The organism is Chryseobacterium sp. SIMBA_038 (assembly GCF_046535115.1).
Classification (GTDB): domain Bacteria; phylum Bacteroidota; class Bacteroidia; order Flavobacteriales; family Weeksellaceae; genus Chryseobacterium.
On record NZ_JAWRXH010000009.1, the window covers coordinates 57,672 to 173,014 of the forward strand.

At 34.0% G+C, this 115,343-nt stretch carries 111 protein-coding genes and 1 tRNA gene (2 of these 112 cut by a window edge); 47 read left to right on the forward strand and 65 right to left on the reverse strand.

Features of this window, described 5'->3' with window-relative positions:
- The 4 genes from msrB to SB689_RS19785 all read right to left on the reverse strand — a co-directional run.
- On the reverse strand, positions 1–993 hold the 5' portion of the coding sequence (gene msrB, locus SB689_RS19770) for a peptide-methionine (R)-S-oxide reductase MsrB (RefSeq protein ID WP_410693801.1). The gene continues 111 nt to the left of window position 1, outside the view; only the first 993 of its 1,104 coding nucleotides appear in the window; its start codon is at positions 991–993; its stop codon lies off the left edge, out of view.
- 20 nt (positions 994–1,013) lie between these two features.
- The gene (locus tag SB689_RS19775) at positions 1,014–1,463 is read right to left on the reverse strand and encodes a DUF417 family protein (protein WP_410693802.1); all 450 of its coding nucleotides are present in this window, start codon (positions 1,461–1,463) and stop codon (positions 1,014–1,016) included.
- A 79-nt stretch (positions 1,464–1,542) separates the two neighbouring features.
- A complete protein-coding gene (locus SB689_RS19780; protein ID WP_410693803.1) occupies positions 1,543–1,815 on the reverse strand; it encodes a hypothetical protein in 273 nt (90 codons plus the stop codon).
- A gap of 11 nt (positions 1,816–1,826) precedes the next feature.
- Positions 1,827–2,381 carry a sigma-70 family RNA polymerase sigma factor gene (locus SB689_RS19785; RefSeq protein ID WP_410693804.1) on the reverse strand — a complete coding sequence of 185 codons (555 nt, stop codon included), beginning with the start codon at positions 2,379–2,381 and terminating at the stop codon, positions 1,827–1,829.
- A gap of 604 nt (positions 2,382–2,985) precedes the next feature.
- On the opposite strand from SB689_RS19785, the gene alaS reads away from it, so the two are divergent.
- The 6 genes from alaS (at position 2,986) to SB689_RS19815 (ending at position 11,419) form a co-directional block, all read left to right on the forward strand.
- Positions 2,986–5,589 (forward strand): alanine--tRNA ligase, encoded by a 2,604-nt coding sequence (alaS, locus tag SB689_RS19790; RefSeq protein ID WP_410693805.1) that lies wholly within the window; start codon positions 2,986–2,988, stop codon positions 5,587–5,589.
- Between the two features lie 75 nt (positions 5,590–5,664).
- Positions 5,665–6,417, forward strand: coding sequence for a hypothetical protein (locus SB689_RS19795; protein ID WP_410693806.1), 753 nt, complete (start codon positions 5,665–5,667; stop codon positions 6,415–6,417).
- Positions 6,417–7,103: a hypothetical protein gene (locus SB689_RS19800; protein WP_410693807.1), complete on the forward strand. Its 687-nt coding sequence runs from the start codon at positions 6,417–6,419 to the stop codon at positions 7,101–7,103. Before SB689_RS19795 ends, SB689_RS19800 begins: the two co-directional genes overlap by 1 nt.
- A gap of 134 nt (positions 7,104–7,237) precedes the next feature.
- Entirely contained in the window at positions 7,238–9,652 is a 2,415-nt protein-coding gene (locus SB689_RS19805) for a DUF5686 family protein (protein ID WP_410693808.1), read from the forward strand.
- Positions 9,653–9,697: 45 nt separating this feature from the next.
- Positions 9,698–9,934 carry a hypothetical protein gene (locus SB689_RS19810; RefSeq protein WP_410693809.1) on the forward strand — a complete coding sequence of 79 codons (237 nt, stop codon included), beginning with the start codon at positions 9,698–9,700 and terminating at the stop codon, positions 9,932–9,934.
- A gap of 15 nt (positions 9,935–9,949) precedes the next feature.
- Positions 9,950–11,419, forward strand: a complete 1,470-nt coding sequence (locus SB689_RS19815; protein WP_410693810.1) for a M20/M25/M40 family metallo-hydrolase — start codon at positions 9,950–9,952, stop codon at positions 11,417–11,419.
- Positions 11,420–11,808: 389 nt separating this feature from the next.
- Here the strand turns inward: SB689_RS19815 and ilvA are convergent, their stop codons facing one another.
- From ilvA to folP, 8 genes are all read right to left on the reverse strand, one after another.
- Positions 11,809–13,074, reverse strand: a complete 1,266-nt coding sequence (ilvA, locus tag SB689_RS19820) for a threonine ammonia-lyase IlvA (protein ID WP_410693811.1) — start codon at positions 13,072–13,074, stop codon at positions 11,809–11,811.
- Positions 13,075–13,080: 6 nt separating this feature from the next.
- Positions 13,081–14,127 carry a ketol-acid reductoisomerase gene (gene ilvC / locus SB689_RS19825; protein ID WP_410693812.1) on the reverse strand — a complete coding sequence of 349 codons (1,047 nt, stop codon included), beginning with the start codon at positions 14,125–14,127 and terminating at the stop codon, positions 13,081–13,083.
- A gap of 35 nt (positions 14,128–14,162) precedes the next feature.
- The gene (locus tag SB689_RS19830) at positions 14,163–14,450 is read right to left on the reverse strand and encodes an ACT domain-containing protein (protein ID WP_410693813.1); all 288 of its coding nucleotides are present in this window, start codon (positions 14,448–14,450) and stop codon (positions 14,163–14,165) included.
- Positions 14,451–14,459: 9 nt separating this feature from the next.
- On the reverse strand, positions 14,460–16,208 hold the full coding sequence (gene ilvB, locus SB689_RS19835; RefSeq protein WP_410693814.1) for a biosynthetic-type acetolactate synthase large subunit: 1,749 nt from the start codon (positions 16,206–16,208) through the stop codon (positions 14,460–14,462).
- Positions 16,209–16,220: 12 nt separating this feature from the next.
- The gene (ilvD, locus tag SB689_RS19840; RefSeq protein ID WP_410693815.1) at positions 16,221–17,897 is read right to left on the reverse strand and encodes a dihydroxy-acid dehydratase; all 1,677 of its coding nucleotides are present in this window, start codon (positions 17,895–17,897) and stop codon (positions 16,221–16,223) included.
- 220 nt (positions 17,898–18,117) lie between these two features.
- On the reverse strand, positions 18,118–18,981 hold the full coding sequence (locus SB689_RS19845; protein ID WP_410693816.1) for a branched-chain amino acid transaminase: 864 nt from the start codon (positions 18,979–18,981) through the stop codon (positions 18,118–18,120).
- Between the two features lie 444 nt (positions 18,982–19,425).
- The gene (locus SB689_RS19850; RefSeq protein ID WP_410693817.1) at positions 19,426–19,827 is read right to left on the reverse strand and encodes an ACT domain-containing protein; all 402 of its coding nucleotides are present in this window, start codon (positions 19,825–19,827) and stop codon (positions 19,426–19,428) included.
- Between the two features lie 13 nt (positions 19,828–19,840).
- Positions 19,841–20,611 (reverse strand): dihydropteroate synthase, encoded by a 771-nt coding sequence (folP, locus tag SB689_RS19855; RefSeq protein ID WP_410693818.1) that lies wholly within the window; start codon positions 20,609–20,611, stop codon positions 19,841–19,843.
- 321 nt (positions 20,612–20,932) lie between these two features.
- On the opposite strand from folP, the gene SB689_RS19860 reads away from it, so the two are divergent.
- From SB689_RS19860 to tpiA, 4 genes are all read left to right on the forward strand, one after another.
- Positions 20,933–21,499, forward strand: a complete 567-nt coding sequence (locus tag SB689_RS19860) for a DUF1599 domain-containing protein (protein WP_410693819.1) — start codon at positions 20,933–20,935, stop codon at positions 21,497–21,499.
- 2 nt (positions 21,500–21,501) lie between these two features.
- Entirely contained in the window at positions 21,502–22,614 is a 1,113-nt protein-coding gene (locus tag SB689_RS19865) for a BT_3928 family protein (RefSeq protein WP_410693820.1), read from the forward strand.
- A gap of 84 nt (positions 22,615–22,698) precedes the next feature.
- Positions 22,699–23,046 carry a TerB family tellurite resistance protein gene (locus SB689_RS19870; protein ID WP_410693821.1) on the forward strand — a complete coding sequence of 116 codons (348 nt, stop codon included), beginning with the start codon at positions 22,699–22,701 and terminating at the stop codon, positions 23,044–23,046.
- Positions 23,047–23,159: 113 nt separating this feature from the next.
- On the forward strand, positions 23,160–23,921 hold the full coding sequence (gene tpiA, locus SB689_RS19875) for a triose-phosphate isomerase (protein WP_410693822.1): 762 nt from the start codon (positions 23,160–23,162) through the stop codon (positions 23,919–23,921).
- Between the two features lie 52 nt (positions 23,922–23,973).
- Here tpiA and SB689_RS19880 read toward each other — a convergent pair whose 3' ends face one another.
- The 4 genes from SB689_RS19880 to dnaG all read right to left on the reverse strand — a co-directional run bounded on the left by SB689_RS19880 (position 23,974) and on the right by dnaG (position 28,824).
- Complete coding sequence (locus SB689_RS19880; RefSeq protein WP_066750892.1) at positions 23,974–24,195, reverse strand: hypothetical protein; 222 nt, start codon at positions 24,193–24,195, stop codon at positions 23,974–23,976.
- Positions 24,196–24,374: 179 nt separating this feature from the next.
- Positions 24,375–25,637 (reverse strand): esterase-like activity of phytase family protein, encoded by a 1,263-nt coding sequence (locus SB689_RS19885; protein ID WP_410693823.1) that lies wholly within the window; start codon positions 25,635–25,637, stop codon positions 24,375–24,377.
- A 465-nt stretch (positions 25,638–26,102) separates the two neighbouring features.
- Positions 26,103–26,792 (reverse strand): ATP-dependent Clp endopeptidase proteolytic subunit ClpP, encoded by a 690-nt coding sequence (clpP, locus tag SB689_RS19890; RefSeq protein ID WP_066750894.1) that lies wholly within the window; start codon positions 26,790–26,792, stop codon positions 26,103–26,105.
- A 55-nt stretch (positions 26,793–26,847) separates the two neighbouring features.
- The gene (dnaG, locus tag SB689_RS19895; protein ID WP_410693824.1) at positions 26,848–28,824 is read right to left on the reverse strand and encodes a DNA primase; all 1,977 of its coding nucleotides are present in this window, start codon (positions 28,822–28,824) and stop codon (positions 26,848–26,850) included.
- A 335-nt stretch (positions 28,825–29,159) separates the two neighbouring features.
- Here dnaG and SB689_RS19900 point away from each other — a divergent pair, with 335 nt between their 5' ends.
- From SB689_RS19900 to SB689_RS19940, 9 genes are all read left to right on the forward strand, one after another.
- Positions 29,160–30,938, forward strand: a complete 1,779-nt coding sequence (locus SB689_RS19900) for a T9SS type A sorting domain-containing protein (protein ID WP_410693825.1) — start codon at positions 29,160–29,162, stop codon at positions 30,936–30,938.
- Between the two features lie 159 nt (positions 30,939–31,097).
- On the forward strand, positions 31,098–31,505 hold the full coding sequence (gene tsaE, locus SB689_RS19905) for a tRNA (adenosine(37)-N6)-threonylcarbamoyltransferase complex ATPase subunit type 1 TsaE (RefSeq protein ID WP_410693826.1): 408 nt from the start codon (positions 31,098–31,100) through the stop codon (positions 31,503–31,505).
- A gap of 70 nt (positions 31,506–31,575) precedes the next feature.
- The gene (locus SB689_RS19910; protein ID WP_410693827.1) at positions 31,576–32,769 is read left to right on the forward strand and encodes an alanine dehydrogenase; all 1,194 of its coding nucleotides are present in this window, start codon (positions 31,576–31,578) and stop codon (positions 32,767–32,769) included.
- The gene (locus SB689_RS19915; RefSeq protein WP_410693828.1) at positions 32,769–33,140 is read left to right on the forward strand and encodes a hypothetical protein; all 372 of its coding nucleotides are present in this window, start codon (positions 32,769–32,771) and stop codon (positions 33,138–33,140) included. Before SB689_RS19910 ends, SB689_RS19915 begins: the two co-directional genes overlap by 1 nt.
- Before the next feature lie 8 nt (positions 33,141–33,148).
- A complete protein-coding gene (locus tag SB689_RS19920; protein ID WP_410693829.1) occupies positions 33,149–33,919 on the forward strand; it encodes a histidine kinase in 771 nt (256 codons plus the stop codon).
- Entirely contained in the window at positions 33,897–34,607 is a 711-nt protein-coding gene (locus tag SB689_RS19925; protein ID WP_410693830.1) for a LytR/AlgR family response regulator transcription factor, read from the forward strand. Before SB689_RS19920 ends, SB689_RS19925 begins: the two co-directional genes overlap by 23 nt.
- A 110-nt stretch (positions 34,608–34,717) precedes the next feature.
- Positions 34,718–35,107 (forward strand): hypothetical protein, encoded by a 390-nt coding sequence (locus SB689_RS19930; protein ID WP_410693831.1) that lies wholly within the window; start codon positions 34,718–34,720, stop codon positions 35,105–35,107.
- Positions 35,108–35,207: 100 nt separating this feature from the next.
- Positions 35,208–37,493, forward strand: coding sequence for a cation:proton antiporter (locus SB689_RS19935; protein WP_410693832.1), 2,286 nt, complete (start codon positions 35,208–35,210; stop codon positions 37,491–37,493).
- A 410-nt stretch (positions 37,494–37,903) separates the two neighbouring features.
- The gene (locus tag SB689_RS19940; RefSeq protein WP_410693833.1) at positions 37,904–38,749 is read left to right on the forward strand and encodes a prephenate dehydrogenase; all 846 of its coding nucleotides are present in this window, start codon (positions 37,904–37,906) and stop codon (positions 38,747–38,749) included.
- A gap of 185 nt (positions 38,750–38,934) precedes the next feature.
- Here SB689_RS19940 and SB689_RS19945 read toward each other — a convergent pair whose 3' ends face one another.
- The 8 genes from SB689_RS19945 to SB689_RS19980 form a co-directional block, all read right to left on the reverse strand.
- Positions 38,935–40,356 carry an L-serine ammonia-lyase gene (locus tag SB689_RS19945; RefSeq protein WP_410693834.1) on the reverse strand — a complete coding sequence of 474 codons (1,422 nt, stop codon included), beginning with the start codon at positions 40,354–40,356 and terminating at the stop codon, positions 38,935–38,937.
- 229 nt (positions 40,357–40,585) lie between these two features.
- Positions 40,586–41,929 carry an ammonium transporter gene (locus SB689_RS19950; protein ID WP_410693835.1) on the reverse strand — a complete coding sequence of 448 codons (1,344 nt, stop codon included), beginning with the start codon at positions 41,927–41,929 and terminating at the stop codon, positions 40,586–40,588.
- Between the two features lie 107 nt (positions 41,930–42,036).
- Positions 42,037–42,681, reverse strand: a complete 645-nt coding sequence (locus SB689_RS19955) for an alpha/beta hydrolase (RefSeq protein WP_410693836.1) — start codon at positions 42,679–42,681, stop codon at positions 42,037–42,039.
- A 64-nt stretch (positions 42,682–42,745) separates the two neighbouring features.
- Entirely contained in the window at positions 42,746–43,519 is a 774-nt protein-coding gene (locus tag SB689_RS19960) for a hypothetical protein (RefSeq protein WP_410693837.1), read from the reverse strand.
- Between the two features lie 302 nt (positions 43,520–43,821).
- Complete coding sequence (locus tag SB689_RS19965) at positions 43,822–44,448, reverse strand: YceI family protein (RefSeq protein ID WP_410693838.1); 627 nt, start codon at positions 44,446–44,448, stop codon at positions 43,822–43,824.
- A gap of 78 nt (positions 44,449–44,526) precedes the next feature.
- Complete coding sequence (locus tag SB689_RS19970) at positions 44,527–45,093, reverse strand: YceI family protein (protein WP_410693839.1); 567 nt, start codon at positions 45,091–45,093, stop codon at positions 44,527–44,529.
- 147 nt (positions 45,094–45,240) lie between these two features.
- Positions 45,241–46,290 carry a glucokinase gene (locus tag SB689_RS19975; RefSeq protein WP_066750912.1) on the reverse strand — a complete coding sequence of 350 codons (1,050 nt, stop codon included), beginning with the start codon at positions 46,288–46,290 and terminating at the stop codon, positions 45,241–45,243.
- A gap of 116 nt (positions 46,291–46,406) precedes the next feature.
- Positions 46,407–46,970, reverse strand: coding sequence for a hypothetical protein (locus SB689_RS19980; protein WP_123983680.1), 564 nt, complete (start codon positions 46,968–46,970; stop codon positions 46,407–46,409).
- A gap of 234 nt (positions 46,971–47,204) precedes the next feature.
- Here SB689_RS19980 and SB689_RS19985 point away from each other — a divergent pair, with 234 nt between their 5' ends.
- Positions 47,205–48,584, forward strand: coding sequence for a DUF1800 family protein (locus SB689_RS19985; RefSeq protein WP_410693840.1), 1,380 nt, complete (start codon positions 47,205–47,207; stop codon positions 48,582–48,584).
- A 96-nt stretch (positions 48,585–48,680) separates the two neighbouring features.
- A complete protein-coding gene (locus tag SB689_RS19990) occupies positions 48,681–49,865 on the forward strand; it encodes a DUF1501 domain-containing protein (protein WP_410693841.1) in 1,185 nt (394 codons plus the stop codon).
- 50 nt (positions 49,866–49,915) lie between these two features.
- Here the strand turns inward: SB689_RS19990 and SB689_RS19995 are convergent, their stop codons facing one another.
- The 3 genes from SB689_RS19995 to SB689_RS20005 all read right to left on the reverse strand — a co-directional run bounded on the left by SB689_RS19995 (position 49,916) and on the right by SB689_RS20005 (position 51,664).
- Entirely contained in the window at positions 49,916–50,053 is a 138-nt protein-coding gene (locus tag SB689_RS19995) for a hypothetical protein (protein ID WP_169816835.1), read from the reverse strand.
- 67 nt (positions 50,054–50,120) lie between these two features.
- Complete coding sequence (locus tag SB689_RS20000; RefSeq protein WP_410693842.1) at positions 50,121–51,134, reverse strand: helix-turn-helix transcriptional regulator; 1,014 nt, start codon at positions 51,132–51,134, stop codon at positions 50,121–50,123.
- 197 nt (positions 51,135–51,331) lie between these two features.
- Positions 51,332–51,664: a HopJ type III effector protein gene (locus SB689_RS20005; protein ID WP_410693843.1), complete on the reverse strand. Its 333-nt coding sequence runs from the start codon at positions 51,662–51,664 to the stop codon at positions 51,332–51,334.
- Between the two features lie 99 nt (positions 51,665–51,763).
- Here SB689_RS20005 and SB689_RS20010 point away from each other — a divergent pair, with 99 nt between their 5' ends.
- Positions 51,764–53,143, forward strand: coding sequence for an RtcB family protein (locus SB689_RS20010; RefSeq protein WP_410693844.1), 1,380 nt, complete (start codon positions 51,764–51,766; stop codon positions 53,141–53,143).
- A gap of 53 nt (positions 53,144–53,196) precedes the next feature.
- On the opposite strand, the gene SB689_RS20015 is transcribed toward SB689_RS20010, so the two are convergent.
- The 4 genes from SB689_RS20015 to SB689_RS20030 form a co-directional block, all read right to left on the reverse strand.
- The gene (locus SB689_RS20015) at positions 53,197–53,814 is read right to left on the reverse strand and encodes a hypothetical protein (RefSeq protein WP_410693845.1); all 618 of its coding nucleotides are present in this window, start codon (positions 53,812–53,814) and stop codon (positions 53,197–53,199) included.
- Positions 53,815–54,252: 438 nt separating this feature from the next.
- Positions 54,253–54,498, reverse strand: coding sequence for a hypothetical protein (locus SB689_RS20020; protein ID WP_410693846.1), 246 nt, complete (start codon positions 54,496–54,498; stop codon positions 54,253–54,255).
- A 92-nt stretch (positions 54,499–54,590) separates the two neighbouring features.
- On the reverse strand, positions 54,591–54,761 hold the full coding sequence (locus SB689_RS20025; protein WP_332595943.1) for a hypothetical protein: 171 nt from the start codon (positions 54,759–54,761) through the stop codon (positions 54,591–54,593).
- Positions 54,762–54,822: 61 nt separating this feature from the next.
- Positions 54,823–55,116, reverse strand: a complete 294-nt coding sequence (locus SB689_RS20030; protein WP_410693847.1) for a DUF3892 domain-containing protein — start codon at positions 55,114–55,116, stop codon at positions 54,823–54,825.
- Between the two features lie 114 nt (positions 55,117–55,230).
- Between SB689_RS20030 and SB689_RS20035 the strand changes: the two genes are divergently transcribed.
- Genes SB689_RS20035 through SB689_RS20045 form a run of 3 tightly spaced genes read left to right on the forward strand, consistent with a single transcriptional unit; the run spans position 55,231 to position 57,020 of the window.
- Complete coding sequence (locus tag SB689_RS20035; protein WP_410693848.1) at positions 55,231–55,830, forward strand: hypothetical protein; 600 nt, start codon at positions 55,231–55,233, stop codon at positions 55,828–55,830.
- Entirely contained in the window at positions 55,820–56,224 is a 405-nt protein-coding gene (locus tag SB689_RS20040; protein WP_410693849.1) for a hypothetical protein, read from the forward strand. Before SB689_RS20035 ends, SB689_RS20040 begins: the two co-directional genes overlap by 11 nt.
- Positions 56,211–57,020: an ImmA/IrrE family metallo-endopeptidase gene (locus tag SB689_RS20045; RefSeq protein ID WP_410693850.1), complete on the forward strand. Its 810-nt coding sequence runs from the start codon at positions 56,211–56,213 to the stop codon at positions 57,018–57,020. Before SB689_RS20040 ends, SB689_RS20045 begins: the two co-directional genes overlap by 14 nt.
- Positions 57,021–57,234: 214 nt before the next feature.
- Here the strand turns inward: SB689_RS20045 and cobC are convergent, their stop codons facing one another.
- Genes cobC through cobT form a run of 3 tightly spaced genes read right to left on the reverse strand, consistent with a single transcriptional unit; the run spans position 57,235 to position 59,561 of the window.
- A complete protein-coding gene (cobC, locus tag SB689_RS20050; RefSeq protein WP_410693851.1) occupies positions 57,235–57,789 on the reverse strand; it encodes an alpha-ribazole phosphatase family protein in 555 nt (184 codons plus the stop codon).
- Complete coding sequence (locus SB689_RS20055; RefSeq protein WP_410693852.1) at positions 57,774–58,556, reverse strand: adenosylcobinamide-GDP ribazoletransferase; 783 nt, start codon at positions 58,554–58,556, stop codon at positions 57,774–57,776. Before SB689_RS20055 ends, cobC begins: the two co-directional genes overlap by 16 nt.
- Positions 58,557–59,561 carry a nicotinate-nucleotide--dimethylbenzimidazole phosphoribosyltransferase gene (gene cobT / locus SB689_RS20060; protein WP_410693853.1) on the reverse strand — a complete coding sequence of 335 codons (1,005 nt, stop codon included), beginning with the start codon at positions 59,559–59,561 and terminating at the stop codon, positions 58,557–58,559.
- A 734-nt stretch (positions 59,562–60,295) separates the two neighbouring features.
- Here cobT and SB689_RS20065 point away from each other — a divergent pair.
- The 4 genes from SB689_RS20065 to SB689_RS20080 are packed head-to-tail and all read left to right on the forward strand — an operon-like array spanning position 60,296 to position 63,792.
- The gene (locus SB689_RS20065; RefSeq protein ID WP_410693854.1) at positions 60,296–61,045 is read left to right on the forward strand and encodes a DNA polymerase beta superfamily protein; all 750 of its coding nucleotides are present in this window, start codon (positions 60,296–60,298) and stop codon (positions 61,043–61,045) included.
- Between the two features lie 19 nt (positions 61,046–61,064).
- The gene (locus SB689_RS20070) at positions 61,065–61,796 is read left to right on the forward strand and encodes an ATP-grasp domain-containing protein (protein WP_410693855.1); all 732 of its coding nucleotides are present in this window, start codon (positions 61,065–61,067) and stop codon (positions 61,794–61,796) included.
- 5 nt (positions 61,797–61,801) lie between these two features.
- A complete protein-coding gene (locus SB689_RS20075) occupies positions 61,802–62,740 on the forward strand; it encodes a WG repeat-containing protein (protein ID WP_410693856.1) in 939 nt (312 codons plus the stop codon).
- The gene (locus SB689_RS20080) at positions 62,734–63,792 is read left to right on the forward strand and encodes a DNA polymerase beta superfamily protein (protein ID WP_410693857.1); all 1,059 of its coding nucleotides are present in this window, start codon (positions 62,734–62,736) and stop codon (positions 63,790–63,792) included. The genes SB689_RS20075 and SB689_RS20080 overlap by 7 nt, the downstream gene beginning before the upstream one ends.
- A 93-nt stretch (positions 63,793–63,885) precedes the next feature.
- Here the strand turns inward: SB689_RS20080 and SB689_RS20085 are convergent, their stop codons facing one another.
- Together SB689_RS20085 and SB689_RS20090 are read right to left on the reverse strand one after the other, a co-directional pair.
- Positions 63,886–64,239 carry a hypothetical protein gene (locus SB689_RS20085; RefSeq protein WP_410693858.1) on the reverse strand — a complete coding sequence of 118 codons (354 nt, stop codon included), beginning with the start codon at positions 64,237–64,239 and terminating at the stop codon, positions 63,886–63,888.
- A gap of 105 nt (positions 64,240–64,344) precedes the next feature.
- Complete coding sequence (locus SB689_RS20090; RefSeq protein WP_410693859.1) at positions 64,345–66,621, reverse strand: polyribonucleotide nucleotidyltransferase; 2,277 nt, start codon at positions 66,619–66,621, stop codon at positions 64,345–64,347.
- Between the two features lie 449 nt (positions 66,622–67,070).
- Between SB689_RS20090 and SB689_RS20095 the strand changes: the two genes are divergently transcribed.
- A complete protein-coding gene (locus SB689_RS20095) occupies positions 67,071–68,495 on the forward strand; it encodes a sugar MFS transporter (RefSeq protein WP_410693860.1) in 1,425 nt (474 codons plus the stop codon).
- 131 nt (positions 68,496–68,626) lie between these two features.
- Positions 68,627–68,986, forward strand: coding sequence for a DUF4260 domain-containing protein (locus SB689_RS20100; RefSeq protein WP_410693862.1), 360 nt, complete (start codon positions 68,627–68,629; stop codon positions 68,984–68,986).
- A gap of 28 nt (positions 68,987–69,014) precedes the next feature.
- Here the strand turns inward: SB689_RS20100 and SB689_RS20105 are convergent, their stop codons facing one another.
- Entirely contained in the window at positions 69,015–69,785 is a 771-nt protein-coding gene (locus SB689_RS20105; RefSeq protein WP_410693863.1) for a hypothetical protein, read from the reverse strand.
- 164 nt (positions 69,786–69,949) lie between these two features.
- Entirely contained in the window at positions 69,950–70,219 is a 270-nt protein-coding gene (gene rpsO / locus SB689_RS20110; RefSeq protein WP_054510192.1) for a 30S ribosomal protein S15, read from the reverse strand.
- Between the two features lie 173 nt (positions 70,220–70,392).
- On the opposite strand from rpsO, the gene SB689_RS20115 reads away from it, so the two are divergent.
- From SB689_RS20115 to SB689_RS20125, 3 genes are all read left to right on the forward strand, one after another.
- Positions 70,393–70,950: a pyruvate decarboxylase gene (locus SB689_RS20115; RefSeq protein WP_410693864.1), complete on the forward strand. Its 558-nt coding sequence runs from the start codon at positions 70,393–70,395 to the stop codon at positions 70,948–70,950.
- A 391-nt stretch (positions 70,951–71,341) separates the two neighbouring features.
- Complete coding sequence (gene mgtE / locus SB689_RS20120) at positions 71,342–72,664, forward strand: magnesium transporter (RefSeq protein WP_410693866.1); 1,323 nt, start codon at positions 71,342–71,344, stop codon at positions 72,662–72,664.
- Between the two features lie 26 nt (positions 72,665–72,690).
- Positions 72,691–73,422, forward strand: a complete 732-nt coding sequence (locus SB689_RS20125; RefSeq protein ID WP_410693867.1) for an ABC transporter substrate-binding protein — start codon at positions 72,691–72,693, stop codon at positions 73,420–73,422.
- A 109-nt stretch (positions 73,423–73,531) separates the two neighbouring features.
- Here the strand turns inward: SB689_RS20125 and SB689_RS20130 are convergent, their stop codons facing one another.
- Positions 73,532–73,981 (reverse strand): GAF domain-containing protein, encoded by a 450-nt coding sequence (locus SB689_RS20130; RefSeq protein ID WP_066750933.1) that lies wholly within the window; start codon positions 73,979–73,981, stop codon positions 73,532–73,534.
- A gap of 12 nt (positions 73,982–73,993) precedes the next feature.
- Complete coding sequence (locus tag SB689_RS20135) at positions 73,994–75,421, reverse strand: TonB-dependent receptor (RefSeq protein ID WP_410693868.1); 1,428 nt, start codon at positions 75,419–75,421, stop codon at positions 73,994–73,996.
- 54 nt (positions 75,422–75,475) lie between these two features.
- Here SB689_RS20135 and SB689_RS20140 point away from each other — a divergent pair, with 54 nt between their 5' ends.
- The gene (locus SB689_RS20140) at positions 75,476–76,243 is read left to right on the forward strand and encodes an MBL fold metallo-hydrolase (RefSeq protein ID WP_410693870.1); all 768 of its coding nucleotides are present in this window, start codon (positions 75,476–75,478) and stop codon (positions 76,241–76,243) included.
- A gap of 74 nt (positions 76,244–76,317) precedes the next feature.
- A tRNA-Leu gene (locus SB689_RS20145) sits at positions 76,318–76,399 on the forward strand.
- 126 nt (positions 76,400–76,525) lie between these two features.
- Here the strand turns inward: SB689_RS20145 and SB689_RS20150 are convergent.
- From SB689_RS20150 to SB689_RS20175, 6 genes are all read right to left on the reverse strand, one after another.
- Positions 76,526–77,194, reverse strand: a complete 669-nt coding sequence (locus tag SB689_RS20150) for a hypothetical protein (RefSeq protein ID WP_410693871.1) — start codon at positions 77,192–77,194, stop codon at positions 76,526–76,528.
- A gap of 7 nt (positions 77,195–77,201) precedes the next feature.
- The gene (locus tag SB689_RS20155; protein ID WP_410693872.1) at positions 77,202–77,837 is read right to left on the reverse strand and encodes a hypothetical protein; all 636 of its coding nucleotides are present in this window, start codon (positions 77,835–77,837) and stop codon (positions 77,202–77,204) included.
- 15 nt (positions 77,838–77,852) lie between these two features.
- Entirely contained in the window at positions 77,853–78,485 is a 633-nt protein-coding gene (locus SB689_RS20160) for a hypothetical protein (protein ID WP_410693873.1), read from the reverse strand.
- 37 nt (positions 78,486–78,522) lie between these two features.
- The gene (locus SB689_RS20165) at positions 78,523–78,858 is read right to left on the reverse strand and encodes a helix-turn-helix domain-containing protein (protein ID WP_410693874.1); all 336 of its coding nucleotides are present in this window, start codon (positions 78,856–78,858) and stop codon (positions 78,523–78,525) included.
- Positions 78,834–79,259: a helix-turn-helix domain-containing protein gene (locus SB689_RS20170; protein ID WP_410693875.1), complete on the reverse strand. Its 426-nt coding sequence runs from the start codon at positions 79,257–79,259 to the stop codon at positions 78,834–78,836. The genes SB689_RS20165 and SB689_RS20170 overlap by 25 nt, the downstream gene beginning before the upstream one ends.
- A 363-nt stretch (positions 79,260–79,622) precedes the next feature.
- Positions 79,623–80,786, reverse strand: a complete 1,164-nt coding sequence (locus SB689_RS20175) for a hypothetical protein (RefSeq protein WP_410693876.1) — start codon at positions 80,784–80,786, stop codon at positions 79,623–79,625.
- Positions 80,787–81,064: 278 nt separating this feature from the next.
- On the opposite strand from SB689_RS20175, the gene SB689_RS20180 reads away from it, so the two are divergent.
- Positions 81,065–82,117, forward strand: a complete 1,053-nt coding sequence (locus tag SB689_RS20180) for a helix-turn-helix domain-containing protein (protein ID WP_410693877.1) — start codon at positions 81,065–81,067, stop codon at positions 82,115–82,117.
- A gap of 32 nt (positions 82,118–82,149) precedes the next feature.
- On the opposite strand, the gene SB689_RS20185 is transcribed toward SB689_RS20180, so the two are convergent.
- Entirely contained in the window at positions 82,150–83,568 is a 1,419-nt protein-coding gene (locus tag SB689_RS20185; RefSeq protein ID WP_410693878.1) for a PLP-dependent aminotransferase family protein, read from the reverse strand.
- A gap of 123 nt (positions 83,569–83,691) precedes the next feature.
- On the opposite strand from SB689_RS20185, the gene SB689_RS20190 reads away from it, so the two are divergent.
- The 6 genes from SB689_RS20190 (at position 83,692) to SB689_RS20215 (ending at position 89,022) form a co-directional block, all read left to right on the forward strand.
- Positions 83,692–84,207 (forward strand): hypothetical protein, encoded by a 516-nt coding sequence (locus SB689_RS20190; protein WP_410693879.1) that lies wholly within the window; start codon positions 83,692–83,694, stop codon positions 84,205–84,207.
- 193 nt (positions 84,208–84,400) lie between these two features.
- The gene (locus tag SB689_RS20195) at positions 84,401–84,766 is read left to right on the forward strand and encodes a hypothetical protein (protein ID WP_410693880.1); all 366 of its coding nucleotides are present in this window, start codon (positions 84,401–84,403) and stop codon (positions 84,764–84,766) included.
- Between the two features lie 49 nt (positions 84,767–84,815).
- Positions 84,816–86,231 (forward strand): PLP-dependent aminotransferase family protein, encoded by a 1,416-nt coding sequence (locus tag SB689_RS20200; RefSeq protein ID WP_410693881.1) that lies wholly within the window; start codon positions 84,816–84,818, stop codon positions 86,229–86,231.
- Between the two features lie 407 nt (positions 86,232–86,638).
- Positions 86,639–87,415 (forward strand): hypothetical protein, encoded by a 777-nt coding sequence (locus SB689_RS20205; protein WP_410693883.1) that lies wholly within the window; start codon positions 86,639–86,641, stop codon positions 87,413–87,415.
- Positions 87,416–87,430: 15 nt separating this feature from the next.
- Positions 87,431–88,222: a hypothetical protein gene (locus SB689_RS20210; protein ID WP_410693884.1), complete on the forward strand. Its 792-nt coding sequence runs from the start codon at positions 87,431–87,433 to the stop codon at positions 88,220–88,222.
- A gap of 2 nt (positions 88,223–88,224) precedes the next feature.
- Positions 88,225–89,022 (forward strand): hypothetical protein, encoded by a 798-nt coding sequence (locus SB689_RS20215; protein WP_410693885.1) that lies wholly within the window; start codon positions 88,225–88,227, stop codon positions 89,020–89,022.
- 142 nt (positions 89,023–89,164) lie between these two features.
- On the opposite strand, the gene SB689_RS20220 is transcribed toward SB689_RS20215, so the two are convergent.
- Both SB689_RS20220 and queG read right to left on the reverse strand, forming a co-directional pair.
- Positions 89,165–89,842, reverse strand: a complete 678-nt coding sequence (locus SB689_RS20220; RefSeq protein WP_410693886.1) for a TIGR02117 family protein — start codon at positions 89,840–89,842, stop codon at positions 89,165–89,167.
- A gap of 361 nt (positions 89,843–90,203) precedes the next feature.
- Entirely contained in the window at positions 90,204–91,148 is a 945-nt protein-coding gene (queG, locus tag SB689_RS20225; protein WP_410693887.1) for a tRNA epoxyqueuosine(34) reductase QueG, read from the reverse strand.
- A gap of 68 nt (positions 91,149–91,216) precedes the next feature.
- On the opposite strand from queG, the gene SB689_RS20230 reads away from it, so the two are divergent.
- The 3 genes from SB689_RS20230 to SB689_RS20240 all read left to right on the forward strand — a co-directional run bounded on the left by SB689_RS20230 (position 91,217) and on the right by SB689_RS20240 (position 93,453).
- A complete protein-coding gene (locus SB689_RS20230; protein WP_410693888.1) occupies positions 91,217–92,428 on the forward strand; it encodes an outer membrane beta-barrel protein in 1,212 nt (403 codons plus the stop codon).
- A 78-nt stretch (positions 92,429–92,506) separates the two neighbouring features.
- On the forward strand, positions 92,507–92,806 hold the full coding sequence (locus SB689_RS20235; RefSeq protein WP_066750942.1) for a rhodanese-like domain-containing protein: 300 nt from the start codon (positions 92,507–92,509) through the stop codon (positions 92,804–92,806).
- A gap of 29 nt (positions 92,807–92,835) precedes the next feature.
- Positions 92,836–93,453, forward strand: a complete 618-nt coding sequence (locus tag SB689_RS20240; RefSeq protein WP_410693889.1) for a hypothetical protein — start codon at positions 92,836–92,838, stop codon at positions 93,451–93,453.
- Positions 93,454–93,538: 85 nt separating this feature from the next.
- Here the strand turns inward: SB689_RS20240 and SB689_RS20245 are convergent, their stop codons facing one another.
- The 13 genes from SB689_RS20245 to SB689_RS20305 all read right to left on the reverse strand — a co-directional run bounded on the left by SB689_RS20245 (position 93,539) and on the right by SB689_RS20305 (position 111,897).
- A complete protein-coding gene (locus SB689_RS20245; RefSeq protein WP_410693890.1) occupies positions 93,539–94,315 on the reverse strand; it encodes an alpha/beta fold hydrolase in 777 nt (258 codons plus the stop codon).
- A gap of 15 nt (positions 94,316–94,330) precedes the next feature.
- Complete coding sequence (locus SB689_RS20250; RefSeq protein ID WP_410693892.1) at positions 94,331–95,320, reverse strand: NAD(P)H-dependent flavin oxidoreductase; 990 nt, start codon at positions 95,318–95,320, stop codon at positions 94,331–94,333.
- 81 nt (positions 95,321–95,401) lie between these two features.
- Complete coding sequence (locus tag SB689_RS20255) at positions 95,402–96,772, reverse strand: peptidylprolyl isomerase (RefSeq protein ID WP_410693894.1); 1,371 nt, start codon at positions 96,770–96,772, stop codon at positions 95,402–95,404.
- Between the two features lie 87 nt (positions 96,773–96,859).
- Entirely contained in the window at positions 96,860–97,783 is a 924-nt protein-coding gene (locus SB689_RS20260; RefSeq protein WP_410693896.1) for a PfkB family carbohydrate kinase, read from the reverse strand.
- A gap of 28 nt (positions 97,784–97,811) precedes the next feature.
- On the reverse strand, positions 97,812–98,369 hold the full coding sequence (gene gldD, locus SB689_RS20265) for a gliding motility lipoprotein GldD (protein ID WP_410693897.1): 558 nt from the start codon (positions 98,367–98,369) through the stop codon (positions 97,812–97,814).
- Positions 98,370–98,709: 340 nt separating this feature from the next.
- Complete coding sequence (gene mutY, locus SB689_RS20270) at positions 98,710–99,753, reverse strand: A/G-specific adenine glycosylase (protein ID WP_410693898.1); 1,044 nt, start codon at positions 99,751–99,753, stop codon at positions 98,710–98,712.
- A gap of 170 nt (positions 99,754–99,923) precedes the next feature.
- On the reverse strand, positions 99,924–100,382 hold the full coding sequence (locus tag SB689_RS20275; RefSeq protein WP_410693899.1) for a hypothetical protein: 459 nt from the start codon (positions 100,380–100,382) through the stop codon (positions 99,924–99,926).
- An 80-nt stretch (positions 100,383–100,462) separates the two neighbouring features.
- On the reverse strand, positions 100,463–101,827 hold the full coding sequence (locus SB689_RS20280) for a DUF5458 family protein (RefSeq protein ID WP_410693900.1): 1,365 nt from the start codon (positions 101,825–101,827) through the stop codon (positions 100,463–100,465).
- A 21-nt stretch (positions 101,828–101,848) separates the two neighbouring features.
- Entirely contained in the window at positions 101,849–102,397 is a 549-nt protein-coding gene (locus tag SB689_RS20285; protein WP_082891087.1) for a type VI secretion system contractile sheath small subunit, read from the reverse strand.
- Between the two features lie 155 nt (positions 102,398–102,552).
- The gene (locus SB689_RS20290; RefSeq protein WP_410693901.1) at positions 102,553–104,649 is read right to left on the reverse strand and encodes a M13 family metallopeptidase; all 2,097 of its coding nucleotides are present in this window, start codon (positions 104,647–104,649) and stop codon (positions 102,553–102,555) included.
- 365 nt (positions 104,650–105,014) lie between these two features.
- Positions 105,015–107,087, reverse strand: coding sequence for a M13 family metallopeptidase (locus SB689_RS20295; RefSeq protein ID WP_410693902.1), 2,073 nt, complete (start codon positions 107,085–107,087; stop codon positions 105,015–105,017).
- 75 nt (positions 107,088–107,162) lie between these two features.
- Positions 107,163–110,561: a polysaccharide deacetylase family protein gene (locus SB689_RS20300; protein WP_410693903.1), complete on the reverse strand. Its 3,399-nt coding sequence runs from the start codon at positions 110,559–110,561 to the stop codon at positions 107,163–107,165.
- An 85-nt stretch (positions 110,562–110,646) separates the two neighbouring features.
- Positions 110,647–111,897, reverse strand: coding sequence for a CinA family nicotinamide mononucleotide deamidase-related protein (locus tag SB689_RS20305; protein WP_410693904.1), 1,251 nt, complete (start codon positions 111,895–111,897; stop codon positions 110,647–110,649).
- A gap of 116 nt (positions 111,898–112,013) precedes the next feature.
- On the opposite strand from SB689_RS20305, the gene SB689_RS20310 reads away from it, so the two are divergent.
- Positions 112,014–112,490, forward strand: coding sequence for a hypothetical protein (locus SB689_RS20310; RefSeq protein WP_410693906.1), 477 nt, complete (start codon positions 112,014–112,016; stop codon positions 112,488–112,490).
- Between the two features lie 178 nt (positions 112,491–112,668).
- On the opposite strand, the gene SB689_RS20315 is transcribed toward SB689_RS20310, so the two are convergent.
- The 3 genes from SB689_RS20315 to SB689_RS20325 all read right to left on the reverse strand — a co-directional run.
- Positions 112,669–113,208, reverse strand: coding sequence for a lipocalin family protein (locus SB689_RS20315; RefSeq protein WP_410693907.1), 540 nt, complete (start codon positions 113,206–113,208; stop codon positions 112,669–112,671).
- 84 nt (positions 113,209–113,292) lie between these two features.
- Positions 113,293–114,027 carry a LytR/AlgR family response regulator transcription factor gene (locus tag SB689_RS20320; RefSeq protein ID WP_410693908.1) on the reverse strand — a complete coding sequence of 245 codons (735 nt, stop codon included), beginning with the start codon at positions 114,025–114,027 and terminating at the stop codon, positions 113,293–113,295.
- A 90-nt stretch (positions 114,028–114,117) separates the two neighbouring features.
- A protein-coding gene (locus SB689_RS20325) for a histidine kinase (RefSeq protein ID WP_410693909.1) crosses the window boundary here: on the reverse strand, positions 114,118–115,343 show its 3' portion. Its footprint extends 499 nt past the window's final position; only the last 1,226 of its 1,725 coding nucleotides appear in the window; the start codon falls outside the window, past its right edge; its stop codon occupies positions 114,118–114,120.

The window sequence follows — 115,343 nt, forward strand, 5'->3', positions numbered from 1 at the left end:
GTCCGCTGGTCCGTCATTGAAAACGTGTCCCAAATGGGCATCCCCGGTTTTGCTTCTTACCTCTACTCTTGTCATTCCTGCAGATCTGTCTAATTTTTCGTCAACCAGTTTTTTAGTAATTGGTTTTGAAAAACTAGGCCATCCACAACCAGATTCAAACTTATCGGTTGAAATAAATAACGGTTCGCCAGTTGTGATATCTACATAAATACCTTCACGGGTTTCATCCCAATATTCATTTTTGAAAGGCATTTCAGTACCATTTTCCTGAGTCACTTTATATTGTTCAGCCGTTAATTTTTCTTTTAAAACCTTTTTATCCTCTTTTTGATATTTTGCTTTTGCATCTTTCTTTGGAAGAGGGTTTGCATTTTTTGCCATTTCGAAAAGTCCTGGTTCGATGTGGCAATAACCTCCCGGATTTTTATCCAAATAATCTTGGTGATAATCTTCTGCTTTATAGAAGTTTTTAAGAGCAATAGTTTCTACAACTAAGGGTTTGCTGTAATTTTTAGCTAATTTCTGAACCTCTTCTTTTACAATAGCTTCAGTTTCTTTATCAGTAGAATAAATCCCTGTTCTGTATTGATCTCCTCTGTCATTTCCTTGTTTGTTCAGACTTGTAGGGTCAATTGTTTTGAAATAAAGATCAATTAATAGTTTTAAATCAACTTGTTCAGGATCATATTTCACTTTTACAGTTTCAGCAAAACCTGTTGTATGACTTACCACTTCTTCATAAGTAGGATTCTGAGTTTTTCCGTTGGCATAACCAACTTCCGTTCCTACAACTCCGCGAACCTGTTGAAAAAAATGTTCTGTTCCCCAAAAACATCCGCCTGCAAAATAAACTTCTTTTAAATTTTTGTCGTTCATAACTGTCTCATTATCTTTTTTAGTTTCTATCGGTTTCTTTTTTAAAGAATCTCCGCAACTTGTAGCAAATACTGCTATGCCCAGTACCATTCCGAGCAATATTAATATGTTTTTCATTTTTATTTTTTTATTATTATTCATTTTTTATCATTTTGAAGTATCATTAATCCAAATCCTAAAAACAATAGATCTTTTAATATAAAAAAGTCTGTTACGGGTATTCCGTCCACTACTTTCCAAATTCCGGGAGTTGTAAATAAATAACTCAGCGTTGTAAGAAAAGTCACGATCATTCCTATCGCGGCATACCTTCGTAAGTATGCAAATTTCGCACTAAATATGAGTAGTAAGGCAATGATAATTTCTATCGCTCCGATAGCATTTGACACTGCCTGAACGCTCATGATATCATATACGTAAAAAGTAAGGAAGTGGTTTTCTACAAGGCTTTTTATTCCTGCAGCTTCGGTTGGTGTAAATTTGAAAATTCCGATCCAAAGCAAAATAAGAGCTGTTCCGAAAAGCGAAATATAATAACCCGTTTTGTACGTTGGTAGTTCTTTGTTGATTGATGTTGTTCCGTTCATTTTTTAAGATTTTGAATTAATACTTTGTTATTTTCAAAAGTATAGTCGGAACAATTTCAAAATCCTGACAAAATTTCTTTTAAATATCTAAATTTTTAGCAACCCTATCTTTAAAGGATTGAATTTCAGAATCATTAATTTCAATTTTTTCTTCCCGAGAAAGTTTTCTTTTTAAAATATCATCTAAAATTTCCAACTTTTCTTTATAAGCCCGGCACCATTTGCAGATCTTTAAGTGCATGGAAAGTTTCCAATCCTCTTTTGGAGAAATGGAATTGGCGTTTCTTTTTTCCATCAGCAAAGTCGCTTCACTGCATGGTAAAAATAAAATATGAATAAATTTTTTCAACATATTTTTACTCGTTACGATTTTGCAAACCAGTTAAAATCCAGACATTCTCTGAGCTGCATTCTACTCCTTTGCAAGATCTTCCAAAGATTAGTCGTAGAAATATTCAATTCCTGACTCACTTCGGGTGCTTTTTTTTCTTGAAGATAATACATTTTCATGGGAATTTTCCATCGAGATGGTAAATCTTCGAGACAATCTTCCAGTGTTTTATTAAAATCATCATTATCCAGAAGCTCTGTTTCTTTGTTGGAAGCGTCCCAATCATTCAGTACATCGTTATTTTTCCATGATCCTGTTTCATCAAAAAAATGATCAAGTCTTATTTCAGGTTCGGATTTATATTTTTTTCTATAAAAATCAGCAACCTTATTATTAAGGATGGTATTCAACCAGGTTAAAGGTTTACTTTTCCCTTCAAAAGAATCATACGACGAAAAAGCAGCAATAAAAACTTCCTGAACAATATCTTCCGCCTCTATCCTATCTGAAAGTACATAAACCGCTCTTTTCAGCAAAGGTTTGGAGTATTGTTCTATCCAGCTTTTCAGTGTTTCGTTTTTCGTCATTTCCTATTTAATATTAACCACAGATTACACAAATTTACACAGATGTTTGAGTGTAAAATCTGCAAGAGTTTTTATTTAATATTAAAACGAATATAGAAAGTTAAATTCTAAAGTGCAAAAATTTCATGATAATCATACTTTTATCCATCAAGTTTGTCATCCCGTAGGGATCTAGACATCATATTTGTTTTTTTATTCTCAACAATTGAGATTCCTTCGGGATGACAAACTTTTTGGTGATTGCAGCCGTTTGAAGTTTAAAATATTGAAAATAAGAAATTGCTCCCTCGTAATGACGACCTTTTCTATAACAAGAATTCCCTACCTCAGGAGAGTGGTGAAAATTCTTTGAAATTTTTGACGGGGGTGGTTTTCAACAATATCCTTCTATACCACTAACAGAAACAGTTACCCCACAGCAATTGAAGGGAAAACCGTTCGCGCGAGGAGTAAAGTGGATAACAGATAATGCTTCAAAAATATTATGTCACTTTTATGACGTTTATATCTCTAATTTGTCAAATATTTGACATTAAATCACCTAAAAATAGTAAATTTGCATTTATCAAAAATTTGTAAAAAGCAAAGCAATATATATATCATTATGACATCACAAGAGATACGTCAAAAATTTTTAGATTATTTTAAAAGTAAAGAACACCTTATCGTTCCTTCGGCTCCAATTGTGCTGAAAGACGACCCTACCCTAATGTTTTCCAACTCTGGAATGACGCAGTTCAAGGATTTTTTCTTAGGCTACAAAACGCCTACCGCCCCAAGAATTGCCGATACACAGAAGTGTTTGAGAGTTTCAGGGAAGCATAATGACTTGGATGATGTAGGTAGAGATACTTATCACCACACCATGTTTGAAATGTTAGGGAACTGGTCTTTTGGTGATTATTTCAAAAAAGATGCTATTGCTTTTGCCTGGGAATTGCTGACTGAAGTTTACGGAATTCCAAAAGAAAACTTATATGTAACCATTTTTGAAGGAGACGCTTCTGAAAATCTGGAAAGAGATCAGGCTGCTTATGATTACTGGAAAGCAGTAATTTCTGAAGACAGAATTATCAACGGAAACAAAAAAGATAACTTCTGGGAAATGGGAGCAAGTGGACCTTGTGGACCTTGTTCTGAAATCCATGTTGATTTGAGAACTCCTGAAGAAAAAGCTAAAGTTTCAGGACTTGAATTGGTGAACAACGATCATCCTCAAGTTGTAGAAGTTTGGAATCTTGTATTCATGGAATTCAACAGAAAAGCTGATGGTTCTCTGGAAAAACTGCCTGCTCAACACGTAGATACAGGAATGGGCTTCGAACGTCTTTGTATGGCGCTTCAAGGGAAATCTTCAAACTATGACACAGACGTTTTCACGCCGTTGATTACTAAAGTTGAAGAACTTTCAGGTAAAAAATACACAGGAATTTTAGAAGACGAAAAAGATATTGCGATCCGTGTTGTGGTAGATCACATCAGAGCGGTTTCTTTTGCGATTGCTGACGGACAATTGCCTTCAAATGGAGGTGCAGGTTACGTTATCAGAAGAATTTTAAGAAGAGGAATTTCCTATTCTTACAGATTTTTAGACATGAAAGAACCTTTCCTTTACAAATTGGTTGCTGTTCTTAAGGATCAGATGGGATCAGTTTTCCCTGAATTAGAAAAACAAGGGAAATTAGTTACTGATGTTATTAAAAGTGAAGAAGAATCTTTCTTAAAAACAATTGAAACAGGATTAATCAGAGTTGATAAATTAATTCAGCAAACGATTGCAAATAATTCTAAGGTTTTACCAACTCAGGAAGTTTTCGAATTATACGATACTTACGGTTTCCCTGATGATTTAACAAGAATTATCGCTGAAGAAAAAGGTTTAACGATCGATGAAAAAGGTTTTGAAGTTGCTTTAAATGAGCAAAAACTTCGTTCAAAAGCGGATTCTGCTCAAAAAGTATACGATTGGGTAACATTAGAAGAAGGAGAAGAAAACTTCGTTGGTTACGACCAAATTGAAGCTGAAACACATATTACAAGATACAGAAAAGTAGAAAATAAAGACGGCGAATTTTATCAGGTTGTGTTGAGCAACTCTCCTTTCTACCCCGAAGGTGGTGGACAGGTTGGTGATAAAGGCGTCCTTGAAAATGCAACTGAAAGTTTCGAAGTATTAGAAACTAAAAAGGAAAACGGGTTAATTATTTCATTAATTAATGGTCTTCCGAAAGATGCAAGTGCTATTTTCTATGCTAAAGCAGATGCGACAGACAGAAAAAACTCTCAGGCTAATCACTCGGTGACTCACCTTTTGCATGAGGCGTTGAGAGATGTTTTAGGAACTCACGTTGAGCAAAAAGGCTCTTACGTCGGTCCTGAATATCTTCGTTTCGACTTCTCTCATTTCAATAAAATGACGGAGGAAGAATTAGCTTTGGTTGAAGAAAAAGTGAATGCAAAAATCAAAGAAAGTATTGCTTTACAGGAATTCAGAAATATTCCGATCCAAGAAGCGATTGACAAAGGCGCAATGGCTTTGTTTGGTGAAAAATATGGTGACAGCGTAAGAATGATCCAGTTTGGAAGTTCAAAAGAACTTTGCGGTGGAACTCATGTTAAGAATACAAGCGAAATCGGTCATTTCAAATTGACTTCCGAAAGTTCTGCAGCAGCAGGAATCAGAAGAATTGAAGCAATCTCAGGAGATAAATCTGAGGAATATTTCAAAGGTTTAGAAAAACAGGTTCTTGAGCTTTCTCAATTGCTAAAATCTAAAGATGTTGTAAGATCTATCGAGAAATTAATCGAAGAAAATGCATCATTGAAAGCAGAAGTAGAAGCTTTCAAAAAAGAAAAAGCAAAAGGCGAAATAGGTGACTGGAAAGGTGCTTATGAGCAAAAAGGCGATAAATTACTTTTAGTGAAAAGAACTTCTTTAGATGCCGGTTCAGTGAAAGATATCGTCTTCCAGTTGAAGAAAGAAATCCCAACTTCTATAACGATTATCCTATCCGATGCAGACGGAAAACCAATGATTACCGTTGGCGTTTCTGATGATTTAGCAGGAATTTATCAGGCTGGAGCACTTATTAAAGAGTTAGCAAAAGAAATCCAAGGCGGCGGCGGTGGAAATCCAGGTTTCGCTACAGCCGGAGGTAAAAACCTTGATGGCTTGGAGAATGCTTATCAAAAGGCTTTGAATATTTAATACCACATAAATACACAAAACTAAAACAGAAACTTTCGAGTTTCTGTTTTTTTATTATCTTTCAAAAAAATTACCATGAAAAAACTCTTAATTATTGGTTTTACATCACTTTTATTATGGTCGTGTAAATCAAAGAACGACAAAATTCAGGATTTTGTTAAAGCATATAATGCATCCTCTTCTATGATTAGCAATTATATGATAAAATCCACGAAAGCCATTTCTTCAGGTCCAGACGAAATAACAATTGAGATCAATACCAACAATCAGGAATCTGACGAATTGGAATCCGGAATGATCAGTTCATCTCTTCCCGAACTTATTGGTCAAGGTATCAAAAGTGAACGTTCAGGAAATGAACTTCTTGAAAGCGGAGTAAAATTTAAATTAAAAATTATCAATACCGACGGGAAAGTTATTGCTAACCAGACAGTAGATAAAAACAGTCTTAAAGGAAATGCTTCGGACGGTTTCAAATCTGTAGTAGCCGGAAATCCTAATGCCTCACAACTGAATACCATCCTTGAAGTTTTCAATAAAAACCTTCCGATGGAAGATAAAGCTACAGGAACAAAGGTTATGAGCATTAAAGCCGATGAACAAAACAATATTGTATACACTACTGAAGTACCGGATAGTTATAAGGCTTTGTTAGAAGTGGAAGGTGCAGATCAGATTTTAAAAGATGAAATGCTGAGAATGCCTCAAGTAAGACAAGTACTGACTAAAACTGAAGCTCTTGGTGTAAAAAATCTGAAGTATAAGTATGTAGATGCAAAAGGTAAAACCGTTAAAGAAATTACAATTTCAAAAGAAGACTTGAAATAATGGATAATAAACCTGTTTGGCGAACGATTTTAAGTGTTGCTTTTGGTCTTTTTGCCCTTGTAAGGCTTGCAATGACCTGTAATAAAATGTCTAATAACTCCTCTTCTTCAAATATTTATCAGACGCAATCTTATCAAAATATGACCAGCGCACTTGAAGACAGTAAAAATAATTATCAAAACAATATTCAGGATTTATCGAATGATATTTTTTATGAAAGCTATGACAGCATCAGTAAGCTAGGTGATTCTGAAATGGCTATTTATCGTATAAAAAAGGTGAAAAAAGATACACTTTTGCCATTAGATCTTTCTGCAAAAATAAATATTGATGCTAATAGTTACATTCAAAAGAACTTTGATGATTCATTAAAGCTTGCTGTAAAATTACCTGATAACACTTCTATTTTTATGCACAGCTATGAAGCCAAAAATGGAGATGCACTAGAAAATCTGAAATCTTTGAAAAAGAAAAAAGATATCCAAAATATATCATTAAAATTGGACGAGCCTAATTCTAAGTTTGTAAGCTACAATTACAAACACAATGGGAAAAAATATAATGGTTACGCATTGATTTCTAAAGAGGATGGACAATACACATCCATAGAATTTGAAAATAATAAGCTCACGAAGGATGAACTTGAAATGAAAACATTTGTTTTTCTATCACAACTTACAAAATAATAAAAACGCTCGAAAATTTCGGGCGTTTTTTGTTTTACACTTAAGATATTTTCTATTAAAAATCATTTGAATATCAATGATTAAAACTTTTCCAAAACAATAAATATTATTACTTTTGACGTAGTATTTTTTACATGAAAAGGGTTTTACTGTTTATTTTTTTTTTGATCTCTATTTTTGGTTTTTCACAATCAAAAATTAAGGTAGTAGATGATGCTAGTAAAATTCCTGTTCCCAATGCCAAAGTCTTTTGCAATAACAAATTATTGGGTGAAACAGATACTCAGGGCATTTTAGAATTTAAATCAAAATGTAAAAGTATCACTGTTCAAGCCAATCAATATCAGAAAGAAACATCCGTTGTAGAAAGCGACATGACTATTTCTTTGATCAAAAAATCTTCCAAAACGACAGCTATTGAAGAAATCATTATTGAAGATAAAAGTGATCCGAGAGCGTTGGAAATACTTAAAAAAGTCAATCAGTTATTTACAAAAAATTCACCGAAAAGTTTAGAATCTTACACCTATAAATCCTACGAAAAAATTTCATTGGATATTGATGAAGACAGTATTTCTCAGTTCAATCAGTTCTTTGAAGAAAATAACTTATTCAAGAAAAAAAGAGAAAAAGATTCGCTAAATAATATTTCGGCAAGACAGATATTTTCAAAAAGTAAATTATTCCTTTGGGAAAGGGCTCAGGAGTTTTTATTCTCAAAAAAATATGGTGAAAAGATCAATATTCTGGACAACAGAATTTCGGGTCTTAAACAGCCTATTTACGAGATGATCGCCCTGCAGCAAAGCAACAGAGATAAAATTCCCAATCAGCTTAAACAGGAAAACAGAGGATTGTACAGATTCTTTTTAACTGATACTATTGTGATGGATGGCAGAAAAAATTTTGTCATCCGTTTTCGTGAAGTGAATTACAAGAAACCTGACAAAAAAAGGAAATACAACGGCGCAATTTACATTGACACTGAAACTTACGGCATCAAAAAAATAGAAAATTTCAGCAAAAATAAAAACGACGGAATCATTACCAGTACGTGGATTTTCTATAACAATAAATGGTTTTTGGCTCATGAAACCGTAAAACTCCGAATGAATAAAATGGCAATGCAGGAAGACAAAAAAAGTCATTCTGAAGACGAGCCAGAGAAAATTGATAAAAGAAGTTTCGGGACTTATGCGTTTCTGTCTTCAAAATATTTTGATTTCAGATCGCCTATTGAAGAGGATTCCAAAGATTTTAAAGGCTATACTTTTTCCGTGAAAAGTTCGGATGGAAAAGCACTCGATCAATACAGAACAGAACCTCTGACAGAAAGAGAAAAAAACACCTATACAACGATCGACAGTCTCGGAAAAAAATATAATATTGATAGTAAAGCAAGGGTATTAACAGGATTAATTAACGGGCAAATCAGATCCGGAGTTTTGGATTTCGCAGTTGATGAAATCGTGAACTTTAACTCCTATGAAGGTTTTAGATTAGGTTTAAAAGCTAAAGTGAATGAAAATTTCAATCCATACTTCTCTCCCGATTATTATTTTGCATATGGTCTGAAAGATGATAAACTAAAATACGGAATCGGTCTTGATATAAAGACCAATCTTGATAAAAATTCTTTTTTCAGGATCGATTATTACAATGATGTTACCGCTTCCGGAGAGTTTTACAGAAGACTCTGGAACTTCAAAATGAGGATGATGAACTATGGAAATAATATTAATAATGATAAATATTTCCATTACAGAGGCGCTTCCGTTTCTTATCTGAATGATGTTACCAACGGATTGACGCTGGTTTTCGCAGCAAAAAGAAATTATGAAGAAGCATTGTTTGATTATCAGTTCAGAAACAGCGGTCCTGCTTTTGAAAATTTCAACACGTTATTTACCTTAAAATATTCCCCGAATTCAACCAATATTATGACTCCGCAAGGAAAATCTATTGTTGATCAAAAATATCCTGAACTATATTTCAACTACGAACAAAGTTTTAAAATATTAGGCGGAGACTTTAATTATACCCGTTTTGATGCTCTTTTTGTTCATAATTTTAAGACAATGCTCGGAACTACCGGTGTAAGATTTTATGGCGGAATGGTTTTCGGTGAAGCTCCCATCTGGAAGAATTTCACGATGAACGGTCTGGCCTCGCCAAGAAGAGATTTTAATTTCAACTTAACATCTTTCTTAGGTTTTGCGACCTTGGAGGGTGGAAAATACTATAACGATAAATTCGTTGCCTATTATTTTACTCATAAAATCCCTTGGTATTTTAAAAGTTTTGGGCAAAATGTTTCAAGTTTTGACTTTGTGTTAAGAGGAACCATCGGAGATATGAAACACCCTGAATATCATCAGTTCAACTTCAGAAAGTTAGATCATTTGTATCAGGAAGTTGGCTTGGAGTGGACGAATTTTCTTTCCAGCTATTTCAATTTAGGAATATTTTACAGAGTCGGTTATTATACAACTCCGAATTTTAAGCAAAACTTTGCGATACAGTTTAAGCTTAAATTATTAGAGTTTTAAATAGGAGTAATCGGTAATTAGTAACGAACAATTAATAAAATTTAAATGAAAACAATACAAATAAAAGCAGAGCAGTTTTTTGAATTATTAAGATTAAAAGACACGCCAATGTGGGAGATTTTTGCCCAAATGATTGATGGAGAAGAAAAAGAAATCGTCTTTTTAGATAACGAAGACAAATTGCTTTTCAATTATGTTTTACCTTCAAATAAAGAAAAATTAGAAGAAGACAGAAAAGAATTCTCAAAGCAGTTTTCTGAAAAATTGGCTAACTTTAATTAAAATTAAAAAAGCACGATGAAAAAAAAGTATTTGTTATCCGTTTTCGCTCTATTTATTTTAGGTTTTGGAAATGCTCAAAACTATAAAAAACCTCTCGTTTCAGCTATCAAAGAAACAGATCTCAGAAAAGATATGTACGAATTGGCTGCAGACCAGTTTTGGGGACGTGAAGCCGGAACTTTAGATGAATTAAAAGTTTCCATGTGGCTGGCCGACAAAGCCAAAGAAGCAGGAATGAAACCCGCCGGAGACAACGGAACTTTCTTCCAGTTTTTTGATATGTACAGACATCAGGTTATCCCGCAAAGCAGCTTAAAAATTGGAGACAACTCTTTAAAATTATGGAAAGATTTCCTTGTAGCAGAACCCGTAAATGCCAACATCGATGCTGAAATTGTCTATGCTGGAACAACTGAGCCTGAAGATCTTTCAAAATTAAATATTAAAGGAAAAATTCTTGCGATCAACGCATCTGATAAAAACATCGACAAAGAAATGACGCTTTTCGTAAGAAGATATCCCGGATTTGTAAGAACGAAATACTACAACAAAGCATTTGAATTAGGTGCAAAAGCTATCATTTTCATTACAGATGATACTTCTGATAAAAGCTGGGTTGAAGTTCTTCCTCAAATGACAAGAGGTGCTTACGGAGTTGAAGGTTTAAGAGAAAAAGTAACGAATAATATTCCTGTTCTTTGGATTAAAAGAGAAAATGCAAATTGGGTAAAGAATAATCCTAAAATTTCTTTAGATCTAATCACAGAAACTTACAAATATCCGTCTGTAAATATCATCGGAAAAATCGACGGAACAGATCCGAAATTAAAAGATGAATTTGTTCTATTAAGCGGTCACCAAGATCATGATGGAATAAGACATCCCGTAAAAAACGACACGATCTACAACGGAGCCGATGACAATGCAAGTACTTGTGTCGCGATGTTGGCAATGGCAAGAGCTTATAAAAAACAGCCAGGGAAAAGAAGTATTTTATTCGTTTTTCACGGAGCTGAAGAAAGAGGATTGTTAGGTTCAAGATGGCATGCCGCTCACCCTGTTGTTCCGAAAGAAAAGATTGTTGCCGTTCTGAATGGCGATATGATTGGTAGAAATGATAACAATGAAGCCGCTTTATTAGGAGGAAATGCACCTCATAAAAACTCCGAAGAATTGGTGAAAATGGCCGAGGATGCCAATAATGAAAGTACGAAATTCAAATATCTGAAAGATTGGGATTCCCCAAGTCACGCGGAATATTTTTATTTCAGAAGCGATCATCTTCCGTATGCGAAAGTGGGAATTCCTGCGATATTTTTCACGAGCGTTTTGCACGATCAATATCATACGCCACAGGATGAATCTGAAAATATCAACTATAAAAAACTCTATAAAATGACAGAATGGATTTACAGAACTTCATGGAAAGCAGCCAATGAAACGGAACGTCCGAAAGTGATTTCTAATTTTACGTTGGAGAGATAATTTGAAATTAAAATAGATCAAGCTGAGTAAAAACTCAGCTTTTTTTATGCATTATAATGCCCTGATCTGAAAAATATTTAAATATCAGATTAAAAAATAAGTTCTCCTCATTTTTAGTTCAGACTTATTCAAACTGATATTGGTTGGGGTAGGTTGTGGTCCAGATTTTATAAAACCAATATAAGTTTGCTCCGTCCCAAGTCGGGAAAGCTTAAAACACTTTTGGTTTACACTGGAAACAATTAATATTTACTAAAACCAATATTTTAGATCAAATACAGCAGTTTTTAATGAAAAAACATTTTGATAACCCCTAAAAACAAAGCCTCACAAATTGTGAAGCTTTTTCATCATTGGTTTTTAGACTTTTAGCCTGATTTTAATCTTGTTTAAATTAATAAGTTCATCAGAGAAGGGTCATTGTTGAGATAGTTTACAAAGAAATCCAGTTTTTTCATTTTGTATAAGAGCGGATCAAAATCTTTTTTGTCCTTTAAAACAATTCCCACCACAGCAATCCCTTTCTCTTTTGAATTTTTCTTGGTATATTCAAAACTCGTGATGTCATCATCCGGTCCCAGAACATCCATCACAAAAGATTTCAAAGCACCGGGTCGTTGCGGAAATTTTACCAGAAAATAATGTTTCAAACCTGCATACAAAAGTGCTTTTTCTTTAATCTCCTCCATTCGCGTGATATCATTATTGCTTCCGCTGATAATGCAGACGACATTTTTTCCTTTAATTTCATCTGCATACTGCTCAAGCGAGGCCACTGATAAAGCACCTGCAGGCTCTACAACGACTGCATCTTTATTATATAATGAAAGAATGGTTTCACATATTTTTCCTTCATTCACCGTTGCGACATCGTATAATATGTTACGGCAAATTTCAAAAGTAAGATCCCCTACTTTATGAACTGCCGCTCCATCCACAAAGCGACTGATTTTATCTAAATGGAAAGGAGCTCCGTTTTCCAGTGCTTTTTTCATACTTGCCGCCGTGGAAGGTTCTGCCGCAATAATTTTGGTTTTGGGAGAAAGTTCTTTAAAAACTTTACAGACTCCCGCCGCCAAACCGCCACCGCCAAAAGGAACGAAAAGATAATCTATAGGTTCTTCAGCTTGCTCCAGAATTTCTAACGCCACAGTCGCCTGTCCATCAATAATTGCAGGATCGTCAAAAGGATGGATGAACACTCCATGATTTTCATCACAAAATTTTATTGCTGTATCCTTTGCTTCATCAAACGTATCTCCGAAAAGAATAACTTCCACATAGTTTCCGCCAAACATTTTAACCTGCTCAAGTTTCTGCCCAGGTGTTGTTAAGGGCATAAAGATCGTCCCCTTCACGTTCATCGCATTACATGCAAATGCGACTCCCTGTGCGTGATTTCCTGCACTTGCACAAACGACTCCTTTAGATAAATGTTCTTTACTTAAAGTTGCCATTTTATTATAAGCACCTCTGATCTTATATGATCTTACGCGTTGAAGATCTTCTCTTTTGAAGCTGATATTTGCATTAAAAATGTCAGACAAATGATTATTGGCAGACAATGACGTTTTGATGCTTATATTTTTCAATCTTTCTGCGGCCTTCTGTACATTTTCAAGAACCGAAACAAGTGTTTCCTCTTCGTATTTCATATGATTTTAATTATTTTCCGGTCTTAAACTTCGAACAGTTTTTCCGGCCTGCCACATTTCACTTTCTCTAAGTTCGGCCAATTCAGCATCCAGTTTTTCTCTGTAATCGGGCTTACTGTTGCTGTCGATGGACAATTGTGCTTCGTTTCCTGCGGCTACATTTTCATACAATTCCTGAAATAAAGGAGAAGTTGCATCCCGGAAACGTTTCCACCAATCCAGCGCACCTCTCTGAGCGGTTGTGCTGCAATTGGCATACATCCAGTCCATTCCGTTTTCTGCAACCAAAGGCATTAATGATTGGGTAAGTTCTTCCACCGTTTCGTTGAATGCTTCGGAAGGGCTGTGCCCATTATTTCTCAAAACTTCATATTGTGCGGCAAAAATTCCCTGTACAGCGCCCATCAAGGTCCCTCGTTCACCTGTAAGGTCACTGTAAACTTCTTTTTTGAAGTCGGTTTCAAATAAATAACCGCTACCTACCGCTATTCCCAAAGCGATTACTCGATCTCTGGCTTTCCCTGTAACATCCTGATAAACAGCAAAACTGCTATTCAGTCCCCTATTCTGTAAAAACATTCTTCTTAAAGATGTTCCGGAACCTTTTGGAGCTACCAAAAAAACATCAACATCGGCAGGCGGAACAATTCCCGTACGCTCATTAAATGTAATTCCGAAACCGTGTGAAAAATATAATGCTTTTCCTGGATTAAGATGCTGTTTTACTTTAGGCCAATATTCGATTTGAGCGGCATCACTTAGTAAATAACAGATGATTGTTCCTCTTTTTAAAGCTTCCTCAATCTCAAAAAGTGTTTCTCCGGGAACGAAACCGTCTGCAACAGCTTTATCCCAGGATTTTGAGTTTTTTCTTTGTCCGACAATTACATTCACTCCGTTATCTCTTTGATTAAGAGCCTGACCCGGCCCCTGAACACCATAACCGATTACTGCCACGACTTCATCTTTTAATACTTCCTGAGCTTTTTCTAATGGAAACTCCTGTCTTGTTACTACGTTTTCTTCTATTCCTCCGAAATTTAATTTTGCCATTTTATTTACTATTTTATTGCGTTACTACTTTGATTTTAATAATTCCCCGCATTTCTTAATACCGTCATACAAGGATTTCTGTGATAATGAACTTCAAGTACATCGACCTGTTTTTCGATCTGGTTCACCAGTTTTTTTATGGCTTCTTCATTTTCATTAATCACGATGATAAATTTTTTAATACCTTTTACTTCACAAGGACCTACATTGAGGTTTTCAACAACAATTCTCCTTCTGGAAAAAATATTATTGATCCGGCTTATTACTCCCAAATAATTCTCTGTATAAGTGGTTATGGTAAATTCTTTTTTATCTGTTTCCATATTTTTATTTTAAATTTCATTATTGTTTAAAACAACTTTAGACACACTTTTTCCTTGCGGAACCATCGGAAAAACATTGTATTTTTTATCAACCATTACTTCCAGCAGATAAGCTCCTTTATGATTAAGCATTTCTTCAACACTTATCTTTAAATCTTTTCTTTCTGTTACTTTTTTACCCTTAATTCCGTAACCTTTTGCAACCTGTACAAAATCAGGACTTTGAATATCTACAAAAGAATATCTTTCTTCATGAAATAATTCCTGCCACTGTCTTACCATTCCAAGAAAACAATTGTTGAGAATAATGATCTTTACATCAGGCTTATACTGCATGATGGTGCCCAACTCCTGAATATTCATCTGAGCTCCGCCATCTCCCATAATCGCAATAATCTGTCGATCGGGGTTTCCATAAGCAGCTCCAATCGCAGCAGGAAGGCAAAATCCCATTGTTCCCAACCCTCCGCTCGTAATATTACTTTTAGAATGATTGAATTTGGAATATCGGCAGGCAACCATCTGATGCTGACCGACATCTGTAACAATTACAGCTTCTCCTTTTGTTAATTCATTGATATTTCTGATAACTTCTCCCATCGTGATATCGCCTTCGGAAGGGTTTAATTCATTGCTAATCAAATTAATCTGCTCGATCTCATGACAGTTTCTGAATTTTGCATGCCATTCTGAATAATCTTTAGACATAATTAAATCCGTCACTAAGGGCAGTGTTTCCTTACAGTTTCCTAAAATGGGAACATCGGCTTTTACATTCTTATTAATTTCTGCTTTATCAATATCAAAGTGAATTATTTTCGCCTGTTTTGCGTATTCATCGAGTTTTCCTGTCACGCGGTCGTCAAAGCGCATTCCGACTGCAATTAGAACATCACATTCATTTGTCAGCAAATTAGGTCCGTAATTCCCATGCATTCCTACCATTCCGATAGCGAGATGATGATTTGTAGGAATTACTCCTATCCCCAGAAGCGTCCAAGCGACAGGAATCCCTGATTTTTCTGCAAACTTTAAAAATTCCTCTTCTGCTTTTCCTAAAATAACTCCCTGACCCACAATAATGAAAGGGCGATTTGAGTTGTTAATTAATTCAGCTGCTTTTTTAATATTTTCATCATTCGGTTCAGATTCAGGCTGATAACTTCTTACAGAATAACATGACGCATATCCTTTATATGCAACCTTCTGTAACTGAGCATTTTTAGTAATATCAATAACAACAGGTCCCGGTCTTCCGGATTTTGCAATGTAAAAAGCTTTTGCTAGAACTTCGGGAAGCTCTTCTGCATTGGTAACCTGATAATTCCATTTGGTAACCGGAGTTGTGATACTGATGACATCAATTTCCTGAAAAGCATCCGTGCCCAAAAGATGATCAAAAACCTGCCCCGTAATGCAAACAACAGGCGTACTGTCTAACAATGCATCTGCCAAACCTGTCACAAGATTGGTTGCACCGGGTCCACTTGTCGCCAAAGCAACTCCAACCTCACCTGAAACTCTTGCAAACCCCTGAGCAGCGTGAACTGCACCCTGCTCATGACGCACCAAAATATGTTCTAATTGTTCTTTATAATCAAACAAAGCATCATAAATAGGAATGATTGCTCCTCCGGGATAGCCAAAAATAGTTTTTACACCTTCCTTTAAAAAAGTTTCCAGCACGATGCGGCTTCCGCTAAGCTCTTTTTCTGTACGCGACTGATTTTTATCAATTATCAGATTTGGGTTTTTCATTTTGTGTATTTTTTAAAATTCATCTGTAACACAGCCTTCTGCTGCTGAAGAAACAGTCATCGCATATTTGTACAACAACCCTTTTTTTACTTTTAATTCAGGTTTTACCCAATCTTTTTTTCGTCTCTTAATTTCTTCTTCGGAAACTTTAAGCTCAATGGTATTGTTCACTGCATCGATTTCAATGATATCTTCATCATTTACAAATGCTATTAAACCTCCTTCATGTGCCTCCGGAGTAATGTGTCCTACCACAAAACCGTGAGTTCCGCCACTGAAGCGCCCATCTGTAATTAAAGCAACACTGTTTCCGAACCCTGCACCGATCAAAGCGCTTGTGGGTTTTAGCATTTCAGGCATTCCCGGTGCGCCTTTTGGACCTTCATTTCTAATAACAATGACATCACCATGTTTTACGTTTCCGTTTTGTATTCCTCTGACCAGATTTTTTTCTCCGTCAAAAACCCTCGCTTTACCCACAAATTTTTCACCTTCTTTTCCTGTGATTTTTGCAACACTTCCTTTTTCTGCGAGATTGCCGTAGAGAATTCTGATATGGCCTGTTGGTTTTACGGGTTCAGAAATGGGTTTAATAATTTTTTGCTTTGAAAAATCAAGAGAAGGGATTTGTGCTAAATTTTCTTCCAGTGTTTTTCCTGTAACGGTAAGACAGTCACCGTGTAGTAGACCTTCACTTAATAAATATTTCATAACTGCGGGCGTTCCTCCATGCTCATGAAGATCCTGCATTAAATATTTTCCGCTTGGTTTTAAATCTGCCAAAACAGGCGTTACATCGCTCATTTTCTGAAAATCATCTTGTGTAACGGAAACTACGATGCTTTTTGCCATTGCAATAAAATGTAATACTGCATTGGTGCTTCCACCCAGAACAATGATGAGACGAAGCGCATTTTCAAACGCTTTACGCGTCATGATATCTGAAGGTTTGATGTCTTTTTCTAATAAAATCCTGATAAATTTTCCTGCATCAAGACATTCATTTTTCTTTTCTATACTTAAAGCCGGGTTTGAAGACGAATACGGAAGACTCATTCCTAACGCTTCAATCGCTGAAGCCATTGTATTTGCAGTATACATCCCTCCACAAGCTCCTGCTCCAGGACAGGAATTTTTAATTACTCCATTAAAATCTTCTTCTGATATTTCACCTGCTATTTTTTGCCCCAGCGCTTCAAAAGCTGAAACGATATTTAACTGTTCACCTTTAAAACATCCCGGAGCAATTGTTCCACCATATACCATTATTGATGGTCTGTTTAATCTTCCCATTGCGATGATCGTTCCCGGCATATTTTTATCACAACCTGGCAACGCGATAAGCCCGTCATAATATTGTGCCCCACAAATTGCTTCAATACTGTCTGCAATAACGTCACGGCTTACTAGAGAATAGCGCATGCCGTCTGTTCCGTTGCTCATTCCATCGCTTACCCCTATTGTATTGAAAACCAAGCCAGCTAAGTCGTTTTTCCAAGTTCCTTTTTTAACGATCTGCGCCAGATCATTAAGGTGCATATTACAGGTGTTTCCGTCGTAGCCCATGCTTGCGATTCCGATCTGGGCTTTTTGCATGTCTTCATCGGTAAATCCTATTCCGTATAGCATTGCTTTTGCGGCTGGCTGCTCTTGGTTCTGTGTGAATGTTTTTGAATATTTATTTAACATATTATCCTTCGTTTGCTGTTCTTACCATCTCTTTTATAGTATCAGAAATTTCAATTTTTTCGAAATTCATCAATGAAGCTTTTACTTAATTTTGACCCAAAGCTACTGGTTGTAATATTTTTTTTATTTCCAATTTTATGAAAATTACAATATTCAATTGTTAGAAAATAGATGTATTTATTTGATATTTAATTATTTACACTCCAACAATTTACAATGATCAAACTCTTACCAGTTTCTGATAAGCCTGCTGTATCTTGTTACTTGCCGTATCTTTCCAGTCTTTTGTAAAAGGAACATCATCCAAAGAATCCAACGCTACAATTTCGGCGGCAGTACCACAAAAAAAGGCGGCATCGGCTCCTCTCATTTCTTCGGGTTTAAAGAAGCTTTCTTTAACAGGAATCTGCAATTCTTTACCTATTTCAAAAACCGTTTCGCGGGTGATTCCCGGTAATATATTTCCTTTTGAAGGAGTAAATAAAACGCCATCTTTTTCATAAAAAACATTGGCTCCTGAACTTTCGGCTACGTTTCCTTTTTCATCCAGTACCAAAGCTTCGTCATACCCTTTATCTTTGGCTTCCTGACAGGCTAAAATTGAGTTTACATAATGCCCTCCAACTTTAGCTTCTACCAAAAATGCCTTCGGATTGGGTCTTTGAAAACTTGAAGTCATAATGCGCATTTTATTGGCTAAATATCCATTACTCCACTCCCATGCTAAAAGGGTAAGCGAAGATTCTTTGCTTTTGGATAAAGACATATTGGGAGAGCAAAAAACCAACGGACGGATGTAAGCATCACTGAAATTATTTAGTTCTAAAAGTTCGTAAGTAAGATCTGTAAGTTTCTGAGTTGTATATTCAAACGGAATATGCATAAGTTCAGCGGAGCGTTTTAGTCGGTCGTAATGTTCTTTAGCTTTAAAAATTTTTGTTCCCTGCTCGGTTTTATAGGATTTGATTCCTTCAAAAACAGAATAACCATAATGAAGTGACTGCCCGTAAAGATCTGTACTTGCCTCTTTTGCTTTTACAAATTGTCCGTTAAAATAAATAAGGGTTTCGTTGTCGTAATACATTTTTTAATATTTAATTTCTTTGTTACAATAAAAAATGCCTTCTCAAAATGTGAGAAGGCATGAATATATAAATAGGGTATATCTTCCGTCTCACAGCCGTAAGCGAATAATAATGACGATGATAATAACTACTAAATGTTGCATAATCTATGAAATAAAAAAAGCCGTTTCAAAATGAAACGGCTTCTATAATTTAAAATAAATTTATTTTTATAATACCGCTTCCTGACTATTGCTGATCACAATAGCTCCAATAATAGAAACGATAATTATATTTTGTTGATTCTTAAAATTCATGAGACAAATGTACAAACTTCTCAATATTCCGCAAGAGTTTTTAACTTTTTTTATACTTTTTATTTTTAGATCAAAATTATGGTGTTGGCTTTTTAGCTCTGTAAACATCATGAATCCTCAAAATTTCAGCATCTTGTTTTAAAATTTTTAAATTTCAACTTCAGACAATCTTTTTAATTCTTCCATTGCATTATTTGCATCATCCACAGAAACAAAAATATGGTCATGGAAATATCCTGCAATTACATTACAGCTAATGTTTTTAGAAGTAAGCGCTTTGGAAAATGCAGCCGTTAAACCTACTGCTTCAAGTGAGGAATGAATTTCTAAAGTAATCCAAGAAGCTACAAATTCATATTTGAAATGTAACTGATCGGCCAGTTCTTTTTTAATAATCAAAGTAATGCCCTCTTGTTCTTTAAAAAAGCAAATGATCTCATTCAGATCAATATTGGGTAATTTTTCTACGGTACAGAAAACATATTCACCTTCATTTAAGTGAGGTTTCATGGATTGTAATAATGTTTTAAGGTCTTTTTCTCCTGTCATAATATGTTTTTTGTTAATTGTTTTTCAAAAAGTTACGAATTGTCTGTGAAGCTTCAGCAACATCATGTACTCTTAAAATTTTAGCACCTTGCTCTAAAACTTTTAGATGTAATTTTTGAGTTTCTTCATCAATATCCAAAGCAGATTTACCCAGAGGTTTGTAAATAAATGATTTTCTGGAAATCCCGATTAATAAAGGAAATTTTTCAAATCCGAAATACTTAACTTCATCAATCATTTTCATTTGATCTTCAACTGTTTTTCCAAAACCAAAACCCGGATCGAGAATAATATCATTGACTCCTTTTTGTAAAAGTTCATTTGTTTTTTCAGAAAAATAACGATTGATTTCTAGTGTAATATCTTCAAACTTAATTTTATCATGCATCTTTTCATAAGACGGATTGACGTGCATCAAAATGTATGGAAGCTTAGTTTCGGCCGCTGTATCAAACATTTTCTCATCATATTGTCCGCCCGAAATATCATTAATAATATCAATTCCTTCATTAAAACCAAATTTCACGGTTTCAGCATAAAAAGTGTCTAATGAAATTAGTGCTTCCGGAAATTCTTTTTTTATCTGAGAAATTAATGTTCCAATTCTCTTTACTTCTTCATCGCTACTCAAAAACTCAGCGTTTGGACGTGTAGATTGTGGCCCAATATCGATAATTTCAGCTCCGTCTTTCAATAATTTTTCTGCATGAAGTAGCGCTGATTTTTCATTATTAAATTTTCCTCCGTCTGAAAAAGAATCCGGAGTAAGATTTAAAATTCCCATGATTTTAGGAGTTGTTAAATCGACTAGTCTTCCGTTGCAGTTTATGGAGTGGGTGGGTTTGGGGGTCGGAGGGTTGGAGTGTGGGAGGGTTGGAGAGTTGGAGAGCATGAGAGTTTTAGGGTTGGAGAGTTTGAGTTGTAATTTTAAAATTATTTATTAAAAATAATAAAGCTTTAGATTGCAAAGATAAAACAAGTTCTTATTAAACTCCCAACTCTCAAACTCTCCTACACTCAAACTCTAAATACTGACTCAAAAAAACAATCCCCGATTCCTGCTACCTAAAACCTAATTCGTATATTTGGGCTATTAAGAGAATTTATGCTAAAAACTTCAATACAGTTCGAGAAAGTTATCAATGAATGCCGCGAATTATTCAGCAAAAAATTACAGGATTACGGTGCAGCTTGGAGGGTTTTAAGACCGAGCTCAATTACAGATCAAATCTATATTAAAGTCAACAGAATCCGTACGTTACAGATGACTGATATAAAAATGGTGGACGAAAGTGAAGAAAGCGAATTTATCGCGATCGTAAACTACTCTATCATCGGATTGATACAGCTTGAAAAAGGCCTTTCTAATGATTTTAACGAAAATAAAGAAGAGATTTTAAGTCTTTACGATAAATATTCCGCCGAAGCTAAAGCTTTAATGGAAAGAAAAAACCATGATTACGGTGAAGCCTGGAGAGATATGAGAATTTCTTCAATTACGGATCTTATTTATCAAAAAGTTTTAAGAACGAAGCAAATTGAAGATAATCAAGGTATTACCATCGTTTCTGAAGGTTTAGATGCTAATTATTTCGACATGCTGAATTATGCCGTTTTCTGTTTAATAAAATTCTCTGAAAAACAAGACAACTTCCAACCTAAAACAAGTTAATTATGATCAAAGGTTTATTACGTTTCGTTATTGCTGTTATTTTCATCCTTTCGGGGTTTGTAAAAGCGGTAGATTTGGTAGGTTTTTCCTTCAAAATGGAAGAATACTTCTCGCCTACTGTTTTCAACATGCCGTTTTTGGAAAAATTTGCTTTATTATTTTCGATCATTGTCGTTGTTTTAGAGCTTTTACTTGGATTTATGCTTTTATTAAAATTAAAACTTAAATTCACTCTTTCAGCATTGATCGCGCTTTGTATATTCTTTGGTTTCCTTACTTTTTATTCGGCCTATTTCAATGTAGTAACGGATTGTGGATGTTTTGGGGATGCCATAAAATTCACGCCTTGGCAGAGTTTCGTTAAAGATGTCGTGCTTTTGGTTGGGTTAATCATCGTATTCATCCTTTACAGAAAAGAATTTAAGAAAAAAGACAGCTATACTTTCAGTTCTAAAAAAGAACCTTCCAATACATTTAAATATATCCTTTTAGGAATATTTTCTTTGGGAATGATCTACATTATGGCTCAGGGAATTACGCATGAACCATTAATCGATTTCCGTGATTACAAAGTGGGAACTGATATTAAAAGTGAAAAAGAAAAAATTAATAAAAATCCGTCCGAATACAAAACTTTTTACTCTCTTAAAAATCAAAAAACAGGAGAAATTTTAAAGGTAAATCAGGACGATTATATTAAAGAAACAAAATATTGGGCAGAAGGTTCTCCGTGGAAAATCGAGGAAGGGAAAAACGAATCTGTTTTGATAAAAGAAGGTTACAAATCTGAGATCGTTAAATTTAAAATTGAAGATCCTACAGGCCTTGAAGTGACTGATGAAGTAATCAACGCACCGAAAGCTATTTTGGTTTTCTCTTATCATCCGAAAGAAGTTTCAGAAGATCTATTCAAACAAGTTGAAGCTAAAGTGAAGGCTCAAAAAGGAGCTGTTATTTACGGAGTTTCAACCGATCCGAACACTTTTAAAACTATTAAAAATGCAATGATGGACGGCACTGCCATTAAAACAATCGCAAGAAGCAATCCTTTTATATTGATCTTAGAAAAAGGTAAAATTGTAGATAAAATTCCTGCAAAAGACTACGTGAAATAACAAATTGTGAAAGGTCAATTGTCAATTTAACAATCAACCGTCAACCATAAACCATAAACTATCAACAAACTATACATTTATATAATGCAAAAATCAAATAAATCTATCGCCGGTTACCATTTGCTGATGATTCTTTCATCTGTAGACGGAGAATTTGCTCCTGAAGAAGGAATGCTTGTTCAACAATATTTAGCAGATGAATTTCCTTTTAAAATGGACTTGGATAATGAGTTGGAAGTAATCGCTTTACTACAACCAGAAGAATGGAAAAGTCACTTCGAATTTCACGCTCAATGTTTCTTAGATGATTCTACGGAAGAAGAGCGTTTAAGCTTTGTACAATTTGCTAAAACATTGATTAAGGCTGATAATATCGTTACTGATGAAGAGCATACTTTCTATATTCTTTTAAAAAATATCTGGAAAATTTAATTAATTGAGAAATTAGATGTTAGAAGCTAGAAATTAGTTTAAAATTATACGTTATTTTTGATTTCTAACTTCTAATATCTAATCTCTAACTTCTATATAAAAAATAAAAAACTATGAGAAGAAAAATAGTTGCAGGAAACTGGAAAATGAATAAAAATATAATTGACGCTCAGCAATTGATGGTTCAATTATTAAGTTATAAAAACAACAATACGACAAACTGCGAAGTTTGGATCGCACCTCCATCTTTATACTTAATGATGGCGAAAGATATTTTCGAAAAGGACGAAATCGGTGTATTTTCTCAGGACATGAGCGAGCATGAAAGTGGTGCTTACACAGGAGAAATTTCTGCTGAAATGTTGGAATCTATCGATGCAACAGGTTCTTTAATCGGACACTCTGAAAGAAGACAATATCACGGTGAAACAGATTCTCACTGTAACGTAAAAGTAAAATTAGCTTTAGATAAAGGTTTAATTCCTGTTTACTGTAACGGTGAAACTCTTGAACAGAGAAAAGCAGGTCAACATTTTGAAGTGGTAAAAAACCAGACTGAAGTTGCTCTTTTCACGCTTTCTGCGGAAGAAATTAAAAAAGTTGTGATCGCTTACGAACCCGTTTGGGCAATCGGAACCGGAGAAACTGCAAGTCCTGCACAAGCTCAGGAAATCCACGCACACATCAGAAGCATCATCGCTGCAAAATACGGACAGGAAGTTGCTGACGAAGTTTCTATCCTTTACGGAGGTTCTGTAAAGCCTGACAATGCTAAAGAGATTTTCTCTCAGCCTGACATTGACGGTGGTTTGATTGGTGGAGCTGCTTTGAAATTAGAAGATTTTTCTAAAATTATTGAAGGATTTAATTCATAATAATAGAAGTAAAAAATATCGAAAACCACCAAATTTGGTGGTTTTTTTATTGTCAGAATATTTTAAAGTTAAAAATAAAATAATGGACTTGGTAATTAAAAGCTTTTCCGGATAAAAAATAAACGTAAAGTTCTTTTTTGTAAATCCCTGAAAAAGACTTAGAAAGTGGATAAATAATCTTCTCTTCTTCAGTATAATCTGGAATTGTAATCCCGTGAAACCTTTCAATCTCAACCGCAATCAGATCTATTAAATTATTTTTGGATAATGACATAGTCAGCCTATTATTTTAGTATTAAAAAATTATATACGAAGAATTTTTATTTTCGGATTTGAAAACTTTAAATTTTTTATGAAATTTATCAAATAATTTTTTTATACTAACAAATAACGCCATTTAAAACAAAAAGTCTCCCAAAACTGAGAGACTTTTTCTTGTAAATAAATTAAAAATTATTGAATATCGACTACATACATTGTTCCTTTGTCTACTTTTCCTGTTTTAGGAAGAATTTTGGCTTTTGGAGTTCCGTTTCCGTTATCAACTACGCCAAAATCGTCGTCATTAAAAATGGCTAATTTATTTCCGCCTAAATAGACAATTCCTTCAAACTTATCATGTTCATAACCTATTTTTGAAACCAGATCAACGGCTAATGTTTTAGAAACAGGCTTTAATCCTGCGGTATTTATTTCATCCCAAGTAGATTGTTCAAGGGTTTTATTATTGATTTTTAAACCGTCAACGGCTGTAAGATCAGATCCTGTCACGTCAGAAGCGCCTGTTAAATTAATTCTGTAAACCTTTTTAGTTCCGCCCTGTGAACCGAAGTTTCCGTCTCTTTCGATTACCAGAAATTCAGAGTTGCTGATTGCTGTAATATCACAAACAGAATCAGAAGCGCCTCCATCTTGTTTGTATAAATATTGTTTTGTCTGTCCTGTGGCAAGATCAAAAGTCACAATTCTTGTCAATGTTGTATTGGTTGCCAACACTTTTGTCGGAACATACATTGTAGACTGCATTGTGCCTACCAACATTTTTCCGTCAGGCGTCATACACATTCCTTCCATTCCTCGGTTTGGTCTTCTTTTGGCTAAAACTGCCGGTAATTTTCTTGTTCCTGTATTTACTCCGATTGGGCTTATTCTTTCAATTTCAACTCCTTCTGCACTATAATGAACGATGTGAGGACCATATTCATCAGAAACCCAGAATGTACCATCTGCTGCTGCAACAATACTTTCACTGTCTAAACCGTAATTATCAGTTGGCAAAACACTTCCATCAATTCCGTAGGCAATTTCACCTGTACTTCCCATTCCGATAGGGTTTGGAAGCCCTGTGATGGGTTGTCCTGAAGGATTTTTAAGTTTAATATATTTTAGCACTTCAATATTTCCGTCTGCATTGATTTTAAAATGCATAATTGTAGGTGTAAAGTTTGGAATTAAAAATTTTATTCCGTTTGAATAAGCTATATTGGGACCACGATCTGTAATAACATAAAACTCTCCTTTCCTTGTTGGATGAGCCGTTGCTCCAGAACCGAAACCTCCGTTGATAACATCTACTCCATTTACCGTTGCCAAAGTTGCGAACGGAAATTCCTGTGGAAGTTTAGAATAATTGATATCCTGATTATTTACATTCTCATCATTGTTACAAGCCGTTAAAGCCATGAAGGCAAGAACAGGTAATAAGATTTTTTTCATATTTACTTTTATGGCTGCGAAAGTAAGTATTGAATATAAACTCATCTTGAATAGAATGATAAATCTGTTTTAAATTTTGTTTATTATTTTTTAGGAGCTATTTCCCGCTTTCCGCTACAATCTTTTTTTTCAAAAAAGGATTTTCACTCAATCGGGGCTAGGGTTTTAGGAATGGTGGCTTCGAGAACCTCAGCTACCAGGGAATTTTTGTCGTTCTTTCTGAGTATAGCTTCAAAATTCAGTTAACCACAAAGTTTGTCATTCCGGAGGAATCTAAGTAAGGATTTTACAATTTGATCTCTACAAAATGAGCCTAGATTCCTCCGGAATGACAAACTTTTTGGGTGATGAGAATGTACTATTAAAGGGGGTTTGAGATTGCTTCGTCGCTTCGCTCCTCGCAATGACCAAACAAAAAAACGCGCCAAAATTGACGCGTTTCTCTTAATTATCTTTTAAAGAAAATTATTTCTTTTCTTTAGTTGCTCTCTGTAAAACCTCATCTACCATTCCGAATTCTTTCGCTTCGGTAGAAGTCATCCAGTAATCTCTGTCTGACGCTTTTTCTACCCATTCGTAAGTTTGACCAGAATGTTCAGAAATAATGTCATATAATTCTTTTTTCAGCTTCAACATCTCTCTTAAGTTGATCTCCATATCAGAAGCAACACCTTGTGCACCTCCTGAAGGCTGGTGAATCATCACTCTTGAATGCTTCAACGCAGAACGCTTCCCTTTTTCACCTGCAACCAACAATACAGCTCCCATTGAAGCGGCAATACCTGTACAGATTGTTGCTACATCAGGCTTAATGATCTGCATTGTGTCATAAATTCCTAACCCAGCATATACACTTCCTCCGGGAGAGTTAATGTAAATCTGGATGTCTTTTGAAGGATCTGAACTCTCCAAGAACAAAAGCTGAGCAGTAACAATATTCGCCACCTGATCATCAATTCCTGTTCCCAGGAAAATGATTCTGTCCATCATCAAACGAGAGAAAACGTCCATTTGAGCTACGTTCATTCTTCTTTCTTCCATGATGTACGGCGTAAGATTGGTTGGCCCATACATTCCCATATACTGATCGGTAACAAGACCGCTGTTTCCTAAATGCTTTACAGAGAAATCTCTGAATTCTTTTTTAATGTCCATATTTCTATTGGTATTATTTTAAATTTATTTGAGATTTAAATTACAACTTTTGTTCCTAAAATTTTATAGGACTTTTTGTCACAGGCGACCAGCCTAATTTATCAATAATCTGCTTAGAAAAGTCATTAAGCATCATAATTTTCTTGATAGAATCGAAATATTTTTCCTGATCCGTGTCACGATAATCCTCAAGCTGTGCTGTTGTCTGCTTGATAATAACGTGAATGTAATAATATTTGTGAATTAAAATGTTATTTTCTACTTCTTCCGCAATGTGATCTCCCATATTTGGCGGGAAAATATTTCTGGTCGTCCAGTCGCTTAATTCATTTGGATTCATTAATGCATCTGCTACTTTTAAGGTAATATCAGCGTCCATTAAAGTGATGAAAAAACTTCCCGATCTTAATTCATCATGTTCAATTCCTTCTTTAATACTACTGATGATCTTTTGATTGGTTTCAATCTGAAATTCGTATTGCTCTTCCTCAAAATGATTAAGAATTTCCTCAATTACCGTTACTTCATATTCTTCATTCTTATCATTTTCTCTGTGAAGAACAACGTCCCCGAACATCAACATCGTGTCGATCAACTTATTTTCTTGGTGAAGAATATTGAACTGAACGGAATCTATTTCTTTTTCAGGTTTCGGTACAATTTCTAGCTTTGTTGGCTTCTGTTCTTTCTGTTGCTGAACATGTTGCGTCTGATTTTGCGTTACCTGTCTCTGAACATCCAGTTCATTAAACAAACTCTGCTCAGACAATCCGAATTTATTGGAAACTTCCTTAAGATAAACCTCCCTTTTAAGCGCATTCTGAACAAAAGAAACCGATTTTACGATATTTCTGATGGCATCCGCTTTCTTTATAGGATCGCTTCCGGCATCTTTTAAAAGGATTTCTGCTTTAAAATCAATAAAATCCATCGCTTCATTTTCGATGAATTTTTCAACATAATCCTGAGGATGTTTTCTGGCAAAAGAATCGGGATCATCGCCTTCCGGGAACAAAAGGACACGAATGTTCATTCCTTCTGTCAGCAACATATCGATGCTTCGGAAACTCGCTTTAATTCCGGCATTATCTCCGTCAAAAAGAATCGTTACATTTTCCGTTAGTCTTTTGATAAGCTTGATTTGTTCGGTCGTTAAAGATGTTCCGGAACTTGCTACTACATTTTCAATTCCGGACATATGAAGTGAAATCACATCCATATATCCTTCTACCAAAAGACAGATATTTTTTCTTGAAATCGCCTGTTTTCCTTGATTTAAACCATAAAGAACATTTGATTTATGATAAATTTCCGTTTCTGGCGAGTTGAGATATTTTGCTGTTTTGACATTATTTCTAAGGATTCTCGCTCCAAAACCAAGAACTCTGCCCGAAAAACTATGAATCGGGAAAATTACTCTTTCTCGGAAACGATCGATTCCTGCGGGAGAATTTTCAGGGAAAATGGAAAGTCCGGATTTCTCTAAAATTTCTTTTGAATATCCTTTGTCTAAAGCAAAAGCCGTGAAAGCATTTTTCTTTTCAGGAGAATATCCCAATTGGAATTTTTTGATGATATCATCCTTTAGCTCACGCTCTTTGAAATACGCTAAACCAATTGAGCGCCCTTCATCAACTTCCCAAAGGAAATTTTGGTAATATTCATTGGCAATTTCGTGGATTTTATAAAGTAAATCTCTTTCAGACTGGGCATTTTTTGCTTCTTCTGAATATTCACGCTGATCTTCTTCAATTTCAATTCCGTATTTTTTTGCCGCGTGGCGAAGTGCTTCCGGATAGGTGAAATTTTCGATTTCCATTAAAAAAGAGATCGCCGTCCCTCCCTGTCCGCTGGAAAAATCTTTCCAGATTTGTTTACTCGCCGAAACTACAAAACTGGGTGTTTTTTCTTCATGAAACGGGCTCAGCCCTTTATAATTAGACCCCGCCCTCTTCAACTGCACATATTCGCCCACAATCTCCTCTACTCTGATCGTGGAAAATATTTTATCAATGGTCTGTTTAGAAATCATGGTGTAAAAATAAGCAATAAGTTTTTTATTCTTAGTACAAAATCAACAGACAGTTTACTCGTAATTCTAAATTTCTATTATCAAAAATTCCTTACAAAAAGCTCATTGTTATTGAAAAAACCAATCCCAATCGTGAAAATCAATAGACTTTATTAATAATATAAATATAAATCATTTCCATTATATATCAATTAAATAAACACAAAATAACGATTATAACTAAATTTAATTATAATATTTCAAACATAAACGTTTATTTAAAATATTAATACAAAAACAAAACACAAATTAATTGATTTATTCGAGCCTTAATTATTAATCATAAATCAAAAAAGATGAAAAAAAATCAAACCTTAAAAAGTTGGGTATTCGTAATTATTTATTTTATTACCACAGGTAATAATTATGCCCAAACAAGTACAGAAAAACAAAATCCTTATTCATTAGGAACAAGCAGTGAATTTTTAAGACAAATTGAAACACAATTAGCCAAAACACCCAAAGACAACCAAGAAATAAAACTCATGGTATCAAATTCGGAAACATTGGACGCAAAAGTAAATTATCAACAAGAAAAATCTGCTTCAGAAATCCATCTGGAAGGAGAGATACTGAGTAAAGACGCAGGAAGTTTTATCATTATCATTAAAAACAAAAAACTAGATGGAAGGATAATTCTTTTAAAAGATAAAAAGGCTTATTCTTATTATTCAGATAATAAAGAAAGTGCTTTTATAAAAGAAATCGACATTAATAATATGATGTGTGTAGATTTCATTAAAACGTCAATTTCTAATATCGAAAAAATCTCAACCCATCCAAACAAAGAGGCTAAAAATGTTAATGTTTCAACTTTACAGAGCTTTCCGGGTGCAGCCGGATGTCTTTTATTAGATTTCAATGGGCATACCGTCCCCGCAGGCAGCGGTTGGAATGGAGGAAATCCCATTGTTGCAGCGCCTTCGGGAATGACAGATGATCAAATTCTGGAAGCCTGGGAAATTACGGCAGAAGATTATCGTCCATTCAACTTAAATGTGACAACCGACGAAGAAGTCTTCAATAGCTATCCTCAAAACAAGAAAAGAAGATGTATTATTACGACTACAGATGTTGCATCTCCGGGAGGTGCCGGGATTGCTCTTATTAACAGCTTCTCTTCTTTCAGCGACATGCCATGTTGGGCATTCACGTCTGGAGCGGGAACTTCAGGAAAGATTATTGGCGAAATTGTTTCTCATGAACTAGGTCATACCTTAGGGTTAAACCACGACGGACAAGGCCAATACGCTTATTACAGCGGACACGGAGACTGGGCGCCGATCATGGGAGCAAGCTATTATAAGAATGTAACACAATGGAGCAAAGGAGATTATACAAATGCGACAAATCATCAAGATGATCTTGCTATAATTACAAATACAACAAATAATGTAGGGTACAGAGCAGATACTCACGGAAGCACCATTAGCACGGCAACGACTCTAAATCTGTCAGGATCAGCAGAAAATAAAGGCGTTATTGATCATACTGACGATGTTGATCTGTTTCAGTTCAATACCGGTGGAGGAAATATAGTTTTAAATATAGAAACTACAGAAAGGCATAGTAATTTACTTTTAAAAGCATCATTATATGACAGCCAAAACGTATTAATAGGCACTTATAAAGGAACCCCTTCCGACCTAAGCGCTCCAATTAACATCAATACCAATCTCAATGCAGGAAATTACTATTTAGCCATCACAGGCATTGGAGACGGAACTGTAGACACCGGCTATACAAGTTATGCTTCTCTAGGAGCTTACACGATTACCGGATCTACTCCATCTCTGAATTCAACATTAGGTGTAACCAGAACAAACAGCAACGTCAGTATGATTAATATTTATCCTAACCCGGTTAAAAACAAATTAAATATTGATTTCGGACCTGTTAAAAATAATTATCATGTAGAAATTATAAATACTTTAGGACAGCTAATTCACAAATCCAGTACATCAGAAAAACTTTTAAGTATCCCATTTTCCGATAAACCTTCTGGGTTTTACAGATTAATTATAAAAGACAACCATAATACTATTGTTAAAGCATTTAGCCTAGTAAAACAATAATTTTTTATATAGTTAATTTATGGAGCGAGAATTTCAAAATTCTCGCTTTTATTTTTTTTATAAATCACAATACTAAAAACATTACCTTTTTCGCAATGTATTTTCAAGTTTTATTTTACTTATTTTTGAACATTAATTATAGTAAATCATTCATTAAAAATGGAAGTTATTATCAATAAATTAGAAGACTGGCAAGAAGTTGTAGACCAAATAATACCGCAACTACAGCACAACATCTTTTTATTAAAAGGAAATTTAGGAGCAGGAAAAACTACTTTTACCCAGTTTTTGCTTAAAAATTTGGGAAGTCAGGATGAAGTCAACTCTCCTACTTATTCTATTGTCAATGAATACAATACACCGAAAGGGAAAATTTTCCATTTTGATCTTTATCGTTTAAAAAATATTGAAGAAGTGTACGATATCGGTATCGAAGAATACCTCGACAACGCTTTTTTATGCATTATTGAATGGCCGGAAGTCTACGAAGACGAACTTTACGGGCTCAAGTACCACACAATGAGCATTAACAACACAGGCGAACATCGAGAAGTTACATTCGACTAAATATTATGTATCTTTGCTTCATCAATCAACAGCAAAATAATTATCTGTAAGACATAATTGAGTTTAAAGAATGAGTACTACAAATATTTTTACTCCGTTTACTGAGGAAGAATTAATGCCGAAAGAAGAAAAATTGGAGGTTATTAAAAAAGGAAAGCAATTCAGTATTGGAATTCCTAAAGAAACCTGTCTTCACGAGAGAAGAACATGCATCACACCCGATGCAGTACAGGTATTGGTAGAGCACGGCCACGAGATCATTATTGAAGCTGGAGCCGGTGAAGGTTCATTTTTTACAGACCTGCAATATTCTGAATCCGGAGCAAAAATAACGAACGATCCTAAAGAAGCATTTTCACAGGATCTTATTCTGAAAATCAACCCTCCTACAGAAGACGAGATTGATTATATGAAGCCTAATACTTATTTGGTTTCAGCGCTTCAAATTAATTTAAGAGAAAAAGATTATTTCATAAAATTAGCCGAAAAAAAAATCAACGCTATTGCTTTTGAATTTATCGTTGATGAATACAAGCAACTGGCATTGGTACGATTAATAGGCGAAATTGCAGGAACCGTTTCTATTTTATACGCTTCCGAATTATTAGCTCTATCAAATGGATTAATGTTAGGCGGAATCACAGGAGTTCGACCTTCCGAAGTTCTTATTTTGGGTGCAGGAATTGTTGGTGAATTTGCAACCAAAGCAGCCATCGGTCTTGGCGCAAGTGTAAGAGTTTTCGACAATTCTTTATCTAAATTAAGAAGACTTCACAGCATTGTTGACAGTCGTGTACCAACTTCGATCATTGATCCAAAGGAATTAAGCAAAGCATTAAGACGTGCAGACGTCGTGATTGGAGCTCTTCCAAGATTAAATATGCAGCCGATCGTTACCGAAGACATGATCATGAAAATGAAAAAAGGCAGCGTCATCATCGATATAACCATCGATAACGGAAAGGTAATTGAAACCTCAGAGCTTACAACAATGGAAAATCCTTACATCATCAAACATGGTGTAATCCATTGCGGACTTCCGAACCTGACCTCAAAAATGCCGAGAACGACTACAAAAGCGATCTCAAACTTTTTCCTTTCTTACATTTTAAATTACGACGAAGAAGGCGGTTTCGAAAACATGCTGACCCGCAAAAACGAAATGAAGCAGAGTTTATATATGTACAAAGGAAGACATACTAAAAAAGTAATCTGCGACCGTTTCGGACTTACTTATCACGATATCAATCTTTTAATTTTCTAATGAAAAAGCTTAAGTTTTATATGATTGGTCTTATTCCAGGACTGATTCTTGTATTTTTTATATTAAACAAAAAAGGGGCAAGCTGCAGCGGTTATTTACCCAACAGCCGTGTAATTGCAGAAACTCTTTCTAAAGATTTTAAGTATTCAGACAGCGCCAAAAGCGAAATGAGTACGTACAAAATCAACGAAAAATTCTTAAAAGACGAAATTATCACAAATGGTAAGGTAGATTTTGACAGAAGTCACGCTCAGAAAAAACCTTGTCCGGATTACGTATTGGTTTATCCAAAAGACAATCCAACTTACGAGGTTACATTTGAAAAATGTGAGGAAATTGTAACGCTGAACAGTCTGAAAAAAATTAAATAAAAATTTCAATGGAAGGCAACTACTACATGATTAATGATTATCTGATATTCATTGGAGTTTTTGCTATTTTCTTTTTTTTGACGGTGAGTATTTATTTATTCAGTCAGAATCAGAAGTTTAAGATTCGAAATGCTAAACTTTCAGAAGCTAATAAAATAATCGAACAAAGATTAAACGAAGTTCAGCTGGAACATATCGGCACAAAACTGAACCCGCATTTGTTTAAAAACATCCTTAATTCTGTTCAGTCACACGCCTATCAAACGTATATGTCGTTGGATAAGTTGGCGAATGTTCTGGATTATATTTTATACGAAAGCAACAACAAATTCGTAAGCCCAAAAGAGGAATTAACCTTTGCTTTAAGCTTAATTGAAATTAATAAAATAAAAATAAATCCACTTTTTGATTTTAGAATTAAATCTAAAATTGATAAATCGGATGAGCTTTTTGAAGAAAAAGTTTTCGCACCATTGATTTCCGTTGATCTTATTGAAAATGCTTTTAAACATACCGATTTCTTAGCACAGGATTCATTTATTTCCATTCAATTAGAATTGGAAGACAGAATTTTTACGATGAAAGTAAGCAATAAAGCTTCCTTAAAAAACGTGTTGGAAAAAGAGAAAAGCGGATTTGGAAGCCAGTCTTTGGATCAAAGATTAAAAATGATCTACAATAATTATTATCAGCTTACTAAAAGTTCAAAAAACGGTATCTTCACAGCCGAATTAGTAATTAATTTAGGTGAATTCTATGATAAAATGCGTTATTCTTGATGATGAATTACTGGCAATCAGTTATTTAAAACTTCTATGCGAACAAATTGAGAATGTAGAAGTTGTAAAAGCATTCAACGATCCTAAAATCTTCCTGAACGAAATTGATAATCTCGACTGCAATCTCTGCATCTTAGACATTGAAATGCCCGGAATGACAGGCCTTCAAGTGGCAGAACTCATTTCAGATTCAAAAAAAATCATCTTTACAACCGCCTATAAAGAATATGCAGCGGAAGCATTTGATCTAAATGTGGTGGATTATGTAAGAAAACCGATCAAAAAAGAAAGACTAATCCAAGCCTTCGAAAAAGCTAAAGAACTGTTTGCAACACCTCAAAAAAAGGATTTCATCGAATGGAATACCAACATCGGGAAAACTATCCTATTCACAGAACAGATCGCTTACATTAAAACGTCAGAAATCGACAGCCGCGACAAAGACATTATTCTAAATGACGGAACAACAATTGTTCTTAAAAACCTCAGTTTTAAATCACTTCTGGAAATGCTTCCAACAAAAGATTTCGCTCAGGTCAATAAAAAAGAGATCATCGCGTTATCTTCCATTAAAATATTTTCTACCAACGAAATTATTACATCAATATCTTTAGATGGAGAGAATTTTATCAAGCTACAAATCGGAGACACCTATAAAAATTCATTATTAGAGATGTTTGGGAAGTAGATTTTCCATACGCTTTCTGTTTCATTACAAATTTAATCCGTTTCATTACATCACCTCTGTTTACAATATTTGGTCAGCGTATTTTTGCGCCTTGATTAAATGATTTGATAATGAAAAATCTTCTTTATGCTTGTGGAATTCTCATATCCGGACTTTGCTTTTCTCAGGAATCTGCTCCTAAAATAAAAGCATCTTTTTTTGACGGAATTGCAGTGGCCGGATATGTAGATCATGGGGCTTTTATCAATTTTACGGGACCAAATATCAGCTTAACCCACAAAGATGTTAAATTCATTCTGGGAATGCTTCCTTCATTGAGAATTAAAAACGATAAATCTCCCGGAACTAAAAATAGCGCAATTACTCCGAATCTAGGCGCAGGTCTTACAGTCGTTTACAAAAAGATCGCTTTACAGCTTCCGGTTTACTATAATTCTAAAACCGCATCAGAAAATGGAGCCTGGAAAATGGGAATCGGGCTGGGATATTCCTTCAAATAGGTTTTCATTACATTATTCATGACATTTATTACATTTCAGAAATAAAAATAGTTTTCATCCATATATTCTTAGGAAATTTACACACTTAAATAACGGAGTTATGAACTTGGGGAAATATAAAAATATAATTTTTTACATCAGCACGATAGCATTTTTTTCATGCCTGATGTATTGGTTCTTTGTTGAAGGAAAAACGTTAGAGATCGGAGAAAACATTGCTCCGAGTAAAGCTACAGGTGCTACAATGTGGGAGAATTTCGCAGATTCATTTATGACGAATCTTCATCATCCTTTAGCACTTCTTCTTGCACAGATCGTTACGATCATCATGGTTGCAAAACTTTTTGGATGGGTTTGTGTAAAGCTTAAACAACCATCTGTTATTGGTGAAATGATCGCAGGTATCGTTTTAGGGCCATCACTTTTTGGACTTTACTTCCCTGAACTTTCAGCATTTATTTTTCCAAAAGAATCACTTCCAAACTTACAGTTTTTAAGCCAGATCGGATTGATCCTTTTCATGTATATCGTAGGAATGGAGCTTGATTTGAGCGTTCTGAGAAAGAAAGCACACGACGCTGTTGTAATCAGCCACGCAAGTATTATCATTCCTTTTGCGCTAGGAGTTGGGCTTTCATATTTTATCTATAAAGAATTTGCGCCGGATGGCATTCAATTCAGTTCCTTTGCCTTATTTATAGCGATTGCAATGAGTATTACTGCATTTCCGGTGTTGGCAAGAATTGTTCAGGAAAGAAATCTTCACAAAACAAAAATAGGAACCGTTGTTATTACCTGTGCCGCCGCAGATGACATTACCGCATGGTGTATTTTGGCCGCTGTAATTGCAGTTGTAAAGGCAGGATCTTTTTCAGGATCCGTATTCGTTATTTTGATGGCGATTCTTTACGTTTTCATCATGATTAAAGCAGTAAGACCATTCCTTACCAGAATTGCTGAATCACAAAAAGGAAAAGGCTTCATCAGTAAAGCACTGGTTGCTGTATTTTTCTTAATCTTGATTATTTCATCTTATGCAACAGAAGTTATTGGTATCCATGCGCTTTTTGGAGCATTTATGGCTGGTGCGATCATGCCGGAAAATGTAAAATTCAGAAATCTTTTCATAGAAAAAATAGAAGATGTTGCATTGGTTTTATTACTTCCGCTTTTCTTTGTATTCACGGGATTAAGAACGCAAATTGGATTATTAAATGATCCTCACCTTTGGAAAATTGGAGGATTCATCATTCTTACCGCCGTTACAGGAAAATTCGTAGGAAGCGCCCTCGCCGCAAAATTCCTGAAATTAAGTTGGAAAGACAGTCTTACCATCGGAGCATTAATGAACACCAGAGGACTTACCGAGCTTATCGTACTTAATATTGGTTATGATTTGGGAGTTTTAGGCCCAGAATTATTTGCAATGCTTGTTATCATGGCGTTATTTACTACGTTCATGACAGGCCCTTGCCTTGATCTTATCAATTATCTTTTTAAAGGTAAAAAGTCGATCGAGGATGATGAAGACAAAGATAATGATAGCAAATATAGAGTTCTTTTATCTTTTGAAACAGCAGAATCCGGAAGCACACTTTTGAAATTAGCTGACAACTTAACCCATAAAATGAATGGGAATAAAAGCGTAACAGCAATGAACATTGCGCCTATTGATGAGCTTCACGCCTTTGATATTGATAATTATGAAAAAGAACAATTTAAGGATGTAATAGAGACTTCTAATGAGCTTAATCTTGAGGTTACGACTCTTTTTAAAGCTTCAACCGATATTGAAAATGACCTTACCAACATTACAAACAAAGGAAATTACGATCTTCTTCTAATTATGCTTGGAAAATCAATGTATGAGGGAAGTTTATTGGGAAGGTTATTAGGGTTTACAACTAAAATTATTAATCCTGAAAAGCTTCTAAATACCGTAAAAGGTAAAGGTTACATTTTCAACAACTCTCCTTTTGATGATTCTACCTTACAGATCTTAGATAAAACCAACATTCCGGTTGGAGTTTTGGTTGAAAAAGAATTTGAGTCGGCAGATAAAGTTTTTATTCCAATATTTAATTTAAGCGATTTTTATTTGCTTGAATATGCTAAAAGATTAATTAATAATAACAATTCCCAGATCATTATTCTTGATGCCGGAGGACAGATCAGAAGTAATATTGAAGTTAAAGAATTGATCAGAAGTATTGAACAGGTTGCACCCAATCACATCACACTATACAATGAGAAGAAAATCGAGAAAGAATTTCTGGATTCCCAAGATTTAATGTTAATCAGCAGCAAAAGCTGGAAAAGCCTGATTGACACGAAAAGCCTTTGGTTATCGGATATTCCATCGACGCTTATCATCTCCAATCCATAATTTGATTTGTATTTTTAAACGAAAAACCAACTTTATAAGTTGGTTTTTTTCATGTGTATTATTTTATTTTTTTGATATTTGTAAATAAATCATTAATTAAAATTAATCTTTGGCACGATTATTTAATATAGACAAGCAACTCATGTTTAATTTGAGTTTTCATGGTTATTAGTTTTTATCCCTGGTTAACCCCAGGGATTTTTATTTTAGCCTATATTTTTAACAAATCTGTAATTATTAATTAAAATCATATTTACATTTTAAGAAATATTTTATACCTTCGCTCTGTGATTATAAACAAAAGAACATATTATTATAGAATTTTAACCTCAAATTTGGGATAGGGATTCTTGTAAACATAACATAAACCTCGTCCTCGGACGGGGTTTTTTATTTTAAAATTTTAAAAGATGAAAATAAGTATTATAGGTGTAGGTCTTATTGGAGGGTCGATTGCTTTAAAATTAAGACAAAAAGGAATTGCAGATTTCATTTACGGAATCGACAATAATAATGAACATCTTAACCAGGCATTAGATTTAAAAATAATCGATGCTAAAGTTGACCTTGAGTACGGAATAAAAAATTCCGATCTTATTATCGTTGCTATTCCTGTAGATTCTGCAAGGAAAATTTTGCCTACTATTTTAGATCTGATTTCAGAAAACCAAACCGTAATGGATGCAGGCTCTACCAAAGCTGGAATTGTTGCTGCCGTAAAAGACCACCCAAAACGTTCAAGATTTGTAGCTTTTCACCCGATGTGGGGAACGGAAAACAATGGTCCGAAATCGGCTGTTTCAGAGAGTTTTTCAGGAAAAGCAGGAGTTATCTGCAATAAAGAAGAATCTGCAGAAGACGCTTTACATTTAGTTGAAAAAATTGTTGAAAGTCTTGATATGCATTTGATTTATATGAATGCAGAAGCTCACGATTTTCATACTGCTTATATTTCGCATATTTCACACATCACCTCTTACGCATTAGCAAACACTGTTTTAGAAAAGGAGCGTGAAGAAGAAACTATTTTCCAATTGGCGAGTTCCGGTTTTTCGAGCACGGTTCGTTTGGCAAAATCTCATCCTGAAATGTGGGTTCCGATCTTTAAACAAAACAAAGAAAATGTTTTGGATGTTTTAAATGAGCATATTTCTCAGTTAAGAAAGTTCAAAGTTGCTTTGGAAAAAGAGAATTACGAGTATTTAGGAGAATTGATTTCTAATGCGAATAAAATAAGGGGAATACTTGATAAGTAGGCTATTTTTCTTTTGTCTTGAAACAAAAGAAACAAAAATTCAAGACTGGAAACTTCGGCTAAAAATTAAAATTTAATCCTAAAATCTCCAAAACTCACGCGAGTTTAAATAAATTAAAAAAATCCTTAAATCGTGTGATTTAAGGATTTTTATTTGTAATTATATCTGATATTTCAATAGAAAATTTAACATTCAGGGACGTTGACCGCAATAGCCAAACCTCCTTCCGAAGTTTCTTTAAATCTGTCATTCATTGATAAGGCAGTTTCCCACATCGTTTGAACAACCTGATCTAAGCTTACTTTCGCTTTTGTAGGATCACTCTCAAGAGCGATATTGGCAGCAGTGATTGCTTTTATAGCGCCCATCGTATTTCTTTCAATACAAGGAATCTGTACCAACCCTTTGATCGGATCACAAGTTAATCCTAAATGATGCTCCATCGCAATTTCAGCAGCCATTAAAACCTGACCGACGCTTCCTCCAAGAATCTCCGTCAAACCAGCCGCAGCCATTGCCGATGAAACTCCGACTTCAGCCTGACAACCTCCCATTGCTGCGGAAATTGTTGCATTCTTTTTGAATAACGTTCCGATTTCTCCTGCAACGAGTAAAAATCTTGCGATATCATCTTCACTGTTGAAAGGTGTAAAAGCTTGAGAATACATTAATACAGCAGGAATTACCCCACTCGCTCCGTTGGTTGGAGCTGTAATAATCCTTCCAAAAGCTGCATTTTCTTCATTTACAGCCAATGCAAAACACGCAATCCATTTATTGATATTGGTGAAGTTTTCCTCGGCATCTATAACCATTTGAAACCATTCATCCTTATTTTTATAGATCTTATCTTCGCCTAATAATTTTCTGTTGATTCCAGCAGCTCTTCTGGTAACATTCAGTCCGCCGGGAAGAATTCCTTCTTTGTTTACGCCTTTATAAATACATTCTTTAATCTGTTTCCAGATGTAAAGTGCTTCGGCTCTTGTTTCGTCTTGGGTTCTCCAGCTTTCTTCATTAATTAAAATTAAATCTGACATTTTGCTAAAGCCCAATTTCTCACAGTATTTTACAATATCTGCAGCCTTATGACAAGGATACAAAGTACGTACACACTGCTTTTCTATTGAGTTTTTTTCCTGACTTGCTATAAAACCACCTCCAACAGAATAAAAATCCTGAACAAGTTCAGTTCCATCTTCAAAAATAGCTTTGAAAATCATTCCGTTTGGATGAAAATCAAGAGATTTTTGCATATTTAAAACCAAATGATGCCCGTAAATAAAAGGAATTTCTTTTTCACCACCCAGATTTAGGATCTGAGTATTTTTTATTTCCTTAATTTTCTCATCAATTTTTGATGTATTGATTGTCTTAAAATCTTCACCATTCAAACCAAGCATTCCGGCAATATCGGTTCCGTGACCAATTCCCGTTTTAGCTAATGAACCGAAAAATTCAAGAAAAACTTCTTTAACCTCAGCAATTGATCTTTCCCTCTTAATAATCCTGATAAACGCAGACGCTGCATTCCAAGGTCCCATCGTATGCGAACTTGACGGACCTATTCCTACTTTAATAATCTCAAAAACCGATATTGATTCCATATAAATGATTGATCATTTTTTTCCTACTTACAAAGATACACCATAAATCGAAAAGCAAAAGCCGGAGATGAAAATTCAACTCCGGCTTTCAAATTAAAACTATATGAACGCAATATGATTATTTTTGAGATGTCAATTGTGAATAAGTCAATCGCTCTGCTGTCAATTTTTAAGATTCACTTGCGAAGCAAAATTCACTATTGACAATTCACCTTTTACCTTTCACTTTTCAGCAAATACTTTCTTCGTGTTGAGAAAGGTCAAGTCCTATATCTTCAGCTTCTTCCGAAACTCTTAATGTAATAATACTGTCCGTGATTTTATATAATAGTAATGATCCAAAAAATGCAAATATTGAGACCAAAACCAACGCCATCATGTGATGCGCAAAAACTTCAAAACCACCGTGAAGAAGACTCGCATTTTCGCCATGTGCAAATATTGCTGTTAAAATCATTCCCATAATCCCTCCTACTCCATGACAGGCAAAAACATCTAATGTGTCGTCGATCTTTTTTAAAGCTTTCCAATTTAACATTACATTAGAAACGATTGCTGAAATAAAACCTATGAAAAGGCTTTCTGCGATAGAAACAAAGCCACATCCGGGAGTAATTGCGACAAGTCCAACAACCGCACCGATACATGCTCCCAAAGCTGAAACACTTCGTCCATTGATTCTGTCAAAAAATATCCAGGTCATCATTGCTGATGCAGAAGCGATTGTTGTTGTTCCAAAAGCGGTTGCAGCCGTTGCATTGGCAGCCAAAGCAGAACCTGCATTAAAACCGAACCATCCGAACCAAAGCATTCCGGTACCTAAAAGGACAAAAGGAATATTTGAAGGCTCATGATGCGGGTTTTTCCTGTTTCCTAAAACAATCGCTCCAGCCAACGCTGCAAACCCAGCACTCATGTGAACAACTGTCCCGCCTGCGAAATCTTTAACTCCAAAATATTTATTTAAAAGTCCTTCCGGATGCCAAACCATATGACAAAGCGGTGCATAGATGAAAATACTGAAAAGCACCATGAATAGTAAATAGGAAATAAAACGCACTCTTTCTGCAAATGATCCAGTGATTAAAGCAGGAGTTATTACTGCAAACTTCATCTGAAACAAAGCAAAAAGCACAAAAGGTATCGTAGAAGCCATCATTTTATGAGGTAAAACTCCTACACGACTGAAAAAAGGATAGCTTAACGGATTTCCGATTATGCCATAATGTACCCCATTAATCTCAAAACCTAAAGAATCTCCAAAAGATAAAGAAAAACCAACCACCACCCAAAGAATGGAAATTACACCCAACGCAATAAAACTTTGAAGCATTGTAGAAATTACATTTTTCTTACCAACCATTCCGCCATAGAAAAATGATAAACCGGGAGTCATTAGCAAAACCAGACCTGCAGCAGCCAAAATCCAGGCTACATCGGCACCAACGATTTTATCTTCGTCTAAAAACTCTCCGTTATTTGGAAAATCAACGATCGGACTCCAAAATAAACCGCCTATTGCAATAAGAGCAATTGTGGTAAATGAGACAATCCATTTTAACCCTACTTTCATGAAATTTTAATTTAACCCCTTCAAAAGTAAGGATTAATTTCATAAAAACACAAATTAAAACATAGAACCCCTATAAATTTTATATTAAATTTAAGTAAACATAATTTTTAAAGTAAAAACACCTCATTCAACACTTTTGAAACTTCTTTATATTTCGTCGCAGGAAATAAATGCGTTCCACCTTTAATAATATAATTTGGTTTTGAATTTTTAACAGGAAAAACAAGATCTCGATCTCCTAATATTTGAATAACATTTGGATTTTCTTCAAATTTCCACTCAGAAACTTTTTCTACCGACCATTTTAAATAATAAGGGTCGCGAACTTTGAAATATTGCAGAATTTTTGGGTTTTTAGGATCAAATAATTTTCTGACCACAGAATATACATTCGCAGCCCTATCATTAAAAAGACTTAACGGAAGAACTCGGGGAATCTTTGTAACCTCACCCGTTCTTATGAATTTTGATTTTTCTCTATCAGACTTAATACTTCCTAAAATAACTACTTTTTCGGCCGGCTTTATTTTATTGATTTCCTGAACAATAATTCCTCCAAATGAATATCCTAAAAGACAAAAGGGCTCTGAAACATCAATCTTTTCAGCCATTCTTTCAACATAAAGAGGAAGAGATTCATTTTTTTCAGGAATTAACCAATCAATAAAAACAATTTCGCAATGCTCGGGAAATTGTATTCTTTCAAGCACTTTAAAATCTGCACCAAGGCCACTTACTACATAAATTTTCATATTACTAAAATAAAAAAAAAGCATCAAAAAAGATGCTTTTATCCATATCATTTATATTTTTTGATTAATCTTTATGGGAGGAAATGCGCGTAACGCTATCAATAGAAATGGTCGTAATATCATCTGAAGCTACCCATTCTAAAATATAACCGCCACCGGTACCAATAGGAGCCGGCAAGCTTGCACCATCAGCAATGGTCGTAAAACTGTACACCAAAATTCCACTTGTTTTACCTGACGGAATAACACCACTTATTTCAGATCTAAAACCAGACAAAGGGTTTCTTAATATAAATCTTATATCCTGGCTTAAAATATTAGCATCTTTAGTGTAATTCACTATGATACGCCATTGATGAACCTGCCCCAAAACTCCATTTTCAAGGAATTGATTTCCGACAAAAATTTTAGCATCAGAAATCAAAGAATTTTCCGGCCAGCTCGTTGTAGGTGCACTAGCATATACCAAAGGCAGGGAATAAATAACCTGTCGAGTTGAATTAGCTGAAACATTAGACCAACTAGGCTTTGTTCCCGCACCGAGTCCTCCGGCATTAATTTTTACGACACCTTCATTCGGTTTCGTTAGTTTCGTCACTATAAGACTACTCCAACTCAATCCGTCAAAAAAACGTAAACTCTTATTGGTAGTATCATAAGCTATCATTCCTTCAACAGGAGCCAAAATAGTTCCGGGATTTGCTAGCCTAGGAAGAATAACACCTGATGTGGTAGAAACGATATCTAAAACACCCTGAGGGTTGGTCGTATTGATTCCGACCTGACCATTCACTCTTACAAAAGACGCAAGAATGATAATAATAATTTTTTTTCGCATAATGTGTATTTTGTTTTTATTTACTATAAAACATTATACACCTTCAAAGTAATAAGTAGATACAAATATGTGAAAAATATTTCAAATAATTAAAATAAAATTCAACAATAATTAATTATTATTAAATAAAAACAAATACGTGAATAAAAATAAATTAATTCAAGAATTAAAATAAATACAAAATATCAACCCTGTAAAGAATTATTTAAAATCAAATCCAGTTAAAAACAAAACTCAACGAATACAAAAAAAAATGAGCGATTAAAAAATCACTCATTCATTTATCTATAAAACTGTATGTCTTATTTCTTTTTTACAGGCACTCTGTTATCGTTATCCAATTTCTCTGTAGAAACTTTGAACTGGATATCCATTTCGTCTTTAATGAAATAATCCTTCAATGAAGACTGATAGAATACTTTGAAATCTCTTCTGTTCAATGAGAACTTAGCAGATTCTACCACTACCGTAAACTGAGTAACGTATACGTTTGCAGGGAAAGTAATTGTTTTTCTAACTCCTTTTATCGTAACATCACCGTAAACCGTTGAATTGTACTGACTGTTTGCCAGAGGAATAATCTTAGTTAAATGAAATTTCGCGATCGGGAATTTTTTAACTTCGAAAAAATTTGTGCTTTTAAGATCATTTGTCAACTTGATCATGTCTTCATCTGAAACATCACCAGCCATTAAACTTCTCATATCTATCACAAATTCTCCGTCTACCAAGACCGTTTTATCAAAGTTGAATTTTCCACTTTTTAATTTTACCGTTCCGGAATGCGATGAAGCCTCAGTTTTTACAACTTTATACCCCCACCATCTGACCTCAGACGAAGTGACCTTTGATACCTTATCAAATTTCCTTTGAGCAAAAACAAATGATATGCTCGCACACATCATCGCAAACAATAGTAATCTTTTCATTCTTTTTTATTTACAATTCAACAAAAATAAAAAAAAGTGTAGAACTTCTACACTTTTAACAATCTTTTTTTGATTAAATTATTTAGCAGTCACTTTTACAAGCATATCTATTTCATCTTTCACAAAAACATCCTGCATTGTAGACTTGTAAGAAATGTCGAATTTCTGTCTGTCGAAAGAGAATTTATTAGACACTAAACTTACAACTCCTTTACTGTAAGAAATTTTTGCAGGGAAAGAAACTTCATTTGTTTTTCCTTTAACGGTAAGATTTCCTGTAACCAAAGAGCTATAGATCTTATCGTTATTTTTCTTTACAGAAGTAATTTTGAAACTAGCTGTAGGGAATTTTTCAACTTCGAAGAAGTCTCCATTCTTAAGGTGACCGTTTAATTTTCCTTGATACTCTCCAGTTAAATCAGTTGAAGAGATAGAAGTCATGTCTAAAGTGAAAGAACCACCTACTAATTGGTTGCCTTTCATTATCATATCTCCAGATTTTACTTTTACAGTACCATCATGAGAGCTAGCCTCAGATTTAGCAACTTTGTAACCCCACCAGTGAACATCAGATGCTACTACTTTTTTTGACTGCCCGAAAGCTAAACCACCAGCTAAAACTGCTAATAAAAATATTTTTTTCATTTTGAATAAGTTATTTACCTTGTTTGTTAATGATGCAAATGTAGCCAACTTATATGATAGATTTCATTGATGTATATCAATAAAAACAATAATTTTTATGAATAATATCAGCCATAAAAAAACTCCGAATTTCTTCGGAGCTTGTTTTTATTCTTGGTAATAAGCAGTATAGAGCGCTGCACCATTTAATCCTGTCTGATTTTGTTTGATCAGATAGATCGGAATGTTTCTCAGCATATCCTCCATTTTATCGCTTATTCTAAATTTCTCGTAGAATTTGTCTTTATCCATATACTTACTGATCATCTGCGGAATATCTCCTGCGATCAATAATCCTCCTGTAGCTTTTAATTTTAAAGTCAGGTTGTTTGCTTCTCTTGCTAAAAACTCAAGGAAGGTATCTAAAGCTATCTTACAGATCAAAACATCGTCTTCAACAGCCGCTTTGTAGATCACCTCAACAAAGTTTCCGTTGGCAAGACGTTCTGATAACCATTCCGGCTCGGGATGTCTTTTTACGTCTCTTAAGAATCTATAGATATTAAATAATCCTGTCTTAGAAAGTACATTTTCCCAACTTACAATTCCGTAAATATTATTTAAGAATTGATAGAACTCAACTTCTACATTGGTTCTTGGAGAAAATTCTGAGTGACCTCCTTCTGTTGCAAATGGTCTTAAATATTTCCCGTCAAAGAAATATCCGGCTTCACCCAATCCGTTTCCTGGAGCAAGGATCGCTACGTTACCATTTTCAAGATGACCGCTTGTGTAGATATCATCCATATCAGAATCTTCAAGAAGTCCCATTCCATAGGCAGAAGCCTCCAAGTCATTAAGCATATCTACTTTCTCAAATCCGAAATCTCTTGTGATTTCTTCCTGATCTAAGTTCCAGCCTAATCTTGCAGGACTACTCTTCCCATTAAGAACAGGTCCCGGGACTGCCATTCCTAAACGTTTTACATTTCCCAACTCATTATCCTGAATAAATTTCTTCAAGATATCCGAAAAAGAAGTATATTCTTTCGTTGGGTAATCGCTCTGGATTTTCACCTCAAGACCTCCGTTACCGGAAACAAAATACCCCAAGGTTGTAGTGTCTTCACGAAGGTTTGCCCCAATGATAGAAACATTATCATTATTACTGTTCTTTACGCCTGGTAAATAAAGTGGAAATTTTGGGTTCAAAATCATAATCAGCAAATTTTATCAAATATAATAATTGTTTTGGTAAATACTATAGGGAAAGAAAAAACCTTTTCAAAAAAACGAAAAGGTTTTGGTTAATAATTGTTTATATTTAAATCTAACTACTTCCCTAATGGAATATTGTAAGAAAACCCTACTCCAATGTTCCCCACATTGTAGTCTTGGTTTGGCAAATCGCCTTTGTCTCCTACAAATACTTTCTGATACTGTACAAAGAAATTCCAGTCTCTGTTGTGGTATCCGATCTCAGGTTTGATGTAAAAACCTCCGTCCGGTCTGTCAACCGTACTGTTGGAAGCCACTTTTTCATCACCCACCAAGAAACCGTAACCTAAATCTGTCCCGAAATAAAATCCGGTCTGTTTTGGATAAATTCTGATCAAAGCACCTACAGGAATTACACCCACATCATTATTGTTGATCCCGTTGTTATCCTTACCAAAATAATGGGTATAACCTGTTGCGATACCTAATCCAAATCCAGGAGTAATCAAGTTTTGATAAGCTACGTCTACACCAGCAGAAGCAGAAACATTATCTGCGGGAACAGCTAAACCAGCATTCGCTCCTACCTTAATCATATTATTCATTTGTGAGCTTTGAGCACTTACTACACCAACCGTTAAAATTCCGCCTAGTAAGATGGCCTGTTTAAACATTTTCATAACTCTGATTTTTTAAATTTTACTAATCTGAAGGATGTAAAAATCGTGCCAAGGAAGCCTGTTTTTCTCACTTTAACATTAATAAAAATCGCAAAATAATGAATATCAATTAATTAAATTAATCAAAAATTAAATACATGTTTAACTTGAGATTAAAAATAACAATATTAATAATTCTTAACCGTTATAATTTTAACCTTTTTGGTTTTCCATCATCAAAAAATAAATTGTCTTATGATGCTTTCATCCTTATTAAATAATAAACATCTTCTTTGGCGTGCCGGTTTCGGAGCAGGAATCAACCAGTTTGAAGATCTGAAAAATAAAGACATCAAAACTTTACTTAATGATTTATTTAAAGAAGAAAATTTTATTGAAGTTACCTACGACACCCCTGACGTAGAAACCATCGACTACATGACCGACAAATCTCCCGCAGAAAAGAAAAAGGAAATTCAAAGGATCAACAGAGAGCAAAACAACGAACTGAACCTGAATTTTCTCAACAAAATGATCAACAGCAACGAACAGTTGAGGGAAAAAATGGCTTTCTTCTGGCACGGACATTTTGCATCGAGAGTTCAAAACCCAAAATTCAACAGACAATTATTAAATATCATCAGGAAAAATGCTTTGGGAAATTTCAAAGATCTTTTATTTGAAGTAAGCCAAGCTCCGGCAATGCTGAATTTTCTTAATAATCAACAAAATAAAAAGGATCATCCCAACGAAAACTTTGCCCGTGAAGTGATGGAACTATTCACTATGGGACGCGGAAATTATACAGAAAAAGACATCCGTGAAGGCGCAAGAGCTTTTACAGGCTGGGGTTATGATAAAGAAGGAAATTTTGCAGAAAGAAAAAAAATTCACGACGAAGCCACAAAAACTTTCCTCGGAAAAACAGGAAATTTTACAGGAACTGATGCTTTAAATATTATTTTGGAACAAAAAGCAACCGCAAAATTTATTACTTCTAAAATCTATAAATTTTTTGTCAATGAAAATGTAGATGAAAGTATTGTTAATAAGCTAAGCGACAGTTTTTACAGTTCCAATTACGACATCAAAAAATTGATGAACGATATTTTTTCAAGTTCATGGTTTTATGACAAAAAAAATATCGGAAACAGAATAAAATCTCCAGTAGAATTGATGGTCGGAATGATGAGAACGCTACCAATGCATATTCAAAATCCTGAAAACCTCATCATTTATCAAAAATTATTAGGTCAAATGTTGCTCTATCCTCCCAACGTTTCGGGATGGCCAAACGGAAAATCGTGGATCGACAGTTCAACTTTGATGCTGAGACTTCAGATTCCTCAAATTTGGTCAGGTTTACGACCTTTAGAATACAGTCCGCGCCAAGATGATGATATTGATATGGGAATGAAATCACGAGAAACAGCCTTAAACAAGAGTTTTAAAAATCCTAATATCACCATCGATTGGGCTCGTGTTGAAAAAGCTTTCAATAATAAAAACTGTGAGGATTATTTGATTCAAAATTCAAACACGTTGAGTATGGATTCTGTGAAAAGTTTCTCCGACAACACTGTGAAAATGAATGTAATCAATCTGATGTCAACACCGGAATATCAGTTAATGTAAATAAAATACAAGGAATTAGGATTTAGGGTTTAGCAATTAGGCTCCAACAACCTCTAAAAACTAAGCCCTAAATCCTAATCCCTAAAACCTAACTTTATGCTAATTAAAAGAAGAGAATTTTTAAAAATAAGCTCATTAGCAACGGCTTCATTAATGGTTCCTAATTTCCTGAAATCAATGACGCTGGATAATGCTTTGGAACGTAATCAGAAGATCTTAATTGTTCTTCAATTTACAGGTGGAAATGATGGTTTGAACACTATTATTCCAACAAAAAATGATATTTATTTTAAAGAAAGAAGCAAAATAGCGATACAGAATTCTTTACAGCTTAATGATGAAGCAGGAATTAATCCTTCTCTGTCTTATTTTAAAGAATTATTCGATAATGGAGAGCTTTCTGTTATGAATAATGTCGGCTATCCCGATCCTGATAAATCCCATTTCCGAAGTATGGATATCTGGCAGTCAGCAAGTAAAAGTGATGAATTCTTAGAAACAGGTTGGCTTGGACGTTTTCTGGATGAAGAATGTTACAAATGCGACCATCCGACACAGGCATTGGAAGTTGATGATATGCTAAGTTTAGCCTTAAAAGGTGAAAATAATAAAGCTTTTGCTTTTAAAGATCCTAAAAGGTTGTATCAAACGAGTCAGGAGAAATATTTTAAGTCGCTTTATGATCATCATCATGAAGATGAAACGGTGTCTTATTTATATCAAACACTGGGTTCAACCATCAATAATGCAGGTTATATTTTTGATAAAAGCAAAGCAAAAAAAACGGATCAAACCTACCCAAATTCACAGTTAGGAAAAGACTTTAAAACCGTTTCATCTCTGATTAAATCTGATATTAATACGCAGGTTTATTATCTTTCCGTGGGGAGTTTTGATACGCATGTTAATCAAAATGAAAGACAGCAAAAGCTTTTTGATGACATCAATGAAGCTGTAAAATCTTTCGTTGCCGATATGAAAAGCAATGGTTTATTCAATGATATTTTATTGATGACATTCTCAGAATTTGGTCGTCGCGTTGCGCAAAATGCCAGCAATGGAACCGATCACGGAACAGCCAATCAAATGTTTTTTATCAGTGGCGGACTGAAAAAGAAAGGACTCCTCAACGCACTACCCGATTTACAGAATTTGAATGAAGGTGATTTAATTTATACCGAAGATTTCAGAAAAGTATATGCTACCATTCTTAAAAACTGGCTAAAAGCAGATTCTTCTAAAGTTTTGGGTTGGAAAAATGGGGTTTATGATTTTGTTTAAAAAAAGAGACCGTTTCAAAAACAGTCTCTTTCTATAATTTTTAATTACTTTTAATTTGAAGCAGGAAGCTGTTTTGGTTCAGTTCCCTGTGGTTTTTTATCCAGTTTTTCTGATATTTTCTTGACGATAAATTCAATTATCAAAGGTGCTACAATAGCAAGTACAGTTTTTAATATTCTTGATTTCATACTATTTATTTTAGAATTTGATTAATACAATTTCTAAGCCACAACATATTTACTGGAAATTTGAACTTTAATCAGGAACAATCAAATTTTCATAATTCTGGCTTCCTGATTTAAATTTTTCTTCCATTCTTAATCGTAATTTTCTGGGTTTATGTACAATCAGACAATTTCCAAATCCTAGTAAAAGTCTTTCCAATTCGTTGTTTATTTGCACACAGATCTTAAAAATAGTGCCTTCCTCACTTTCACTTACAATCTCCTGACTTTTATGCAACGGTTTTGTTTTTACATACGGAGCATTAGAAGAATCAACAAAAAAGACAACATTTCTGGGCTCCATCGTTGGTGAAACGGTTACTCCTACGATATCTTTAAAATATTCGTCGCCATCCAGATCCTGATCAATAAATTTAATCTTTTCATCGGTTTCAATGCTTTCCATTCTATCTAAAGCGAGATTATACATTTTTCCTTTGTGGAGACAGATTAAAAACCAACGGTTATTAAACTCCTTTAATAATTGAGGATGCACAACAAAATTACTTGATTCTCTTGCGTTGAAACTTTTATACAGAATATTCAACACTTTCTTATTTAAAATACCTTCATACAAAACATCAATATGCTCCAACCCTTTCAACTGCTCATTTTTATCCAAATGAATTATTGATTTTTGATTGGTTGAATGTATAGAATCCTCCAATTTTTGAATCACTCCATTCATCTCTTTGAACATTGAAAAGTCTTTGAACTGCTTTAAAATCTGCACTGCATTATTCATCGCCTTCAAATCACTTTCGTTCACAGAAATATTATGAATGCTGTAATCCGGATCGCTGTAACGATAATATTTTCTTTCGTAAACCTCGATCGGAGCTTCATAGCCAAATTTTTCACTTCGCATATTTTGCAAATCGAGCTGTACAGTTCGTTTGCTTACGAAAGACTCTTTGCCTTCAAATTCAAACAAAGCTTCGGAACATTCATCAATTAAATCTTCTAAGGTGTATTGCTTGTATTTGTTTTTAAGACATTTATCTAGCGTTTTGTAGCGGATAAGAGCATTTTTGTTGGATGACATGGTGTTTTATTTTGTGTTTTTGGTTAATTTTTGGAAAATCGCAAAGGCGCAAAGATTTTAAAAACTATACTTTTTAAGGCGCAAGGATTTTATCTTCGATAAAATTTAGCTGGACAATTTGTTGAAAATCTATGATTTTCTTGCGACTTAAAAAACAGTTTAAATTAAAAACTTTGCGTCTTTGCGTTTAAAACAAATTATTTCTGCATCAAAGCTTCACCTTCAAAAGAAATCCCGTCCCAACCGAATTCGATGAAGTTTCTGATGTTTTGATGATCTGTTCCCTCAGGATTTTTTAGGACATCTTCTCTGTAAAATTCTCCAAAAAGGTTTAAAACTTCATCTTTAGACAAATTATTTAGCTTTGCAAAACTGAAAACTTTACAAGAACCATTGTTCTGATCTGCTTCATTTACGGTATTTCCGTTGATGAATTTTGTTGGCGTGAAATCGTAATTTTCATCAATATATGAGATTACCTCTTTAAATTGTATCGTTTCAGGAGAAGTCTTTAATTGTTCTAGCAACATTTTTTTTAAATTTTATCAAAAATAATTAAAATATTTTTATCTACGCAAAAAGATTGCACACTTGTGTTATTACTTTGCATCAACAAAATGAGAGAACACATGGAATTTAACGGAAACAATTTAATAGAATTAGGATATAGATCAGCGAAATGGTTTAAAGAAGCCATTGCACATATCAACGAAAATAATTTAGATGAAAATCAAATCACAGCCTATTTGGAACAATTCAAACAACCGGACTTGATTCCGCTTCATGAAATGGCAAAAGATTTTATCATCAACATCAAAGTAGAACACGAAAGTGAAAATGATAACGTGGAAAAAGTAATCAATACGATGAAAGTTTTGATGAAAACGCCAACTTTAATTAATGGAGCAATTATGCCAGATGCCTGTCCGACAGGTCCAGAAGGTCAGATTCCTGTAGGCGGAGTTGTTGTAGCAAAAAATGCGATTCACCCCGGATTCCATAGCGCAGATATCTGTTGTTCAGTAATGCTGACAGATTTCGGGAAAGCCAATCCTAAAGAAGTTTTGGATGCAGCGCACTCTATCACGCACTTCGGATATGGAGGAAGACCAAGAGGAGAGCAAATGGAAATGTCACAAGAATTGATGGATGCTTTTAGAGAAAATTACTTTTTGAATGATGAAAAATTAATCAGTATCTCCCGTTCACATATGGGAACGCAAGGTGATGGAAATCATTTCTTATTCGTCGGAATTTCCAAAAATACCGGAAATACAATGTTGGTGACTCACCACGGATCAAGAGCTCCCGGAGCAGCATTGTACGATAAAGGAATGAAAGTGGCGAATAGATTCAGACTGGAAATTTCACCAGAAACGTTGAGAGAAAACGCCTGGATTCCTTATGAAACAGAAGAAGGAAAATCCTATTGGGAAGCCTTACAATTGATAAGAACATGGACGAAAGAAAACCATACGTCTATTCACGATGCTACTTTAAATAAATTAGGAATCGAAAAACAGGATAGATATTGGAATGAACATAATTTTGTTTTCAAGGATGGAGATTTATTTTATCATGCAAAAGGAGCAACGCCTTTGGACGATAAATTTATGCCGGATATTACGGGACCAAGATTGATCCCGTTGAATATGTCGGAACCCGTTTTGATTGTTCAGGGAAAAACAAATGAGAGAAATTTAGGTTTTGCACCACACGGAGCGGGAAGAAATTTCAGCAGAACGCAGCATAAAAAATCATTGGCTCATAAAACCATTGAAGAAGTTTTTGAAGAAGAAACCAAAGGATTAGATATCCGTTTTTTCTCTAATGAAATTGATATTTCTGAACTTCCAACGGCTTATAAAAGTGCTAAAAACGTAAGAGCGCAGATTGAAGAATACGGACTTTGTGAAGTTTTGGATGAAGTGATGCCTTACGGGTGTATTATGGCTGGGGATGTCCAGAAGAATGCGCCTTGGAAGAGGAAGAAGAAGTTTAAAAAATAAATAAAACCGTCTTAGATTTTGAGACGGTTTTATTTTAGAATATTTCAAAACTATTAATTACTTTTCCCATATAATAATATATCTGAAATCCAATATCTTAATTTAAATTTCAAATCATAATCCATATCAATCATTTCAGCTCTTTGACAAATTTCTAATAGTTTAGCTAGATTATCAACGTGTTGAACTGGACTTCTTTTAAATAAGTCTTTTAATTTATGAACACCTTTAAATGCATTAGAATTTAAAATTTTCTCTTCAATTTTTTGACGTAATTCGTCTGGATTATTTGTCGCGGTAATCGTTTTAAACTCTTTGATGTATGCATCATTAGAATGAATTACATCACTAAGATTATCAAATACTTTCAACACATCAAAAACATCTGACGTATGCGATGTTGATATTTTGTATTTCAAATCCTTCTCTTTAATTTTTGGAAATAAAAATATTTTGTTCTCATCATTTTGAAGTGGTGTTAATTTTAAAGAATGAGTAAAAGAAAGAGACTTATTACCTAAATCATTATTATTTATCAAAATTGAAGATGATATAAATTGCCCAATTTCTTCAATAAATTCTGTTTGTCCTGATGAAACTATAATATCAATTTTAGACTCATTTAAAGCTAATGAGTTTATGTCTAAATTAAGACCTTTATGATTTTGCATTGCTTTATGTAAAGACAGCATAGCAATTACAAAACAAAAAGATACACCATATTCTTTATACCGTTTAGAAGTGATACTTTTTAAGAAATAGTTACCTTTCTTATCTTTCAGAAATTTAAATTTTCTTTCAAGATTTGAGTTCGGATTTCTTTCGTATTGTCTTTTCCAAGAATTATTTACATCTTCAATTAGAATGTTTCTATCTCTAATACTAGATAAACTTCTATTATTTTTTGATTTTAAATAATTAATATATTTTGATAGTTCTCTATCATTATAAAATTGAGAGGAAGAATCATACTCTACTTTAGCTTTTATATCATTATAAGTTACGCCATCCTCTTTATCGTGTAAAAAATCAAAATCAAAATAACGTTCAGCTTTTGAATCATTTTCTTTAGATGCTAAAAAACTTGCTTTAACCTGATTATTACTTGATCATAAATTATTTATGTATTCATATTTATTAGAAACATATTCCACGTATTTATACGCAGTATCAATATTACCAATATTAATATAAAAATCTAAAGATGATAAACTATAATGTGTAATAATAGCTTTTTTGAATTCTTCATCTTTAATTAGATCTAGGAGTTTTTCTGCCTTGATTACATTTTGTGAATTCTGTTTTTTGAAAGGAGGAACAGTAACCTGAACAAAAGGTTTTTTAAAAATTTCCATTGTACTTTTTTTAAAAGTTTATATTTAAATTAAAAAGTACTTTTTAAAAGGAAGTACTCAAAACCTTTGCTTAACTCTGCGAATAAACTTCATTATTCTTTTGTAATTCCTTTAAAAGGAGTTGGACTTGATGTTTTTACATCCATAAATCTACCTGTATCTGAATCTCTCTTTGTCCACAATCCGGTTTTCGGATTTTGAACTTGAGTTCTGTCTTTTACAGCTCCAATTCTAGAATTGTCTTTTGGTGGGTTTGTAGCCATCGTTTTACAATTTTTTCTGTTAACAAATCTCCATTCAGAGCGGTGGAGTTTCGCTCATTATTTAATACAACAGCATTAAATTATCTAAATTATCTTTATCTATTTTATTTCTGGTAGTTCTTAAATATTCATTAAAACCCTCTCTAACATAATGTACTTTTGCACCTCTATTCCAATTTGGATAACCCCATAGTGTTGTTTCTAATGTGTATCCATTTTTTAACAAATCAATAACTTCATTTTTAGTTTTTATAGTCCCCAATGAAACTTTTTCACCATAATCAATATGAAGTAAAACTTTTAAAATATTTCCGTTTGAATCTTTACTTACATGAGATATTAATAATCTGCCCATTTTTCCATAATCAATTCTTTTTAATTGTGTTATATATAGTAATGCTATAAAAATTTCTTAAATTGCCATTACCATGGAAATTTTAAAAAAAACTTTAGCATTATATAATAAATGATGGCAAATAGAAGAGATATCGCTACTTCTGATGAGATTTGCAAAGCAATCCAAGAAGCTCTTACACCTGATTTTGTTGGATCTCTTGTTAAACATTGCCTTAAAAGGTTAAATGTTGTATTCAATATTAAATATAATTTTGAAAGGGGGATTAGAGGAATCACTATTGAAGATATGATTCAAGAAACTCTTGAAAGCTTATTAAAAGCAGGTGGAAGGAATTGGTATAAAGACAAATTTAATGATATTAGAACACAAATTATTAGCTGTCTAGATAGTGTAATATCAAATACCGTTTCTACTCATTTGGAAAAGGATAATAATACTTTTGAAATTTTTGAAAACGAAGAAATCGAAATAACAGAAAATGAAGAATATGAGCAACTTGTTGATATATGTATTGAAGAACTTAAAAAATTAGATTCTACAGATGAAGAAATTTTACTTTTTGAGCCGTATATAATACAAGAAATGAAAAGACAAGACTTGTCTGATTTGTTTGGGATATCACTATCAGAGCTAACAAATATCAAAAAAAGATTGGATAGGAAATTACCGTTACTTAAAATGAAATTAAAGCAACTGGGTTATGAGAAATAATTTCATAAAAAAAATAGACAAAGCGATTATTTCGCAAAATATTGAAAGAGATTTTACTTCTATTGATTCTGAATTGGAATCTTTAGGATATAATATTGAAGAAATTAATGCTTTCTCACAAAAAATTTATAAAAGACAATCATTTTTGTTAAAGGGATTAATTAATCAACAGAAAGATGCAAATCTCTTGGAAAAAGCTTCATTATTGATTCAAAAAGCATTAGAGGATAAAATTGATAAGCCAATAAACTTTTTAAAAAACTTAATTCAAAACAATCAGTTTCAAGTTCAATATAGAAATCTTGAAAATTTAACTATTGATGAAATTAAGGAAATAATTAAAGATCAAAATCTTTTAGAACTTTTGGAAAAGCTAGAAAATGAAAACCAATAAAAAGGGTTCTTTAAAAGCAAAAGAACTGCTTGAAGAAATTGGTTATGATAATATATCTGATGTACCTATGGACATTTTAGTATCTGGACTTGGTGCAACTCTGGTCATGGAGCCCTTGAAAAATTCAGATGGTAAAATTATAAGAGGAAATACTAAGACCTTAATAAAAATAAATTCTGAAATACCTTACGAGGAAAAAATCAGATTCACAATTGCTCATGAATTAGGTCATTTTCTACTTCATGACAAATTAGATTTAGAGGTACATAATGATAATAGCAATACTTTAAATTGGTTTAAATCTGTTGAACAACAAGCAAAAAAAGGATTACAAGAATGGGAGGCAAATGATTTTGCTTCTGAATTACTAATGCCAGAAAAAATGTTTAGAAAACTTGTTGAAAACAAAAGGTTTTCTCCAAATTTATTAAAAGAAATAGCTTCGTATTTTAAAACAAGTCTTACCTCTGTTGTATACAGATTGGTTTCTTTAAATGTCTATCCCTTATTTATTGTCTCAATCCATAATGGTATAGTTTCTTATTGGAATAAATCTGAAAATTTCTGGGTCACAGTTAAAGATATTACAAAATTAGCGGCTCCTGAAGATTCAGTTGCACAAGAATATATTGAAGCTGACTATAATTTTATCTATAAAGAATCTGATAAAGTCCAGCTTATTTCAAAATCAGTATGGTTTGAATTAAAATCTTATGAGAAAGATTCCGATTTCTACGAATACTGTATTCCAACAAAAAAATATAAATCTATCATTAGCATAATCTGGGAAGATTAATGTTGAATATATTACCCGCTCTCCGAAGTCTCCTGACTTCGGAGCTTTTTGTTTCAAGAAATAAACAAAAAAACACCCACGCTGATGCATACCCGATAACGCGGATTTGCATATCCAAAGCCTTTTATTTGATTTTTATCACTCGCAGATCAGACTGATTTCGCAGATGATGGTGTTATAAAAATTAGCTTAATTAGCTTAATCTGCTAGAGAATTATATATTTATATTTTTAATTGAAATCAAACCATTTTTAACATCAATAATCGTTTTCTTTCCGTAATCAATTTGAATATTGAACATATTTTCCAGAGGAAACTGTAAAATAGATTGCAGAATTAATCGGATCACTCCGGCGTGGGAAACAATCAAAACTTTGTTGATATTTTCTTTAGAAATCAATTCGTTCCAAAATTTGGAAACTCGGGTTTGCATTTCTAACAAATTTTCTCCGTTTGTTGCTTTTACATTGATAAAATCCTCATACCAAGGATTGATTTCATTTTCAGGAATATCAGTCCATTTTTGGAGTTCCCAATCTCCGAAATTCATTTCTTTAATTCTTTCATCAGTTTGATAATTTAGCTGAAAATGTTTCGCTAATAACTGACAACGCTGAGACGGGCTCGAAATAATTAAATCAAAATCTTGACCAAGATCGATAGCTTTAAAATCTTGAACATAATCTTTACGCAAAGACATTTCTGCAAATCCATAACATAAATTATCTGGATTTTCTACCGCAGTATGACGAATCAAATGAATTTCCATACGATGATTGCTCCTAGATAAAATAAGACTTCACAAACCTGCTGAACCGTTCCTAAACAATCGCCCGTATATCCTCCGATGTGTTTTTTGAAATACCAGCCCAAGTATATTTTCCCGAGATAAGCCAAAATAAAAGCCAGAACTAATCGCCTATCCGGAATTAAAGAAAAAGCCAATAAAACAGCGATAAAACTTATGAATAAAGACTTTCCATCCAACGCCTTATTCGCCAACGGTTTTGATTTGCTTGAATCAATATCAGTAACATATCGATGCGTATAAATCATTGTTCCGGCAATAAAACGGCTAGAAGTATGGGCTAAAACAATGATCGCTAATGTTTTTATTAAATCTAAATCCCCTAATTCTTTAATGCTGAAAAACTTTAACGCAAATAAAAGAATAATCCCAATCGCGCCGTATGCGCCTACCCGACTGTCTTTCATGATGGTCATAATTCTCTCTTTACCATAACCGCCGCCAAAACTGTCGCATACATCCGTAAATCCGTCTTCGTGAAATGCTCCCGTCAATAAAACGTTGGAAATCATCATTAAAACAATCGCAATTTCCAAATTGAAAAGCTGAAAAGAACCATATAAAACAACAGCATTTATCAACCCAACCAACAATCCAACCCATGAAAAATACTTTTGAGACTGGTTCATGATTTCATTGGAATACGGAATTTTAAACGGAACCGGAATTCTTGTAAAAAACATCAAAGCTGTCCCAAAATAGATCAATTCGTTTTTTATAATTTTCATCTATTCTTTATTTGAAACATTAGCGTTTTCAAAACTAGACATTTCATTCAGGAAATTAACCGCACTTTGGATAATTGGATACGCCAACGCACAACCTGTTCCTTCACCTACTCGGAGATTAAGATTGAGCAATGCTTTCTGACCTAATAAGTCTAACAATTTAATATGAGCATATTCATCACTGACGTGGCAAAAAATACAGTTATTAAGGATTTCAGGATTATTTTTCCAGACAACAGAAATGGCAACAGTTGCGATAAATCCATCAATTAAAATCAACATATTTTGGTCATAAGCTTCCTGCATCGCTCCAATCATTTGAGTAATTTCAAGTCCACCAAAAGTTTGAACAATTTCATCAGCATTTTTAACATCAGAATATTTTTCTATTACTTTTGAAAGAATATTAATTTTATTCTGTAGCTGAATATCATTCAAACCCGTTCCTCTACCTACGCAATCGACAAGCGGAATATCAAATAATTGACTCATTATTAATGAAGAGGACGATGTATTTCCAATTCCCATTTCACCAAAACCGATAACATTACAACCCGTTTCTGCAATTTCTTTAACAACAGATTTTCCGTTCTCCAAAGCCTGTTGATATTCTTCAATCGTCATAGCAGGCTCTTCCAACATATTTCGGCTTGATTTTCTGACTTTTTTATTAATTAAATTTAAGCCTTGCGGAAAATCAAAATTCACTCCTGCATCTACAATTTTAATTTGAATATCATTCTGCTTACAAAATACATTGATTGCAGCCCCACCATCTAGAAAATTCATCACCATCTGATAAGTAACTTCCTGTGGATAAGCACTCACTCCTGCAGTTGCAATTCCGTGATCGGCCGCGAAAACTACCATGTGAGGTTTAATTAATTTTGGTGAAGTGGTTTGCTGAACCATCCCGATTTTATGAGCCAATTGCTCAAGAAATCCTAATGCGCTTAAAGGTTTTGTTTTGAAATCAATTTTGTGCTGTAATTCGTGTGCTAACATTGATGTAGTGTAAGTTTTTAAGAATAGAATTCCTCATTATTATGTTAAATAAGAGTCGTGCAATATTAGTGATTTTAAAATTATTTCCTTTTGCCTTGATGCAAAAGAAAGAAAAAATCAAGACCTGGAAACTTCCGCTAAAAATAATCAATACTCTCTAAAAATTCTAAAACTTGCGCGAAATGGATAGTTGTTCTTCGATTCAAAATTAGTCTCGCGCTTCAAACAGTAGAATTTTCTTAACGTTCGCATAGATTATTTTCTTAACGCTCCATTTTCCTATGTCAAAGTTCAATTCCTTTTAAGCAAGTAGGCTCTAACTCTACAACATTCAAATCCTAAGTATTTGATATTTTAAAACAATTTTCTTTTGTCTTGATACAAAAGAAAGAAAAAATCAAGACTTGGAAACTTCCGCTAAAAATAATCTATACTCTCTAAAAATTCTAAAACTTGCGCGAAATGGATAGTTGCTCTTCGATTCAAAATTAGTCTCGCGCTTCAAACAGTAGAATTTTCTTAACGTTCGCATAGATTATTTTCTTAACGCTCCATTTTCCTATGTCGGAATATCCCTCCTCTTAATCAACTGATTTTTTTTTAAAACATTCACACTCTAAAACACTCAAACGCTAAGACCCTCAAACTCTCCTACACTAACACTCTCAAACAAAAAAAACTGCGTAAAAACATTGCGCACCTCTCAATTTACTTTGCATTATAAATTAAAAACAATGATACCTAGAATATTAGAAAAATTGAAAGAAATAGAGGCAGAAAGAAACATAGAAATACTTCTTGCCGTAGAATCAGGGAGCAGAGCTTGGGGGTTTGCTTCACCTGACAGCGATTATGATATACGTTTCATATACCGACATGAAAAAGACTGGTATCTTTCGCCGTGGGATAAAGATGAGACGATAGAATTTATGACCGAAGATGATCTGGATGGTTCCGGATGGGACTTGCGAAAGACTTTTCATCTTTTGCATAAATCAAACGCCGCTTTGTTGAGTTGGTTTTACTCACCTATCGTTTATATGAAAAACGAAAAGTTTTATGACTTATTTAAACCTTTGGCAGATGAATGTTTTTCTCCGATAGCAGTTTCTTATCATTATCTGAGCATGAGCAAAAAATATCTTGAAACCTGCAGAGCCGATGAAGTAAAATTGAAAAATTATTTTTACTGCCTTCGAACAGCTTTAACCGGAAAATGGATATTGGAAAAAGGAACTGTTCCTCCAGTATTGTTCAGTGAATTGTTGGTTTTAGTTGACGATTTTACGAAAACTAAAATCGAAGATCTTGTTGCTTTAAAAGCCACCAAAGGAGAATCTTATTATCATGCGAATGACTGGGAACTTTTTGGTTTTTTGGAGGAGATGGTGAAGGATAATGAGGAAAGAGCGAAGAGTTTGGCTGGAGGAAAGCCTGATAAAAGTGAAATGGAAAGGGTTTTTAGGGAAATATTAGTACATTAGGAAATACAAAATAAACTGCATGAAAAATATAATAGCTTTATCTCCCATCTACACGGAAGACAGCAACAATTTGAAAAAAGCATCAATTAATTCGCCTTACGAACTGAACCGTTTTAATGCAAAATGGAATGTTCCAGAAGAATTTCGTAGCGATGTTATTGCAGTGTATGGCGAGGATATTTATGCCGAAATTGTAGCTGAACAATGTAATTTGACGTTGACAAAACCTAAGGACGATTGGCTTTCAAAAATTTCAGAAGAATTTACGAAACGTAAAATTTCTTATGGACGATTAAAAGAATTTGTTGATGAAGAAAATATATTTATTAAATGTTCTGATTTTAAAAGTTTTAAAGCCGGAGTTTTCGACAAAGTGACCAATATCAAAGGTTTTGATACATTGGATTTGGAAAGTACCGTTTTCACCTCAGAAGTTGTGGAATGGGAGCTCGAAGTAAGATGTTTTGTTTTAAATAATGAAATAAAAACTTATTCTTCTTATTGGCGAAACGATACTTTCGACACTGATCCACTTTCTGAAATGGAGGAAAAAGATATGTTTGAATTTTTCAATAATTTCATACAGCAATATTCTGAAACGTTGCCAAAAGCGATTGTCCTTGATTTTGGAATTATAAAAGAAAAAGGATGGGCTTTAATTGAAGCAAATCCGGCTTGGTGTTCGGGGCTGTATGCTTGTGATGCAGAGAAGGTGTTGGAGGTGGTTGTGGAGAGTTGTATTAAAAATTAGCTATTATGTCTAGAAAAAAATTAAGAACAAAATATAATGTGGAAATTATACGTGCTAAGGATGGTTTCTCAATAGCAAAATCAAAAAAGACAGAACTCTATGGTTTGCTTAATAATAACACAGGAGAAATTATTATTCCTTTTGAATACAAATTTTTAGATGCCGATTTTTCTAAAAGCGAACTTATTACAGCTGAAAATATAGACGGACTTTATGGATTCATCAATAAGAAAAATGAAACAATTATTCCTTTTCACTTTGAGTACACAACAAATTTTTCGAACGGATTTGCTTACACAAGCAGATTTGTTGAAGAAAATAATTTAGGTATAGAATATCAAGGTGTTATCGATGAAAAAGGAAATAAAATTTTTCCCATAGAATATGAAGAAATTTATATACATCAAAAGCAAAACTGTGTTCTTGTAAAAAAAGAAAGCAAATGGGGAATATTAACTTTAAAAAAAGAACAAATACTACCTTTGGAATTTGAAAAAATTGAAATTTTTGGAATAGGAAATAGTACGCTGTATACTTGTGATAAAAACAGCCAAATAGGTGTTTTTGACATTTATATTAACAAATTCATTATTCCTATTGAGTTAGATGATATTGAAGAAAGCTTTTATTTGACAAAGGGATATAGAGAATATGGATATTTTATATTCACAAAAAATAAATTACAATCTCTTGTAAGAATAGAACACAATGAAATTTTATTTCTTACAGAATATATTTATGATTTTATTGACCATATCAACAGTTTGGAAGATAGGGTAAGAATAAATCAAAATGGACTTTGGGGAATCTCAAACATCGAAGGAGAAATCATAATCCCATGTAAGTATGACAAAGTTGATTATCCTGATAATGGTAGAATAAAAGCCATAAAAGCTGAAAAAGAATATATTTTTAATTTAAGTGGTGATTTAATTAAATGCTAATTAACAATATAAAAACCCGCAACCTCATCCTCTTCGAAACCATCTCCGGCAGCCGCTCTTTCGGACTGGCAACAGAAAACTCGGATACAGATATCCGTGGAGTATATTATTTACCGAAAGAAGATTTTTTTTGTTTAAATTATATTCCGCAGATTTCCAATGAAACGAACGACATTACCTATTATGAAATCGGTAGATTTATAGAATTATTACAAAAAAATAATCCTAATATTCTGGAAGTTCTGGCAAGTCCGGAAGACTGTATTCAACATAAAAATCCGTTGATAGATTTGTTGAAACCTGAAGATTTTCTTTCTAAATTCTGTAAAGATACATTTGCGGGTTATGCGATTTCACAGATCAAAAAAGCAAAAGGATTGAATAAAAAGATCCTCAATCCAATCGATAAAGAAAGAAAATCGATTCTTGATTTCTGTTATGTTTTACAGAATCAGGGTTCAATTTCGTTGAAAAAATGGCTTTCAGAAAATAGAAAATTTCATGAACAGTGCGGATTGGTCAGCATCGACAATACCAAAGGAATGTTTGCCCTTTTCTACGATGAATCTCGGGATTTAAAGTATAAAGGAATTATCCAGAATGAAGAAGCCAATCAGGTTTCAGTTTCATCTGTCCCGAAAGAAGAAAAATCTGTTGCCTATTTGTTTTGCAACCTGGATGCCTACTCCACTTATTGCAAAGATTACAGAGAATATTGGAAGTGGGTTTCTGAAAGAAATGAAGACCGTTACAATGTCAATCAAACTCACGGACAAAACTACGACAGCAAAAATATGATGCACACGATTCGTTTATTACAGTCTTGTGAACAGATTTTCAAAACAAATTCCTTGAATATTCGGGTAGAAAACCGGGATGAGTTATTAGATATAAAAGCAGGAAACTGGTCTTACGATGCCGTTATGCAGAAAGTAGAAAGTTTGATACAATCTATTGAGCATTATCATTCGATTTCCAAACTACCCGATATGCCTGATTTGGAGAAAACGACAAAAATTTTAATTGAAATCAGAGAAAATTTATATTGTTGAGATATTAATAAATTTACTATTTAATTGAGATTGCTTCGTCGCTTCGCTCCTCGCAATGACGGAAAAAACCACCGAAATTACGGTGGTTTTATATTATTTATTCTTCTTTAAAATATAATAGATCGAGCGATCTTTTTCGTCATTGGTCGTATAAGCAAACTGAAAAGCATATCCATTGGCAGACATGAAATTAAGCGCATCCATCATAGAATTAAACTTAATATTTCTTCCTTTTTCATCTTTGATACTCGTTCCGTTTTTAAAGGAAATGGATTTTGTTTCCTGTCCGAAATCAATTTCAACATTCACTTTTGTGCTTAGAGAACGTCCGGTTCCGATGATTTGTACATAATCAACATCAATATCTTTAAGTGGAACATCATTCACGGTTTGAGCGAATGCAAAAGCAGAGAAACTGATAAGAGATAAGATCAATAATTTTTTCATATGTTTTTTTATTTTTAAATATAAAATAAATTCTGCAAAGATTTGACTTTAATGAAATAAAAAATCCCTCAAATTGAGGGATTTAAATATATCTAAGATGTAATCTTAAGCTTCAGATGAAGGATTTTGATTTTCCTTTGGAGCCTGATCAGCCGGTCTTCTATCACCTTCTGGTCTGTCCTGTCTTTCTGGTCTTCTGTCACCTTGAGGTCTTCTATCACCTTGTGGTCTGTCTCCTTCTGGTCTTGGCTTAGACTCAGGTCTTTCAGGTCTTGGCAATAAAACTTTTCTTGAAAGTTTCATTTTCTTACGATCATCGTAACCCATGAACTTCACCTCTACTTCGTCACCTTCGTTGTAAGGTACTTTATCAAGACGAGCCCACTCGATTTCAGAAATGTGAAGTAATCCTTCAGTTCCTTTTGCAATTGCTACAAAAGCTCCGAAATCCATTACTTTAACCACTTTTCCTTGGTACACTTCACCTACTACAGGTACAAATGTAATCTCGTTGATTCTAGCGATTGCAGCATTGATTTTCTCTCTGCTTACACCAGAAATCTCGATTCTTCCGATTTCTCCTACTTCTTCAATAGCAATAACAGTATCTGTATCTTTTTGAAGTTGTTGAATGATTTTTCCACCAGGTCCGATAACAGCACCGATGAAATCTTTAGAGATCTCAAGCATTACCATTTTCGGAGCGTGAGGTTTCACGTCTTCTCTTGGTACTGCAATTGTTTCAGTAATTTTATTAAGGATGTGTAATCTTCCGTCTTTAGCCTGTAAAAGAGCTTTCTCCATGATATCCATAGATAGTCCCTGGATTTTGATATCCATTTGACAAGCAGTGATACCGTCTGCAGTTCCTGTTACTTTAAAGTCCATATCTCCCAAGTGATCTTCATCACCTAAGATATCAGAAAGTACTGTGAATTTCCCTGTTTTAACGTCTGTTACTAATCCCATTGCAATTCCGGAAACCGGTTTTGAAATCTGAATACCTGCATCCATCAATGCTAAAGTTCCTGCACAAACAGTTGCCATAGAAGATGAACCGTTTGATTCTAAAATATCAGAAACGATACGGATTGTGTAAGGGTTTTCCTCAGGAATCATGTTTGCCAAAGCTCTCTGAGCCAGGTTTCCATGTCCTACTTCTCTTCTTGAAGTTCCTCTTAAAGGTCTTGCTTCACCAGTTGAGAATGGTGGGAAGTTATAATGTAAGAAAAATCTTTCGTCATAATTCACCATTACGCTATCTACCATGTTCGCATCTTTAACTGAACCTAAAGTTACTGCTGTTAAAGATTGAGTTTCACCTCTTGTGAAGATTGCAGAACCGTGAGCTCCCGGTAAATAATCAATTTCGCTCCAGATTGGACGAATTGTTTCAGGATCACGACCATCAAGACGGATTTTATCATTCAAAATCATCTGACGCATCGCTTCTTTTTCTACATCGTGGTAATATACTTTTACAAATGGAGTTACTCTTTCCAATTCTTCAATATTTTCAGCATATTGTGCTAAAAATTCTTCACGAACCGCTTTGAATTTTTCTCCTCTCTCATCCTTACCAGATGGAGTTTTTGCTACTTCATATACTTTATCGTATGTTTCTTTCCACACTTTTTCACGAATAGCTTCGTCGTGATTTTCGTGGCTATATTCTCTTTTTGGGAATGATTTGCCTACTTTTTCAGCTAATCTTTCTTGAGCTTCAACTTGTTTTTTGATTTCTACGTGAGCGAACTGGATTGCTTCAAGCATTTCCTGCTCAGAGATTTCTTTCATTTCTCCTTCTACCATTACGATAGAATCTTTAGTTGCTCCAACCATGATGTCAAGGTCAGCAATTTTAAGATCTGCATAATTAGGGTTGATAGAAAGTTCACCGTTGATTCTTACCACTCTTACTTCAGACATTGGTCCGTTGAAAGGGATATCTGTAATAGCAATTGCTGCAGAAGCTGCAAGACCTGCTAAATCGTCAGGAATTGACACTCCGTCATAAGAAATTAATGAAATCATTACCTGAACTTCAGCATGGAAATCTTCAGGGAATAATGGTCTAAGAACTCTGTCTACCAAACGCATGGTCAGGATTTCCTGATCAGATGGTCTAGCTTCTCTTCTAAAAAAGTTTCCAGGAATCTTACCTCCTGCGTAGAATTTTTCTCTGTAATCTACAGTTAAGGGTAGAAAATCTACTCCGTCTTTTGCTTCTTTGCTGGCTACAACAGTTGCTAAAAGCATTGTTCCGCCCATTTTTACGACTACAGAACCATCAGCCTGTTTTGCTAATTTTCCTGTTTCAATTGTAATTTCTCTGCCGTCTGCAAGAGTAATCGTTTCTGTAATTGCTTGAGGTATACTCATAAATAGTTTTGTGTTGCACTCCGTATTGAGCGCTTTAATTATTGATATTTCGTCTAAATTTTCGTTTGCAAAGATAAGGTATAATAATGAGATAATTAAATTTTCAAATGAATAAATAATACCTCTTGTTTTGATGCTTTGATTAAATATTTAGCTCCAAACGTAAAATTATTGCAAGAATTATAATGTTTATTCATCAACCTCAAAAAACAAAAAGCAACTTAGTTTGAAATTATTTTAGCTGTAAAAATCTTACCGTCATTATATTATTGTCTCAAAATAAGAAATATTGTATTTAAAGGTAAAAAAGACCAAAAAAGTTGCCGAAAAAAAAAGTTGTTCCCCTATATTTGCCTGACTTTTAAATATGTGAAAAATTTAAAGAAATTTCTCTTTGAAACCGACTAAATGAGTTCTAAGAAAACTCTTTTGTTTAAATATGTGTGTATATGAATAATAATGAAGTAAAATCGCAAAGCAGGAATTACACTATTCCGCTTATTACCATCACTCTTTTATTTTTTATGTGGGGATTCATCACTTGTATGAATGACATTTTGATTCCTTACCTGAAACAACTCTTCAAACTGAGCTTTTTCGAATCTATGTTGGTTCAGTTTTGTTTCTTTGGAGCTTATTTTATTGGCTCACTAATTTATTTCTTCATCTCTATTACAAAAGGAGATCCCATCAACAAAGTAGGTTACAAAAAAGGAATTCTTTTCGGAATTTTCCTGGCAACTTTCGGATGTATCTTATTTTATCCGGCCGCTACTTTCTCTTCCTATCCTTTATTTTTAGGAGCGCTATTTGTTCTTGGATTAGGATTTACGGTACTTCAAATTACCGCAAACGCTTACGTTTCTTTATTGGGATCAGAAGAATCTGCATCAAGCCGATTGAATATGACGCAAGCTTTCAATGCATTAGGAACTACAATTGCTCCGGTTTTGGGAGGACATTTGATTTTTGAATTATTTTCTGCGGAAGACGGTTCTTTCAGTGCAGTAGCAACAAGAATTCCTTATTTAATCTTTGCAGGTATTCTTTTATTGGTAGCTTTATTGATCTCAAGAGTAAAATTACCATCATTTCAAACTAATGACAGTGAGGAAGTTGTAAAAGGTTGGGGAGCGTTGAAATTCAATCACTTGAAGTTCGGAGTTTTTGCTATGTTTTGCTATGTTGGAGGTGAAGTTGCTGTTGGAAGTTTCATTATCAGTTTCCTAGAACAGCCTCAAATTATGGGCTTTGATGAAGTAATCAGTAAAAATTATTTGTCTCTGTATTGGGGAGGTGCGATGATCGGGCGTTTTCTTGGAGCAATTTCTTTAAACCAATCGATAAGCCAAGGAAAGAAAGCGATTTATATGTTGGGAGCTGCTACGTTAGTATTCTTAGTAATTTTCAGCATTGTGAATCTTTCTTTTGCTCAGATCAGCTTCTTCTTGGTATTTATTGTTCTTAATTTCATCGCATTCTTTATTGGTAAAGCTGCTCCGGCAAGAACACTTTCTATCTTTGCTGCGATTAACGTTATTCTGTTGATTTCAACGATGGTGAATCATGGTGAATTAGCAATGTACAGCGTTCTGGGAATCGGAATTTTCAATTCTATTATGTTCTCAAATATTTATACACTGGCGATTTCAGGGTTAGGAAAATATACAAGTCAGGGATCATCTTTGGTTGTAATGGCGATTCTGGGGGGAGCAATTGTTCCCATTTTCCAAGGATATTTGGCAGATCAGTTTGGAGTTCAACATTCGTTTATTATTCCTGTGTTCTGTTATTTAATGATCTTAATTTTTGGAGCTTATTGTACAAAATATCTTGGTCATGTAGAAACTACAGAATCCAAATCGGGACATTAATTTCAATTAAAAATATAAATCATGTGAGGCTCTTTTTAAGGGTCTCATTTTTTTGTTTAAAGTATTTGAATAAAGTCTTTCGTCTGAAATAGAAACATATCTTAGCATCAAATAATTAAACTAAAATACCAATGAAAATTCAATTACAACTTGAATACGTCGCATTCTTAATCTTGGGAGTTTTTGCTTTTGCTCACACTGAATTTTCCTGGTGGTGGTTCGCAGGATTATTTTTTGCTCCCGATATTTCCATGTTAGGTTATGCTGTTAATAATAAAGTAGGAGCATTTTGTTATAATCTTTTCCATCATCTTGGAATTGCCATCGCAGTATATCTCGCAGGAACATTCTTAGCCCTTCCCTATTTACAAATGATTGGTGCTATTTTATTTGCTCATTCTGCTTTTGACAGAGTGCTGGGATATGGATTGAAATATCCGGATAGTTTCCAGAATACGCATTTAGGAAAAATTGGGGGAAAGAAGGAATAATTTATTAAACCATTCCTTCAAACCAGAATTATCCCCACCAAAATTTATTCAGATAATAATATTCATTCTGATGTTCAACTACAAAACAATTATTATAAAAAGTTTTATAAGAGAAAATACGAGTGATATCATAAATAAAAAAAGAATCAATTAAAACAAAAAAAGTACCCGCAAACATTTTAGAATTTTCTTCGTTATGCTGCGTACCATGTAAATATTTTTCAATAAAACTTTTCAAAAGATCTTTATATTCAACAACATCAAGTTCAGTAAGACTTTCACCTAATTTAAGTTCAATTTCAAAAACAGCTTTTCCTTTATAAAATTCAAAGCTTTCAAAATAATTTCCACCAATAAATTTTCTTTCTATATAAGGATTTATTGCCATTAAAAAACCTTCAATAAGATTCATCTTATATTTTTCATTCAACGCCGTATTTTTATAATGATCAGGAATTTCGTAATTATATTTTTCAAAATATCTAAAAGCTTTACTTGCAGGCCAAATATGACCGATGCTTATATGGCTCCCAGGTTCCAACTGTAAAAGATTCACTAATAACTCATTAACATAAAAATTTCTTCCGTACCAAAGATCATTTCGTTGAATCATATCACTCATATCATCATCTATAATTTCGACAGCATTATCTTTCAACAACATCTCCTGAAGATTTTCATTAAAAATTAAATAGCTATACCCTCCTCCAAGATCTTCCTGTTTTGCAACAACTCTATATTCCTCTTTATACAGTTTTGCTAATATTGCCTTTTCCTTATTTTTAATGCGTATTTTCATATTTATTATTTTTAATACTACAAAATAATAAATTAAATACGCAATCTTCTTACGCAGAAACATAATATTACAAAAATTAATTCTTAATAATTATAATAACTCTAGCATAAAAACAAAAAAGCAACCTCTTTCGAAGTTGCTTTTTATCTGAAAATCTTTGTAGATTATTTTCTTAAACCTAGTTCAGCAATAATTGCTCTGTATCTTGCGATATCTTTATTTTTAAGGTAATCTAGTAAACTTTTTCTTTTACCTACCAATTTAACCAAAGATCTTTCCGTTGCGAAATCGTGACGGTTAGCCTTTAAGTGTTGAGATAAATGGTTGATTCTGAAAGTGAAAAGAGCTACTTGTCCTTCAGCACTTCCTGTGTCTGTTGCAGATTTCCCGTGTTTAGAGAAAATTTCCTGCTTTTTTTCTGTTGTTAAGTACATTCCAATATTGTTTAATGATTATTATGTAACGGGTGCAAAAGTACGACTATTTTTTTATTGGACAAAACATTATTGATTTCATGTATCAAATTTGATAGAAAAAAATGTTAAAAATTTCTTAAAAAAATTATGCCATACCATTAAAAGACAGTAATTTTGCAAACGAATTACAAATGAGAAAAATTTTAACTTTTAGTACGGTTTTCACTTTTTTATTGATCGGCATTGCTTCAGTAAAGGCACAAAGAAATGTTTCCGAAGATAAAATAAAAAAGGTCTTATACTTCAATCCTGAGGTAGAACCCGACCTTGAGGAAATCAAAGAACCCACTAATCATGCATTTTTCAGTGCAGTTTCCGATAATTTAAGCAGATATAAGAGAAATAAAATGCTCAGAACCGAAACTCAGGTTTCATTCGACAGTGTTGATAAGCAAACTATCGCCGATTACTGTATTAATAATGATGCAGATTTCGCCATCGTTCCCAAAGTAAGGTATTTTAAAGTAGGTCTTGGAAAATACGTTTTCTCCAACCAAGTTGTTGTAAGCATGAAGCTTTTTGATGCTGCAGGAAATTATATTACAGAATCAGATTACGATACTTATCGCAAAAACATGCGTCTTTTGGGTTCTGCAGAAAACTCCATTAAAATCGGTACAAACGGAGCAATAAAAGGTATTCTGAAAGAATTAAGAAGATTAAAACCATCTACAGAAGCCGGTTTTTAAATTTTTCATTTAGTTTGAAATTTTATAATTAATTCGGACATTCTGTTCACGAATATTTATTTTTTGATTCCTATAAATTAACCACAAAAGAGACAAAAGCTATTATTGAACTATTTAAAGTTTAACTATTTCGAAAACAAAAGCTTGCAAAAGAATAAAAATCAAAGATTTTTAAAAACTTATGTGCTCTTTATTTGCACTTCGTCATAAACTCAAATGACCAGTGTGATAATCTTTTGTGCCTTTTGTGGTAAAATAAAAATTTAAAAAGTTCCCAATCTAAAATTTAGTCCTAGCAAGAATAAAACTTTAATTAATCCTTAAATTTCCCACATCATTGGTCAGTTCTAAAAAATTGAATTATTTTTGCATATCCTAAAAATTGCACGTTTTGAATTATAATGACGAACTTATCTTTAATCCTGCCGATATTGCCGAAACTCTAAGTGAACTTCACGCTGATGAGAGGCTCCTGGCATTTTTAAAAGTTCCGAAACAATACAAAGCCGAAGTTTTTTCACACTTAGATCCTGACTTTCAGGAAGAAACGATCAGAAGTATCGGAAGTGATGATGTTTCCGAGATCTTAAACTCGATGACTCCGGATGACAGGACTGCCCTGTTTGAGGACTTTCCGGACGAACTTATTAAATATTCAATCAATCATCTTAATCCGCAGGAAAGAAGAATTGCCTTAAAATTATTGGGCTATCATTCTGATTCTATTGCCCGTTTGATGACACCTTACTACATTCAGATCCGTAAGGAATGGACGGTAAAAAAATGTCTTCAACAGATCAAAAAAGTCGGAAAAAGAGTGGAAACCATGAATCATTTGTATGTCGTGGATGAAAGAAATCGCCTGATTGATGACTTAGCAGTAGGAAGTTTATTACTAGCTGAAGAAGACACTTTAGTTTCAGAATTAACTGATAATCACTTCGTTGCCATCACAACAATGACTTCAAAAGAAGACGCGGTAACTTATTTCGAAAAATACGACAGAACTGCGCTTCCCATTATTACAGAAGCCGGAGTTTTGGTCGGAATTGTAACGATTGATGATATATTAGATCAAATTGAGCAACAAAATACGGAAGACATTCAAAAATTCGGGGGTCTTGAAGCCTTAGATTTGCCCTACACCCAGACTTCTCTTATCGAAATGGTGAAAAAGAGAGGTATGTGGCTTGTAATCTTATTTTTCTCTGAGATGCTGACCGCATCAGCAATGGGTTATTTTGAAGATGAGATTCAAAAAGCAGTTGTTTTAGCATTATTTGTTCCTCTAATTATTTCCAGTGGTGGAAATTCCGGTTCACAGGCTGCAACGTTGATTATCAGAGCAATGGCACTTCAGGAAATTGGCTTGAAAGACTGGTGGTATGTGATGAAAAAAGAAATTTTCACAGGATTATTTCTTGGTGGAATTCTTGGAATTATCGGATTTTTACGAATCATGGTCTGGCATAAGATAGGGTTGTTTAATTATGGAATTCACTGGGCTTTTGTAGGTTTAAGTGTTGGCGTTTCTTTAGTATTGATCGTACTTTGGGGGACAATATCAGGTTCTATGGTTCCATTTATTCTGAAAAAATTAAAACTCGATCCTGCAACCTCTTCTGCTCCATTTGTAGCTACTTTGGTAGACGTTACCGGACTTATTATTTACTTTTCTGTAGCTGGACTTTTCTTAACGGGTAAACTTTTGTAATTTTAGGCAACTTCTAAAATATTACAATGAAAATTGTTTCTCTAGTTCCCTCAATTACTGAGGCCTTATTTGATTTGGGTCTAACTGAAAATGAAGTCATTGGAAGAACCAAATTCTGCATCCATCCCGAAGAAAAAGTAAAAAATGTAGCTGTTATTGGCGGAACAAAAAATATTAGCATTGAAAAAATAAAAGCTTTACAACCCGATATAATCCTTGCCAATAAAGAAGAAAATATCAAAGAACAGGTTGAAGCCTTGATGGATGATTTTAAAGTTGTAGTGACTAACATTGAAACCATTGAAGATAATTATTATCTCTTAAAAAATCTGGGCTTGCTTTTTAATAAAGAAGAAAAAGCACAGCAATTTAATCTTAAAACCTACGAAGTTCTGAGTCAAGCTAAAATTGATTCTCCTATAAAAGTTGCCTATCTGATTTGGAAAAATCCTTATATGACGATTGGCTCCGATACTTTTATCCATCATATTTTATCTGAAATTGGTTTTGAAAATATATTTAAAAATAAAACCCGCTATCCGGTAATTGAAATCGAAGATCTCGCCGAAGCTGATATTATCATGCTTTCTTCTGAACCTTTTCCATTCAAAGAAAAACATGTTGAGGAATTAAAAGAGTTTTATCCAAATAAGAAGATTATGATCGTTGATGGAGAAGCCTTTTCTTGGTATGGAACGCATATCGCGAAATGTGAGAATTATTTTAAGGAATTGATTACTGAGGTGAATTTTGTTTAAACACAAATTTCACTAATACTTTTCACAAATGACACAATTTTTAAACTACAAAAATCATAATAGTATAATAAAAAACTCCGACCCAAAGATCGGAGTTTATATTTTTCAATTATAGAATTTTAGAAACTTCTTTACAAAGCCATTCTAATAATTCTCTGTCTTCGTCCGTAAACGGATCTATTTTGTGAGAATCAATATCAATCTGACCAATGTTTTGTCCGTCTTTAAAGATAGGAACTACAATTTCAGCTTTTGTATCAATTGAACAACTTAAATAGTTATCCTGCTGATGAACATCAGGAACTACAAACGTCTCATTAGAAACCGCAACCTGGCCGCAAATTCCTTTTCCGTAAGGAATAATGTCGTGATCTGTCGGAGCTCCAACGTAAGGACCTAATTTCAACTCATCTTTATCTCCATTTTTAAAATAGAAACCAGTCCAGTTGAAATAAGAAATTTCCTGATCCAAAAGATGGCAAACTTTCTGAAGCTTTTCTTCAGTATTATGTTTTGGACTTTCAAGTATAGAAGAAAGTCTTTTCTTTAATTCTGACATTATATTTTGTTTTTAGGAGAATTGTTTTAGCGAAAGTTCTTGTTTATATCCGAACATTCCGCGCTCTTTTATCATTTCAGCAACACCTTCAGGAAGTTGATTTTCCCAACCTTTGATGTTCCCAGCAATTTTTCTTAATATTTCTCTTGAATAAATTTCCAAAAACTCAGGATTATAGTTTTTAATATCTACAATACGATTGTTGAGTTTAAAATATTTATAAAGTTCTTTAAGATTTTCTTCCACCTTAAGATTTTCAGAATCTAATAATTCATGAGTCTCAGGATCTTTGTAAGGATACAGATACACTCTCATTCCGTTTCTGAAAAATTTACCGAAAGCTTCCAAAATTCCACCTGATAAATTCTTATAATATTTCTCATCAAATACCATCAACAGATTATTTACACCCATTGCTACCCCAATATTTCCGGTGGTGTAAGATGCAAAATAATCAATCAATCGGTAATATTCAGAGAAGTTTGAGATAATAACTGTGTAGCCTAATTTACCAAGAACGTCTACTCTATCAAGGAAATCTCTTTCGTCAATATCTCCGTCTGCTCTAAGGTTGGAAATGGTAATTTCAATTAAAATTTCCGTTTCTTCATGGGTACAGACTGCGTCCTTCAAAAACATATCAATACCGTTTTGTAGCATATCAATATTTACCTTGGTTACAGGTCTGAAACTTCCTCTTATCGCAAAAATATTTTTCTTGTATAAGCTATCCGCCGGAAGCATATTGCTCCCTTGAGAATTGAAGATAACCGCGTCTGTCATATTGTTTTTAACCAACTGTAGAGACATTAATCTGTTGTCAACATAAGCGAAGACCGGTCCACTGAAATCAATCATATCAATTTCAAGGTTATCGGTTGCAACATCGTCGAAAAGAGATTCGATTAATCTTCTAGGATTATCATAATATGTAAAGGCTCCGAAAATAAGATTCACCCCCAAATTACCAAGAGTTTCCTGCTGTAATGTAGCATCATTCTCTTTGAATTTTACGTGGATAACGATCTCGTTATAATCTTCATTTTCCTTTACCTGAAAACGAATTCCTACCCAACCGTGACCTCTTACAGTCTTATCAAAGTTAATCGTTGTAACGGTATTCGCGTAAGAAAAAAACTTTCTGTTCGGGTTGTTATCTCTGGAAATTCTTTCTTCAATTAAGGCTACTTCATAACGAAGCATTTTACGAAGTCTGTTTTGAGTAACATACCTGTTTTTGACCTCTTTTCCGTAGATGGCATCACTAAAATCTTTGTCGTAAGCAGACATCGCCTTAGCAATTGTACCCGAAGCCCCTCCTGCTCTAAAAAAGTGTCGAACAGTCTCCTGCCCTGCTCCAATTTCTGCGAAAGTACCATAAATAGTAGGATCTAGATTAATTGTTAATGCTTTTTGTTTAGGAGTTAGTTTCTGATACATTAGGACATTAAATTTTTCGTAAATTTACCAAAATTAAACCAACCTCAAAAGAAAATGAAGTTGAAATTTTTAGGAACGGGAACTTCCCAAGGCGTACCCGTTATTGGCTGCACCTGCGAGGTGTGTACATCACAAAACCCCAAAGACAATCGTTTTCGTTCTTCTGTGATGATTTCTACAGAAGAAAATAAAAAAATCCTGATCGATTGCGGTCCGGATTTTCGGCAGCAAATGCTTATAAATCATGAAAATACGATTGATATCGCTCTTATTACTCACGAACACAATGATCATGTGATCGGGCTTGACGATATGCGACCTCTCATTTTTAAAAGCGGAAAAAATATGCCGATTTATTGCTATCCAAGAGTCGGACACGAAATAAAAAATCGTTTTCCTTATGCTTTTGCGGATGAAAGATATCCCGGAGCACCCGCTTTTGATCTTCATGAAATTGAAAATGAACCTTTCACCGTTTTGGACACGGAAATTACACCAGTTGAAGTCATTCATTATAAAATTTCTGTGTTTGGATATAAGTTTAAAAATATGGCTTACATCACAGATGCCGGCTTTATTTCTGACACTGAAAAGGAAAAACTTAAGAATTTGGATGTCTTAGTTTTGAACTGTATCAGGAAATTTGATCCGCATCCGGCGCATTTTATTCTTCCAGACGTTATTAAATTGTTTGAAGAGTTAAAACCTAAGAAATTATTTTTAACTCATATCAGTCATCATTTAGGTTTACATGATGTTGAAGATAAACAACTTCCGCTCGGAATGCACCTTGCCTACGATGGTTTGGAGATAAATTTTTAAAATTTTTTCTCTAAAAACTTTTGAACATAAAAAAAAGTTTCTATATTTGCACACCAATTTAAAACAAACATCAAGCCCAGTTGGCGGAATTGGTAGACGCGCTAGACTCAAACTCTAGTATCGAAAGATGTACCAGTTCGATTCTGGTACTGGGTACTAAAACCTCCGAAATCATTTGATTTTGGAGGTTTTTATTTTTAATGATTAAATGTAGCTTTTAATATCAAAAAATAAGTGCCCACATTATTGCAGACACTTATTGATTAGAACAAAAAACTTTAATTAAAATCCCGAAGGCTTACTCAAAGCCTGGGTAGAACCATTTGTTCCACCGAGATCTTTAGTCGTATCATTGATATTTTGTTTAGTGATGAGATATTTATAAGCCATTAAATACAAATCAACTTTAAAATTATTATAAGTTCCGTCCGCATATCCAGTGGTATAGTCCAATAATTTACTATTGGTAAAATTTGCTCTGATGTGCCAGGTTCCGTTACTTTTAAATGTATTTACATTCGGAGATCCCTGCTTATTATCATTTATTCCGTTACTTCCATAATCAAGAGCAACCTCTGTAGAACCGTCATTAAGCTGAAAAGAATAATTATGCACAACTACTAAAAATTTTGTAGCATCTATTTTTGTGTCATAATCTGTGATTCCCTTTGCAGGAACTCCTGAAATGGTAAGTTTTAAATAATTAAATAATCCACTGCTTTCCAGCGTTGGGTCATAAAGCTGCAATGTATTGCTAGAAGTTGCAAGAAAATGCCCGCCTGTTTTATCCGGTTCGCCGGGATTTCTAAGGTATAAAGAGTTTGTGTAGCTTGAGCCATTTACATCTAATGTTTCTGTTGGATTTGCCGTTTTAATTCCAACTTTTCCATTCTGAGCGTTCATAAACAATCCCAGAAAAGCCATTATTATAGTGTATGTTATTCTTTTCATAATTTTTTTATTGAAGACCTATTGGTGTATTAGTTGAAACTCCTATATATGAGCTATTTACGTTTCCTGTATAAGTTCCCCAGTCTTTTACGAGTGCTTTTTCATAAACACAAAGAGTAAGTGACCAGGTTCCGTTTTGAGCAGAGGTTGTACCTGCTCCCTGAAAGCTTAAATTAACAGCATTATAAGTTTTTCCTCCGTTTACTATGGAAGTTACTTCCGTAGAGTAGGCACCAAACGATTTGTAAGATGTGGATGTAATGACACCAGGTGTAGCATCTGTAAAAACCGCACCCGTAATAGCAACAACGTATTTTGATGTTTCCAGTCCTGTATTGAGGTTCAAAACATCATCCTGACTAACATTTTTCAGAATAATAGTATACGTGTTAACAGGAGCGACATTTCGGAGCGCAATATCAAGCAGTTTTACTTTTCCTACTGGTGTTGTATCTTTTGAACGCGTGAGAAGATAATAATTACCTGTTGCGTTTGAGTTAACAGTATCAATTACATAAGATTCTATTAAAGTTCCACCATTAACATCCAATGTTCCTTGAGGGCTTGCTGTATTTATTCCAATCTGCGCGCTAATACCCAAACAAGTACAGGTAACAAATAAAAATGTGGTTATTTTTTTCATAATGTATTTTTAAAATTATTGGATTAAAGGAGCTGTGGCAGCACCAATCCCTGTGGTATTAATTGCCTTCGAGAAATTGAATTCTTTCGAATAAGCTCTGTCAAAAACCAATAAGTTGAGCGTCCAGACACCTTTCGGGAGAGAATCATCGGTTGAAAATCCTACATAATCTGCCCTAAGTTTCCATGTACCGTTTGAGCTATAAGCAAAAATTGAAGGCATAGGTGTGATCCAATCTGCATTAAAAGTGAATACAGGCTGTGTAAATCCATGCGAGGCAATGATAACTAAAAACTTATCCGAATTGATTTTAGTGTCATACTCATCCACCCAGTCTTTATCGTTTTTGTTGCAAGTAATTTTAAACTGAATAAGATTAATCGGAGCCGGAGTTGTCGGCACAAAAGAATCATTGTAAGAAGTGATTTTGTTCTGCGGAGCCGGAGATTTGATCAAAAAAGAATAATTTTCATCTGCTCCCAATTTCTCTATAGGATCTTTTAAGGTCATTCCTGATGTTTTCATAGTCCCGTTCACAGAGAGTTCTTTTTCAGGTGCAGTTGTATTGATCCCAACATATCCTGCCTTTTGGGCATGCGTTAGACTGATAGTACCGAGGAGCAGTACTGTCGAAATAATTTTAATCATTAGTATAGTGTTTAAATATGTTTTTAATTAAATCTCATTAAACAGCAAAATGCATTTTCCATTTTGCGATCGTATTACGACTCAATTTGAAATGAAGTGATAATTGACTATTGTTTAATTTGTGTGTTTTTTGATAATTTAATATTTCAATGATAGTCTGATTATCATAAGATCGAAGCCGTTGATTGATTGAGGATATTTCGTTATACCCAAAAATTCGTTGATTAAGTTTAATGATATCTAAAAAACTTAGTTCTTCTTTCAGCAAAATAGATGTACAGTCTTTGACCTTATGCGGAAATTTTTTAGCCAAAATATCTGCATATATCTTTTTGTAATTCGGAGGATTTATTTTCTGTGTTTTTCTATCCATTTATATAAAGTTGTTTTCGGGATATTGTATTCTGTAATAATTTGGTTTTTTGTTTTTTCTCCGTTTTCAATCATTTCAAGTATAAAATTAATCACCTCTTTTGTGTAAATACTTTTACGAAATTGTGGCATTTGTGAGAGATTTTCAGATTTTGACCCTGCAATAATTGCTGAAGGCGGAGAATAAAGGATCAGGTTTTGAGAATAGACCCTGAAAAAATCATACTCTAAAATGCGGCACCACTTCAACAGAATTTCACTGTCCATACTTTTGTAGGTATACATTTTTGAAATATAATCTTCAGTGTCATTAAAATATTTACAAAGTCGGGACACATCAATTCCGCATTCTAAAACCCGCTGGCTGACCAATGAGCCAATATGTATATCTTTGAAATTCATATTTTTAATTATTTTCATAACAAGATAAAAGACTACACAAAGTATGTTCTAATGCGCATCAATGCATTAAAAAAAATTGTCTGAAAAATCTAGTGGGAATCCCTTGTGTAGGCTTTATTATCTTAAGAATATTTCATCATTTATATTCAATTTTTTTTCATCGTTTGTACTCAGAGAATCGTACAAAATTTCTTTAATACATTGATTATATGCATTAAATCATTTGTTATTATCATTTTTATTTGTGTAATGAGGAACTGAAAAAGATCACAGAGAACCGTATTTATTGGGATCTGTTAAAAACAGTCCTCTGAAAATCTTTAAATAGTAAAATTTGTGTTTTTTGAATCTATACTGAATCGTTTATAAACTCTTTAGTGACCAGGCAACAATGTTCGCCATCAAAATACCAACTCCTGAATTTGTTCCGTTTGCAGAAACAGCATCGCACTTAAGAGGCTTTCTTCCTCTCGTTCCACCTACAGAAGAAGCTGTCATACAAGCAGGTCCGCTATTATTAGTTCCTCCGAAAAATGGAGCACCATCAGCAATTACAAACACATTTTTATTTTTTACTTTAAATACTCCAACCTTTGAAGTCGGCTGAGGAACACCTCCTACCAAACCATCCGCAGCAATAATCTGTACATTAGAACTTGTACTTAATTTTGCATACGAAAACGAATTGGATGAACCGGCATGATCAACAAATCTATCAACACTAGTCTGTAACTTACCAAACGGGCCATTAACAAATGGATCGTTAAGTGCATCTCCAGTTATATAATAGCATGGAGCCGTAGAATTTGAATCTCCATTAGCCCCAATGCTTGCAACAATATCGCTCGTCGTTAATGTTATATCCCCGATAAGCTGGCTTAATAAAGATAATTTCCCGGCTTGTGTGTAACCTTCTGTAAAAAAATACAGATGTTTTCCTGAAGTATTGGCAAAAGTTACCAATGCGGTAATTTCAGCAGGAGTTAAATCAACACCCGGACGAAAAGAAACACCAATAATATCATAACTCTGAAAATTAATTGAAGCAAAATTCGTGTATGATATCTTATCAGGAACTAAAGAAGACCCATCCGTCTGAATGGTTGATGAAGGAAACGGTCCAAAATTATCAAATGAATTGAAAAAATCTGTAAAAACTGGTGTCGCAAATGTGAATGTAGCATCCTGCTCATAAGATAGTAATTTTACCCCTGAAAGTGGAGGTACATCGGTTGTACCATTGCCATCACATAAAGAAACCCACTTTGTACGGTTCCAGAATTCATAACATTTAGTGTCTGTGTTATAGATCCATAATCCGTCAACAGAAGCGTCCGTTGTTCCGGGAGCGATCGCGTCTCGCTGAGCGGTTGTTAATCTGGGAAACAAAACTCCTGTATTATTATTTTTAGAAACAATATCCAATACAGATTTTGCATGTGGATTTGGAGTGTTAATGCCCACTTGCGCAAACGCAATACAACAAAATGAGAACATTGCCAAGGCAGATAATAATTGCTTTTTCATCCTTTTAATTTTTGATTTTTTAATTTTAACTAAACACAATTCTATAGTATCTATTTCTTTGGATAAAGAAATACTTATAACAAAATGAAAACCGATAAATTCTTTCCATTATTCCGGATATCGTTATATATCCTTAAATTTGTAACTTGATTTTGCAAAATTAGTTGGTAAAAGCAATCAAAATTTTCAAGTATAAGTAAAATTTTAAATTTCATTATCATTTTACAAATATTTAAAAATCAACAATTTACATAAATCATTTTTTGAAAAACACTAAAATGGCAACTGATAAAAATTTTATTATAGAATCTGCTGACACATTAAAAAGGAAGCTTATCGCTCAATATGTGTATTTGATGTCCGGTATATTGTTCGGATATGCTTTGGCATTTTATTTTATAATCGGTGATGTATTCTTTGCTACCTGCACATTTGCCTATTCAATTATTTTATTTTATACTTTTTTGATCATTCGTAAGAATTATAACATCAAAACATTAGTTCATCTTTATTTAACCTATGCGTCCTTGTTTGCTGCATTTGTTATGCTTGGATTTTGGAAATATTCTGCTGCGACCTGCATGTGGCTTTTACCGTTACCGCTCGGAGCTTATATTCTGTTGGGTAAAAAGTACGTTTACATCTATTCGGCTTATATATTAAGTATAATTGTAGCTGTAAGTATTCTGACAAAATTTTATTCATTTAATTATTTTAGCTTCCGAAACGTGCAGTACATGGTGATTTCTGATACTTTTGTGGGAATCGTAAACAGTATCGTATTCGCTCTTCTACTCTATTATAATGAAAAAATAAAAAAAGTAGAGGTTATGGAAAGCTTTATTAAAAGCACAAATACTTCCGAAAGTGCAGCAAATCTAGAACGTGAAAATACAGACCCTATTTTTACTGAATCCACTGACCCTATTAAGTTTAAAGAAAATAATCCCGTTGAAAATAATGAAAACCTTGAAAAATACATCCTCCTGTTTGATCAGGTAAAAAATGTTGTTGAAGAAAAGGCGCTTTTTAAAGATGTTGATTTTTCTATTTCACAATTATCTAATATTTTAAAAACCAACAATTTATATATTGCAAAATCCATCAAAGCAAATGGATATTCAAATTTTAATCACTATCTTAACACTTGCAGAATTGAAAATGTAAAAAAACTGATTCAGGAAAATGATATCAATAAAATCACGTTGATGTACATTTATACGGCTTCAGGATTTTCTAATCAATCTACCTTCAACAGAGTTTTCAAGCAGATAGAAGGCATAACGCCATCGGAATACATCAATAAAAATAATGCGTTGGAGTTTAATTAAATATCTAATTCTTATTTAAATTAAAAAGAAAATTATTCTAAAAACTCCTGAACTTTTCTACCAAGATTTTCCAGCGAAAGAATACTTTCTGAAGTTATACGATCGGCAAACACTGCCCGAAAATGATGGTCATATTCATCTGTAAACGAAAAAGTATTTCCCGGCGTAAATAAAATCTTCTGACTTTCACAATATTCATAAAAAGCCTCCATATCAACATTTTGTGGCAATTCTCCCCAAATACTGTAACCACCCTGAGGTCTGTGGAAATAACAGTTTTCAGGGAAAAATTTTCTTAAAGCATCTAATAATTCTATTGACTGTTTTTCCAATTGTTTTCGAAACGAGCGCAAATGTCTGTCATAACTATTGCTTTCCAAAAGTTTTATCATTAATTCCTGATAAATTGGAGCAACAGATCTACCAAGAGAGAACTTTAATCGTTCAGTTTCGGCAAAAAATCTCCCTGAATTCAGCCATCCCAAGCGAATTCCCGGCGCCAAAGTTTTGGAAAACGAAGAAAATGTCATCACCAAACCTGTTTTATCAAAATTCCGAATATTGGACGGTCTTGTTCCATCAAAATAAAGATCTCCGTAAATATCATTTTCAATGATTGTAATTTGATGATTTTCGGCAATGGAAAGCAGTTCTTTTTTATTATCATCTGTCATCAAAATCCCTGTAGGATTATGAAAATTCGGAGTAACGACAACTGCCCGAACGGGATTTTCATCACAAATATTTCTAAAGTAATTTACATCAAAACCATCCTTATAATGTACAGGAATTTCAATCGTTTTCAACTTCAAATTAGAAATAACCTCCAAAATAGAGAAAACACACGGACTTTCAACAGCAATCAAATCGCCCGCATTAGTTACAGATGCCAAAGCGATATAAAGAGCCTGCAACGCACCGTCTGTGATGATCAATTCTTCTGTGTTCATCGTACATCCGTATTTTGCAGAACGTTCTGTAATCTTTTCTCTCAATGCTAATGAACCATTTAGAGGATAATAACGAAGAAGTGAGGCTCCTTTTTCCCGAATTACTTCCTGCATTTTTCTTAAAATCAATTTTTGAGGGATTAAAATATCTGTTGGTGATGTAGAATTGAACGAATTATATTCAAAAGCTTTACTCTTTGTTGATGTGAGTTCAAGGTTTTTATTAAATACAGAATTTTTTGCAACTGGTAATTGTTTCACCGTATTTTCAGGAATAGTTTCCTTTTGATTAAAAGCCACAAAATAGCCCGAACGCGGAATATTTTCAACCAAACCTTTCATTACAAGATAATCATATCCGCTCTGAACCGAACTTATGCTTAAATGATATTTCTCTTTGATATCTCTAACAGAAGGCAAACGGCTTCCCAACTTCACTACTCCACTGTTTATCTGATCCTCCAAAATAGAAGTAAATATTTCATATTTATAAGTCTGCATACGTCTCGAGTCTAACTGTTCTGAGCAAAATTACAAAATTCATAACTGTACCGATTTAATTTTTCATAACTGTATCTAAATTAAAGCTCAATAATCTCTTACCTTCGAATAAAAAAGAATCCAATGGAAATAATTTCAAAATTCGCAGTAGGATCCGACAAAGGTGTTGATGATCTTTTTGATGTGAAAAAAGCATTTATTAGAGATACTTATAAGGAAATTGCTTCTTCCGAAACCATAGAAAATTACATCAAAGAACATTTGGATCACAGGAAAATGATTAATATTTTGAATGATCTTTCGAATCAGCTTATTATGGTTTTTGTGGATGATCAACCTGCAGGATATTGTCTATTTAAAAGTGGTTCAAGCTATTCTGATGCTTCTAAAGGTAAAAAAATGACGGAGATTATAAATTTTGGAATACTTTCAGAATACAATTCATCAGAAGTGAGAATTTCGCTTTGGAATAAAGTAAAATCTGCGATCAAATTCACAGATAGTATTTGGGTTAATATCAATCAAAATCATCCTCAGCTTGAATTTTTTAAAGATAACGGATTTCTTTTGGTTAAAGAATCAGCTTCCGAACCTTTTGGAATAGCTTCTTCTATTTATGAACTCAATATTTCAAATTAATAACAATATTTTCTCTAAAAAACCTTTGAGATCAACCCATTTCAGAGGTTTTCTTTTGTTTACGATTTTCTTTAAAAACCGAAATTCAATTAAAATTTTAAAAATAAAATCTGTACCCACAATAATACACACTTCTGTATCTGTAACCATAATTTAAGACTCCATAGCTTTGTACTATATAAAGCAAAGCATTATGGAAACGGCCTTTCAACCTCAAAAACAACTTCAAATCTCTGAAGTTTATATTGCAGATATAGTAGAACTAAAGAATATTTTTCTTCAACTCTCAAATCTTGAAATAGTCACTGAAAATTTTGGAATTCCTTTTCTTATGATCAGGCAAAAAAATAATATCATCGCTTTTGCAAGTCTTTTTATTAATCAAAAAGGAGAAACTGATTTTGTGATTTATGAAAAATCAAGTTTAAATACAGAAGAAAAAAAGAACTTCTTTACTCATGCTCAGAGCTATTTTAAAAGAAATAATTCTGCAAATTACCGCGATCCTTTACAACTTAAAAGCAGTATCGAAAGAATGATCAATTGGTTGAATATTTGATAAAATCAGACTAATAATTCCATACATTTACTTAAAATCCTACTTTTTTATGGCTAAAGAGGTCTTATATCTTAAAATAGCAAAAATAATTACCGAACAAATACAAAGTGAGACTTTACAGTTTGGCGACAGATTGCCCTCACTTCGTAGCGCCCAGAAATTATATAATGTAAGTCTGAATACCATAAAACTGGCCTACATGGAATTGGAAAGCCGTTCTCTTGTTGAATCCAGACCAAAATTCGGGTATTTTGTGAGCCAGACCTCACAGCGGAAACTGGCGCTTCCTTCTGTGGTAAAAATTAAAGAATCAGGATTAGAAAAACCGCATCAAGATTTAATAGATAAGGTTTTCGGAAGTATTTCTCATCCAGATCTTACTCAATTTGCGTTGGGAATTCCCGGAAAAAGCTTTCTTCCTTTAGCCAAATTAAAGAAATCGATGCTGAATGTTGTTAAGGCTAAAAACGACAGCGGAACAAATTATGAACCCGTACAAGGAAACGAACACCTGCGCAGAGAAATTGCAAAATGGTCATTGATTTTGGAAGGAAAAATAACTGAAGATGATCTGGTAATCACCTCCGGCGCGATGAACGCCATTTATCACTGTCTTATGGCGGTTACAAAACCCGGAGATTCCGTTGCTGTGGAAAGTCCGGTGTATTTTGGGATACTGCAGGCGATTCATTTATTAGGATTAAAAGCTGTGGAAATTCCGACCCATCCAATTGATGGTTTGGATCTGGATGCTTTGAAAAAAGTTTTACCCAAAATATCAGCCTGTTGTTTTGTGACTAATTTTAATAATCCGTTGGGATTTCAAATGTCTGATGAGAATAAAAAAGAATTGGTAAGACTTATCACCGAATACAATGTTCCTTTGATAGAAGATGATATTTACGGAAATTTATATTTTGGTTCAGAAAGGCCAAAGCCCTGCAAATTCTATGATGAGGCGGGTCTTGTGATGTGGGTAGGTTCTGTTTCCAAGGCGTTGGCTCCGGGATATCGTGTGGGATGGGTGGCTCCGGGGCAGTTTAAAGATAAAATTATTCGTCAGAAATTGGTTCAGACCGTATGCAGTCCGTCATTTTATTCTGATGTTATTGCTGATTTTCTTGAACATGGAAGATATGATCATCATTTAAGAATGTTCAGAAATAAACTGTATTCCAATTATCTTCAAATTCAAAAGTCGGTTGCAACCTATTTTCCTGATAATACAAAAGTTTCCGAGCCTAAAGGTGGTTTTATGCTGTGGCTGGAACTTGACAAAAGAATTTGTACAGAAGATCTTTATGACGAAGCATTCAGTAAAAAAATAAGCTTTGCTCCGGGAAGAATGTTTTCTCAGCATAATCAATACACGAATTGCATGCGTTTAAATTACGGATTGGAATGGACAGATCGTGTAGAAAGTGATCTTGAGAAATTAGGAAAAATGATTAAAAATAGTATTTAATTATTTTCTTCTAACTATGAAACTCAAACTTACTTTTAGATAAAATTTTTATGATTCAATTATAATTTTCCGTTGAAATTCAATTTTCATTGGTGAATATTTCGTGTTTGTATTTTTCAAAATTTACAGGATCTTTTTCCCTAAAAGATCAATAAAATTTATGTCTTTCAAGGCTTACCAACTAGAAAATATTTTGTTGAACATTTATTTTAATAAAAAAAGAATCAAACCCAAAATCAATAAACATATTTAAAAATCAAACACTTACACATATGTAACATCTATGTAATACCTGTTTATTTTTTTTAAAATACGTCTACAATTAGATTTGCACCTGAAATTTCAAAAAAGTATAAAATATTTTATCGCAAAATGAAAAAACCTAATTAAGAAAAAAAATTATCAGGATGAAAAATAACTTATTATTAATAGCTATATGTTTTTCGAGTATTCTAAAATCACAAATAGGGTTTGGAACTGCAAGTCCTAATTCTAATTCAGCTTTAGAATTATCATCTACTTCAAAAGGATTATTATTACCTAGAATACAGCTTTCGAATACCACTCTATCTACTCCGCTTGCCAATCATGAAAAAGGGATGATTGTTTATAATCTAGCTGCAATAAATGATGTTGTAGAAGGCTTATATATTAATGATGGCACCAAATGGCAGAGATTATACACAAATCAACCCAATATTGGTGACGTATATTATAGTTTTGCAACAACTGATTCTAAAGGATGGTACAAATTAGATGGCAGAGCTTTAACCTCTTTACCTGCCGGAGCACAAGCAAATGCTGCCAAGCTTGCAATATTTTCAGCATTACCCAATACAACAGACAGATATTTGAAACAAAAGGGAGCTTCTGCAATGTTATCACTTGGTGGAGCTCAAACCGTTACGCTTAGCCAATTAAATTTACCAAATATTACATATACAGGAAATACAAGCACTAATGGAAATCATTCTCACCAATATGCAGATAGAGGCTATACGACATGGGATCATAAAATAGGAACGGCTCAATTTGCCAATACGGCAAGTTTGGCTAATCAAGTGACTAGTGCAGCTGGGGCGCATACTCATTCAGTTCAAGTAAGTTCAGGAGGATCAAACACGGCAATAACTATCGAGCCCAAGAATTTAGCGGCAAATGCTTTTATTTATTTAGGTTTCTAATTTTAAAATTGTACAATGAAAAATATATTACTTTATATCATATTAATCTTAGGAATATCTAATAAGATTAAAGCTCAGGTCGGAATAGGGACAGCTAATCCAAGCAACAATTCGGTTTTGGAGGTTTCCTCAACAAATATGGGTGTATTATTAACAAGAAATAATATAAGTTCTACTGCTACTCCTCCACCATTATCTGCACACGTGAAAGGAATTATTACGTATAACCTTTCAAATTCAAATGATGTTTCAGAAGGTCTATATCAAAATAACGGGACAAAATGGAATAAAGTTTCTTACGATTATCCTTACGGCACAATCTCAAACAGTTTTGCCACGGCAGATAATAACGGTTGGTATTTACTGAACGGAAGAGCTGTTTCTTCCCTTCCGGAAAATGTTCAGTCGAGAGCAGTAAGCTTGGGATTTGCAACAAATTTACCCAATACAGACGATCGATTTATTAAGACAAAAGATACTTCTGAAGCTTTAGCTTTATTATCCGGAAGTTCTACAATAACCTTAGCACAAACTAATCTTCCCAGCGTTACTTTTACAGGGACTACCAATTCTGCAGGAAACCATACACATACTTATACCGACAGAGGTACAGGTACTACTACAAATAGCTCAAGTGGACCGGCAGGTGCAAATCCGGAAGCTGATGATACCGCGGGGACATATACCACTGAGCTTAGTGGTGATCATTCCCATACAGTTTCATTCTCTTCGGGTGGAAGTTCACAGCCCATCAATGTAACTCCAAGTTATTTAGTAACTAATGTATTTATTTATTTAGGAAATTAATTATGAAAAAGCTAAACAATATAATTATCTTAATTATTACAATACTTATTTGTAATATTCTGAACGGACAGGTTGGAGTTAATACCTCTAATCCCAGCCAAGAATCTCTATTAGAATTATATTCTACCAACACAGGATTTTTGCCTGTAAGACTTTCTTTAGTAAGCTCGGCCAGTGCATCTCCCCTTTCACAACATGTTAAAGGTATGATGGTCTATAATACAACAAATAATGTCACTTTATCTGAAGGGCTTTATCTGAACAACGGAACTGAATGGCTTCGATTATCAACTTTAGATACACCTATAGGAAATGTGAAGTATGGAGTTCAGACAGCTGATCACAATGGATGGTATTTATTAGACGGAAGAGCCGTTTCATCTTTACCCGTTTCTGTACAATCCAATGCTACATCTATTGGCTTTGCTACCAATATTCCAAACGCTTCCGGTAGATATTTAAAAGCAAAAACCGGAGCCGAGACTTTAGGAACATTAGGAGGAAATACAGCTTTTACTGTTGCACAGGCTAATTTACCCTCTATGACTTTCAATGGTACCGCTCTTTGGGCGGGGAGTCATAACCATACTTATACTGATAGAGGCAATATAGTTGCTAACGCATCAAACGCTGGAGCCATCGTAAATAATCAGGCTGATGATTCTGCCGGAACATTCACTACAAGTGCTGCAGGAGACCATTCTCATACCTTTAATGTAACTACAGGAGGATCTAATTCAGCTGTATCAATAAATCCTAAAAACATTGCTCTAAATATTTTTATATATCTAGGACAATAATAAATCCAAGATCGCACAATCAATGATTTTATTTGAATATCATTTAAATAATATACGATTCTAAAAACACAAAAAGGAGCTGTATCCCTCACAGCTCCTTTATTTTTAAATTATAGATCGTTAATTTTCTTTATTTCAAAAGTTATTTATAATGCTGAAAAATTCCGGAATCTGTAGGTGTCCAGAACGCTGCTTTTTGTCCGGCCGCTTTTAATGCATCGTTCGACCAAGTGTTGCAGGTATACAGAAAACTGTATTTTCCCTGAGCATCATAAAATGCATCATTATCGCTGTAAACCGCATTGGTAGGAATTAAAATAAAATTCCCGTTTTGATCTTTATCGAATTTATCATCAACAAATTGTACCAGCTTTTTATATTGCGATCTGCTGATCATAATTATTTTACAATCGTCCGCCTCTTTCATTGTTTTATAATACGTACAGTGCATTGCAGATTCGCCCAACCAAAATGCAGCTTTGAAAGCTGTTGAAAATTTCAGATCTGCCCAAGTCGGTGTGTCCAGATAAAAACCTTTGTCGCCCCACCCGACTCCAATATAATTATAATCTGTTTTCTTTGATTTTGTATTGGCAAAAGGAATTTTCGTGCTCCAATCCTGCATATCGTTTCTCACAGGCATTACAATATCTGTATGCACCCCGTTGGTGTAAATATAAATCGGAATTTCTTTTTTCTCTCCGTCATCCTTTGCTGAAACTTCAATAAACGGCAGCAAATAAGCCATTAAACCGTACAGAACAATAATTCCTACAATGACACCCAAAATTTTAAGGATAGACAATAATACCATCTTCACACTCATGTATTTGAATAAAATTTAATTAATAATTTTTCGTAAAAGTATTTGTTTTAATCGGAAAAATGATTAAATTTAGTTACGAAATATACACAAATATGCGTAAAAACATCAAATCCCAAAAAAGATTGAAAGTAAGAGTAAAAACTGCTCCAAAAAGAGTTCAAAAAAAACGTTGATTTTCTAAGAGATTTTATCTTTTTGAAAGTCATTTTTTCTTTTATAGGAAAGGCTTTTATTGAGTTTTACTTAAATATATCTTACCCTCCTTTACAACAAAAAGTATAAGGAATGGTCGATTAACCGCTTTTGTTTTGGAACCGAAAAATTCCAGACGAGGATTTATCACCAAAAATCTGAACTATTTTTTATCTGAAGTCTTTCCTAAAAATTCAATATTCCTTTTCAAACCTGCAAATTTTGTTCTCTTGACAGGAGATTTTCTGAAAATTTCTGAAAATAATTCCTGAGTAAGTTCTTTCCACTCTCCTTTTTTAAAATTTTTGAGCGATTCGTTTGGTGCAAATTTGGTTTGAAGATTCGGTGCAGAAAACCGATTCCACGGACAAACATCCTGACAGATATCGCAACCGAACATCCAATCTTCCATTTTATCTTTAAAAGAATCGGGAATTTCGTTTTTCAATTCTATTGTTGCGTAAGAAATACATTTACTTCCATCAATAAGTTTCTCAGAAACAATGGCATCTGTCGGACAGGCATCAATACATTTTCGACAAGTTCCACAATGATCAGTTGTTTCATGATCCGGAATTAATTCTAAATCACAAATGATTTCCGCCAAAAAATAAAAAGAACCATTTTGTTTCGTGATCAGGTTTGCATTTTTTCCAACCCAACCAATTCCTGATTTTCTGGCCCAACTTCTTTCTAAAACCGGCGCGGAATCTACAAAAACTCTGCAATCAAAATCTCCGATTTCTTCTCTTAATTCATCAACCATTTCACGAAGAATTTCTTTTACCACTTCATGATAATCTTCTGCGTAAGCATATTTGGAGATCTTATAATTTTCTAATGTTGAAATTTTTTCTTTGGGGAAATAATTATAGGAAAGTGAAATCACCGATTTTGAGCCTTCAACCAACAATCTTGGATCAAGCCTTTTATCAAAATAATTTTCCATGTATTTCATTTCGCCATGAAAATTATTCTTCAACCAATTTTCCAAATTTCTGGCATCTTCTTCCAAAAAATCAGCCTTAGAAATACCACAACTTTGAAACCCAAAACGCTCGGCTTTAGATTTAATTAATTGTGAATATTTTTCGGCATTCGAATTCATGATTTTTACATTGCAAAACTAAGATTATTTTATAAATTTGCGCCTTCTAAAAACTAACATTTATAACTATGAAAAAGTTAAGTCTATTAACAATAATTTTATTTAGTTGTGCATCTTTCGCACAAATCAAATTCGAAAAAGGATATTTTATAAATAACTCTGGTGAAAAAAGTGAAGTATTAATAAAGAACTTAGACTGGAAGAATAATCCTATAGAATTTGAATATAAGCTTGATGATTCATCAAAAAGCATCAAAGAAGACATTAGCAATGTACAAGAGTTCGCTATCAATGACGGTGATAAATATGTTCGTCAAACAGTAATGATAGACCGATCTTCTAATGATCTCAAGTTCCTTTCCCAAACAAGAGAACCTAAATTTGAAAAAAATGAAGTATTCTTAAAGTACTTAGTAGAAGGAAAAGCTAGTCTATTATATTATGAAAATGGTAACTTAAGAAGGTTTTTCTTTACATCCAATACAGATGAGGTTAAACAATTAGTTTACAAATCTTATTATATCAATCAAAGTCAAATTGCTTATAATGAAGATTTCAAAAAACAATTAGCTGAGGTTTTAAATTGTGGAATTGATAATAAAGAAATCCAAATTTTAAATTATAATGCAAAAAGCTTAACAAAGATATTTAACAAAAATAGCCAATGTCTTACAGGCAGCTCAATAAGTTATACTGATAAAAAAGAAAAACAAGACGTATTTAATTTAACAATAACACCTGGAATCAGTATGTCTTCATTTCAAATTAACAATTTGAATTATCCATCTGAAGAAACTAAGTTTGATAAAAAATTTAGTTTCAGAATTGGTGCTGAATTTGAATATGTACTTCCTTTTAATAAAAATAAGTGGTCACTATTTATAGAACCTACATATCAGTATTATAAAGATGAGAAAGAAAGTACAACTTTTTATACAGGAACTCCGGTTGAGAGACATCTACAACATAGTATCGACTATAAGTATATTGAAATTCCGTTAGGTATAAGACATTATTTTTTCTTGAATAATCAATCAAGGTTATTTTTAAATGCTGCTTATGTTACAAATATTAATTTAAACTCAACCTTTAAATCAGGTTATTATACGACCGATACGGTATCTACTCAAGGAAATTTTATGATTGGAGCAGGGTATAAATACAATAAGCTCAGTGCAGAATTTAGAATTGCAACATCTAAAGATATCTTAGGAAATTATTTAAGCGCAAGATCACATTTCAATTCAGTTTCTTTAATTCTAGGTTATACTATTTTATAAAAAATTAGCTCCAATAAAAATAGGCTCGAAATTTTTACGTATTTTCGTTAATATTTAATGTTTAAAATCAAAACAGTTATGTCTTTAACAGAAGTATTAAAATCAGGAAACTATGAATTAATCGACGTTCGTGAACCAATGGAATTGGAAATGGACGGAAATATAGAAGGTGCAAAAAATATCCCGTTAGGTGAAGTAGAAGATAGAAAAGAAGAATTTTTATCTATTGAAAAACCTGTCATCATCTTCTGCAGAAGTGGAAACAGAAGCGGAAAAGCATTGGAATATCTTAATTCTCAAGGCTTAAAAGACGGTTACAACGGCGGTGGCTGGGCAGACCTAAAGGCAACCATTGAAGCAAATCAAGGAACTTTTTAAGTTCCTTTTTTTATCTAAAATATCTTCGAATGGAACTTAAAGACAGATTCAATCAGCTTTGTTTACAATTCACTAAAGATCAAAACCTGATTGAAAAGTTTTGGAAAGAAATTGAAAAGAAATATTCTGAAAAAGGCAGACATTATCACAATCTGGAGCATTTGGAAAATATGTTTTCTGAACTTGAATCTGTGAAAGATAAAATTTCAGACTTCAATATTATTTCTTTTTCAGTTTTTTATCATGATGTGATTTATGATGCTTCTTCAAAATCCAATGAAGAAAAAAGTGCAGAATATGGGAAAATCAGACTTGAAAAATTAGATATTGATAAACAATCGATTGATACAATTTCCAATCAAATTATTGCTACAAAAGCGCATCAAAAATCTGATGATCAAGACACCAATTACCTATTGGATGCAGATCTTTCAATACTTGGAAAAGACGTTGAAACCTATCTTGAGTATACCAAAAAGATCAGAAAAGAATATTCTATTTATCCAGATTTTCTTTATAAACCCGGAAGAAAAAAAGTACTACAACATTTTTTAGAATTGGAAAATATTTTTAAAACTGATTATTTTAGAGAAAAATATGAAGTTCAGGCGAGGAAAAATATTGAGTTTGAAATTAGTCTTTTATAAATTTTGGCTAAAGCCAATTGAATAGATTAAAATTGAAAAGCGGACTAAAGTCCGCTCCTATTGATAAAATTGATGTTTAATACTCTTAATTTTCCACTATTTCATTGATAAAATCAACCGATTTATTTAAAACTAAATCAGGAACTTCTTTATGAGGCGTGTGTCCAACGTTCGGAATAATATATTTTTCTGATTTTCCACTAACCTGATTAACTGTTTTCTCAACTTGATCTAATGTTCCGTATTCATCCGCTTCTCCCTGAATAAAAAGTAATGGACTTGTGATATTTTTTAAAAGATATTCAATATTCCAGCTTTTGAATCTGTTGCTTAGCCAAATTTCCGTCCACGCTTTAACAATCATTGGAACTTTATCGCCGTGATATTTTGCTAAACGTTCCGGTAAATCCGTTGTTTTATACGCTTCAAAAGCATCAAAAACTCCTTTAATCGTAATATCTTCAACGAAAATATGTCCAGCTTCACAGATTACAGCTTTTATCTTTTCAGGATATTTTGAAGCGGCGATTAAAACAATTGTTCCGCCGTCGCTGTGACCGAAAAGAATCGCATTATTGATGTTTAATTCTTCCAATAATTTATTCAATACACCTGCTTCAAGCTCCATGTAATTGTTTTCTCTTTCATGAGAAAGCATCGGAAAAGATTTTCCGTAACCCAAACGGTCATAAACTAAAACATTACATTGAGTTTCTCTTGCAATTTTGGCAGGAAAATCCCTCCAAAGCTGAGTACAACCTAAAGAATCGTGCAAAAAGACAATTGTAGGTTTATTTTCAAATGAATTATCATATTCTATATAAAGTTTTTCACCCTGTACATCTATTATCCTACCTTCCATTCTGATCAACTTTAATTAAAAGCTTGGAGCTTTTGCTTCTTCAAATTCTCTCAATAAATTACTGAAAACGTTTTCTACAGGTAAAATATCATGAATCAACGCTGAAACCTGACCGATTTCCAGTTCGCCATCTTCCATATCACCTTCAAACATTCCACGCTTTGCTCTGGCTCGGCCTAAAGAAGCAACCAAAGCCTCGGTATTTCTTCCGGTTTGATAAATCCCCTCCAATTCGTTAAAGAACTTGTTTTTGACCATTCTTACGGGCGCCAGTTCCTTCAAAGTAAGATGAGTATCACCTTCATTAAGTTCTGTGATCTTCTTTTTCCAGTTCTCGTGCGCGCTGGCTTCAATGGTTGCGGCAAAACGAGACCCGATCTGAACTCCGTCTGCGCCTAAGATCATGGCAGCTTTCATTTGTGAACCTAAAGCGACTCCACCGGCTGCGATTAAGGGTTTTGAAATATGTTGTTTTACATTCGGAATTAGACAAAATGTTGTTGTTTCGTCTCTTCCGTTGTGTCCGCCTGCTTCAAAGCCTTCTGCTACAATCGCGTCAACTCCGGCATCTTCACATTTCACTGCAAATTTTGTGGAGGAAACAACGTGAGCGACTTTCAATCCTTCTTTTTGAAGAGTTTCGGTATATGTTTTAGGATTTCCGGCAGAAGTGAAAACTATTTTTACGCCTTCTTCCAAGATAATCTGGATCACTTCATCCAAATTCGGATATAACATAGGAACATTTACTCCAAAAGGTTTGTTGGTAGCCAACTTACATTTTTGAATATTCTCTCTTAAAACGTCAGGATACATGCTTCCTGCGCCAATTAAGCCTAATCCGCCACAATTAGAAACAGCGGAAGCCAATTTCCATCCGGAATGCCAGATCATTCCCGCCTGAATAATTGGATATTGTATATTAAAAAGTTCTGTAATTCTATTCTGACTTTGCTGCATCTCGTGAAGTTTTTTAGCTGAATTAAAATCTATAAAATTGCTCATGCTGTAAAAATAATAAAAACAAAGGTTTCATGGGACTTTTAAGCACAAAAAAAACCTTCAGAAATTCTGAAGGTTTTGATTTTATTTTTTGGTTGTCTGTTTCTTCCAAGCTCCTTTGAAGTTACAAGAATCATAACGTCCGTTTATTGATATGAATGTCGTCGGTAATTTTGAATTTACAAACTTCTCAATCAGTTCATTTTTCTTTTTGTTAAGCGCCATCTGCTTTATCCTGTCATAATCTGTCTCCATTGTAATTTTGTGAGCAGGAATTACATCTTCCATTTTCACGATCTTTACAACCTTTCTCTTTCTTTCATCCTCATCATCAAAAGCACTTGTAATATCTCCTTTATTTAAACCTGCCAATTCGTAGCTGATTGATCCCGGAATACTTTCTCTTTCAATTTTGTTTGAACCATCTGCTCCAGGAATGATCCCTGCATTAAATTTAGTTCTTTTGTCATCCGAAAATCTAAAAGAAGCATCTTTAAAAGTAGTTTTTCCATCGATGATCAGCGTTCTGATACTGTCTAACTTTACTTTAGCCGTTTTAATTTCAGCTTCAGTAGGCGTTGCCATCAAAAGAATATGTCTTGCATCGTAAACTTTTCCGGCTTTTCTTACTAACTGAATGATGTGATATCCAAATTCAGATTCAATAGGATCTGAGATATCTCCTTCCTGAAGATTCAAAGCTGCAGCTTCGAATGGTTTTACCATCTGTCCTTTAGTAATATTCTTCATCAAACCGCCATTAGGCGCAGAACCCGGGTCTTCAGAATAAATTCTTGCCTGACTTTCAAAACTTTCTCCTCCTAAAATATCTTTTTTAATTTTAGTAAGTCTGTCGATAATTTCCTGCTTGTGAGCTTCTGTCAATTTAGGATTCATAACAATCTGAGCCAAAGAAACTTCGTCTTTGATCTCCGGCAATTGCATTTTATACAGATTAAAGAAATCCGTAACCTCGTTTGGAGTAACGTCTGCCTTCTCTGTAATTCTCTGATATTTTGCCTGACCGTAATAGGTGTCTGTATCGATCTTTTCGATAGCATTCTTCATTTCGTATCCCGTTCTGAATTTATAGGCTGCTAACATTGTCTTTTCGTCCGGAAACTGAGAAAGTAGCTGAGCATATTTCCCATTTGCCTGTTCTTTGATCGCAGCAGAACGGTTTTCAATTAAAGTATCTTTTTTTGCTTCGTAAACAAGAAGTTTATTGTTGATCAAGTTCTCCAAAAACTCACATTTATCTGTATTAGAAGCTCCCTGCTGTTTTGCATAATTCATTTGTTCGTTCACATCAGACTCGAGAACAATTTCATCTCCAATTACCGCAGCAATCCCATCCACTAGTTCTCCAGGTTTTAGTTGAGCTTTCATCATATTTGCTGAGAACAAAATCATGAAAATTCCAAAAAGAAAAGTGATCTTTAGTTTATTTGTCATTTTACTATTTTAAACAAGTTGCAAATTTAGAATTCTTAATGAATTATGCTAAATTTTTTATTATAAATATTTCTTAAAAAGACGTATTTATTGTAGTTCTACATCAAATGTCGTCAATTCCTTGAATTGTCTTAATCTACTGAACATATCAGCTTCGGTTACTTCCTCAATTCTCTCTGTTCCGAATTTTTCAACCGTGAACGATGCCATTGCAGAACCAACGATTAAAGCAGACTTCATTGTTTCGAAATCTATCTTACCTTTTTTAGCTAAATATGCTGCAAAACCTCCTGCAAAAGTGTCTCCCGCTCCAGTTGGATCGAACACATCTTCTAATGGAAGAGCCGGAATAGCAAACACTTTACCATCGTGGAAGAGTAACGCTCCGTGTTCCCCTTTTTTAATAATAACATATTTAGGACCCATTGTGTGGATCTTTTTAGCTGCTTTTACCAAAGAATATTCTCCTGAAAGTTGTCTTGCTTCTTCATCATTAATCGTGATTACATCAGTTTTAGCAATCATTTCCATTAAGATATCCAAAGCAGAATCCATCCAGAAATTCATTGTATCTAAAATAACCAATTTAGGACGTTGGTTCATTTTTTCAAGAACTGACAACTGAACTCCCGGGTGAAGGTTTCCTAATAATAAGATCTCAGAATCTTGCATAGAAGCAGGAATTTTTGGATCAAAATTTTCCAAAACGTTTACTTCAGTTGCTAAAGTATCTCTTGTATTTAAATCGTTGTGGTATTTTCCTGACCAGAAAAAAGTTTTTCCTTCTTTTACGATCTCAAGTCCTTCGATATTGATGTCTCTTTTTGTAAACATATCAAGATGTTCTTGCGGGAAATCTCCTCCTACTACAGAAACAATTCCGGATTTTACGCCCAAAACAGATGAAGTGATTGCGATATAAGTAGCAGCACCTCCTAAAATTTTATCAGTTTTACCAAATGGTGTTTCGATTGCATCAAACGCAACGCTTCCAACAACTAAAAGTTTCATATATTTTTCAATGTATTTTTTAAAGTAATTATTTTTTCCATTCGAAAGTATCCAGCAGATGTTTCATATCTTTTTTGATATAATCCACAGCGGGAGCCAATGAATCCGGTTTCGGTCTTGTATTAAAGTATAAATAAGCAGTCACAAAGTGTTTTGTGCTGTCTGTAATGTAAAATTGAAGATTGGAAGCACTCTGTCCTTTTAGCTCATAAAAATTTCCATATACCTTTTTTTCAGGGTATTCGAAAGATTTTGTATCTATTGAACTTGCTTTAATGGTATGTTCGTATACCATTTTTTCAGCTTCTTTGATATGATCCGCAAAGTCATTATTAATCGGATAATAGGTCACGAATAATTTTGCCTTCATTTTAGGATAATTCAAATAATACCAACAAGGCTTTTTAGCATCGGTAATTTTTGCAAAATCTGAATATTCAAATGTGTAAGCACAGTTGTTTTCAAATTTCTGATATGTTGGTGTGGGATACTCTAATCTCAGTTCTCCATAAGGTTTGAGAACAGGATCTTTTCCACATGATATTAAAAGCAATGAAGCAAATATAAAAATGACCTTTTTAATCATTTTGCAAAAGTACAAATTAGATTTCAGATATAGGAAGACAAATTTCAGGATTTCAATGAGTTTTGGATTTGAATTTTATTTAAATATTATTTTTATTTGTTTTTAACGCAAAGGGCGCTAAGATTTTTTTAAACTACTAAACTTTTTTAAGGTCGCAAAGGCGTTTCACTTAGCTAAGAACGTTTTTAACAAAATGCTGTCATTATGACGAAGGAAGAATCTATTATTGAATTTATTACCACCCCGTTTGTCATTCCGTAGGAATCTCGACAGGGCTTTTCATTACTGTGCTTAGATTCCTCCGGAATGACAAACATGATGTTCTTCTTACCTTTTATAATTAAAGAATCCTGTATGCAGTATGATAATTTTGGATATAAGTTTCCAAAGGTTTTGGGAATGATTTTTCGTGAGAACCTTCAAAATCTGTAATGATATATTGATTTTCAGCAATGAAATCTGCCCAGACAGTTTCAGAATCGACTTCTACGTTGAAAATTTCTATGCTTAAATTTTTGTGTGTTAGTTTGTGATTAACTGTTTTTGCACTTTTAATGAAAGGCATTAATTCTTCAGAAATCTCAGGTGGAAATTCAAATAATTTTTTCCAAATGAAATCATCTTTTCTTTGTTGAATTAAAAATTGTCCGTTTCTGTGAACAAAATAATATTTTAAACCTAAATCTGCAGCTTTTACTTTTTTAGTTTTAACAGGAAATTCAGAGATTTTATTTAATGAAAAAGCCAAACAGTCTTCATTTAAAGGACATTCTCCGCAAAGTGGATTTTTAGGTTTGCAAATTTCAGAACCTAAATCCATCATCGCCTGGTTGAAATCTCCTACATTTTCAGGCAAGACTAAAGTTGCCAATTCGGAAAAATAATTAAAAGCTCTGGAATTGGAGATATCAAAATCATCCGCAAAAATTCGGCTTAAAACACGATAGAAGTTACCATCAACAGCAGGCATTTTTCCATTAAAACAGATGCTTGAAACCGCTGCAGCAGTATATTTTCCGACACCTTTCAGTTTTAAAATTTCATCATAATCGGAAGGAAAAGTTCCTTGATAATCAGGCATGATTTGTTGAGCGGCTTTATGAATATTTAACGCTCTGGAATAATAACCTAAGCCTTTCCAATACAGCAAAACCTCATCTTCTTCAGCATTGGCCAAAGTTTTCACATCCGGAAATCGTTTGATGAAATTATTGTAATGATTAAGTCCCTGATTGATCCTTGTCTGCTGAAAAACGATCTCGCAGATCCAGATTTTATAAGGATCTTTTGTCTGTCTGAAAGGTAAATCTCTGGCGTTTTGTTTGTACCAAGCCAAGAGTTTGGTGCCGATGTGCTTGAAGTTTGAGTTTTCTATTTTTTCCAAAAGGTTTTCTTCTTCATTATTTTAGATGCTTCGACAAGCTCAGCGTCACATAAAAAATAATTGATAAATTATAATTGATAAATGATGAATGTTAAACATCCAAAATTTAAAATCTACTTTTCTTCATACAGAGCTTATAAGCATCTTTTAATATTTGCAAAGATAAAATTTTATTTATCAGCTTTCACGGAATAAACCGGAGCGTCTTTTAACCATTGATACTTAAGATTCTTGTCTTTTGCGATAAACCGGTAACCTTCAAGTTTTTGCAGATAGATATACATCGCCTCTTTTTTTAAATCTAATTTTTGATTAGAAAGAAACTGAAAAGGAAAACTTACTATCGAATCTCTTGTTGTTTTCACGACTTCCCCAGAATTAATTTTATATATAAAAATAGGTCTTCCACGTCCGGAATAGCTATCCACAAGTTTAACATTTGAACTTGCAATTACCATTGCACTCGCTTGGCTAGATTCTTCTGCACTCATTACATATGCCTTGCCCTCCTGACGCTGGTCTTTAAAAAGATCTATTTTATGCTCAGGGCCTTGAAGTTTTTTGTCTTCACAGCTTAGTGTAAAAACCATAAGAAAAATCGGCAAAAGATATATTGGTCTGCCTTTCATATTACTTATTTTGAGATTTGGTAGAAAAAAACCGATGTAAAAAAATGCATCGGTTTTTTAGTATAAAAATTTGATTTAGTCTAGTCCTGAGTGTATTGAGATTCCCATTCGTTACCGTCATCTCCTTTATGTCCGTCTAATTTAATAACGAAACTTTTTGTAGGGAAATAAGGCGTCAAACGAATATCAAGCCATACTCTGTCTTTGTTTACTTTATCCTGCTCAAAACGTACGATCTTGAACTTTTCGATCAATTTATCAGCTCCTTTGATACCGTCTAAGAACGTAACGATCTGTCTTCTAAGATCATCTTCATTTTTAGAATTCCAGTTTTCGAAGGCTCTTCTATTTAAGAAATCTAATAAAACTTTAGTTACATAATCGAATACACGAACAACTGAATACGTCTGAAGTCCAATGTTATCTCCTGTGAACAATGTTTTTGCAGAGAAAGCCATGATTTTACCGTATTCGTTAACCATAGGAACCAATCCCATTTTTTCAAGCTGAGAAATTTCACTTTTCTTCAATTCGAATTTTACGGCATCAACCTCGTTAATGTTACCATGTTTTTTACCGGCAGCAACCTGAGACATTAATGTTTTATGAATTTTTCCGGCTAATGAAGTTGAAGGCGGAAGTTCTACGTTTTCCTCTTCACCAACTTCTTCAGCTCTTCCACGGCCAACAAGCCAGTTACACGTCATAATTACATTACTTCTGTGTAATTCGCCTCCTGTAAGATTTGCGGAATGGAATAGATCCACAACGTCATCCGGCTTATCAAGGTTAGCAAAATCCGTAACTAACATTACTTTGTTTTCATTACAGATCTTTGCCCATTTTTCGATCACTTTATTTGATCCTAAATATCCCGGAATCGCCAGAATTGAATAGTTATCTCTAAGATCCAAACGATCATAGTAATTCTTAAATTCATCAGAAACCGCATCAATGAAAAGCGGATTATCAAGATCTGAAACCTGCTCTAGCGTTGCATTAACGATACTTACGTTATCAACTTTGTCAAGTTCTGTATTTTTGTAAAACTGAGCGACTGTTCTGTAGTTTACTTCCAACTGACGAACCGCGTCCAGTGTATTTTTTAAGTTTGATTTTAAACTTTGGTCTGCCTGCTGCGCTTTCGTTTTGCAGGTATCAGCCATTTTATCCGCAGATTCGTTACCTTCCAAAAGATTAACCCAAAGATTAATTTTTTGAAGCAACTCTTTTCTTTCATCTGTCTTATTATTATCGGTAAGGAAAATTTCTTTCCTGGCTTTTCTTGTAGGGTTCATGTTGGCGATACCATCTACAACAGATTCAACAAATCCGAAACCTCCAATTTTATTGAGTTCGGCGATCGGGTTACCTTTCGGCTGACCTCCCTGTTGTTGCTGTTGACCTTGTTGCTGGTTTTCTGCCGCTTGTAATTTACTATCCATGATTAATGTAAAGTCTTTAGATTATTTTTCAAGTTCTTGTGCCACTTCTTTCAATACTTCCACAAACGCAGCTCTTGTCTGATCGTTTTCCAGCATATTACGCAGAATCTTATTCGTTTTCAGCTGGCGAACAATTTTGTTGTATTGCTCTTGCTCCATGCTAAGTTCTTGTAAGTAATTTGATTTCTGAGTAAGATTTTTGGGAGTGAAGTCCGCAAGATTTTGAAAACGGAATTCCTCTTCTACCACACCGCCGTCCTCTGTTTCGTGCTGTACAGACACAGAAGGCTGGAAATGTTTGAAGACGTCGTCCACAGTCTTTAATCCTGTTACAATTTCAGGAACATAGGTTTCGTCGGTCGTAAGCTGGCTCACAATGAGCGACTTATTCTCCTGTATTTCCTGAATAGCTTCATTAGCGTCTACTTTTACCTCGTTTCCGCCAACACCATAATTAAACATTGCCATATTATTATTATTTTGAGATTTTAGATTTTGGTGTGAATTGGTTTTATCATCATCAAATAACTTACCAATCCAATGTTTAAATTTAAAAAAAAACTGTAACATACAAAATTTTGTTAAGATTTTTCTTGAAATATTTAATTATACGTATTATTAATAACTTAAAGTTACGATTTTACGATGTCACTAAACTATGAAAAATAAATAAAAAAACGCACCATTTCTGATGCGTTTTTCTTTTCTAACAATTTTTGGCTCTATTACCAAATTTTTATTCTGTCCTGAGGAGCTTTATACATTTTGTCTCCAGGCTTAATATCGAAAGCTTTGATGAAAGAATCCTGATTAACCAAAGGCCCGAATGCTCTGAAAACTCCAGGCGAGTGCGGATCTGTCTTAACCTGATTCGTCATATACTGATCTGTAGATTTTGTTCTCCAAACTGTTGCCCAGCTCATGAAGAATCTCTGATCTTGTGTAAATCCGCTGATTAATCCCGGATTTCCTTTGTCTTTGAGGTACATTTGAAGTGCATCGTAAGCTACTGCTACTCCCCCCAAATCACCGATATTTTCACCGCTTGTGAATTTTCCGTTTACAAAACTTCCTTTTACAGGCTCGTAAGCGTTGTACTGTGAAGCTAACTGACCAACTTTAGCGTCAAAGTTTTTACGGTCGGCATCTGTCCACCAATTATTAAGGTTTCCATCGCCGTCGAAACGAGAACCGCTGTCATCAAAACCGTGAGAGATCTCATGACCGATCACTGCACCAATTCCACCAAAGTTTACTGCTGCGTCTGCATTAGGATTGTAGAAAGGTGGCTGAAGGATCGCTGCCGGGAAAACAATCTCGTTGTTTGAGCCGTTATAGTAAGCATTTACCGTCTGTGGAGTCATTCCCCATTCTGTTTTATCAACAGGTTTTCCTACTTTGTCTAAGCTTTTCTGATATTGCCATTCAGACACATTTTGAAGATTAGAATATAAAGTTCCACCCGCTTTTGGAGATTCTACTTTTAACAGCGAATAATCTTTCCATTTGTCCGGATAAGCGATTTTTACTGTGAATTTTGATAATTTTTCCTGAGCTTTTACTTTTGTTTCAGGAGACATCCAATCCATATCATTGATATGCGTTTTGAATGATTTTAAAATATATTGAATATATGTCTCCATCTGAGCTTTTGCTTCCGGAGTGAAGTATTTTTCAACATATAATTTACCAAAAGCTTCACCAAGAACACCATTTACAAGAGTCAATCCTCTTTTGTTCATAGGACGCTGCTCTTTTTGACCTTGAAGATATTTTGAATAGAAATCAAATCTGATCTGCTCTAAGTTTTCATCTAAATTGGAAGCATTTCCGTTTACTAAATGATATTTCAGATAATCTTTCAATAATGGAAGATTTTTCTGCGTGATGAACTGATCCATATTTTGGTAATATTTCAATTCACCAACGATTACTTTATCAGTTTTTACTCCTGCATCAGTTAAATATTTTGCAAGATTTACATTTTTAACCAAACCTGATAATTCAGATACATTTTTAGGGTTGTATCTTAAATTGGCATCTCTGTTTTGCTCAAGCGTCAATAAATAATTGGCCAATTGTTTTTCGAAATCAACCACATTTTTTGCAGCTGCATCAGAATTTTTATATCCTAAAACTCCGAATAATTTTCCAACATACACTTGATATTCAGCTAACGTTTTTGTGTTGGCTTCGTTTACTTTTTGATAGTAATCTCTTCCCAAACCAAGATCAGGACCGCCAAGATATACTGCATTCATAACAGAATTCTTCATATCTGCGCCCACTCTCCATCCGTAGAAAGAATTGTCGCCTAATTTTGTAGCGTCCAACAAATATTTCTGAAGATCATTGACGTTTTTAATCGCATCAATCTTTGCTAAATCTCCTTTGATCGGAGCCAGACCGTCAGCATTTCTTTTCGCTGTATCCATGAAAGATGCATACAGATTCTGGATCTTTTGACCCTCTGAACCTGTTTCATATTTCTCAGATAAGATTTTGTTTAAAATATCCAAAGAAGCATCATCTACATTTTCTCTCAACGCATTGAAAGATCCCCAGCTCGCTTTATCAGAAGGAATCTGAGTAGTTTTCACCCAATTTCCGTTAACATAGCTAAAAAAATCATCCTGTGGACGCACACTTTTATCCATATAAGATAAGTTGATCCCTTCTTCTTTTGCTTCTTTCTTTACCGGTTCTACAGCAACCACTTTAGGCTCTGTTTTTGTACTTGTTTCGGCAGTTTTTGCTGTACCACACGAGTTTAAAAATACAATACCCGAAAGAGCAAGTATCCCAATATTTAGCTTTTTCATTAAAGATAATTTTTGATTTTACACAAACTTACCAAATATACGAATTTATGTTATAAATAATAAATCATAATTGATAAATGATGGTGAGTTTTGGCTAAAGCCTGTTCTGTAACTTTAAATTGAAAACGGGCTAAAGCCCGTTCCTATTGATGAGATCCTTCGACTCCGCTCAGGATGACATCGCTAATACTACCGTTTAAATAACAGACCAAAACCCTAGCCCCGATTGGCGCGGCATCCTTTTTGGTTGCGGCGGAGCGAAGCGGAGCCGTAACCAAAAAGATATAGCAGAAAGCGGGATAAAGCTCCTTAAAAACAAAAAAACCGCTCATTTCTGAACGGTTTGTAATATTATGATCTGATTATTACCAGATTTTGATTCTGTCTGCAGGAGCTTTGTATAATTTGTCTCCAGCTTTTACATCAAATGCTTTGTAGAAAGCATCAACGTTGATAAGCGGACCGAAACTTCTGAAATATCCAGGAGAGTGAGGGTCTGTTTTCACTTGGTTTACCATGTATTTCTCACTTGATAACGTTCTCCAAACCGTTGCCCAGCTTAAGAAGAATCTCTGATCTTGTGTAAATCCACTGATTGATCCAGGGTTTCCTTTATCTTTCAGGTACATTTGTAATGCATCGTAAGCGATGTTTACTCCACCTAAGTCAGCGATGTTTTCACCGTTTGTGAAAGTACCATTAACGAAAGTTCCTTTTACAGGCTCATACTTGTCATATTGAGAAGCAAGAGCTTTAGTCGCTTTTTCGAAGTTTGCTTTATCTTCTGGAGTCCACCAATCTACTAAGTTACCATCTGCATCGAACTGTGCACCTGAATCATCAAATCCGTGGCTCATTTCATGACCGATAACTGCACCAATTCCACCGAAGTTTACAGCAGCATCAGCTTGTGGGTTGAAGAATGGAGGTTGAAGAATAGCTGCAGGGAATACAATCTCGTTGTTTACCGGGTTGTAGTAAGCATTTACAGTCTGTGGAGTCATTCCCCATTCTGTTTTGTCTACCGGTTTTCCTATTTTAGCTAAATCTTTATTATACTGCCATTCTGAAAGGTTCTGAAGGTTTGAATATAAATTTCCACCTTTAGATTCAGGAACGATTTCTAATTTAGAATAATCTTTCCATTTATCAGGATAAGCAACTTTTACTGTAAACTTATTCAATTTTTCTGTTGCTTTAACCTTTGTTGTAGCAGACATCCAAGCTAGGTTGTTGATGTGAACTGCAAAACTTTTCTTTAAATAATCGATCAATTCAACCATTTGAGCTTTAGCTTCAGCAGGGAAATATTTTTCAACATATAATTTACCGAAAGCCTCACCTAGAGAACCGTTGATTAACTCATATCCTCTTTTGTTAAGCGCTCTCTGCTCTTGTTGACCTCTTAAATATTTACCATAGAAAGCAAATTTCATGTTTCCAAGGTTTTCGCTAAGGTAAGAAGCACTTCCGTGGATCATGTGGAACTTCAAATAATCCTTAATTACAGGAAGATTTTTAGCATTTACCAATTGATCGAAGTTTTTGTAATATCCGATTTCTCCGATGATTACTTTATCTGTAGTTACTCCAACTTTTTTAAGGTAAGCAGGAATATCAACACCCTTTACCAATGTTGAAAGCTCAGCCATTGTTCTTGGGTTGTACTGAAGCGTGTTATCACGGCTCTGCTCGTTCGTTAAATATGTTTTTGCGATGCTCTTTTCGTAATCAACGATTCCTTTTGCAGCAGCATCAGCATTTTTATATCCTAATTCTTTCAACATAGAAGCTACATATTTCTGATATTCAGCAATAGCTTCTGTGTTTTTTTCGTTTACTTTCTGGTAATAATCTCTTCCCAATCCTAAAGAAGCGTCACCTAAGTAAACAGCGTTCATTTTAGAATCTTTCAAATCTGCATCAACTCCCCATCCGTACAATGTATTTTCTCCGTCTTTCGTTACAGAAATAAAGTAGTTTTGAAGGTCTGCAAGATTTTTAATTGCATCAATTTTGTTGATGTTTTCCTGGATAGGCTTGATTCCGTCTGCATTTCTCTTCTCCATGTTCATGTACGTTGCGTACAAATCCTGGATTTTTTTACCTTCGCTTCCGTCAGCAAATTTGTCCTTTAAAAGAGAGTTCAGGATCGTCATTGAGTGATTATCAGTATCATCAGCCAATTTGTTGAAACTACCCCAAGTCGGTTTGTCAGAAGGGATCTTGGCAGTTTTCATCCAAGTTCCACTTACGTAGTTATAGAAATCGTCTTGCGGACGTACAGATTTATCCATCAAACTAAGGTCTAAACCTTTGTCTGATCCTCCTTTTTCAGTAAGTGCCATTGCTGCTTTATTTGATTTAGACTGAGCCGACACTGTATTTAGTGAGCAAACTCCTGCTAATAGAAACAAAGAAAGTGTTAATTTTTTCATTATGATAACAATTTATACAATATGTATGTTCTTTTAATTATTTGTTACTTTTATTTGAACAAATTTAAAAAAATATCATGAAGTTGTAATTTCTTTAACATTCCCTGTTCTCTTTAGAAAGCCCCAAGACTGCATTTCGCCCTTCAAAGCTCTTCTTAAGCTTCTGAATAACACAATATACATCAACCATCTGTAACCGAATCTTTGTGGAATAACATACAGTAAATTCACCAATTTCTCTCTCTGCATCATAAAAGCAATGATCGCCAAAGATGCATCTACCAAAAGAAACAGTAAATAATAACTGAATATTTTTTCTCCGTTTCCTGATAAGATTCCAAAAAACATAATAACATCGGCAAGCGGCGAGAAAAACGGAATAATATACTGAAACAATAAAATATTCGGCATTGCCCAAAGTCCTAGTCCTTTATATTTCGGATTTAAAAAGGTCTGTCTCTGTTTCCAGAACATCTGCATAATTCCGTATGTCCAGCGAAAACGTTGTTTTAAAAACTGTTTCACGGTTTCCGGAGCTTCCGTTACAGCAACTGCTCTGTTTTCATTAGCAACAGTGTAACCTTCTCTTAAAATCTTCACTGTTATATCGCAATCTTCTGCCAAGGTATCTGATGAATATCCTCCAACTTCATGAATTACGGCTTTTCTAAACGCTCCAATTGCTCCCGGAATTACGGTAATTGCATTAATATTAGCATATGCCAATCTATCAAAATTCTGACTGGTTGTGTATTCTATAGCCTGCCATTTTGTTAGCCAATTTACCTGATTTCCTACTTTCACATTTCCAGCTACGGCAGCGATTTTCTCTTCTGGATCTGCATTTAAAAATCTTCCGATAAGATGTTTTACAGCGTCTTGTTCAAGCTTCGTATCAGCATCTATGCAGACTACATATTCAGCGTCGGTTTGAGAAATTCCGAAATTTAAAGCAGTTGCTTTTCCGCCATTAGCCTTGCTGAATATTTTTAATTTTGGATGATTGGAAAACTCTGAACTTGCTTTTTCATATGTCAGATCTTTACTTCCATCATCCACCATGATGATATCAAAATTGGGATAGGTTTGTTTTAATAAATTTTTTAATGAAGAAACAATATTCACCTCTTCATTGTAAGCAGGAACGATAATGGAAACCTTTGGATAAGATTCTAAAACAGGAAAATCCCCTAGTTTTTTCTCTTTTTTTCGTTCTTTGATAGCCCAATATGCCATCAGCAATAATCTGATCAATCCTAATCCGATGAAAATAGTGAAAAGTGCTACCAGAAAATGACTGATTCCATAAATCACCGTTGCCAACACCAAATTAAGCTGCATTACGTAATACGATCTCGTTTTAGGAACTTCAGGCATTAATTCGCTTTTACTTTTATGTAAAATACTTGAAAGATTGGTAAAATGATATCCCTGTTTTTGAAGCATCGGAATCAAAATTTTAAGCGCCTTTATCGTCTCTTCTCTTGTATCTCCGCCCGCATCATGAAGCAGAATGATATTTCCTCTCTCCTGTTTAATTCCCGCCAATACACGTTGTACGATTTGATCGGCTTTTACTCCAGGTTGCCAATCTTCCGGATCTATACTTTCTCCGATATCTAAATAATTCTGCTGTCTTGCCAACGCCACAGGAATGATCTCCTCAGAAGTCGTCGGCTCTGAATCGGCATTATAAGGCGCTCTGAATAAAATCGTGCTGTGTCCCGTGATACATTCTATCAACAATCTTGTCAGTTTTAATTCCAATAATGCTCTTTGAGGGCTTACTTTCGCAACGTTCTCGTGTGTAAATGTGTGATTTCCGATCTCGTGACCCTCTCTGTAGATTCTTTTTACAAGCGGAAGGTTTCTTTCTGCATTTAATCCTATTAAGAAGAAAGTTGCGGGAACATGGTATTTTGATAAAACATCTAAAACCTGCGGTGTATAAGTCTCATCTGGCCCGTCATCAAAGGTCAGAACAAGCTCTTTCTGCGGAGCGCTTCCATATTTTTTAACCTCGTAAGAACTTGGATAAGTCACATAATTTTCATCGGTAATGATTTTTTCTTTAGGATCAACTTCCAATGAAATTTTTCCGTCATGTGGTGTATTTAAAACATCCAGAACTTCACCGTCTCCGATATAATCGACCATGGTTTGTCCTTTCACATTTTCCAACGTTTTAAAACTAAATTTCTGCATTCCTGCTGAAGAAAGGTCTTTATCATAGAAATTCCAAAGTCTGCTGTCTTCACTTCCGAGTCTCCAGATTGCGGTTCCGGCCAGCGGATATTCAGAAGAAAAACGCATCGTATTGAAAATAGAAGTCGCATCGTTAAAAAATACGGTATGTACGTTTTTATTAGAGTCGGTATAAGAATAGTTTAAGTTAAAAGTATCATCATTAAAATTGATATAAGACTTGCTGGCATGCGCTTTTGTGATGGCCTGCATGTAGGTAACAGAAGTGTTGTCATCCTTGTTGGTACTCCAGTCATATCCATAAGCTCCAAGCCCTAAAATAACTTTATTAGGAGTTGTTTTCTTTAAAATTTTTCCGGTTTGTGCTTCGATCCATTTTTGAGAAGAAATAGGTCCGGCATCGCTGTCGGAAGAATATTCATCATAAGCCATCAATACGAAATAATCTACGTAAGGATTTAGCTTTTCGATATTATAATCATCATTATCCGTCATTACATCCATTGCGACCAACAGATTATTCTGCTTGAAAGTCAATGAAAGTTCCTGCATAAAATCAATAAGAAACTCATCAGAATCCAGATTCATATCTTCAAAGTCAATATTGATTCCTTTGAAATGAAACTTAACGCATTGTTGCGCAAGTTTTTGAATAAGTTTAGTTCTAAGCTGTGGACTTTTAAGGACTTTTCCCAATCCTTCGGAGCGGAATTCACGATCAGAGTTATTACTTAAAATCGGCATTGCTGCAACACCTGTTCTTTTAATAATTTTGTAACCTTCTGGATCTACATTCGTTTTTAAATCTCCCGTTTTAGGATCTAAGAAAAACCATTCCGGAAAAACTAAATTGATATGTTTAATATTTCTCTTTAAAGACATCAAAGACTGCGGATCCCACGCTACATAGAACGCAGAACGAATTCCTCCGGGAAATTGTGACCAACTTCTGTTCTGATTTTTAAGTCTTTCGGCTCTTGCTTTTTCAATTTTTGAAAGACTGGTATGAATTGTTTTTTCTGAAATAAAACTTCTGAATCCTTTATACTCTTTCGATATTTTATTTTCCTGAAGATACGGTTTAGCCGCTGTAATAATAGATTTATAATCTTCTTTGAAAGGAATTTTCGGACTTTTATCCAATTTCATCATCACCCCTAACGCCGAAAACAGCAGTATGGCAATGAAGATAAAAATACGGGTTCCCCACTGCACATTTCTCCACCGTTTCTTGTTATTGGTTTGAAAAATTTGGTTTGATTCTTCCACTTTCTTACATTTTCGGATTCAATGTCAAAAAGCGTGAAAAAGTGTATAAAATTTAATTAAAAAAAAATTAAAAATTAATTGGTTCTTACTCATTTATAAGTATTCCCACCAAATCCTGTAGAATTTTCTGTGATACAAAATTCATAAAATCCGACCTTTCCAGATGTGGCATGTATAATTTTGAACTATGTTCTTTATCATTCATCCTGATAGAATAGAAAACGGTTCCAATATCTTTCCCATCCTCTCCTTTTCCGGGGCCTGCAACTCCGGTTGTGGACAGTGAAATATTGGTGTCAAATAAAATCTGACAACCTTTTGCCATTTCCTGAGCGACTTGTTCACTTACAACAGTGAATTCTTCAACCGTTTCTTTTTTAACCTTTAAAATCTCAATTTTCTTTTCTGTGGCATACGGAATAATTCCACCCAGAAAATATTTTGAACTTCCTGAATTTGAAGTGATCATTTTAGCTAATTCTCCTCCGGTACAGCTTTCAGCCGTTGAAATTGTTAATTTTCTTTCAATTAAAAGTTCGCCAAGAATCTTTTCAATTTTATCCTCTGTTGTTGCGATCACATTATCTTTGATTAATGGAAGCAGTTTTTGAATCTCTTCTTCTAATTGTTGTTTTAAATAAGCTTCATTTTCCCCTGTAGCGGTCAGTCTTAACTTTACTCTTGTTCCGATCGGAAGATAGGATAACGCTAAGTTTTCAGGTAAAGAAAGTTCCCAATTTTCAATCGTATCTGCCAAAATACTTTCAGGAATTCCAACAACGGAAATAATTCTTGTGGTGATATAATTAAGGCTATATTTTTCCTTCAAATAAGAAACAATCTGATCTTTAATCAAAGGTTTTACTTCGTAAGGAACGCCCGGAAGACTGAAACATAATTTCCCGTCCTGCTCCATCATCATGCAAGGTGCCGTCCCAAAGTTATTTTGAAAAACCGTAGATTTTGTAGGAACAAAGGCCTGTTCGCGGTTTCTTTCCAGAATTTCCAGTCGGCCACGTTTTTCCATATACGATCTCAAATGCTCAAAAGTAACCTCATCCAATGCAATTTCATCATTGAAAAATTCAGCAAGCGCTTTTTTGGTTTTGTCATCTCTGGTTGGACCTAAACCACCTGTTGTAATGATCAAATCCCCTATTTTAAACGCCTCTTTTAAGGTCTTTTTAATGGTTTCAATTTCATCTGAAATAGTGAAAATTTGTGAGACTTGTACGCCTATATTTTTAAGTTCAGTAGCAATAAAATTAGAATTGGTATCAACGGTATTTCCCGAAAGGATCTCGTCTCCAATAGTAATAAGAACAGCTTTTTCCATATTTTAATTCTTGAAAAAAATTCTGCTACAAATGACGGAAAATTCTGTGTAGTGAACAAAAGAAAACGATTTTTTATATCTTTGGTTTGAACTGTTTAAAACTATAATTAAAAATTATGTCTAAATATGATGATGCTTCATGGCATTATGGAGGAGATTTTCCTGAAGGGCTTCCTTCGAAGAACGGCGCAACGCATACAGGAATGTTTCTGAACTGGTGCATTCACAACAACTTGCATTCTGAAGAAATGAAAGAAGATTTCAAAGATGAAATTGAAAATTTAAAAAGAAGAGAGATTACCGGAGCAGAATTTCTTCTCGAAGTATGTGACGGAAAATTCACCGAACACGAGCTTAATGATCTTGGAAATAGCTTTGCAAAAGATTATTATGTGGATGAAACAGATTTTGCCGATAAATTCAGTTCTTTTGCCACAGATTATATTAATATTTTTGACAGCAAAGCCGAAGAAAGTGATTACGAATATGAAACATTCTATCACATTGAAGATACCTTTGAGAATTATGATTTGATGAAACTTGCCATCGATCATCGTTTTGAGGAATGGAAGGAGTATAAAAATTTGAATTAATTTTTTTGTCATTGCGAGGAGCAAAGCGACGAAGCAATCTCACTTAAACAGAGTTAAACTTAACTTTTCTTAAACTCTTAATAAAACTTAATGGTTAAAAATTTGAAACATTAGGATTTATTTAAGTTGTTAAGATTATTAAGAGATTGCTTCGTCGCTTCGCTCCTCGCAATGACTGTTAATCATGTTTTACCCAGATTAATTCATCCGTATTGTAACCAATTTTCTTAGCTTTTTCCAGAAAACGTTGTTTTATACTTTCGGGAATTTCTTTGGTTCGGGATAGAATCCAGATATATTTTAAACTGCTTCCAACAATCAATGCATATTGATAATTTTCATCAATATCAATTACGTTATATCCAGCCCAAATTGGTTTAAAAAATGATACTTTTAATCGAGCTTCAGTTTTATCTTTTACAAATTTGGCTTCACCAATTGATTCTTTCCATTCTTTTTTGATGTAATCGTAGCCTTTATTATCTACTCGGATTGTGCCATTTGGATTTTGAGAATAAGTAGCGGTAACATTATCCATATTCTTCTCGAACCTGTAATCGAAACGGGCAATTTCATACCACTTTCCTAAATATTTTTCTGCATTAAAATGAGTAACTGCTGTTGCGCCTTTAGGAATTCCTGTTGAACATGAATTAAGAATAATAAAACCCAAAATCCCCAACGAGACGGGAATGGCAATTTTCTGAATATTTTTCATAATAATATAAATTTCGTGGTTATTATGAAGCTTCAAAAATAATGCCTGAAATTGCTATTGGCTAATGACAAATGGCTTTTAGCTTTAAGAAAAAACCTTTAAAAAGTTATCTTTAAAACTTCCGGAAACCTCAATTTCTGTACTATCGGAAAGCGTTGCTGTTCCGCTTTTATGGTATGATTTCACAAAATTGGTGTTGATAATATGGGAACGGTGAACTCTTACAAAAGGATTTTCCAGCAAATCATCAAAATGCTTTAGAAATCTGCAGACCATCTTTTTAGAACCATCCGTAAGATATACCTGTGTGAAATTTCCATCTGCCTGAAGCCTGACAATATCTTCCGTTTTTACAACATCAAAGCCTTGTAATGTGGGAAGTATCAATTGTTGTTTTTCGGGTTTCAATTTTAAATTTTCAAGAAGAATCTTATTACGGTTAAGCTCATCTTTATTTTCGATATTTTCTGCGACTTTATTCACCGCTACAATGAGTTCTTGAATATCAATTGGCTTTAAAATATAGTAACTCGCAGACTTGTTCAATGCCTGCAAAGAATATTGAGAAAATGCTGTAATGAAGATCGTTTCGTAGGAAAATTGTTTTGTAGCTTCCAACACATCAAAAGCATTTCCGAAAGGCATTTCTACATCTAAAAAAACCAGCTGAGGTTGTTTTTCAGCAATCAAAGGAACTGCTTCTTTTATATTTTCCGCTTCACCTAAAATCTCAACCTGCGGACAATACTTTGTGATGTAGTTTCTCAAAACTTCTCTTGCGATAAGCTCGTCGTCTACGATGATGGCTTTTATTTTCATATTTTTAGGGTTTAGGAAATAAAAATTAGGAGGGGTTAGGGTTTAGGAATTAGCTAAATGTTGAACGCTTACAATTGACTATTCACTTTTTCACAATTTATAACTCACTTCCACCAAAACTCCCGGCTCAGTTTTTTTATCTGTGATTTTACATTGAATATCGCGATTGTATAAATCATTCAACAAAGTGATTCTTTCAAGCGTATTTTTCATTCCGCGACCCTCTCTGTTTTTTTGGTGTTCCGTCTTTTGCTTTTTGCTTTCTTCAATTCCGATTCCGTTGTCTTCAATGATGATTTTTAGGTTTTGATCGTCCTTTTCGAAACTCAATTTTAAAAATCCTTTGGTGATCCTGTAACGTAATCCGTGCCAGATCGCATTTTCTAAAAATGGTTGAACCAGCATTCCGGGAACCTGAAGACTGTGCATATTCAGATTTTCATCAAACTCAATTTCATAATCAAATTTGTCTGAAAACCGAGTTTTTTCCAATGCGAGATAGTTTTGAAGCAAATCCAATTCCTGCTGAAACGGAATAAAATCTTCCGTAGAATTTTCCATCACGCCACGCATTAGTTTTGAAAATTTGGTTAAATATTGGTTGGCTTCCAATTCATTATTCATTGCAATGAAATGATTTACACTATTTAAACTGTTAAAAATAAAGTGTGGATTCATCTCTCTACGAAGCGACTGCAACGCGATTTTCTTATTTTTGATCTGAACTTTTTTTAATGTTCTAAAAATAAAAACTATCAATACTGTCAACAAAATTAAAACTCCGATCAGACTATAATTAAAGACATTTTTCTTGCGAATTAACTCATCTTTTAGTTCTCTTTCCTTTTCTAATTGAGAAATTCTCTGTTCGGTATCTTCCAGAACTTTATTATCTACCAAACTTCGGTCTTTAGAAACTAGATCAGGCAATTTTCCAAGAAAATCTCTGTACAATTGAACGGAAGCATCCGTATTATTTGAAGTATTATAAAGACTGTCAAGCCTTTTTACGCTCTTCTGAGCTTCCAAAGTATGGCCTTTTTCCAAAGCGATTTCGTAGGCTTTCTTTAATAATTTGATAGCTTCATCCGTATCATCTTTTTTGATATAAATATCTGCTAATTCCTGAATTTGATTGACTTTTTCCTGAGAATTATCTTGAACGAAATCTTCTTTCAATACTTTCTTTTTCGCTTCAATTGCTTTGTCGAAATTTTTATTTTCAACGTAAAATTTGGTCAGTTTCTGATTAATTTCCAATGCTTGCTGAGGTGCCCCTTTTTTAGAAACCTGATAGGCATTATTCAAATTTTCCT

What these genes read in the sequence shown, in the direction of transcription:
- SB689_RS19775 (WP_410693802.1), bottom strand. Translation starts at nt 1,463, where the DNA reads ATGAACGGAACAACATCAATCAACAAAGAACTACCAACGTACAAAACG.
- SB689_RS19780 (WP_410693803.1), bottom strand. Translation starts at nt 1,815, where the DNA reads ATGTTGAAAAAATTTATTCATATTTTATTTTTACCATGCAGTGAAGCG.
- SB689_RS19785 (WP_410693804.1), bottom strand. Translation starts at nt 2,381, where the DNA reads ATGACGAAAAACGAAACACTGAAAAGCTGGATAGAACAATACTCCAAA.
- alaS (WP_410693805.1), top strand. Translation starts at nt 2,986, where the DNA reads ATGACATCACAAGAGATACGTCAAAAATTTTTAGATTATTTTAAAAGT.
- SB689_RS19795 (WP_410693806.1), top strand. Translation starts at nt 5,665, where the DNA reads ATGAAAAAACTCTTAATTATTGGTTTTACATCACTTTTATTATGGTCG.
- SB689_RS19800 (WP_410693807.1), top strand. Translation starts at nt 6,417, where the DNA reads ATGGATAATAAACCTGTTTGGCGAACGATTTTAAGTGTTGCTTTTGGT.
- SB689_RS19805 (WP_410693808.1), top strand. Translation starts at nt 7,238, where the DNA reads ATGAAAAGGGTTTTACTGTTTATTTTTTTTTTGATCTCTATTTTTGGT.
- SB689_RS19810 (WP_410693809.1), top strand. Translation starts at nt 9,698, where the DNA reads ATGAAAACAATACAAATAAAAGCAGAGCAGTTTTTTGAATTATTAAGA.
- SB689_RS19815 (WP_410693810.1), top strand. Translation starts at nt 9,950, where the DNA reads ATGAAAAAAAAGTATTTGTTATCCGTTTTCGCTCTATTTATTTTAGGT.
- ilvA (WP_410693811.1), bottom strand. Translation starts at nt 13,074, where the DNA reads ATGAAATACGAAGAGGAAACACTTGTTTCGGTTCTTGAAAATGTACAG.
- ilvC (WP_410693812.1), bottom strand. Translation starts at nt 14,127, where the DNA reads ATGGCAAAATTAAATTTCGGAGGAATAGAAGAAAACGTAGTAACAAGA.
- SB689_RS19830 (WP_410693813.1), bottom strand. Translation starts at nt 14,450, where the DNA reads ATGGAAACAGATAAAAAAGAATTTACCATAACCACTTATACAGAGAAT.
- ilvB (WP_410693814.1), bottom strand. Translation starts at nt 16,208, where the DNA reads ATGAAAAACCCAAATCTGATAATTGATAAAAATCAGTCGCGTACAGAA.
- ilvD (WP_410693815.1), bottom strand. Translation starts at nt 17,897, where the DNA reads ATGTTAAATAAATATTCAAAAACATTCACACAGAACCAAGAGCAGCCA.
- SB689_RS19845 (WP_410693816.1), bottom strand. Translation starts at nt 18,981, where the DNA reads ATGTATTACGACAACGAAACCCTTATTTATTTTAACGGACAATTTGTA.
- SB689_RS19850 (WP_410693817.1), bottom strand. Translation starts at nt 19,827, where the DNA reads ATGACAGGAGAAAAAGACCTTAAAACATTATTACAATCCATGAAACCT.
- folP (WP_410693818.1), bottom strand. Translation starts at nt 20,611, where the DNA reads ATGGGAATTTTAAATCTTACTCCGGATTCTTTTTCAGACGGAGGAAAA.
- SB689_RS19860 (WP_410693819.1), top strand. Translation starts at nt 20,933, where the DNA reads ATGCTAAAAACTTCAATACAGTTCGAGAAAGTTATCAATGAATGCCGC.
- SB689_RS19865 (WP_410693820.1), top strand. Translation starts at nt 21,502, where the DNA reads ATGATCAAAGGTTTATTACGTTTCGTTATTGCTGTTATTTTCATCCTT.
- SB689_RS19870 (WP_410693821.1), top strand. Translation starts at nt 22,699, where the DNA reads ATGCAAAAATCAAATAAATCTATCGCCGGTTACCATTTGCTGATGATT.
- tpiA (WP_410693822.1), top strand. Translation starts at nt 23,160, where the DNA reads ATGAGAAGAAAAATAGTTGCAGGAAACTGGAAAATGAATAAAAATATA.
- SB689_RS19880 (WP_066750892.1), bottom strand. Translation starts at nt 24,195, where the DNA reads ATGTCATTATCCAAAAATAATTTAATAGATCTGATTGCGGTTGAGATT.
- SB689_RS19885 (WP_410693823.1), bottom strand. Translation starts at nt 25,637, where the DNA reads ATGAAAAAAATCTTATTACCTGTTCTTGCCTTCATGGCTTTAACGGCT.
- clpP (WP_066750894.1), bottom strand. Translation starts at nt 26,792, where the DNA reads ATGGACATTAAAAAAGAATTCAGAGATTTCTCTGTAAAGCATTTAGGA.
- dnaG (WP_410693824.1), bottom strand. Translation starts at nt 28,824, where the DNA reads ATGATTTCTAAACAGACCATTGATAAAATATTTTCCACGATCAGAGTA.
- SB689_RS19900 (WP_410693825.1), top strand. Translation starts at nt 29,160, where the DNA reads ATGAAAAAAAATCAAACCTTAAAAAGTTGGGTATTCGTAATTATTTAT.
- tsaE (WP_410693826.1), top strand. Translation starts at nt 31,098, where the DNA reads ATGGAAGTTATTATCAATAAATTAGAAGACTGGCAAGAAGTTGTAGAC.
- SB689_RS19910 (WP_410693827.1), top strand. Translation starts at nt 31,576, where the DNA reads ATGAGTACTACAAATATTTTTACTCCGTTTACTGAGGAAGAATTAATG.
- SB689_RS19915 (WP_410693828.1), top strand. Translation starts at nt 32,769, where the DNA reads ATGAAAAAGCTTAAGTTTTATATGATTGGTCTTATTCCAGGACTGATT.
- SB689_RS19920 (WP_410693829.1), top strand. Translation starts at nt 33,149, where the DNA reads ATGGAAGGCAACTACTACATGATTAATGATTATCTGATATTCATTGGA.
- SB689_RS19925 (WP_410693830.1), top strand. Translation starts at nt 33,897, where the DNA reads ATGATAAAATGCGTTATTCTTGATGATGAATTACTGGCAATCAGTTAT.
- SB689_RS19930 (WP_410693831.1), top strand. Translation starts at nt 34,718, where the DNA reads ATGAAAAATCTTCTTTATGCTTGTGGAATTCTCATATCCGGACTTTGC.
- SB689_RS19935 (WP_410693832.1), top strand. Translation starts at nt 35,208, where the DNA reads ATGAACTTGGGGAAATATAAAAATATAATTTTTTACATCAGCACGATA.
- SB689_RS19940 (WP_410693833.1), top strand. Translation starts at nt 37,904, where the DNA reads ATGAAAATAAGTATTATAGGTGTAGGTCTTATTGGAGGGTCGATTGCT.
- SB689_RS19945 (WP_410693834.1), bottom strand. Translation starts at nt 40,356, where the DNA reads ATGGAATCAATATCGGTTTTTGAGATTATTAAAGTAGGAATAGGTCCG.
- SB689_RS19950 (WP_410693835.1), bottom strand. Translation starts at nt 41,929, where the DNA reads ATGAAAGTAGGGTTAAAATGGATTGTCTCATTTACCACAATTGCTCTT.
- SB689_RS19955 (WP_410693836.1), bottom strand. Translation starts at nt 42,681, where the DNA reads ATGAAAATTTATGTAGTAAGTGGCCTTGGTGCAGATTTTAAAGTGCTT.
- SB689_RS19960 (WP_410693837.1), bottom strand. Translation starts at nt 43,519, where the DNA reads ATGCGAAAAAAAATTATTATTATCATTCTTGCGTCTTTTGTAAGAGTG.
- SB689_RS19965 (WP_410693838.1), bottom strand. Translation starts at nt 44,448, where the DNA reads ATGAAAAGATTACTATTGTTTGCGATGATGTGTGCGAGCATATCATTT.
- SB689_RS19970 (WP_410693839.1), bottom strand. Translation starts at nt 45,093, where the DNA reads ATGAAAAAAATATTTTTATTAGCAGTTTTAGCTGGTGGTTTAGCTTTC.
- SB689_RS19975 (WP_066750912.1), bottom strand. Translation starts at nt 46,290, where the DNA reads ATGATTTTGAACCCAAAATTTCCACTTTATTTACCAGGCGTAAAGAAC.
- SB689_RS19980 (WP_123983680.1), bottom strand. Translation starts at nt 46,970, where the DNA reads ATGAAAATGTTTAAACAGGCCATCTTACTAGGCGGAATTTTAACGGTT.
- SB689_RS19985 (WP_410693840.1), top strand. Translation starts at nt 47,205, where the DNA reads ATGATGCTTTCATCCTTATTAAATAATAAACATCTTCTTTGGCGTGCC.
- SB689_RS19990 (WP_410693841.1), top strand. Translation starts at nt 48,681, where the DNA reads ATGCTAATTAAAAGAAGAGAATTTTTAAAAATAAGCTCATTAGCAACG.
- SB689_RS19995 (WP_169816835.1), bottom strand. Translation starts at nt 50,053, where the DNA reads ATGAAATCAAGAATATTAAAAACTGTACTTGCTATTGTAGCACCTTTG.
- SB689_RS20000 (WP_410693842.1), bottom strand. Translation starts at nt 51,134, where the DNA reads ATGTCATCCAACAAAAATGCTCTTATCCGCTACAAAACGCTAGATAAA.
- SB689_RS20005 (WP_410693843.1), bottom strand. Translation starts at nt 51,664, where the DNA reads ATGTTGCTAGAACAATTAAAGACTTCTCCTGAAACGATACAATTTAAA.
- SB689_RS20010 (WP_410693844.1), top strand. Translation starts at nt 51,764, where the DNA reads ATGGAATTTAACGGAAACAATTTAATAGAATTAGGATATAGATCAGCG.
- SB689_RS20015 (WP_410693845.1), bottom strand. Translation starts at nt 53,814, where the DNA reads ATGCAAAATCATAAAGGTCTTAATTTAGACATAAACTCATTAGCTTTA.
- SB689_RS20020 (WP_410693846.1), bottom strand. Translation starts at nt 54,498, where the DNA reads ATGGAAATTTTTAAAAAACCTTTTGTTCAGGTTACTGTTCCTCCTTTC.
- SB689_RS20025 (WP_332595943.1), bottom strand. Translation starts at nt 54,761, where the DNA reads ATGGCTACAAACCCACCAAAAGACAATTCTAGAATTGGAGCTGTAAAA.
- SB689_RS20030 (WP_410693847.1), bottom strand. Translation starts at nt 55,116, where the DNA reads ATGGGCAGATTATTAATATCTCATGTAAGTAAAGATTCAAACGGAAAT.
- SB689_RS20035 (WP_410693848.1), top strand. Translation starts at nt 55,231, where the DNA reads ATGGCAAATAGAAGAGATATCGCTACTTCTGATGAGATTTGCAAAGCA.
- SB689_RS20040 (WP_410693849.1), top strand. Translation starts at nt 55,820, where the DNA reads ATGAGAAATAATTTCATAAAAAAAATAGACAAAGCGATTATTTCGCAA.
- SB689_RS20045 (WP_410693850.1), top strand. Translation starts at nt 56,211, where the DNA reads ATGAAAACCAATAAAAAGGGTTCTTTAAAAGCAAAAGAACTGCTTGAA.
- cobC (WP_410693851.1), bottom strand. Translation starts at nt 57,789, where the DNA reads ATGGAAATTCATTTGATTCGTCATACTGCGGTAGAAAATCCAGATAAT.
- SB689_RS20055 (WP_410693852.1), bottom strand. Translation starts at nt 58,556, where the DNA reads ATGAAAATTATAAAAAACGAATTGATCTATTTTGGGACAGCTTTGATG.
- cobT (WP_410693853.1), bottom strand. Translation starts at nt 59,561, where the DNA reads ATGTTAGCACACGAATTACAGCACAAAATTGATTTCAAAACAAAACCT.
- SB689_RS20065 (WP_410693854.1), top strand. Translation starts at nt 60,296, where the DNA reads ATGATACCTAGAATATTAGAAAAATTGAAAGAAATAGAGGCAGAAAGA.
- SB689_RS20070 (WP_410693855.1), top strand. Translation starts at nt 61,065, where the DNA reads ATGAAAAATATAATAGCTTTATCTCCCATCTACACGGAAGACAGCAAC.
- SB689_RS20075 (WP_410693856.1), top strand. Translation starts at nt 61,802, where the DNA reads ATGTCTAGAAAAAAATTAAGAACAAAATATAATGTGGAAATTATACGT.
- SB689_RS20080 (WP_410693857.1), top strand. Translation starts at nt 62,734, where the DNA reads ATGCTAATTAACAATATAAAAACCCGCAACCTCATCCTCTTCGAAACC.
- SB689_RS20085 (WP_410693858.1), bottom strand. Translation starts at nt 64,239, where the DNA reads ATGAAAAAATTATTGATCTTATCTCTTATCAGTTTCTCTGCTTTTGCA.
- SB689_RS20090 (WP_410693859.1), bottom strand. Translation starts at nt 66,621, where the DNA reads ATGAGTATACCTCAAGCAATTACAGAAACGATTACTCTTGCAGACGGC.
- SB689_RS20095 (WP_410693860.1), top strand. Translation starts at nt 67,071, where the DNA reads ATGAATAATAATGAAGTAAAATCGCAAAGCAGGAATTACACTATTCCG.
- SB689_RS20100 (WP_410693862.1), top strand. Translation starts at nt 68,627, where the DNA reads ATGAAAATTCAATTACAACTTGAATACGTCGCATTCTTAATCTTGGGA.
- SB689_RS20105 (WP_410693863.1), bottom strand. Translation starts at nt 69,785, where the DNA reads ATGAAAATACGCATTAAAAATAAGGAAAAGGCAATATTAGCAAAACTG.
- rpsO (WP_054510192.1), bottom strand. Translation starts at nt 70,219, where the DNA reads ATGTACTTAACAACAGAAAAAAAGCAGGAAATTTTCTCTAAACACGGG.
- SB689_RS20115 (WP_410693864.1), top strand. Translation starts at nt 70,393, where the DNA reads ATGAGAAAAATTTTAACTTTTAGTACGGTTTTCACTTTTTTATTGATC.
- SB689_RS20125 (WP_410693867.1), top strand. Translation starts at nt 72,691, where the DNA reads ATGAAAATTGTTTCTCTAGTTCCCTCAATTACTGAGGCCTTATTTGAT.
- SB689_RS20130 (WP_066750933.1), bottom strand. Translation starts at nt 73,981, where the DNA reads ATGTCAGAATTAAAGAAAAGACTTTCTTCTATACTTGAAAGTCCAAAA.
- SB689_RS20135 (WP_410693868.1), bottom strand. Translation starts at nt 75,421, where the DNA reads ATGTATCAGAAACTAACTCCTAAACAAAAAGCATTAACAATTAATCTA.
- SB689_RS20140 (WP_410693870.1), top strand. Translation starts at nt 75,476, where the DNA reads ATGAAGTTGAAATTTTTAGGAACGGGAACTTCCCAAGGCGTACCCGTT.
- SB689_RS20150 (WP_410693871.1), bottom strand. Translation starts at nt 77,194, where the DNA reads ATGAAAAGAATAACATACACTATAATAATGGCTTTTCTGGGATTGTTT.
- SB689_RS20155 (WP_410693872.1), bottom strand. Translation starts at nt 77,837, where the DNA reads ATGAAAAAAATAACCACATTTTTATTTGTTACCTGTACTTGTTTGGGT.
- SB689_RS20160 (WP_410693873.1), bottom strand. Translation starts at nt 78,485, where the DNA reads ATGATTAAAATTATTTCGACAGTACTGCTCCTCGGTACTATCAGTCTA.
- SB689_RS20165 (WP_410693874.1), bottom strand. Translation starts at nt 78,858, where the DNA reads ATGGATAGAAAAACACAGAAAATAAATCCTCCGAATTACAAAAAGATA.
- SB689_RS20170 (WP_410693875.1), bottom strand. Translation starts at nt 79,259, where the DNA reads ATGAATTTCAAAGATATACATATTGGCTCATTGGTCAGCCAGCGGGTT.
- SB689_RS20175 (WP_410693876.1), bottom strand. Translation starts at nt 80,786, where the DNA reads ATGAAAAAGCAATTATTATCTGCCTTGGCAATGTTCTCATTTTGTTGT.
- SB689_RS20180 (WP_410693877.1), top strand. Translation starts at nt 81,065, where the DNA reads ATGGCAACTGATAAAAATTTTATTATAGAATCTGCTGACACATTAAAA.
- SB689_RS20185 (WP_410693878.1), bottom strand. Translation starts at nt 83,568, where the DNA reads ATGCAGACTTATAAATATGAAATATTTACTTCTATTTTGGAGGATCAG.
- SB689_RS20190 (WP_410693879.1), top strand. Translation starts at nt 83,692, where the DNA reads ATGGAAATAATTTCAAAATTCGCAGTAGGATCCGACAAAGGTGTTGAT.
- SB689_RS20195 (WP_410693880.1), top strand. Translation starts at nt 84,401, where the DNA reads ATGGAAACGGCCTTTCAACCTCAAAAACAACTTCAAATCTCTGAAGTT.
- SB689_RS20200 (WP_410693881.1), top strand. Translation starts at nt 84,816, where the DNA reads ATGGCTAAAGAGGTCTTATATCTTAAAATAGCAAAAATAATTACCGAA.
- SB689_RS20205 (WP_410693883.1), top strand. Translation starts at nt 86,639, where the DNA reads ATGAAAAATAACTTATTATTAATAGCTATATGTTTTTCGAGTATTCTA.
- SB689_RS20210 (WP_410693884.1), top strand. Translation starts at nt 87,431, where the DNA reads ATGAAAAATATATTACTTTATATCATATTAATCTTAGGAATATCTAAT.
- SB689_RS20215 (WP_410693885.1), top strand. Translation starts at nt 88,225, where the DNA reads ATGAAAAAGCTAAACAATATAATTATCTTAATTATTACAATACTTATT.
- queG (WP_410693887.1), bottom strand. Translation starts at nt 91,148, where the DNA reads ATGAATTCGAATGCCGAAAAATATTCACAATTAATTAAATCTAAAGCC.
- SB689_RS20230 (WP_410693888.1), top strand. Translation starts at nt 91,217, where the DNA reads ATGAAAAAGTTAAGTCTATTAACAATAATTTTATTTAGTTGTGCATCT.
- SB689_RS20235 (WP_066750942.1), top strand. Translation starts at nt 92,507, where the DNA reads ATGTCTTTAACAGAAGTATTAAAATCAGGAAACTATGAATTAATCGAC.
- SB689_RS20240 (WP_410693889.1), top strand. Translation starts at nt 92,836, where the DNA reads ATGGAACTTAAAGACAGATTCAATCAGCTTTGTTTACAATTCACTAAA.
- SB689_RS20245 (WP_410693890.1), bottom strand. Translation starts at nt 94,315, where the DNA reads ATGGAAGGTAGGATAATAGATGTACAGGGTGAAAAACTTTATATAGAA.
- SB689_RS20250 (WP_410693892.1), bottom strand. Translation starts at nt 95,320, where the DNA reads ATGAGCAATTTTATAGATTTTAATTCAGCTAAAAAACTTCACGAGATG.
- SB689_RS20255 (WP_410693894.1), bottom strand. Translation starts at nt 96,772, where the DNA reads ATGACAAATAAACTAAAGATCACTTTTCTTTTTGGAATTTTCATGATT.
- SB689_RS20260 (WP_410693896.1), bottom strand. Translation starts at nt 97,783, where the DNA reads ATGAAACTTTTAGTTGTTGGAAGCGTTGCGTTTGATGCAATCGAAACA.
- gldD (WP_410693897.1), bottom strand. Translation starts at nt 98,369, where the DNA reads ATGATTAAAAAGGTCATTTTTATATTTGCTTCATTGCTTTTAATATCA.
- SB689_RS20275 (WP_410693899.1), bottom strand. Translation starts at nt 100,382, where the DNA reads ATGAAAGGCAGACCAATATATCTTTTGCCGATTTTTCTTATGGTTTTT.
- SB689_RS20280 (WP_410693900.1), bottom strand. Translation starts at nt 101,827, where the DNA reads ATGGATAGTAAATTACAAGCGGCAGAAAACCAGCAACAAGGTCAACAG.
- SB689_RS20285 (WP_082891087.1), bottom strand. Translation starts at nt 102,397, where the DNA reads ATGTTACAGTTTTTTTTTAAATTTAAACATTGGATTGGTAAGTTATTT.
- SB689_RS20290 (WP_410693901.1), bottom strand. Translation starts at nt 104,649, where the DNA reads ATGAAAAAGCTAAATATTGGGATACTTGCTCTTTCGGGTATTGTATTT.
- SB689_RS20295 (WP_410693902.1), bottom strand. Translation starts at nt 107,087, where the DNA reads ATGAAAAAATTAACACTTTCTTTGTTTCTATTAGCAGGAGTTTGCTCA.
- SB689_RS20305 (WP_410693904.1), bottom strand. Translation starts at nt 111,897, where the DNA reads ATGGAAAAAGCTGTTCTTATTACTATTGGAGACGAGATCCTTTCGGGA.
- SB689_RS20310 (WP_410693906.1), top strand. Translation starts at nt 112,014, where the DNA reads ATGTCTAAATATGATGATGCTTCATGGCATTATGGAGGAGATTTTCCT.
- SB689_RS20315 (WP_410693907.1), bottom strand. Translation starts at nt 113,208, where the DNA reads ATGAAAAATATTCAGAAAATTGCCATTCCCGTCTCGTTGGGGATTTTG.
- SB689_RS20320 (WP_410693908.1), bottom strand. Translation starts at nt 114,027, where the DNA reads ATGAAAATAAAAGCCATCATCGTAGACGACGAGCTTATCGCAAGAGAA.